Genomic DNA, 115,343 nt, shown 5'->3' with positions numbered 1-115,343 from the left:
GTGCCTGCCCGCAGCACCTTCATCTTAGGGTTGGCAGGCCGTTCGGCATAAACGTGCGAACCACACCGTGAGCAGAACCACCTCAGTTTTCCAGGGGTCGACTCAAAGCTGTGAAGGACGTCCTCGCCGGAAATCAGCTTGAAGTTCTCACTCTTCACCTTGGCGGCAGTGTTATGATCGGCCGCATGGGACTTTCTGCACGTCTGGCAGAAGCAGTTCCACATCGGGCCGTCCAGTTCCGACACTTCATACTGTACCGCTTTACATTGGCAAGATCCGAGGATCGGCATCTTCAAAATCCTTTCATCGCTTTATCGAGTTGTGGCTGTCGCGCGCTTGCAGAAAGCCACCGCTTCAAGTTCCGTGCGGCCTGCCGGATCCTGTCTTCATTCTCCACGAAAGCCAGCCGTACGTATTCGTCACCCATCTCACCGAAACCGATACCCGGCGAAATCGCGACCTGTGCCTTCTCGAGCACGAGTTTCGAAAACTCCAGCGAGCCAAGGTGTCGGAAATGCGGGGGTATCTTCGCCCATGCGAACATCGTCGCCGCAGGAGCTGGAACGTCGAAGCCGGCATCGGCAAAGGTCTTCACCAGTGTATCTCTGCGCGTCCTGTAGATGTCTCTTGCCCGCGCGGCGTCCTCCCCGTCCGAGTTTAGGGCATGAGCGGCGGCGACCTGTATCGGCGTAAATGCTCCGTAGTCCAGGTACGATTTCACGCGCGTCAACGCTCGGATGAGCCGTTCGTTACCCACCGCAAACCCAACGCGCCAACCGGGCATCGAGAATGTCTTCGACATCGAGGAGAATTCGACGGCCACGTCGATCGCGCCGGGGACTTCGAGAACAGACGGCGGCGGGGGACCGTCGAAGTAGATTTCAGCGTAGGCGATATCCGACAGAACGATGAGATCGTGCTTCTTCGCGAAGGCGATGACGTCCTTATAGAAATCGAGCGTCGCGACGCGAGCGGTGGGGTTTGACGGGTAGCTTATGATGAGCGCCAGAGGCTTCGGTACCGAATGCCGCACCGCCATTTCGAGAGCTTGGAAGAAGGTCTCATCCGGCTCGACCGGTACCGACCTTATCACGCCCCCTGCCATGAGAAATCCGAACGTATGAATCGGATAGGAAGGGTTCGGACAGAGAATGACATCCCCGGGGGCGGTTATGGCCTGTGCCATGTTCGCAAACCCCTCCTTGGACCCGAGCGTCGCAACAACCTGGGTATCCGGATCAAGCTTCACATTAAACCGGCGGGCGTAATACGCAGCCTTGGCGCGGCGAAGCCCGATAATGCCCTTGGAAGCCGAATAGCGGTGCGTGCGCGGATGCTGCACCGCTTCGCATAGCTTGTCCACAACCCAGCTTGGCGTGGGAAGATCGGGATTGCCCATTCCAAGATCGATGATGTCGACTCCGGCCGCGCGCGCGCTGGACTTGAGACGGTTCACCTGCTCGAAGACGTAAGGGGGCAAACGCTGTATCTTGTGGAATTCCAACTTCTGGTTCCTTATCGTGGGTCCTCCGCGCCGACGGATGAAGCCGGCGCGGAGGTCGCGGGACAACTTGGGAGGTCGTCGATTACTTCTTCGGCCGCCAGGCCAGCGGATCTTCCGGGCGCTCGAAGTACTGTGCTGCTACGTCCGCGGGCCACCATGCATCGCCCTTGGGCTCGATCCACGCCGTGGAGTTCGGATCGCAATCTTCCGGAATTGCTTCCTTCACATCGTCGATCGTGTAGGGAAGAGCCGGTCGCAGGATCGACTGGATCTTCGGCCCCTGGCCTTGGAGCGTCCTCATCATCACGTCCCACACCAGGCGGGCGTCAGCCCGCGGCGGCCAGAAATGGAAGCTCTGGCTGATGAAGTCGGGATTATTGCGCCAGTAGCACGCCGCCGACGCCTCGCCGCCGAGGACGATTGGCATCATGTCGCGCCCGGACTGCTGGACCGCGTTGACGACACCGTTTTCCGAGGCCGACTGGACGAGGATACCAGCGATTTCGGTAGGGTTGGTCGCGAGGAATTTCTGGACTTCGACCTGGGCGACCTGATCGGTCCACTTGCCGGCGACATCGCCCACGACGGTGATGTCCTTATACTCGTCGAACGCCTTCTTGGCACCGACATTGAAGCTGTCGGATGATGCGAAGCCCGGGATGCCCGAAACCGTCAGTACGTTGCCCTTGCCGCCGATTTCCTCGGCCAGCCATTTCGCGGCCGTATAACCGCCCTGGGTGTTGTTTTCGGTCGCATTGATCGCGTAGGGCGATGTCACGTAACCCGAGAACGAGAACACCGGAACGCCCTTGGAGTGCGCGTATTCGATGGTCTGGTTGATGGCCGTTACGTTCGAGCAGCAGATGATGATAGCATCGACGCCGTCGTCGACCATCTGGCGCATCTGCTGGATTTGCGTCGCGTCCTTCAGGTCGGACTGCGTGACGACAAGCTCAGATACCAGTCCAGCCTCCTTGTATTTCGGAAGCAGAACCTCGTTCAATTCAGTGAGGATCTGGGCACGCCACGTGTTGCCTGCATAAGTGGATGCGTAGCCGATTTTCCATGGCGGCGGCCGCTTCGCCACAAAATCCTTGAGCGGCGTACCACCGAGGGGAATTGCCGGGTCCACGAGCTCGTAAAGCTGCTTCTGGTCCGGTGGTAGCGAGTCTAAGCCGTCCGCGAATGCGGCGGTGGTCATCAGGCCTAGCCCGGTGAACACGCTCAATGCGGTGTAAACCTTCTTTAGCATGTGTAGGGTCTCCTCCCCTCTGTACATCCGCTACAGCAGTTGACGCCGTTGGCGTCGAGCCACGGAATTGGTTAAAAGTGTTTCGATTTCGGATTGGTGGCGGGCGACTTGCGCCGCCCGCGGAACGGTCAGTTCCTGAGGCCAGCCTGTTTCAGCAGAGGCATGACGCGGTCGTTGAAGAACGGCAGCTCTTCGTTGTAGTCGACCATTGTGAGAAGCGCGCCGTCGACGCCCGTGTTGCTCAATGCGACGAGCTTGTCGGCGACCTGTTCCGGCGTTCCGACGATCGGGTAGCCGCCCCAGCCAGCGATGAAGCGCTCCTTGAACTTCTGGTACATCTCTGCCGAGTGGTTCTGTGACTGAACCTGAAGAACCTCGCAGATGTTTTCGCAGGCTTCCCAATCGCCCTTCTGGTTCACGTAGTAGTCGTAGTAATCCCGGGCTTCCTTTTCGGTCTCGCGAACGACGACCGGGCACGCGGTGAAGGTTCCGAGTTCGCGCTTGTATTCCTCGCGAGCCAGCTCCTTCACCTTCTTCACCCACGCTGCGCCCGATTCCATGTCCTGCATGAAGCCGAAGTTGAAGTCGCAGAACTTGGCCGTGAAGTGCAGGCCCTTGCCCGACGAACCGGCGCAGATGAGGACCGGGCGACCCGTCTCTTTGTTATAGGGCTTCGGCTCGCTGAACGCGTCTTTCACCTTGAGGAACTGGCCGTCAAAGGTGACGCCGTTCTTCGTCCACAGAGATTCGACGATTTCCATCCATTCCGTGGCATATTCGTAGCGGGTGTCGTGTTCCATCATCGGAACGCCGAACATCTCCATTTCCGGGGTAAACCAACCCGTCACCAGGTTCAGGCCGTATCGGCCCTTCGAAATGTTGTCGATCGTCGTCGCCATCTTCGTCGCGACGATCGGGTTCAGGGTCGGGATATGTGTCGTCGAGAAAAACTGCAGCTTCGTGGTCACGGCAGCCAGGGCCGCGGCCCACGTGAACGTGTCCATGTTCACGCCGTTGAAGTTCGTCGGCCCGCCGAAACCGCGCCACCGGGCGATCGGCACCATGCATTCCCAGCCGGCCGCTTCGAGCTTTTTGGCAATTTCGACATTGTGTTCGAAGGTCGGTTCGAACGTTGATTCCGCGGTGGTGATGGCGCAAGCGCTGGAACAATTCGTTCCGAATACGCCAAGCTTCAGCTTGTTGCCGTTAAACATCGGGTTTCCGGCGGCGCGGAAATCATCGCTGGTCGTCATATTGAAGTGTCCTCCACAGAGTTAGTCTGTTCCCGGCCCGAAAGCCGGGCACCGATTAGATACCCATGTCCTCGAAGACTTCCTGCGCGACGCGGAAGCTGTCGATCGCCGCGGGCACGCCGCAATAGATCGCGACCTGAAGGAAAACTTCGCGAAGCTCGTCCTTGCTGAGGCCGTTATTGATCGCGCCGCGAACATGCAGCTTCAACTCGTGGGGGCGGTTAAGGGCGGAAATCATGCCAAGATTGAGAAGGCTGCGCGAACGGCGGTCGAGGCCGGGCCTGTTCCAGATCTCGTTCCAGCAATACTCGGTGACAAGCTCCTGCATCGGCCAGTTGAACTCGGTCGCCTTGTTTACCGAAGCGTCCACATATGCACCGCCGAGAACCTCCCGACGGGTCTGCAGACCCTTTTCGAACCGTTCACTGACGGGACGCCCATTCACTTGCGATTTCATATCGGTGGCAATAGTCACGGATCAAACTCCTCATTATCGGCCGAAAGGCATTTGGTGGATGTCATAAGCCGAATGCTCGGCCAAACGTTTCAGGCGGCAGCATCGATCAGCGCTGCCGATCTAACCAATTTCCCGTCCTCGTAGAGGAGCGGGGCAATATTCTCGATAAACCGGGCCTCGATGACTTCCCCGAGAACGACGTCATGGGTGCCAACGGAGACTGCGGAGTTGAGGCTGCAAACGAATGCGGCCTGGGCGTCGCCGAGGACGGGAACTCCGCCAGCCCCGATCCACTCACCGTGAGCGAACCTCTCCTCTCCCTTCAGTTTTCCACTGAACAGCGGAACCAAAGGCGCATGGCTAAGATGCAGCATGTTCACTGCGAATTTCCCCGCCAGCTTGAGCGGGCCGCTGATCGAAGCCGATTGGTTGATGCAAACCAGGAGGGTCGGAGGGTCAGCCGTCACTGACTGGACGGCGGTTGCAGCCATGCCGTAACGGGCACCTTCCCATTCCGTCGTGATCAGGCAAATTGTTGATGTGAACCGGCGTAAAGCAGTCTTGAACGCCGCTTGCGCTGCTATTTCAGCACCAGCCATCGTTACCTCCCCCAAGTCATTCCTGACCTAAGATAAGCAGATTGGCAGACAATCTGTCAACACGTTTTGTTAGTCATTGACAGATTGTCTGCGAAAATGTTTTCTTGGGCAGTGAAAGAGGAGACGATTATGGATCTGGAATCGAAAGTCTGTGTGGTGACCGGGGCTGGCAGCGGGATCGGGCGCGCAACAGCTGAACTGTTTGCGCGCCAGGGCGCTAAGGTTGGCGTCGTCGACGTCAACATCGATGCAGCACGAGACGTCGCCCGAGAAATTGGGACGGATGCGATCGCGTTAAAAGCCGATGTGTCTTCCTCCGCCGAAGTCGAGGCGTTGGTCAGGTCAGTTAAGGAAAAATGGGGGCGTATTGACGTTCTCGTCAACAACGCGGGGTTCGGAATGACGGGAAACGTCACCACCATCGCCGAATCCGACTGGGACCGGATCATGGCGGTGAACGTGAAGGGGATCTTCCTCTGCTCGAAATACGTGGTTCCGATTATGGCGGAACAGGGCAACGGATCGATTATTAACACGACCTCATACACCGCCGTGTCAGCCATCGCCAACCGCACGGCCTACGTGGCGTCGAAAGGCGCGATCTCGGCACTCACGAGAGCCATGGCACTGGACCACGCAAAAGACGGGATCCGCGTCAACGCTGTCGCCCCCGGGACGATCGACTCGCCCTATTTCACCAAGATTTTTGCGGAAGCGGCGGACCCACAAGCCTTGCGGGAAGACTTCAACGCCCGTGCAGCCTTGCACCGGATGGGCAACCCGGAAGAGATCGCCGAGGCGATGCTCTTTCTCGCTTCGGACCGCTCGCGGTTTGCGACCGGAAGCATTCTCACAGTCGACGGAGGATCGTCGATCGGTAACCACTTGGTGCGCTGAAGCACATAGGTGCTAGCAGGTGCCTCCTTCTTGACCACGGGAGGCATTTTTACTGTGGTACTACGTGTCGGAAACACAGAGACCCGCAGTGGGAAAAGATAGAGATCACGCGCAAAGCTGCGTGATCAAGACCCTGCGATGAGACGTCGCTACGGCGCTTTATAGTCGCATCGCCGCGCCTGATCCTTCCCCCAGATATCGCGGGAATTTTCCCAATCCACACCGGAACTTCTCGGGAGCGCGTGAGGGATGCCGCCTGCGATGCCGGCCGTGTCATCGCCGGGACGCCAATTGCAAAGCCTCGGTATGCGCCCGCCCGCTTTCGCATGCGATCGCCCGGCGGCTGCACCGGGCGACGAGAGTCAATCCAACCGCTCAGCGAGCGGCGTGCCGTACGAAATCGAGCCCTTTGACAAGATAGCTCCGGAAGAAGTTCGGGTGTTCGCACATTGGAAAGTGACCTAGTCCGCCCATAACGAGGTGGAGGCATCCTGGAATAAGTTCGGCGAGCTTGGCACCGTCGGCCGGCGTGGCTGAGTAGTCATAGTCGCCCGAGAGCAGCGCCACCGGGGTGCGTGATGGGTCAATACGGGGAGCTGTCACTGCTCCGTCGAACTCGTCGCTGTAGAAGGAAAGATCGCCTGGGTAAACTCCGGGTGCTCCCTGCGAATAGATCCAGCTTGACCTCCTGCGCTCCCCTGCGGGGCTCAGTGGGCTCATGATCCCTCTGACATATGCCGAGTTATGAAGTGAGCCGTGTACGTTTACGTTGTGCTGGTATGGGTTCCGTCGTCCCTTGGAGCGGAAAGGTGGCTCGATCGCTACGATCCCGAGGATATGCTCCGGCCGTTCCGCCGCGAGAACCAGCGACATTGCCGCGCCCATGGACCCACCCGCGACAATCGCCTTTTCGCGAACCACCTGTTCGAGAATGGCCGTGCACCATTTCAGGTAGAGCGATGCCGTGAGCTTGTAGGGTGCTCCGTCCCACGTCAGCGGCGGCATGGACCGACCGTGGAATGGTAGGTCAACCGCGATCAGCCTGTAGCTTTTCGCAAGCTCGGTGTCCGCCAGCTGAGGCATGAATTGGCGGCTATCTGCTCCGGCGGTGTGAAGAAACAGGACCGGCACCCCCTCACCTGCTTCTTCGTAATATATTTCATGGGGGACGTCATCGATATTGACGACGGCATACTGCCCCCGAATTTGACGCAGGTCGCGTTGCGCACGCTCCGCTGTCATCTCGGGGGACGTGACGACGAGCTCGAACACCCGTTCGAGAGCCGGGCGTGCTTTCGCGAGGTCGAGCGGTGAGCCGGCGATCTCGAAGAGAGGATTTGCAAGCTGCAACGCCGTGAAGGAGTGAAAGGTCGCCGGCGGCGGCGTCATCAGAACCTGATCCCAGGCGTCCGTGGTGGCCCTCACTGTCACCTGGGGGGCACTGCTTTCCCCCGAGATCTCCGCGCCGCCTTCAGCGAAATCGAGGGCGATCACCTGATCGCCGACGTAGAAGGCGATCTTTATCGTCAGGTCCGGAGTGAGCCGGGGCAATTCCTGATCCCCAAGAGCCTCCGACATGCGGGACCGCAATTCATTAAAAATGCCCAAAGCAACCTCCCTGTTCGAGCGAGCGCCAGGCCGCACGCGTCGGCAGCGCCATGACTTCGAATAAGCAGATTATCAGACAATCTGTCAATACCGGCTAATGCCGCTTCTTCAATCGCCGTGGTTTTCAGAGGTTTTACGCAGGTAGTCCAACGCGACCTTAGCCGCCATATCGATGTGGTACTTGCAGGCTGCGGCGGCTTTCGGTCCGTTTCGGTCGGTAATGGCCGCAGCGATCTCCTTTATCTCTTCCACACTGTGGTTCAAGCGCCCCGGCTGCGTCATCGACGTCATGCGCAGCAGCGTCACCCGATTGTGGAGCGATGTCAGCATTTGCTTGACGAAGACGTTTCCGCTCCCTTGCATCAGGCAGTCGTAAAACGCGGTTTTCGCCTTGATGAGCCTGCTACCGGCGCCGTTTGCCGCGGCTTCCGCAAACTCAGCAACCGCCTCATTGAGTGTGTGGATATCCTGGGCGGTTCCGTTTTCAGCGAATTCCTTTCCAGCATAGCTCTCGAGCAAAGCCCTGACGCTGTAAAGCTGAGCGGCTTCTTCGTAAGTGATAGTGCTGACGACGGGGCCGCGGTGCGGATAGCTGGTAATGAGGCCCTCGGCCTCGAGTTGTCGAAGCGCCTCGCGGATTGATGTTCGTCCGACACCGATCGACTCGCAGAGTTCTCGCTCAACGAGGCGCTGACCCGGCTTGAAACGGCCGCTGGATATCGCCTGCCGCAGTTTATCCTCTACCTGAGTGCGCAAAGTGGCACTCTGCCGTGCAATCTGTAAATCCATATCACCCATAGGATCCAAAAGTCCGTTTTACCAAGGCCGGAACCGGCCGCGCAAGTCATGGTACTATATGGTGGGTTATCCCGATGAGACAACCCGATTGTCTGACGAAAACGAAGAACACCCACGCCTGGCCTCTTACCGGACATTCCATGCGTCCCCATTACCGTAGAACCTTTGCAAATGCGAGATCCGGTGACAGCGATGGGAAACTCGTCAGGACTGCGGGATCGTGGCCTGGAACGAGTACTCCGGACGGTCCTGAAAGCTCACGGAGAGTTCGGTATCCCTCCAGTACGTCGGCGTAATCGGCGAAAAGCGGAAAGACGTCGTCATGCGCTAGATAGCGTTGAAAATGGAGTGCGTCCGATGCGATAACGACGACGTCATTGCCATCGTCCAGCCTCACGACCTGAAGGCCCCTAGAATGACCGCCGACGAGATGGATAGTGAGCCCCTCCATAATCTCGCCGTTCCCGTCGTGGAAGCACACCCTGCCGGAAAACGTCAGGCGGACCGCATCGACTACGGCGTCCACCGCAAAGGGACGCCGAAGACGATCATGGCACATGCATCGTCCTGTACCGTAGGCCATCTCCCGATCCTGCAAGTGGAACAGGGCTTCGGGGAAGTCCGCAAGGTTTCCCGCGTGATCATAGTGAAGATGCGTGATGACGACGTCGGTAATGGACGATGCGGAAATCCCGAGCTGGCGAAGCGCCTCGACCGGATGGATCAACATGGTCCTCCCGCGCCTTTCAGCCTCCTGCGGGCTAAACCCGGTGTCAACCAGGATCAGACGTTCACCATGGCGGATCAACCAAACGAAATACTCGATCCTGCCCGGGGCGTCGTGGGGATCTCCTGCTTCCAGGCCGAGTTCGCCAACGGGCCGAACCGCAGTGCCGTAATGTATCGCCAGGACTTTCCAGTCGGTCAAATTCTCGCTCCTTCCGCAGGCTTAAGGAACCAGCAGATGCCGGATCACCTCGCCACGGTCTAACCGGTCGAAGGCCTCGTTGATTTCCTCAAGCGGGCCAGTGCTGGACAACAGTCTCTCCACGGGCAACCTACCCTTGAGGAACAGGTCGATATAGCGGGGAACATCGCGCGAAGGTACGCAGGACCCCATGTAGCTGCCTTTGATGACGCGTTCTTCCCCGACAAGAGGAAGCGGCGAGATCTCGAATTTGGTGTTCACGTTCGCCAGACCCGCTGTGGCCGTCGTGCCGCCGCGCCGCGTAATGCCATACGCGGTTTCGAACGCTTTGCTCGACCCTGCCATCTCGATGGCGTAGTCCACTCCCCCGCGGGTCGCTTCCTTGACCTCGCCGATGACATCCGGCGTGGTTGCCAGGAAGGTACGCGTCGCGCCCAGCGCCTTAGCCAACTCAAGCTTCTCCGGCATCAAATCGATGGCGACGATCTCGCTTGCCCCGCTAGCCACCGCTCCGAGGACGGCCGACAACCCCACGCCTCCCAGGCCGATGACGGCGACCGACTGCCCCGGCTTCACGCCACATGTATTTACGACGGCACCGACGCCTGTCATCACGGCGCATCCGAACAAGGCCGCCATGGTGACGTCCACGTCTTTGGTGATCTTGACGACCGAGTGCGCCGACACGACCGCGTATTCCGAAAACGCCGATACGCCGCTGTGATGGTTGATATCGTAGCCCCGAAGACGGATATGCTTGCTACCGTTCAACAATGTCCCGGCGGCGTTTGCGCGATAGCCCGGCTCACAGAGGCTTGCGCGTCCTCCCGCGCAGTAATCGCAGTGTCCGCAGATGGGCAGGAACGACATCACGACGTGATCGCCAACCTTCACTGTATCCACACCGGGTCCGATTTCTTCGACAATGCCGGACGCTTCATGCCCCAACGCGACAGGCAATGGACGGGGGCGGTCGCCATTTATCGCCGACAGGTCGGAGTGGCACACACCAGCGGCCTTGATTTTGACCAGGACCTCAAGATTGCCCGGAGGCGCCAGGTCGACGGTCTCGACACTGAGAGGCCGCGAACTTGCATACGGCTTGGGAAGCCCTGACTCTCGGAGAATGACTGATTTCATCTGCATTGTCGCGTATTCCTATCTCGAGAGCATCTGCATGGCGGCGGGTACGTAGCGGAAGCCTTCCCCCTCCCGGGCGACGTTGCCGAGCCCGGGCCACGCAAAGTGATAGGACATCACTGGTATGCGGTCTGTCGCGAGCATATCCAGCACCCGTGTGCGCGACCGCGCCGAGAGCTTGGGATCGGTATCGTACTTGAACTCCATCCACGGGCGTTCCATCAGCAGGATATGATGATGGGTCAGATCGCCGAGGAAGCAGAGCCGATCGTTGCCCGACTGCATGAGGAAGCAGAAGTGGCCCAAGGTGTGGCCTGGAGCGTGCACTGCCTGCACGCCCGGCAGAAACTCCTGACCGTCCACGAAATGCGTTATCCGATCACGGTGTGGAAGAAGGTTCCTCCGGGCATTTTCCACCTGGGCCTTGAAACCGTCATCAAGCTTGCCTCCGTCGGTCCAGTCATCGAAGTCGCTTTCGCTTATGAAGATCTCCGCGTTGGGAAAATTAAGCTTGCCGTCCTGATCGCAAAGTCCGCCGGTGTGGTCGATGTGTGCGTGGGACAACACCACGGCATCGACTTCCAAAGTGTCGATCCCTGCCTCCTGCATGCTCTTCAGCAGGCGACCGGTCGTCGGCCCGAAAATCTTCGACGTCCCCATCCCGGTGTCGAACAGGATGGTCTTTCCGTTGATTTTGACCAGCGGGATGTTCTGCTCGAGGGTCACCGACGAACTGGACAGGAAGTTCCTGTCGAGCATTTCCGTCACCGTGGCTGCGTCGACCCCGAGGAAATTCTCCCGTGGGTCGCCCAATTCCAACGGTCCGTCCGAAAGTACCGTTATTTCGCCGCTTCCGAACTTGAACGGATAGAAATAGGGCAACTTAGTCTGATGCGCTTGGTCATTGAGCACGCCGCTTATCCTCCCAGATTGGCTGCACCATTTGACAGATTGTATGAAAATCTGTCAACACAATAGTGGTGATTGTCTACGAAGTCAGGAAACGATCGAAAGCACGTGACCCCTTGGCCTGCCGATGTTGAACTGTTCGATCTGCTGCATCAGCCGCTGGGTCTCTTTTGTGAGTTCCTGGGTGGCGGCGTGGGCTTGCTCGGCGATGGCAGCGTTTCGCTGGGTGCTGTCATCGATCTCGCCAACGGCCTGGTTCACTTCGATAAGCGAAGCCGCCTGGTCCCTGCTCGCCGCAGCGATAAGCTCAACCCTTTCGGAAATTCCGGCAACATTCGACGATATCGCAATCAGCACCTTGCCCGCCTCGTTCACCAATCGCGATCCCGAGGCGACTTCCTCGCTTGATCTTGCTATGAGTTCCTTGATTTCCTGGGCGGCTAGAGCCGACCGCTGGGCAAGTTCCCTGACTTCCTGGGCCACGACAGCGAAGCCCTGCCCCGCTTCTCCAGCTCTCGCGGCCTCGACACCGGCATTGAGTGCCAGGAGATTGGTCTGGAAGGCAATCTCGTCGATGACGCCGATGATTTGCGAAATGCGCCCGGAAGCCGCTTCTATTCGTCCCATAGCGTCAACCGCGTTCGTGACCACTGAAGCAGACGCATCCGCGGCCTGCTTGGTTTCTTTTACCAGCTGGGCTGCGGCTTGTGCCTGCTCTGTCGAGGAACGCACCGTCGCGGTGAGTTGATGAACAGCGGCCGCGGTCTCCTCCAACGACGCGGCTTGACGCTCGCTGCGGCGGGAGAGATCATCGGCGCCACTGCTGAGGTTGTCTGCATTTTGCCGAATGAGCACGATGTTGCCGCGAAGTTCCGACATCGTCGCCTGCAAACGCAGCAACGAATTGTTGAAGTCCCGTCGCAATTGTTCCAGCCGCCCGGAGAACGGTTGATCGATCGTGCTCGAAACATCACCGTTGGATAACCTCTCCAGCCCAGCGGCAAGACTGTCGACGGCGTCGCCGATCTGTTTGTCGATCTCGGCTTTCTCCGCCTCGTTGTGCCGACGTTCAGCTTCGGAAGCCGATCGTTGACGATCCGCGTCGTTCTCGATCTCGATCTTCCTCGCGGCATTCTCCCTGAAGACACAGAGCGCCCGGGCCATTTCTCCGAGCTCATCAGCGCGCTCAGAACCGCCGATCTCAATGTCAAGGTCCCCTTCCGCCAAACGCCGCATGTCGTCGGTCAACTGGACAACAGGTTTTTTGAAAGTCGCAATCATCCCGAAGCCAGCGAGAAGTGCGACGAGGACGCCGGCAAATGTCGTGATGAGGCCAATGCCATTCGCGTAAGCCGTCTCTTCAATGGCTCTTGCGCGCTGGGCGTCGGCAAACGTCGTGAGGTGGCCCCATATGGTGTTCAACTGGTCTGTCGTTTGCCTATATTGCGCACGCCTCACTTCCGAGATCTCGACGAGCTTCGCACTGTCTTGCGTCATACCCTCTACCGCCGGCGGCACCGTATTCTGGACTGCCTTGAAAAGGTCGAGGTCGGAAGCGGCACTCCAGATGTCCAATATCTCCTTCTTCGTTCTGTCAAAGTTCTGGACGAGCTGCGCACGGTTTTGTTCGGTAGGGTCGGCTATGAAGCGCGCTAGGTTTATCCTGATGAGATAGCTGGAGTCTGAAAGTCTTCGGCTGCCGTCCAAGGCGCTGCTGATCTTCGCCAAATGTTGGTCGAGACCTGCGAACTCGACGATTGCTTTCTTTGTTTGCTGGTTCGCTACCGCGTTAATCGCGACGGAGATTTCCTTGAACGCGGACATTGCGGTGTCGAGGCCTACGGTGTTGTCCGATGAAGCGCCCTGCGACAGAAGTTGTGTTACGCTTTTCACCGCGCCATCGACCGAGCTCGACAGTTTTGTGGCGTCCGATGGCAAGGAAGCCCGCAGATTTCGGGCGCTCCGACGCAACTCGCCCACTTTGCCGCCCAAATATTTGAGTTTCAGCTCGGTCGTTCCGGCGGATTGGTAGCCCGCGGCAAGATCAAGGAAGAAGGTTGCATAGCCTGTCACCCTGTCGGCATCGCGCAACATCGATTTGGCGGCGCCCTCGGACTGCTCGCCGGACTTCCTTAACTCGTCTGCTAGCCTGAGCATTTCATTCTGCGACCAAACCAGCGATTCAGAATGATTGGCGATCGAGCTTATCAGTTTCTCTTCGCTTTCATGGATGCTCCAGAGAGAACCAAAATTGTTCACCACGTCCAGCATAATCGCGTTTGCCGACTGGAGGCCTTCGCTTTCCGCCGTAGCTCCGGCATTCGTCACCAAAGCCTGCAGATGCGATTGCTGCGCGAGCAGGTCAGCCTTCACGCGATCGCGCCTTTCTTCCGACGCCTCGTCGAGAAACTCTCTCATCGAGGCGGAGACGTCACGGAAACCCGAGAGCACCTGCATCACCTGGCTTGAGGTTTCCAGGCGGCTTTGTAGGAGACCCGCGGCGTAGTGCCCCAAAAACCCCACCGCGCAAATACTGATTATGAAAGGCAGTACGAAAATGATTACTTTTGTCTGTAGCCGGAAACGGGACAACAGCCTGTCCATTGTGGTCCATCCTTGTCCATAGGCGGTGAAGAAGCTTCATCAATCGGGATCCGCCTCCGATGGAAGCATCGAATCATCAATGACGACACGAGGCTGCGCGACTGAGGATTGTCTGTCAACAGATTGTCTGATAAAGCATGTTTAGGTTATCAAATTGTCTCGCGAACTTGCGCAGGAATAACTCCAGAACCGGCGATGCCGCAGCCGGCACAACTTTCACCGCTTACATCGATCAAACCGCGATGTCCTTGTTTTCAGTGGAAAGCGGTGACGGCATCTCGGCCATGTGAAGACTGCGAACATGTCGTCGTCGTGGTGACGGCGCCTTGGGGAACAAACGGGTCCTTCTCATGGATGGACGGCTCCACGGATGACGCCGACCTCACCAGCTTTCCCAATATGCATATCGAGATGCCCGATCTGGGAACGGTAAGTGTTGAGATTGAGGAAGCAGAGAAGATGACTGATACGAGAGCATTGCTCGATAATATGACCTTGGCCGAGCAGGTCTCGCTACTTTCCGGCGATACGTTCTGGTCTTTACCGCCCATCGACCGCCTAGGGATAGGGAGATTGCGCTTGACGGACGGCCCCAACGGCGCCCGCGGGGCGGGGTCTTTTGTCGGGGGTGTGACTGCAGCGGCTTTCCCGGTAGGCATTGCCATCGGAGCGAGTTGGAACCCGGACCTAGCCAGGGAAATCGGCAGTGCGCTAGGTGACGAGGTTCTTTCCAAAGGGGCCCATGTCTCGCTGGCGCCGACCGTTAACATCCAGCGCAGCGTCACAAACGGCCGAAACTTTGAGTGTTTCTCTGAGGATCCGATACTGACGGCGGAACTTGCCGTCGGCTATATCGAAGGTCTGCAGTCCAAGAAAGTGGGTGCCACGATAAAACATTTCGCTGGCAACGAGTCCGAGATCGAACGTACAACCATCTCTTCAGATATCGATGAACGCACTCTGCGCGAAGTCTACCTAATACCCTTTGAGGCGGCGGTGAAGCGGGCAAAGGTCTGGGCCGTGATGTCTTCATATAACAAACTAAACGGTACTTACACGGCGGAAAGCCATTGGCTGTTGAACGAGGTACTGCGCGGTGGCTGGGGTTTTAACGGCGTGGTGATGTCGGACTGGTTCGGCTCGCGTTCGACCGCACCCACCGTGAATGCTGGGCTGGATTTGGAGATGCCGGGCCCGACCCGCGACCGCGGCTCCAAGCTTCTGGCGGCGATCGACGCGGGCGAGGTAAGTGTCGAGACCGTCCGCGCCTGTGTGCACAATATCCTGACCCTGATGGAACGCACCGGCGCAATCAACGATCATCGCGAGTTTAAGGAGTACGCCATTGATCGGCCGGAACATAGGGCACTCATCAGGCGCGCGGGAGCGGAAAGCGCAGTTCTGCTACAGAATGACGGCATCCTGCCATTGGCTCAGCAAGGTACGGTCGCCATCATTGGACCCAATGCCAAGATCGCGCAGATTATGGGAGGCGGCTCGGCGCAGTTGAGCCCCCACTATGTCGTCAGTCCGTGGCAGGGGCTGGCGGACGCCCTGGGTGAGGAGAACGTGTTCTACGCTCAAGGTTGCAGCAACTATCGGTTTCAGCCGCTGATCGAAAACCCGACAACCTTCGAATTTTTCCAAGGGAGGGAGCTTGCTGGCGAGCCCGTGAAGGTTATCGAGGAACCGTCGAGCCTCGGTGTATGGTTGCCCCCCGTGGCCGGGGGCACCGTCGATCCGCATCGCTTTTCCGCCCGAATGCGCACCGTCTTCACAGCCTCAGAAGCCGGCGGCTATCGCGTCGGCCTGACCTCGGCGGGGCTTGGCCGTGTCTATGTGGACGGCAGGCTTGTGGTGGACGCCTGGGCTTCCTGGACACGTGGTACCACATTCTTTGAAGAAGGCTGCGAGGAGGTCGTGGGTGAAATCACGCTCGAAGCCGGCCGTAAATACGAGGTCGTCGCCGAGTACGCCCGGCACGATCACGTCAACCTCTATATCGCCGCAATTCGGGTAGGAATAGGCAGGTTTTCGGCCGAAGCGGAGATTGCCGAGGCAGCAGCCGTCGCCGCGAAGGCTGATCATGCGGTAGTCTTCGTGGGCAGAACGGGCGACTGGGATACCGAGGGCTCCGATCTCCGCGGCATTGCGCTTCCTGGTCTGCAGGACCGGCTTGTTGAGGCGGTAATTGCGGCCAATCCGAACACGATTGTCGTCCTGCAAACTGGTGGACCGGTGGAAATGCCCTGGCTTTCCAGTGCTCGTGCAGTACTGCAATGCTGGTATCCCGGCCAGGAAGCTGGCAACGCGATCGCCGATGTCCTCCTCGGCAAGGCCGAGCCCTCGGGCCGACTGGCACAGACCTTCCCCGTGCGCTGGGCTGACAATCCCACACATACCGAGGATGACGCGGTCTATCCAGGCAAGAATGGCCATGTGCGATATGACGAAGGTGTGTTCGTTGGATATCGGCACTACGATCGCCAGGACATTAAGCCACTGTTCCCCTTCGGTCATGGTCTTGGTTATTCAAGCTTTGCGATGTCAGACCTGACGGTAGGGCTGCCGGATGCTGCCGGCGCGGTGACAGTGACACTGGGATTGACCAACGTCAGCGAGCGGCCAGGTTCGGCAGTGGTGCAAATCTATGTCGGCGATGTTGAAGCATCTGTACCCAGACCGGTCAAAGAACTGAAAGCCTTCTCGAAAATCGCCCTGGAACCCGGTGAGAAACGAAGGCTCAGTTTCATTCTTGACGCCCGAACATTTGCCTTCTTCGACACGACCGAGCGGTGCTGGCGGATAGAGACGGGGGGATTTGCAGTTATGGCTGGGTTCTCGGCCACCGACATCCGTTTGAGTGGAACTGTCACGCAAAAGGGCGCTGTCTTAGCGCTCTAATCGTGCAGAGAATCAAAGACTACGTTTGGTGGTGGTTGAGTCCTAAAATGAGCGCAGTGCGGTGAAGCTCGGTGAATGAGTGAAAGAATGGCTCAAGACGGGCGATATTGTCATCGACAGGAAGGATACCGACCTTCATAGGCGGCGAAGATGGCGTCGGAAGCGTTGGCGGACACGTTCGCGACAGCGTCGGTCCTACAATTTTTTTGATGCCTTTCGCAGTCTCTCGAACTGAGCTCACGCTTGTCGCGAGATCGGAATCGTCAATCGTATCGAGGGCTGCCACATTCTCGTGCAGTTCGGCTCGACCGATCTCCTTCAGGACATATGTATCGAGCAGAAATTTCAAGCTTAGTCATCCAGCGCGCTACGATCGGGAGCACCGATCGACACGAGCGATATCGTATCCACCGTGCGAAGATTGCGGACAGCAAACTTGGATCTCGATGGCCCAACCCTGATCATTCCTGGCAATGCGAAATCTTGTTTTCGGACGCGGAGCCACGGACAGACGCCGTCGCTCTGTGCGGAAACTTGAGCCTGCAGCCCTCTCCAGGTATCTATCGGTCGAGAGCGCAAAATTACAGGCACAGGATGCGGCGATGCTGAAAACCGACACCCGCCAAGCAAATTGGCGCCGTGCTAATCCAGCGAAATATGATGCTCATCTTGCTGTACAGCGAGCCGTAAAGGCAGGCGAGCTGGAAAAGCAAACATGTGAGGTCTGCGGGATTGAAACGGTCGACGCCCATCATGATCAATACGACGACCCTTTAAAGGTGCGCTGGTTATGCCGACGGCATCACACAAGGCTTCACCACTACGGCGAGGATATGTTTCCGATCAGGAATGGCCTTTAGGTGCGGTCCGCCGATCGCTCTTGATTTCAGTTGGCGTTCCCGCGTGACTTGATGTCTAGCAACGCGATGAAGGCGCACATTGCTTGTTGCGTAACTTCCGCCATGTGATGATTTCGTTCGACTGCCCTCCGGATAGGATTGACGCGAAGGCATTGCCCTCGCGCCCTTCTCTACCACTCAGTCCAACAGGCTAAGATGTAGTGGCTCAGGAAAATACGCGAAGCCCTCTCCCGCTATGCCAACGTGCCCGTAGCCCGGCCATGGGAAGTGGTAGGACATGAAGGGTATTCTATTGGAGGCCAGCATTTTCAGAATGCGCACACGCGATTGAGCTGACAGTTTGGGATCGGTATCGAACGCAAATTCCATCAAAGGCTTTTCGAACAGAAGCACAGGATGATGAGTGAGGTCGCCGCCATAGCACATTGTCTTTCCTGCTGACTCAATCATAAAGCAGCTATGGCCGAGTGTGTGTCCAGGAGCGCTAATGGCATGAATACCAGGAAGAAACTCTTGTTCGTCCTGGAAAAAAACCATGCGGTCCCGCACGGGTTTGAGGTTGTGGATCGCGGCTTTAACTAGACCGTTGAGATCGCCTCCAAGTTTTTTCTCGTCGGTCCAGAAATCGTAGTCGGTTTGGCTGATGTACACCTGGGCATTTGGAAACGTTGGTTTCCCGTCGTCGCCCCAGATTCCGCCGACGTGGTCCCAATGAGCATGCGAACAGACGACAGCGTCAATATCTTCCAGCGCAATATTCGCGGCGGCCAAGCAAGACTTGAGACGGCCAGTCGTCGGGCCAAATTGCTTAAGCGATCCCATCCCCGTGTCGAACAAAATCAGCTTGCCACCGATGTTTACGACAGGTGCGTTCTGAGCGAGAACGACCTCATCCGTGGGCAGGAAGCTGTGGTTTAGCATGGATCTTATCTCGTCGGCTGGGACGCCGAGAAAGCTTTGTGTCGGGTCGCCGAGCGGAAGTGGGCCATCTGATACGATGGTTACCTGGGCGTCCCCAATGGCAAATCGATAAAAGTCCGGAGCTTGTGCCCCGGAAACGGGGCTCGCCCCAGCGTGAGCCGCTACACTGTTCGCACCCAAAACGGCTCCACTCAAAGCAGCTCCCCCTGCCAATAGTAAGTTGCGGCGGTCGATCTCGAAACGTTCATTTCCCATTTCACTCCTCCCCATCTGTAAAAATGCGTCTGCAGACCGCGCTTGTCTTGCGACGGATTTCGGCTTTGTCTGCATCGGAAAGGTATCAAGTGGCAGGTCTAGGACAATTGAATTGCGAGTCCATTTCAATGAGCATCGCTCAACAAATGATCTCGCTCGGACCTGCGATTCATCAATCGAAACAACCGGTTTCGGGGTACCGCGTTGGTCCGGCCATCAGATCTCGTTGGCTTTCGGTGAGTTCGAAAGAACTCTTGGCTCCCTGACTGCGGGACGCGGCTCGCATCCGAATATCGGCAAGATTATCGTGGATCGCCTTGGCTGCCTCATTGTTATGTGAGTGGCTCTGCGTCAGGTCGCCAACGGTGTTCATTAAGCGGTCGGAGGATAGATGTTACCTCTTCCCTCGAAGAGCGCACCGCTCCTGAGGAAGAAGCCACGGAAAACCGCGAGGACGTAACGATCTTCGGGTGGGCGCTACATTTCTTCCCGGGCATATTGCGGAGCCAGCAGCATGCTTCTGAAGCGCGTTGCCAGCCCGGCATTCCGCCTTATCCGACATGGTTACGACCGTAGAATGGCCGACTTCTCTACCGGCCGCCTACGGTCGCACGTCATAGGAAGCCGATCGAGATCCAGGGCACCGCTGCGACGATCGCAAGCCCGAGAAGCAGGGCGATCATGTACCCCCACAGCGGCTTTATGCCTTCCACTGGGTTCACACGGCCGATTGCACAGGCGGCATAATAACCGACGCCGAACGGCGGGAGGAACAAGCCCACTCCCATGGCGAGAATGACCACGATCGAATAGTGCACGTCGTGGATCCCTAATCCCTTGGCGATCGGAAATACCAGGGGTGCGAACAGAACCACCGCGGGAATGCCTTCCAGCACGCTACCGAGCACAATGAACGCGACGATCGACACGATCATAAAGATCGGCGCTCCTCCGGGTAGACCCGCCATCGTCTGAACCAGCCCCCGCGAAAAACCCGATTGAGTCAGGCACCAGGCCACAGCCGTTGCCGCCGCGATGATGAAAAGGATGGCTCCGGACAAGACCGCCGTTTCCACCAGCATCGGACCCACCCGCTTCCAGTCGAACCGGCGGTAAATGAGGAGGCCTGCCAGCAGCGAGTAGGCAATGCCGATTGTCGAGACTTCCGTGGCGGTAGCAACGCCTTCGACAACCGCTGTACGGATGATAAAAGGTAGGGCCAAAGCCGGAAGCGCAATCAGGAATGTGCGAAAGATCTCCCTGGCTGGCGGCTTGCGAAAACCCGACATGTCCTCGTTGCGATAGCGCCACCAGACGACAACGCAAAGCATCAATCCGCAGACGAACGCCGGCAAAAGACCGCCTATGAACAGGGCAGAAATCGATACGCTCGTAACCGATCCGATGGTGATCAATACGAGGCTCGGCGGGATCGTCTCCGTCTGCGCACCCGTAGCCGCAAGCAGGGCCACGAGATCGCCGGGCTTTGATCCTCTCGCTTTCATCTCCGGGAACAGTGCCGGGGCGACAGCAGCCATGTCGGCGGTCTTCGAACCCGATATCCCAGACACCAGATACATTGCCGCGACGAGGACGTAACACAGGCCGCCTCTGACATGTCCGAGCAAGGACGCCAGGAAGTTCAGCATCGCTTTTGCCATGCCCGTAACCTCCATCAGCATACCCAGCAACACGAACAGCGGGACCGCTAGGAGGAGAAGATGCGACATTCCCTCATCAAGCCGACCCGCGATCACGCTTATCGGACGGCTCGTACCCAGAGCCACATAACTGATGGCAGCGAGAGCGAACACGAACGCGATTGGTACGCCGCTCAGCACACCTAGTGCGATGAAGACTACGAAGAAAAGCACGAGGTTCCAGTTGCCCATCGCCATGATCAACGGTTTCGCCGCAATCGCCAACCCTATCAAGCATGCGGCTACAAGGACCCCGATCAGGAAATCGCTCAGCGTGATGCGCTGAAGGGCATTGGTCACGCCAAGGATAAGCATCAGGCCAAGTCCGATCGGAAGACCAAAAGAACGCCATGCGACCGACACTTCCATCGCGGGAGTGACGACCGGAACTTCATGAAGAGCGTAGGCCGTGGCCTTGGGCAGAAGAAGCACGCAGACCGAAAGGCAAAAGACAAGTGCAGCCACCTCCAGTCTTGCCCTTACGACGGGCGGCATCGCGTCCGCGATAACGCCCATCCTCATGTGCTGTCCGCGGTGAAAAGCGAGGACCGCGCCCACGATCGAAAGCCAGAGGAACAACATGGAGGCGAGCTCATCCGACCAGATGAGCGGCTCGCCCCATGCATAGCGGGCGAAGACGCCCGCCGACAGCACGAGTACCTCGACAACAACAAGTGCTGCGGCGATCAATTCAATCAGGCGCACCAGGCGCGTTTCAGCTTTCGCCAGGACTGGCCACGCGCCGATCACCGGGGGGCTGACATTTTCAGAAGTAGCCATGTCAACGCCTCAGATCAATTTGCCCGAGGTAGACTCCAGCAACGCCCATGCTTCCTCGCCAAAACGCCCCTTCCAATCGGAGTAGAACGACGAAGCTTGCAGCGTCGCGCGGAACTTGGAAACATCGACGTCGATAAATTCAAGACCCTTGCTCGTCAGCTCTGCCTGGAGTTCGGAATTCAGCTTTTCGACATCAGCGCGTTGCACGATAGCCGAGCGATTGATCTCGGTGACGACAATGTCACGCAAGTCCTCAGGCAGCATCTCGAAGTTGTCCCGATTGGCGAGAATCCAGAAGCCGTCCCACATATGGTTGGTCCGGGAGAGATACTTTTGAACCTCGTACATCTTGGCAAAGTAAATGCCAGCGAGCGGGTTTTCGAGACCGTCGGCGACGTGGGTCTGGAGTGCGGAATAAGTTTCGCCCCATGGAATCGACGTCGGCGAGGCGCCGAGAGACTTGAAAAGCGATGTCCAGAGCGGCGCAGGAGGGACGCGGATCTTGAAGCCCTTGAGGTCCTCGGGCGACTTGATCGGTTTCCCGATCGAGGTCGTCTGCCGAAAGCCGTTGTCCCACATCTTCTCGAAGGCGATCAGGTTGACCTTCTCAAAAGCCGTCCGGATGCTCCGGCCGAGCTCACCATCCACCGACTTCCACACCTGCGCGTAGTCGGGGTAGGCAAATCCTACACCGGTGATGGCCGCCGGCGGGACGAGTGTCGCTGCGATGAGGCCTGTCTGCGCAAGAAGGTCCAGGCCACCTGATCGAAGCTGGCTGAGCATATCAGCATCGGTGCCGAGCTGGCTCGCGGGGAACACTTGAATGCTCACGCGGCCGTCTGTCTGCTGGCTGATCTTGTCGGAAGCCTCGGTCATCCGCGTGTTGAGCGGATGATCAACCGGCATGATGTTGGCGAATTTAAACGAGAATTCAGGCGAACTCGCACGCATGATGCGCGGTGCCGCAAGCGCGGCGGTCATCGCCACGGAACTCATAATAAGGGTACGGCGATTCATTCTGATCATTGGTTCCTCCTCTAACCGTGTTGATCTATGTCGATGTTTTTAGGAGCCTCCAGCGCAGGCGCTCTCCTCGTAAGCGTCCTCAGTTTCGTGCAGGTTGCTTAGACCTTGGACTGATGTCGCTGAAGCCGGAAGCCTCCCGCTGTGCGGCTGGACGTAAATTAGGCGCTTGCGCCAAACGTCCGCAAATGAATTGCCTCCGGCCAATGGTGAGTTGAACTCAGGCGAGTTCGGCGTGACCCGCGATGGAGGCAAAGTTTTTCTAGGAGAACGCGCCAGGCAACATGAATCCAGGTCACATGTTTTTTGCGCAAACTCTTTTGATGTGGAGGAAGCCGCCATGCTAACCGCTTTGCATGCGAGCATGGCACTCCGGTGGGATGTGCCGGCCTATGACGTGCCAGTATCGCGGAGGAGACCGGAATTGCACCAAGCTTTAGAAACAAAGCCGAGCCCGGCACGAGGACCGGGAAAACAAACAATCGGTTTTATCGGTCTCGGCTCGATGGGATTGCCGATGGCGTCGCATCTCCTAAAAAGCGGCTTCAGGGTCAAGGGGTTTGACATCTCGGAGAATGCTCTAAGAAGCTTCGCTGACAGTGGCGGGACTGCCTATCCAGACGCTACGGAAGCGGCCAGCGAGACCGACGTCTTGATGTTGATGGTAGTCAACATCGACCAGGCGCACCAAGCCCTCTTCGAACGGGGCGCCCTGGCAAATTCAACCAGGGCCAGCGTCGTCGTCCTGATGTCAACATGCCCTCCCGGCGAGGTTGAACAGCTCGCCGAGGCCGTTATTGCTCGCGGTCACCGGTTTCTGGATGCGCCTGTTTCCGGCGGCGTCGCCGGAGCGCGCGACGCGTCGCTCTCCATCATGGTGGCTGGCGACAGGCAAACCTATGAGATGAGCCGCAATCTTTTCGACGTGCTCGGCTCCAAGATCTATTATCTCGGAGAGCGGCCTGGCCAGGCATCGGTTGCCAAAGCAGTCAACCAGTTGCTGTGCGGCGTACACTTGGCGGCAGCGGCTGAGGCGCTGTCGCTCGCCGAAAGGGCTGGCCTCGACACCTCAACGGTACTCGAGATCGTGTCCGGCTCGGCGGCCGCCAGCTGGATGCTCAACGATCGTGGCCAGCGGATGCTTCTGGAAGACCCTGAGGTAACGAGCGCGGTAGACATTTTTGTGAAAGATCTCGGTATCGTGCTTGCCGCCGGCTCCTCTGCCAGGGCCGCCCTGCCGCTCGCCTCCGTTGCGCATCAGTTCTTCCTTGCCGCGTCTGGGCAGGGGTCAGGCTCGGCAGATGACAGTCAGGTCATTCGTGCGTATCGGGGAATGACCGCGGGCCAGAAGGAGGCAAAGAAGTGAGTGCCGAGATCAAAAGCAATTACGCGCGACTGTCCGGCATCACCATGCACTACCTGACCGCAGGATCCGGTGAGCCGCTGGTTCTCCTTCACGGGGTGCCGCAGAGTTCGCACGAATGGCGGCACGTGATCCCCTTCCTCGCGGACACGTACGCGATCATCGCGCCGGACCTGCGGGGCCTCGGCGACACTTCCCGGCCCGCCGATGGGTACGACAAGAAAACGATTGCCGAGGACGTGTGGGAGCTTCTTTCTGAACATCTGAAGATCGATCGCTTCAATCTTGTGGGACACGACTGGGGCGGCCCGGTGGCGTTTGCCCTGGCCGCGCAGCACCGGGGGGCTGTTAGCAAGCTCGCGATCCTGGACGTTACCATTCCTGGCGATGGAGCGGACATGTCGCAAGGCGGCCGCCGTTGGCACCACCCTTTCTTCAGGACGCCGGATTTGCCGGAAGCGATGTTCGGCGGTCGCGAGCATATCTATCTGGAATGGTTGTTTGACAATTACGGCAGCCGGGCAAACGTGCTATCTCAGGAAGACAAGAATGAGTATTTCCGTACCTACCTGAAACCGGGTGGCCTGCGCACACTTCTCGCCTATTATCGGGGCTTTCCAACCGACGTCAAAGACAACGAGTTATTCCTCGAGAGGGATGGCAAGCTCGAAATGCCGGTCCTCGCCCTGGGCGGAGACAGTGGTTTTGGCCGCGGCATGGAGACGATGGAATCACTGCAGCGGGTGGCAAGTGACGTTCGAGGCGGATTGATCCCGGGCTCGGGTCACTGGGTTGCGGAAGAAGCTCCCGAATTCATAGCGAACGAACTCGGGAAATTCTTCGGCTAAACCACTGCCTGACGTCGGGGATGCGCGTCTGATCCGCCAGTCGCGCATCACCGACCCTGATTGCGCATAACTCACCTCCCGCCGACGTCGATCTCACTCGCAGAAACCGCGTCGCCAGCCAGGGTCTCTTCGATCCAACGTTTGAACAGAGCGATCTTTGGCGTTCTTGCCCTGGACCGTAAGTACACGAGACTATGGCAATTGATGCTGGGGCCTTCCAGGCCAAACGGCGCAACGAGCCTCCCGCTTTTCAGATCTTGCCGGACGAGTATGAGGCTTTCCAGGCAAACGCCAAGTCCATCCGCGGCCGCATTGATGGACATGAAAGATCTATCGAAACGCAGCCCCCGATCCATGTTGAGCCTCACACCGTGGTCGTCGGCCCAATCCTGCCAGCGATAGAGGTTCACTTCGGAGTGGATGAGCGGAAATCTGGCGAGATCCTGCGGTGAGCGTATTCCGTTTGCGCCCTCGACCAACGATGGGGCGCACAGGACCACTATTGGCTCGGGCGGGAAGGGCTCGACGGCGATGCCAACCTCCACGGGCTGCGTTCCGTAGCGGATGTCTATATCGACGTTGCCGGTCCTGAGCTCGGCCGGGTCACCAGAAGCGTGCAGTCGAAGATCGATCTCCGGATAGCGGGCGCTAAACCGGGCGAGGCGAGGCATGAGCCACTGCGAAGCGAGACTGACAACCGAATGGATATTCAGAATGTCACTTTTGCCCTTCTTCGTGAAATTGCGAGTGGCGCTCTCGATCCTTCGAAAGGAGGCGCTGATCTCTTCAGCGTAAGCCCTTCCCGCGTCAGTCAGCATGATTGAACGCCCGGAGCGATGAAATAAAGCAATTCCGAGCTCCGAATCCAGCGCGGCCATTTGATGGCTCACGGCCGAGGGGCTGATGCTTAGTTCCTCGGCGGCTTTTCCAAAAGATCCAAGACGTGCGACAGCTTCCAACACCTGTAGCGATCGCAGCGAAGGAAACTCCAACGCGCTCATCACCCCTCCTCCCCGTTTATGCGTGCCTCGCCACCTTTCCTACTTGAGACATTCAGCACGCTGGAGGACGCCCTTCCTCTATATTCCATGAGGAAATTTAACGCAAATGATGCATTTGTTGAGATGCATTCATGCATTGACCGATGGAATTCGCTTGTCCGGATGAAGCGTTTTTAACACTTTGCCCTTCGGAACGGCCTTTGCGCCGTTCTTTGCTAAGGGAGGAATGCATGGCTGAACGGGTGATCTCCGTGTCCGGCGCGCCGTACGACGGGCATAGCAGAGAGGCCGCACTGGAGAGCGCGGCAACCCTCGGGTTCACCCATTTCGAGCCGGCCTTTATCGTTGGATATACAGAACCCTTCGATGAGACCGCCTTCACACCTTCCGAGATGAACAGTTGGCGCAGCGCGCTTAGGTCTTCGGGGCTCTCGTGTCATGCAATGTCGTCGCACATCGACCTCGGTTTCGAAGATTCGGTCGAAGTGTTCACGGGCCGCATGGCATTCGCCGCGGCGATTGGAGCCAAGGTTATTGCCACCAACGCGGCCGCCCGACAAAGAGAGGCAACATTCCGTCGCAACGTCGAAACCATACTGAGAAGAGCGGAAGCCTTTGATATCATCGTTGGCCTGGAAAACCCAGGAGACGGCAGCGATAGCCTGATCAACACCGCGCGGGACGGTATTTCCCTTGTTGAGGAATTCGGATCGCCCTTTCTAAAGCTAAATTACGACGCTGCAAACACGGCGTCACATCGACCGGACATGGACGATCTCGCAGGTGATGGAATCCTGGCGCTGCCGGAATCGGCGCACGCCCATATCAAGGATGTCCGTGAAACCGACGAAGGTTGGTTTTTCTGCGATATCGGCGACGGCAAGGTCGGGTGCGAGCGCCTCCTGGCTGCAATCGCAAAGCTCGACAGCCTCCCGGTCAGTATTGAACTTCCCTTGAGACTGCATCGCAATCGGCAGGCGCAGCCCGTTCGCCGCCAAGATCCCGTGCCGCTGTCAACGATCGAGGACTCGCTGGCTCGGTCGCTCAAGGTCGTCCGGCGAGCGCTCAACCACAATCAATGACCGTGTCTGGAGGAGGACGCAGTGCAACGTTTTGTAAACAACCGCGATGAGGTCGTGGAAGATACCATCAGGGGCTTTGTGAAGGCACACCGAGACATCGTGCGCCTCGCCGAAAACCAACGCGTGGTGACGGCGATTGACCGGCCCGCGCAAGGAAAAGTGGGTGTCGTAACTGGAGGTGGCTCCGGACACGAGCCTGCCTTCATTGGCTATATAGGCCGCAACATGCTCGACGCGGTCGCGGTCGGCGAGCTGTTTTCGTCGCCAACGGCAAAGAGCTTTCATGATGCCATACGCGAAGCGAATGGTGGAAACGGCGTCGTTGTCCTCTACGGAAATTATGCCGGAGACAACATGAACGTGAAAATGGCGATGAAACTCGCCGCGAAGGACGGCATCGAGGTTGCCACGGTGGTTGCGAACGATGACGTGTGCTCCGCCTCCGCCGAGGAGCGGGAGAAGCGCCGAGGCGTTGCCGGAGAGATCTTCATGTGGAAGGTCGGCGGAGCGAAAGCGTCGATGGGCGCCAGCCTATCCGAGGTTCGTGACGCAGCACAGAAGGCCATCGACAATTGCCGCTCGGTCGGTGTCGGATTGGGGCCGTGCACTCTTCCAGCGGTCGGACATCCGAACTTCCAGATCGAGCTTGGCACCATTGAAGTCGGTATCGGCCATCATGGCGAGCCGGGCGTGCGAGTAGAAGCGCTCAAGAGCGCATCAGAGGTCGCCAAGGATATGTGCCAGATCGTGCTGGATGATCATGATCTCGGCTCGGGGACAGAAGTGGCCGTACTGGTATCTGGCCTTGGCGCGACACCGCTGAACGAACTTTACATTCTCTTCGACACCGTCGAGGAGGAAATCTCCGGCCGCGGCCTCAGGATCCACAAAGCGTATGTTGGTAACTACTTCACGTCTCTTGAGATGGTTGGAGCGACTTTGACGGTCATGGCGCTCGATGAAGAGCTAAAGTCGCTACTGGAGGTCGAGGTTCGCTGCGCGGCGACGCTTTAAGGAGGGAACAATGCAAAAAATGAATAACGCGGCAGCCGGAGAAATCGTAGTCTCCATGGCAAGAGCGATCATCGATAACCGCGCCTACCTCAGCGAGATCGACGGCAAGATTGGCGACGGCGATCACGGAATAAATATGGCGAAAGGTTTCGGTTTAGTGGCCGACCGGATACGCGGCAAGGAGCTATCGCTCGCAAAAGCGCTTGAGACCCTCGGAACAGTCCTGATGACCGAGATCGGCGGATCTATGGGTCCGCTTTACGGTGTGATGTTCACCGAGTTTGCCCAGCAGATCGATCAGGTCGACCAGATCGACAACAAGACGTTCAGCCGAATGCTGCATGCTGGCTTGACGGGTATTCAACAAATTGGTTCGGCCAAAGTCGGCGACAAGACATTGCTTGACACGTTGGTGCCTGCTGTTGAAGCTTTTGACAATGCGACATCAGAAGGAAAATCCTTCGACGAGGCATTGGAACTCCTCGTTGCGGCAGCCGAAAGTGGCCGCGATTCGACGGTGAACTTGATCGCGCGGATCGGCCGAGCCAGCAGGCTGGGCGAACGATCGCTCGGCGTGCTGGATGCTGGTGCGACGTCTTGCGCGCTGATCCTCAAGGAGTTGTCTGAGGGAACCCGTAATAGGCTTCAATAGTGTCATCGCTTCTTGAGCGTGATCATAGTGAGAACCGAAGTGATGCCGAGCTTAAGGGGAAGCCAATCCAGAGTGCCGCTCGGTTATTGATGTGAAACGCGCCGCGATAGAAATCCGGCAACAGTCCTCCGTGTGCCGCCCGAGGGTGGACACCCGCTTTCGCGGCCATCCGGGAATCAAATTTAGCGGACAGCTTGGGTCGGCGGCGAACTATGCATTCAGTGTCCGGGCACCATCGCGCTCGCTTGCAGGGTCGGGTTCCGCAAACCGCGAAAGGCACGACTCATCGCAACTTAGGCCGTGCCACGACTGAAGCTGACGCGACATTCGGTCACGCGGCGACGTCCTTCGCTCAGCCAATGACCCGCTAAATCGAAGACACGAGTAATCCGCCTGCGGGCAGCGACGACCTGGCACCAAGCTCGAAAATCGTGCGCTAAACGGTGGCCCAAAACGGAAGCAGGTCAATCCCGCTCTTTAGCGATGGCGTCCTGGCCCGGTTCCGGATCTTCCACGATCAACCCATAAAGGGTCCGCTAGCAAGCTGCGGCCGCGTCGGCTTCGCCTCGCGGTGATCGCGCCCGGACCCCGTGCCTTTTGAGGAGCCATCGTGTTGGTGTGGACGGCCCTCGGCGGCATCCTAGATGCCAGAGAGTGTGTCGTAACTTAAAACATGGAGCCAAAAGTGGATCAGATTGCTCGCATCGGCATGGATACATCGAAGCATGTCTTTCAACTGCATGGGGTAAATTTCGCTGAACAGCCAGTGCTGCGTAAGAAGATGCGGCGCAGGGAAATGCTGGATTTCTTCGAGCGGTGTCCTCCGACAGTGATCGCCATTGAGGCCTGCGGTGCTTCCCATCATTGGGCGCGGTCGCTCAGCGCCTATGGCCATGAAGTTAAACTGATCGCTCCTCAGCTCGTGAAGCCTTACGTCAAGCGCGGAAAGAATGACGCTGCTGATGCGGAGGCGCTGTGCGAGGCGGTCAGCCGGCCCACCATGCGTTTCGTTCCAGCGAAAACCACCGAGCAACAGGCGGCTTTGATGCTTGTCGGAATGCGTGAGCGACTGGTCGTCGCCCAAACACAGCTGGTGAACACCATCCGAGGTTACGCTGCAGAATTTGGGTTAACCGCCGCCAAGGGAGTGAGTCATGTTCCCGTCCTCCTCGAGCGCATCATGATGGATAAGACTGTACCCGCGTTGGCGAAAGATCTGTTTGCATCCCTCGCTCACGAATTCGCAGGTTTGGATGAGCGGAAGAGAGACATCGAGGCGAAGCTTAAAGCCTGGCACAAGGGCAATGAGGCCAGTTGCCGTCTTGCCAAAATCCCCGGAGTCGGACCGATCGGTGCAGTCTTGCTGGTAATGAAGGCGCCGGCACCTCAGCAGTTCGCATCCGGCCGACAGTTTGCAGCCTGGATGGGATTAACGCCCAAAGATCATTCCACAGGCGGCCGGGTCAGGCTTGGTATCATCACCCGAGCCGGCGACGAGATCTTGCGGAGCACTTTAGTTCAGGGCGCCACCGCGGTTCTTCAGCAATTACGCATCGGTCGAGGAAGTAATGCATCACGCTGGCTGACTGAATTGCTGAAGCGCAAACCACCAAAGCTTGTTGCTGTGGCCTTGGCCAACAAAATAGCTCGGATCGCCTGGAAAATGATGGTGACCGGTGAGTCGTATAGAGCACAGGTCTCGGAGGAAGCGATGAGCGCTAGCTAGGAGATCGGTCGGTTACTCAAACGAGCGGAAAGAGACGCCGCCAGGATACTGACCAAGCGAACTTGCAGGAACGAGCAGATGGTATGATCGATCGATCCGAGACGCGTGACACTCCGAAATTCCCCTTGGCAGCTTAAGGTCGCCATCGTGTTTGGAACTCGCGCCGCGGAAACCATCTTGGCCAGCGTCCATGTGCGGGCGCAACGATAGGCCGGACATATGCACGCAAGCGATCCGATCAAATCAGCAAAAAGCTCTTGCAAGTAGGGGCCGTCCACATAAGCGGGAATTGGCCCGCTCCCGTAGGAGCCTCTCAAATGTCGCACGATCTCTCTCTCGCACAGTCCCACGCCCTCCAGCTTTCCCGTGACCTGATGGTCCCGGTCACCCTCTTCGAGGTCGACGGAGAATACGGCGTCCTTCCTTCTGACGAGATCGACGCCGACGACGATCTGGCGATCGTGCACGAGTATACGCCATAGCCGGCTCATTGAGCCGGCGCCGCGTGGGTGCCCCTTGCGAGCGGCAGGCCGCAAGGGGGGCTTCGCCGCGTCCGACGTCAGCTTGCATGATCCGACAATTGCCAGCCGCGCCCTTGCGGTCTTTGCTCTTCGGGGCCTGCCGAAAGGCGTCGGTGAACCGACGGGCAAGGAAGGATTATGGAGGCCGATCGCTGGGCGATCGGAATGAAAAATGAGGAGAAGAGAGATTGAAGCGCTGCGCGATCAGGTCAGTTGTGCGGCAGTGCTTGAGCATGCCGGTTTTGCAATAGACGCGAAGGAAAGCACGCGACGGGCAGTCAAGTTCCGCCGCGGCGGCGAGATCATTATCGTCACCTATGAAGGGCGTGGGTGGTTCGATCCCCTGTCCGACGCGAAAGGCGATGTGTTCCGGCTCGTCGAGCATCTCGATCGGGTCGGTTTTCCCGAAGGTGCAGAACGGGTCGCGGCTCTGGTCGGGTTTCAGATCACGGGGCCGGAGTGGCAGCCCGCGAAAGATGGTCAGAGATCCGACCTCTCTCTTCCCGATCGTTGGCAGTCCCGCAGGCGACCCTGGCCTGGTTCCTCGTCGTGGCGGTACCTCAACGGCGAGCGCTATCTGCCAGCGACCGTGCTGCGAGCGACCGTCAAAGGCGACCTTCTGCGCGAAGGCCCGCAAGGCAGCATGTGGGCGGCGCACCGGGACCAGGCCGGGGTCTTGACCGGCTGGGAAGCGCGGGGTCCGCAATACCGGGGTTTTGCATCCGGAGGAACCAAGGTTCTCTTCCGTCTCGGTTCGGACAGCGCTTCGCGCCTGGCCGTCACGGAAGCGGCGATCGATGCCATGAGCCTCGCGGCGATCGAAGATTTGCGGGAGGGGACGCTTTATCTCAGCACTGGCGGCGGATGGTCGCCGACCACGGAGGCAGCGTTGCGGAAGTTAGCGGCGAAGCCCGCCGTCCAGATGGTAGCGGCGACGGACGCCAATTCGCAGGGCGAGATGTTTGCCGAACGGCTGCGGACGCTTGCCGACGATGCAGGCTGCGACTGGCTTCGACTTCGGCCGTCCGAGGAGGATTGGAACGAAACCCTGAAGATCAGGGAAAAGGAAAAGAGGGAAAGGATGGAAGAAGGAGGCGTGCCGCATGCGCGCCGTCCGCGTCAAGGGAGGCTTCGCCCGGCGGAGCCGGCCCTTGACCCTGACGGCCGCGATGGCGGCGGCAGCCAAGGGGTCATGAAGGACTGAAGAGGAAGGCAAGGTCGATAGGACAGTGCCGCGCTTCGGCCCGAAACCTCCGAAGGAGTGCAGATGAACCCCTACCCCGCAATCCGAAAAGTCTTCCCGGGCGTCGCAAGCCGACCGCAGATGTTCCGCATGTTCGACCGTCATCTCCAGCGGCCCAACCGTTGGGGAGACGACGCAACACCGCTCTATAACGGCGAACGGTTCGAAATCCTGCCGCCGCTCTGGATCTGCGGTTCGATGTTTGCGATGCGCGAGTTCCTGACCGGTTCGGTGACATCAGTGTTCTTCGCACTCCGGATCGATGAGGCGATCCGCTATTTTCACGGCTATTGCGACCTTTCCGACAAAGCGTCCGTCGAGACCATGCGCCTTGCGATTATCGAGCGCGAGAGCCGCCCGGTCCGGGTTTTAACGCGCGCGGAACGCCTTGAGCACATCTGGAGCAGCACGGCGGACGAGCGGCTATGCGGGCGAGCGCTGGCCGGAGGCCTCGCGCGGCAAGCGCACTGTGATGATCTACGGCGGTAAAGACGGCACTGTTCTGAAGCTGCTGGAAGGCCTCAGCGACGACGAGATCGCCGCCAAGCTGCCGGTACAACTGCGCCACCTCCCCTCGCCGATCGCGGCTTGAGAGTTTCTGATTGCATCCGTGCGCGAAGCAATCGCGCCCGGCCCACGATAGCCGCGCAGCCCATGCAGGCGGCCCCTTCCACCCCTTCGGCGTTCCTCGACTGTCGCTTGCGGCGGATCGATGACGCTCGCTCACAAGGAGCTTTCGATGAGCACCGATCCATTCACCCTTGATATGTTTGGTAGCAGCGCTTTGTCATCAGGACTTGGTCTTGGCGTCACGGCGTTCGGCGGTTTTGCCGCCAACGACGACGAGCCCGACCCGACCCCACCCTCTCCTGCGCGGGCTCTGCCGGCGACCAACCGGCCGGTCCAGCGAAAGCAGGGGCAGCGCGCCAACTTCTATCTCGACGATGGCGACCGCGATCTCGCCGCGACCTGGAAGGAGCGAGCACGCATCAATGTCGCGGCCATCCTCACCGCAAACGAAATCGAGAGGCAAAATCTGCCGGCGACTCCGGCCGCCCAGGCGAGGCTGATCCGCTTCACCGGTTTCGGCGCCGGCGAGCTGGCAAACGGCATGTTCCGGCGGCCTGGGGAAACCGACTTCCGCACAGGTTGGGATGATCTCGGCAACTCGCTGGAAACAGTGGTCAGCGAGGGCGAATACGCGTCGCTCGCCCGTTGCACCCAATATGCACACTTCACCCCTGAATTCGTCATTCGGGCAATCTGGATGGGCATTCATCGTCTCGGCTGGCGCGGCGGCCGAGTGTTGGAGCCCGGGATCGGAACAGGCCTGTTTCCGGCGCTGATGCCGAAACAGTATCGCGAACTGAGCTACGTCACCGGCATCGAGCTCGATCCCGTCACGGCCCGCATCGCGAAACTGCTGCAGCCGAAGGCGCGTATCATCAACGGCGATTTCGCGCGCACGGACCTTAATGCGATCTACGATCTTGCCATCGGCAACCCGCCCTTCTCCGATCGCACGGTTCGTTCCGACCGGCAATATCGTTCGCTAGGCCTTCGGCTGCACGATTACTTCATCGCCCGATCGATCGATCTCCTGAAACCGGGCGCCCTGGCCGCTTTCGTCACCAGCGCCGGCACCATGGACAAGGCCGATCGTACTGCCCGCGAACACATTGCCAAGTCCGCAGACCTGATCGCCGCGATCCGATTGCCCGAAGGCAGTTTTCGGCGCGACGCCGGTACCGACGTCGTGGTCGACATTCTTTTCTTCCGCAAGCGCAAAGCAGGCGAGCCGGAAGGCGACGTTTCGTGGCTCGACCTGGAGGACGTCCGGCCGGCTGTCGAGGACGAGGGGGTGATCCGCGTGAACCGATGGTTCGCCCAACATCAGGAGTTCGTGCTCGGCGATCATGCCCTGACTTCCGGCCCGTTCGGGGAGACCTATACGTGCCGGCCACGCGCCGTTGAGGAGCTCGACGCGGCGCTGACGGCAGCCGTCGCGCTTCTTCCCGAAGGCCTTTATAACGGCGAGCCGACCGCCATCGACATCGATCTGGAGGATGAGCTTGCCGAGATCGTCGATCTGCGTCCGGACAATGCCAAGGTGCGCGAAGGCAGCTATTTTGTCGACATCAGACATGGCCTCATGCAGGTCGTCGACGGCGAGCCGGTTCCGGTTCACGTGCGCAAGGCCCGCAGCGGCGAGGGAATCTCGGAAAAGCACGTCCGGATCATTCGCAAACTGATCCCGATCCGCGATGCCGTGCGCGAGGTTCTGAAAGCCCAGGAACTGGACCGTCCGTGGCGCGATCTGCAGGTGCGGCTGCGCATCGCCTGGTCGAGCTTCGTGCGTGATTTCGGCCCGATCAACCACACCACGGTTACGATCGTCGAGGATGAGACGACGGGCGAGGCTCGTGAAACCCATCGCCAGCCCAACCTGCAGCCGTTCCGCGACGATCCTGACTGCTGGCTGGTTGCCTCCATCGAGGACTACGATCTCGAAACCGACACGGCGAGGCCTGGAGCGATTTTTTCCGAACGCGTCATTGCGCCCCCTGCCCCACCGGTCATCACCTCGGCCGCCGATGCCTTGGCCGTCGTCCTCAACGAGCGCGGTCGTGTCGACCTCGACCACATCGCCGAACTCCTGCATCGCGACATCGACGCCGTTCGCGACGAGCTCGGCGATACGATCTTTCGCGACCCCGCCGACGGCTCCTGGCAGACCGCGGACGCCTATCTCTCCGGCGCCGTGCGCACGAAACTCGCCGTCGCAAAAGCCGCGGCCGAGTTGGACCCCGCCTATGAGCGCAATGTCCGGGGGCTTGAGGCAGTACAGCCCGCCGATCTACGCCCCTCGGACATCACCGCTCGACTGGGTGCTCCCTGGATTCCGGCGGCCGATATCGTCGACTTCGTGCAGCAGACTATGGGCGCCGAGATCAGGATCCACCACATGCCGGAGCTCGGCTCTTGGACGGTTGAGGCGCGGCAGCTCGGATGGACAGCGGCCGGCACATCGGAATGGGGCACCGATCGCCGCCACGCCGGCGAGCTGCTTGCCGATGCGCTGAACAGCCGGGTGCCGCAGATCTTCGACATCTTCAAGGATGCGGATGGTGAGCGCCGGGTGCTGAACGTCGTCGATACCGAAGCCGCCCGCGACAAGCTGCAGAAAATCAAGCAAGCCTTCCAGAACTGGGTCTGGACCGATCCCGATCGTACCGACCGGCTGGCGCGGGTCTATAACGACCGCTTCAACAACATCGCGCCCAGGCGCTTCGACGGCTCCCACCTCCAACTCCCCGGCGCCTCTGGCGCCTTTATTCTTTATGGGCACCAGAAGCGTGGCATCTGGCGCATCATCTCGTCGGGAACGACCTATCTCGCGCACGCCGTCGGCGCCGGTAAGACGATGACCATGGCGGCTGCTATCATGGAACAGCGCCGCCTCGGACTGATCGCCAAGGCGATGCTGGTGGTGCCCGGCCATTGCCTGGCGCAGGCGGCGCGCGAATTCCTGGCGCTCTATCCCAACGCCCGCATTCTCGTCGCTGATGAGACCAACTTCACCAAGGACAAGCGCGTTCGCTTCCTCTCCCGCGCCGCAACCGCGACCTGGGATGCTATCATCATCACGCACTCGGCATTTCGGTTCATCGCCGTGCCATCGGCCTTCGAGCAACAGATGATTCAGGACGAGCTGGAGCTCTATGAGGATCTGCTGACCAAGGTCGACAGCGAGGATCGGGTTTCGCGCAAGCGGCTGGAGCGGCTCAAGGAAGGTCTGAAGGAACGGCTGGAGGCGTTGTCGACCCGCAAGGACGATCTGCTGACGATCTCTGAAATCGGCGTGGACCAGATCATCGTCGATGAGGCGCAGGAATTCCGCAAGCTTTCCTTCGCCACCAACATGTCGACGTTGAAAGGCATCGATCCGAACGGCTCGCAGCGTGCCTGGGACCTCTACGTCAAGTCCCGTTTCATCGAGACGAAGAACCCCGGCCGGGCCTTGGTTCTCGCCTCCGGCACGCCGATCACCAATACGCTTGGCGAAATGTTCTCGGTGCAACGGCTGCTCGGTCACGCCGCACTGGCCGAACGCGGCCTGCACGAATTCGACGCCTGGGCCTCGACCTTCGGTGACACCACGACGGAATTGGAAATCCAGCCGTCCGGCAAATACAAGCCCGTCAGCCGCTTTGCCTCCTTCGTCAACGTGCCGGAACTGATCGCCATGTTCCGGTCTTTCGCTGACGTGGTGATGCCCGAGGATCTGCGCGATTACGTCAAGGTGCCTATTATCTCCACCGGCCGGCGGCAAATTCTCACCGCCAAGCCGACGCAGGCTTTCAAGAACTACCAGACCATCCTCGACGCCCGTATCAAGGCGATCGAGATGCGCGAAGGGCCGGCGCAGCCCGGCGATGACATTCTGCTCTCCGTCATCACCGATGGGCGCCATGCCGCCATTGACCTCCGCCTGGTCGATCCCGACAGCGAGAACGAGCCGGAAAACAAGCTCAACCTGCTGGTCCAGAACGCCTTCCGTATTTGGCAGGAGACGTCACAACGGACCTATTTGCGGCCGGACGGCAAGCAGTTCGATCTGCCCGGGGCGGCGCAGATGATCTTTTCCGATCTCGGCACCATCAATGTCGAGAAGACGAGAGGCTTTTCCGCCTATCGATGGATCCGCGACGAACTCGTCCGGATGGGCGTTCCGCCCTCCGAAATCGCCTTCATGCAGGATTACAAGAAGAGCGAGGCGAAACAGCGTCTGTTCGCCGACGTGCGCGCTGGCAAGGTCCGCTTCCTCATCGGCTCTTCCGAAACCATGGGGACCGGCGTCAACGCCCAGCTTCGCCTCAAGGCGCTGCATCATCTGGACGTTCCCTGGCTGCCCTCGCAGATCGAACAGCGCGAGGGCCGGATCGTCCGCCAGGGCAATCAGCATGACGAGGTCGATATCTTCGCCTATGCCACCCAGGGCTCGCTCGACGCTGCTATGTGGCAGAACAACGAGCGCAAGGCCCGCTTCATTGCCGCGGCACTTTCAGGCGATACTTCGATTCGCCGCTTGGAAGACCTCGGCGAAGGAGCCGCCAACCAGTTCGCCATGGCCAAGGCGATCGCGAGCGGTGACGAACGGCTAATGCAGAAGGCGGGGCTCGAGGCCGACATTGCCCGGCTCGAACGGTTGCGCGCCGCTCATGATGACGATCAGTATGCCGTGCGCCGGCAGATCCGTGATGCCGAGCGCGACATCGAGGTTTCGATCCGGCGTATCGGCGAGATTGCCAGGGACATCGAACAGCTCATTCCGACTGCTGGCGATGCCTTCGTGATGGTGGTCAAGGGCGAGACCTATGAGGAGCGTAAGCTTGCCGGCCGGGCGCTGATGAAGGAAATCCTGACCCTCGTCCAGCTTCAACAGGAGGGTGATGTCGCCATTGCTTCGATCGGCGGCTTCGATGTGATCTATTCCGGCGAGCGGTTCGGTAAGGGTGACGGCTATCACTACGCCACCCTCCTCCAGCGTACCGGCGCCACCCAGGAGGTCGATCTTGCCGTCACCGTGACGCCGATCGGCGCGATCTCGCGGCTGGAGCACGCGCTTGCAGGCTTTGATGATGAACAGGCGCGGTATCGGCATCGACTGCATGAAGCCGAGCGGCGTCTTGGCGCCTATCGCTCGCGCGAAGGCGGCGTATTCGCATTTGCAGATGAGCTTACCGACAAGCGCCGGCAGCTTCGAGACGTTGAGGAGGAATTGGCGACTACGGCGCGCGAGGAAGCGGCCGTCAGGCCAGAGGCAGCTTGACCATCGGCCGATTGCGGTCTTTTGGATGCGGTGCAGCATGTGCATAACTGCATTGCACAATAAATGACTTCCGTCTGCTCAAATAATGTTCATACTGCACGCAGCTGATGCACATGGCGGCCTCTCCTCCCAGTGCCGCCGCAGCAGCTGTTCCCCTCTGGAGGTTTATTGACCTTCACACTTCAAGGGCCGCGGTTTCCGCTGGCCCATTTTTTTATTTTCCATCTTATCAAAATCGACGTCCAGTCGCGTGCAAGCCGCCGCTTCTGCCGCCGACACGAGAAGGAAGCAAGGGAGAAAGGAAGGAAGGAAGGAAGGAAGGAAGGAAGGAAGGAAGGAAGGAAGAGGAACCGTCGCAGAGCAGTTCGCCGGTCGCCGCTTCCGCTCAACCGCCGCCTCCGCATCCCGGCCACTCGCCTTCGCAGGGCTGTCAGCCCCGCTCGTCCTTCGCGGCAGCAATGCTCGGCCGCAGTTGCACCCGGCCGCCCGCTCCGCGGTCCGGGAGATGTCTTCGGAAAAATGAAGACGCGAGAAGGACAGGCAGAAGGGCCGTGTCCAAATCCCCGAGAAGGAGCATCCCATGCAACTCATGAAGGTCGATCCGCGTGCGCTGAAGGACAACCCCGACAACACGCGTCAGTCGAAGTCGACGCCGCAGGCCGACGCCTTGCTTCTGGCGACCATCAAGGCTGTAGGCGTTATCCAGCCGCCCGTCATTTTCCCGGAAGCCGGTGGCAACGGCTACGTCATTGAAGCGGGTCACCGGCGCACACGCATGGCGGTCGCCGCCGGTCTCGAGGAAATCGACGTGATCGTCGTCGAGGCGGCCAACGACAATGGCGCCATGCGCTCGATGATCGAGAACATCGCGCGTGAGCCGTTGAACCCCGTCGACCAATGGCGCGGCATCGAGCGGCTGGTCGCGCTTGGTTGGAGCGAGGAGGCGATCGCCGTAGCGCTTGCCCTCCCCGTCCGCCAGATCCGCAAGCTCCGTCTGCTCGCCAACGTTCTGCCTTCGATGCTCGACCAGATGGCGAAGGGAGACATGCCGAACGAGCAGCAGCTGAGGACGATCGCCGCTGCCTCGTCCGAGGAGCAGAAAGAGGTCTGGAAAGCCCACAAGCCGAAGAAGGGCGATACGGCAGCCTGGTGGCAGATCGCCAACGGGCTGTCGAAAACCCGCATGTACGCTCGCGATGCAAGCTTCGGCGATGATCTTCGCCTGGCCTACGGTATCGAGTGGTCCGAGGACCTGTTCGGCCCGGCCGATCAGGACAATCGCTACACCACAAATGTCGAGGCGTTCCTCGGCGCCCAGCAGGAGTGGATGGCAAGCAACCTGCCGAAGAAGGGTGCGATCGTCGAGGTCAACAATTGGGGCCAGCCGGACCTGCCGAAGAAGGCTGAACGCGTCTACGGCAAGCCAGGCAAAGGCGATTGCACCGCAATGTACCTCGATCGCGAGGGCAAGGTGCAGAGCGTTCACTACCGGATGCCGGAGGTCAGGAAGTCCGCCGGCCAGACCGGCACCGCGGCCGATGGGACGGAGGAGGCCAGCGACGAGGCGGCGGTCGCCGGAAAGACAAGGCCCGACGTCACGCAGAAGGGCTTTGACATGATCGGTGATTTCCGGACCGATGCGCTGCATGAGGCGCTGGCCCGCGCGCCGATCGAGGACGACATGTTGATGGCTCTCCTGGTCATGGCCTTTGCCGGCACCAATGTCCGGGTCGATTCCGGCGCCAACGACACCATGTTCGGACTGAGGCGGTTCCAACGTCATGCCGCGCGCATCTATTCCGCCGATGGCAGGCTGTCGGTCGATATGGACAGCGTGCGTGTCGCCGCCCGTTCGGTCCTCATCGACGTGCTTTCTTGCCGCCGTGGTATGTCGAACAGCGGCGTCGTCTCGAGGATCGCCGGCGAGGCGATCGGCGCCGAAGGCTTCCTACCGAATATGGGAACAGAGGACTTCCTTCTGTGCCTGTCGCGCCAGGCCCTGGAGACTGCGGCAAAGGAGGCCAACCTCCAGCCCCGGGCGCGGGTCCGCGAAACCCGCGCAGCCCTCGTCGACCACTTCACATCGACTGAGGCAACCTTCGTCCATCCGGCGGCGCTGTTTGCGCCTGACCCGAAGGACATCGCCGATCTCCTGAAACATCGCGATTGCTTCGACGAGGAGAATGCCCCGGTCGAAGAGGCGATGGGCGATATCGGCGGCGATGCGCAGCCGGACGCTCGCAACGACGCCGACGCTTCAGACGCACAGGATCTGGATCACGGGGATCCTGACGCTGATGCGGTGACGACAAATGATGACCCCTCCAGCGACGAGGAAACCGCCTACGCGATCGCGGCGGAATAGCAGACCCTCTTCTCCGCATGATCCTCCGCCGCCGGCCGCCCCGGCGGCGGTTTCGTTTCCACCACCATCAAAACTCAAAGGAGGATGCGCAAATGTCCGCGTCTCTGATCTATGACCTCGCCCCTGTTGGTTCCATCGTCGCCTGGTCGGATGGCACTCCCCGACCGCCCGAGCGTTTCAGCAAGAAGCTCGCCGCCTGGAAGACCCGGAACAGTCAGGGCCGGCTGGTCCGCAAGGAGGGCGAGCGCAGCCTCGGCGCCACGAGCCTGTCGCCCAATTTTACGCTTCACGAGGGCGATCTCGGCGCAAGTGGCGTGATCGCCATCCGCATCCACCGCACCTTCTCGCTCGAGAGCACGCTGACATTCAAAGTGATCGAGCGGCCGCCGCTCGGATCGGTTCGCGTTTTCGATCGCGCCGGCGCCAATGCCGAGCTCGTGCATCTCGCCGTTGATCGGCACGCGGCCGAGGAATGGCTCACCCAGCACGGCTATCCTCATGCCGTTCTCGACGAGGTGACTGAGGATGAGATTGCTGCCGATCACATGGAAGGGAGGGCTGCGGCATGAACCCGGCACACACGCCCCAAATTGAGGCCTCCACCCCTGAAGATTTAGGGGTGGAATTCGCCAGAGCCGCCGACGACATGGCTGTCGCGCGGATCGGCGATCTCGTCTTCGCAATGGTTCCTGCCGGTGGCGGGCAATATTTGCTCGCCAGTGCATGGCGCGTGTCGCGGCCGCTTGCCGCGCTGAAGCGCGATGATTTCTATTCCCACCATGGCGCGGTCGCCGACGAAGCGGCGTTTCGCGACCGTATGATCGAACAGGCGGAACACAGCCGCGAGTTGGGGTTGCTTTCCCGACAGAGCGTGCGAATGACCTGCAGCACGCCTTGGGGTGCGTCGCAGAGCCCACCGTCTACGCCGACGGCATCGTCTCCCACACAACGGCTGGCCATGGCGGCTTCCAACTCTCCTCTGCTCGCAACGCCAGGGTCCATCCGATGCTGAGGGCAGACGGCGGCTGGTACGAGGAGGATGCCGCGTGGGCGGTCGTCGCCCTGACCTTTCCGGACCTGTTCACGGCCTACGAACGCAAGTGCTCGGACAAGACGATCCGCGACAGTTGGCCGGATGTCTGGGAGGCGATCTCCGGTCGCCCCCTTGCACCCGGCGAGTGCTACGAGAAGGATGCCCGAGCCTTCGCGCGGCAGCACGCTGGCGACTGGATCGTCATCTCGGCGCTACGGTCAGACCATAACGCCGGCATGACCGAGGTGATCGCCACGATCGGCGGCAAGCGCGGCGAGCGCGTGAAAGAGCGTCGCTTCCTGGTGCCGAGCGATGAGTATGCAATCGGTCGCTTCGGCTTTGTCATCGATGAGGCGAGGCATGCCGTCTATGACGGACCCTCCAGCTTCGCAGTTTGGCGTGGGAGGGCGTCGTAATGGCCAGTTCCGAACGACAGGCCGGCTCGCTTGCCAGAATGGAAGCGGCGCGGCGAAAGACACAGCACCAGCTCGCTCTCATCGAGCGGCAGATTACGCGCCGCATGACAGCGCTCATTCCGCAGCTTGGCCGACGTCAGGCTGGCTTTCGCCGGGGCAAGCCGCCGGAGCCGGGCGCCTTCCTCGAACGCTACCGCGCGAACCTGGCAGCTCTGACGGCCGAGCGCCAGCCCGAGCTCGACGCGCTTACCCGAAAACTTGCCCGGCAGGACGCGGCAATCACGGCATTTCGGGTGCGAGTAGAATCCGATCCACCCGTCGCAACCGCCCGGAGAGCGTCGCCATGAGCACGATCGGAGAACTGGAGCGAAAAGCCGGTATCGGCACATCGCCAGCCGAGAGAACCGCATTCTGGCGCCAGTTCCATCACCTCGAGGGCGAAGCCTGCGTCAACGCGGGGGTTGCGGAACTCAGGCGCCTGATCGCGGCCAGGGAAGCAGTGTCCGAGGCCTCGCCAAAGACGCGTGTTGCCCGTTTTCGCCATGAAGTAATGCCGCCCCTGACGGCGGATCAGCAAGCGGCGCTTCAGGCTTATGCCGCCAAGCATGGCCGCCGCTGGAAATCGATCCTCAGCAATGCGTGGATGGGCGGTCCGCCGCATGATGACGGCGGTCTGCTGCGGGGCCTTCGCAACTCGCACGGTCCGAGCTGGCTGCAATCCTACCGGTTGCCCAAGCCGCCCGAGCGGTAGGCGAGCATTCACGCCCGCGTGGGGAAGACGGAGTTTGCGGGGGAGCCTCCAGTTTCGTTTCGAGGACGTCGTCTCCCTCTCCACGCCGGCTTGCCCTTCGGTTTTGCTGCGGTCTGAACCGGCGGCCGTGCGCTTCAAGGCCGCTGTCGCGCCGCGGTGCGGCCGGACCCCGCCGTCCTTCTCGGAGCAGGCTCGCGTGCTCCGTCGAGGGCAGCTTGCCCTCTTCGCACGCAAACCGGCTCCGCTCGTCCAGGTGGGGCCGGACCCTGAAGCGCCCGTCTTTCCGCCGGTTCGGGCTGACCGCACCGAAGGGCAAGCCGGCATGGGCCGCAGCCGCTTCGGACGACCTCGAAAGGAAACGACCATGGCCAAGCCCGCATCCTCTCCTCGCCAATCCCCACGCGTCGTGCAACTTCGCAAGGGCGCCACCGTCGAAATGGTCCGGCTCACCTGCCCCGACGCCAGCCAGGCGCTGAAGATCGCCGAGAGTTTCGGGACCGCCGTCATCGACAGCGACGGCATCCGCGACCTGCATGAGCGCCTAATCATCGAGACAGCCGATGCGCTCTGCGATGGCCTTGGCGACAAGGCCATGCAGATCCACCTGCAGCGGATCGTCGGCGCCTATGTCGGTTCTGCCCATGGCGCCGGCCAGTTCTACAGCCGCGCCGTCACCGAAGCGCGCGATGCCACGGCCAAGGCCGCGAACGATGCCCGTGACGAGGACCTCGACGGCCCCGTCGGCTATGACAGCGCCGCCCAGCGTAAGCGGGAGTTTGCCGCCGACATGGGCATACAGGCCCATTCGCTCAGAATGGCAGCCGAAGGTGCCGTCGCTGCCTATGCCCAGGTCATCGGCGAGACCTGGAAGCCTTTCGACCGGCCGGTCGAGCAGCCGGGCACGTCGCTCAGCCGCAAGGCGGCCGAAGCGCAAATCTCAGCCTTCGATTAGATAGCTCGGGCGGGGCTCCGCCCGGCTTTTCAGTCGACACAAGAACGGCCGGTTCCATGGCGGGACCGGCTTTTTTCGTGTCGCGGAGGCGGAAACGAGCAACATGAAATGAAGCCGATGGCGCGCGCAGCGCAGCCCGTTCCGTTCGTCGGGTGTGCAGGAGCCGCCGGCGGACGCAACGGCCTTGCCGTCCTCCACTTTGTTGCGGCCGTTCCGGTGCATCCGCCGACTGACCTGCTCCTGCCTTCGACCCTCCGCAACGGGCCGCGACGGGCGCGGCCTCAAAACGGAGGTTTTGATATGAGCAGGACAGAAAATCAGAGGGGCGATCTTTATACCCGCATCACCGACAAGATCATCGAAGATCTTGCGAAGGGCGTGCGGCCCTGGATGAAACCATGGAATGCGGCGAACGCGGCAGGCCGCATTACCCGGCCGCTGCGTTACAACGGGCAACCCTATTCTGGCGTCAACGTACTGCTTTTATGGTCGGAGGGCATCGCACGGGGTTATACGTCATCCACATGGATGACGTTCAAGCAGTCCCTTGAACTGGGCGCCGCGGTGCGCAAAGGCGAGACCGGCACGACCGTCGTCTTCGCCAGCCGGTTCACCAAGTCCGAAACCGACGGGAACGGCGGCGAAGTCGAGCGGGAAATCCCCTTCCTGAAGGCGTATAGCGTGTTCAACATCGAGCAGATCGACGGACTTCCCGACCACTACAATCATCAGCGGCCCGCACCGGTTCCAGATCCGGTCCAGCGCATCGAGCATGCCGATTGGTTCTTCCGCAACACCGGCGCTTCCATTCGCCAAGGCGGCAACCAGGCCTTCTTCTCGCCGGCCGCCGACCTCATTCAGATGCCGCTGTTCGAGAGCTTCAAGGACGCTGCAAGCTACTATGCAACCCTCAGTCACGAGGTCACCCATTGGACCGCGCCGGACCACCGTGTCGGTCGCGACCTCAGCCGCTACGCCAAGGACAAGAGCGAGCGTGCGCGCGAGGAATTGATTGCCGAGCTCGGCAGTTGCTTCCTTTGCGCCGACCTCGGCATTGTTCCCGAACTCGACCCACGACCCGATCACGCGTCCTATCTTGACTCCTGGCTCAAGGTCCTGACCGACGACAGACGGGCGATCTTCCAGGCGGCAGCGCATGCGCAACGGGCCGTAACGTTCCTGCATTCGCTGCAGCCCGACTCAGCCGACGAGCGCCTTGCTGCGTAACGACTTGTCAGCGCCGGTCGTTGGTCTCGCCAGCGACCGGCAACTCTCGGTCGTCAGCCGCGGTGGGCGCGTCACGATCAGTTGCAAGGTCCAGTTTGCCCCAGATCGAGGTTTTCCGGTCAATCGGCTTGAGCTTCCGGGACGGCTTGATTTCGACGATAAACGGTTTTGTCTGCTGACGCATAAATCCTCCCGGCGACGAATCGTAAGGCGCGACGATAGCGCGGAGGATGGGCAATGCAACGCCCTACGCTCGGGGGTTCAGCGAGGCTTGGGTCTGGCATGTGGACAGGACAGCGGAGCGATGGTTGTAACGGTCGGACGGGCATTCGTGGATTGGCAGCCATTGCCATATCCCTTCGACTACTGCACCAGGCCACGACCTTCGCGGGCTCGATGAGGCATGTCTGATCGAAGACCGGCTTCACCTCGATCGTCTTCCCGCAACGGCCTTGCGAAACTTTCTTCCCCTGAGCGCGATGCGCTCATTCCTCGCGAAGCAACAAAGCTTCTCCTGGCCGCCCTCCATTTCATTCCGGCCTTTCAGGTGCGGTCCGATCGTCCCCGATCCTTGCGACAGCCATCGAGGCCGCGATGGGCGCGGCCCGAAACAGCAAAGGAATACGACAATGGCAACCATCGGCACCTTCACCACCTCCGAAACCGGCTTCAACGGCTCGATCCGCACGCTCGCCCTCAACGTCAAGGCCCGCATCGCCCGCATCGAAAACCCCTCCGACAAGGGCCCGCACTTCCGCATCTACGCAGGCAATGTCGAGCTGGGCGCGGCCTGGCAGAAGCGCTCGGAGCAGGACCGCGACTACCTCTCGGTCAAGCTCGACGATCCGAGCTTCCCCGCCCCGATCTACGCAACGCTCACCGAGGTCGATGGCGAGGACGGCTACCAGCTGATCTGGTCCCGCCCCAACCGGGACTGAGACCCGGACAAGGCCCCGCCGAAAGGCGGGGTCAAAACCGGTGACAGAGACAAGCCTGCGGCAGGCATCGAGCCTGCCGCCGGCTTTTTCGGTGCGATACGGAGAGGGACAATTGTCTGCTCAGATCGGGGTATCGTGTCGGGAGAAAATGTCGGCGTCGAAGGACGCGCGGTTCCCCCCAATTTTGCCTCCGCTTCGTACCTGCGCTCCAACAAAATCGGCTCCCCCACGCGCCGGCTCCGCCGGTCGCTGCCGCGCTCCTTGACCCCGTCATCTCCTCCCGCCCCGCGGTCTCGTCTTTCACGAACTCAAGGAGATTAGACGATGACGATCGAACAGCACATCGAAGAACTGCGGGCTGAACTGAGGAACGCCTGCGATGCCGCCGAGCGCCGCCAGATCGAGGCCGAGCTTGAACTCGCCCAGGCTGATCTGGCCGTGACGCTTGCCGAACAGGAGGGTGCGATCATGGCCGAACCGCCTTTTTGAGGCGGCTCTTTCTACGGCACGTGTGCCGGTTTGCCGGATTGACCGGCTTATCGGCTGTCGGGGGTTTCACCCCTCGACACTCCCGCCGACTCCCGCCGGATACGGTCGCGGCCCCTTCTGGCCCGCGGGTCTCTTCTCTCTCTGACGTCCCATTTTACTCCAGCAAATCCGGCGTCAAGAACGGCGCGGTCTCCCCCAATTTTTCCGTCGCTGCGCTACCCGAAAAATCGGCTCCCCCGCTTGCAAGTCGCGTTCCGCGCTCCTTGACCCCTCTTTGCCACGGAGTGGCCGATCTCCGTCATCAAGATGAAGGAGATCACATCATGACCACGGATCAGAACCTTATGCTCCACACGAAGCTTTCCGGTTTCCGGCTCGTCGTGCTTGCAAACCGCTTCGGCTGCGATACCACGTTTTCACGAGCGCTTCATGACCGCCTGATCGAAGGGCTCGATGCGGCTCACGCTCGCCTCCGCACCATCATGGCATTGGAACGGAGCGTTCTTGCCGGCGACGACGACTATGCCGCCTATCGGCTCACAGGCGAGAACGAGATGTTCGAGCGTTTCACCATCAACTTGCAGGATGAGCTCGAGATCGATTTCGACACGCACGAATACCGCATCAACGGTGGCGGTTGGACCAATGCTTTGTCGGCGGATTGCGACGGCGTCGATATCGATTATCCAAGGCTGGTCGCGATGTGCGAGACCGAACTGGGTTCCTTGGCAGCGATCGTCAGGGATATCCGCCAGGAAACAGGCATCGTCATTCATGCGGCCCGTGTCGTCTACACAACGTACGAAAGCTCCTGAGGCGGCTTTTGCGATTTCCGCGGACGGCGAGAGCGGCTGCGTGAGGGCATTGGCAAGCTTTCGATCGCAGCGAGTGCGACCAGTTCAACGTCTCCTTGTCGACAAGCTGTCATCTCTCATCGGGGATATTGCAGCCCGTCCGTCCGGCCGCAACCTGGCGCCGCCGGAATTTTCCCCGCCGCATTCTGCGGCTCCTCGCGCGTCAAAATTCAGGCGCCGCCAGATCCTCCACATCCGTTTCGGCCTTGCAAGGTGCAACCCTGCTTCCCGGTCTGCTGTCGATCCCCGCAATGACGCAATCGACACGGAGATCCATCATGCAACAGCTCGCTCAATTCCTCGCCGCCACCGGCCGCCAACTCCGCGCCCTCGGCAAGGTGATCAGCCACTTCTTCCGCAAGGGCAAGCTCGCACTGAAGCTTGCGATCAAGATCCCGTTCTTCGTTGACATCGAAGTGTCGTTCGAGACCGATTGGAACCTGCGCCGATGAGGCGCCTTACGGCCCGGTTCGGCGGGCCGTTCTCATTGTGCCACTGAGGCGCGCGGACGATAGCCGCGCTTGCGCTTTCGTCGGAGCAGATCGAGGAACAGGTCTACAGCTTCCTCTTCCCGACCGAAATGATGGATCATCATCTGTCCCTTGCTTCCGATGCGGCCCCATTTGCGCAGGAGACAGACGTCCCCGAACAGGTTCGGCTCGATTGACATGGCATAATAGCGCGCCATGTTCTTCGCTACATCGGTGCGTTCGACATAAAGATGGTAGGGTTGCGCGATCATGAGGGTAGAATCGCCGATCCCGGGAAACGCGTCCAACGACACTTATGAATCGGTCGGCGCTGATCGATTCACGACGGTGATGATAAGCGAGGGGACGAGACAGGCTTGGTGCGAGACGCCTTCGGCGCACGGCTCTACTCGCTCACGCTCCCCGAACCCGCCGGGCGGTTTCGGCCATCCGGCAACGATCCTCTCGCGGGTCCTCAGCCGCACCATCCATGTCTGGCACCGTCCCAGCGCCTGGCGAGGCCCTCATCGACAAGTCTGTCCCCGATCGAGTGCCCGGATCGTGTTACGGTCCGGAGCTTGCGACCATACTTGTCTTCATCGCGCAAGCCAGCGGAAAGCGAGAAGTTGCCGGCATTCAGCAGCGCCAGCAGGCGTGCCTTCGCCGCCTCGCCCTTGATGCGTTCCGCTTCGCAGCGCGGCGGGCTGAGTTCCGGCGTGTCGATATCCGCGATGCGGATTTTCTGGCCCTCGAACCAGAAGGTATCGCCGTCGACGACGCAGTTCATGCGCGCGCTCTCGCCGCAAAACGCAAACGCGGCCGCCAATCTATCTGCCGCCGGCGTTCTAGCCAAAGCGAGTACGCCAGAGAGATCGCCGCCGCCGAAGGCAAACCAGCCTCCAGCAGCAACAATGATGGCTGAGATCAACGCCATCAGCGATGTGCGCGGACCTTTCTGTCCGGACTGGGGTGACTTTCCCCGCAGGCGATATCGATCATTCCTACTGCCGGACTTCCGCGGCCTTCTGAACGGAACCACATTCGATTTCGCCACTTGCCCGTCCTCTTCTGTTTGCCTCAAGCTATCTCGGACCTGGTTTCATCTGCGTTTACGGCCCGACCTGAAGTCGGGCCGGCAGGATGGTGTGCGCAGGCGGGGCGCAGTCGGTCCCGCCTCCCCTTCGGGCCACCATGTTTGAGGCTCCTGCGGCTGCGCTGTTTCCCGCCCCTCGCACGACGAGAATTCCCGAAATCCCGCCCGTTGGGCGGCCGCTATGCTGATTTCTCCGATACTCTTCATTATGCTCGATGGGCCTTGCTCGTTGCACTGCGCGCCGGCTCGATCGGATGCGCGTCGGGCCTGCCTTTGAGCTGGTGAAACTTGTTCGTCCCGACGCACCTCTTCATATCCTCTCGCCGGAACCAGATGGCACGGCCGCATCTCAGCGGTGCGTTCCCCGCCGTGAAGACGATCTGCTCGTCGGCACGCATGCGCAGGACCTCATGAGGCTGGATCAGAGGTCTGGCGGCCAGTTGCTTCGATCGTGTGCGAGACGATCCGCTCGCCTGAGAACTGCGGCTGACCTGGTCGATCTCGACCGTCGTCATGCCGCAACGGCGCGAGATGTAATCGGCGGTTTCGGGATCGTTGATGGCGGCAAAGGAAATCCAGCTCGCGCTTTCGAACCATTTGCTTGCCGCGTCGCGACCGCCATAGGTCTCGCGCATCTGGCCGATCGACTGGTAGATCATGAGGAGCGTGATGCCGTATTTCCGACCGGCGTCGCGGGCTGTCTCAAGGATGCGCATGTAGCCGAGGCGCGCGACCTCATCGAGGAGAAAGAGAGTCCTGCCCTCCATTTGCCCATTGCGGTTATAAATCGCGTTCAGGAACGAGCCGATGATGACGCGCGCCAGGCCCGAATGCGTTTCCAGCGTCTTGAGATCGACATTGATGAAGATGTCGGTCTTTCCCTCTCCAAGATCTTGCGTCGTAAAGCTCGTACCCGAGACCAGGGCGGCGTAGTTCGGATAGGACAACCAATGTGTTTCCTTGACCGCGTTGGCGTAGACGCCGGAAAAGGTCTCGGGCGTCATGTTGACGAAAGCCGCGACATTTTCCTTCACGAAGTCCGAGTCTGAGTTGTCGTAGATCGACTGCAGCCGCTCCCGCAGTTTCGGCTCCGGCTCGGAGAGGTTCTTGCGCACCTGCCGAAGCGTCTGGTCGTTCTCCGGCGTGTGGCCGGAGAGGCAAACATCGGCAATCAGCGCTGTCAGCAGCTGCAAGGCCGAGGCGCGGAAGAAATCATCACGAACGCCGCGCGCGCCGCCGCTATCGCTCATGATCCAGGAGGCGACCGAGGCGATATCCTCCTCTTTCGTTCCGCCGAACCGGCCGATCCAGTCGAGCGCGTTGAAGCCGATCTCCGAGCGCTTCGGATCGAGGACAAAGACATCTCGGTCGGCGTCGCCACGGTGCTTCGACACCATCGGAGCGACCTCATTCGACGGGTCGAGGACGACGAGCGCCCCGCCCCATTTGAGCGCCGTCGGGATCGTGACCGATGTCGTCTTGAAGCCGCCGGAGCCGGCGAAGACGATGCCGTGCGACGAGCCGAACGAGCCGTCGAAGCAGAGCAGTGGTGAGGTCCCGCCTGCTCCCCACGTCTCGGCGCTGTCGGCGCGAAACGCGTATGCCGCGACGCTGTCCCTATCGACCCGGTAGCGCTCGCCGATGACCATGCCGCCATCCGCGTCAAACAGCTTTTCGGCTTGCGACAGCTTCATCCAGTCGGCCTCGCCGTGCAGAGCCCGCTTGCCGTAAATGCGTTTCGGCTCGGACCTGGCGAAAGCGGCGTTGCCGGCGATCGCCACCCGCATGCCGAACAACACGGACATCAGCACGGCGGCCGCGCCGATCGTCGTTGCGGGATCGAGATAGTTCAGGATCGACTTGCCGGCCGGCACCTCGCCCCGGAACGCGGAGAGCCGTATCGTCTCACGCAGGATCGCGACGACGAGCGTGGCGATCGCGCCCGTGAAAACGCCCCAACCGGCAGACCTAATCCTGGCTGAGCCGGCCACCGCAAACAGGAAGACGATGCCGACGAGGGAGGCGACGACATAGGGCAGAGCGATGCCCGCCCGGCCGAGCATCTGTTTTGCGGCATCGCTCTTGCCGAAGGCGGAAAGCCAGTGTTCGACCCCCGCCATGCCGACTGCCGTCAGCATCATCAATGCGCAGGGTGCGACGTATAGAACGATTCTATTCATCGCTCTCTCCGAACGCCGCAGCACCAATCGCGGTGAGCCGAAGGCGCTCCTGCTGATCTCCCTTCAGGCGGCCGGCGGCATCGATGAGAAGCCCGAGCAGCAGCGCCCGCTTCTCGTAGCGAAACCCGGCCTTGACGATGAGGCCGCCAAGCTCGATCTTTTCCCGCGTGTCCTTCTTGCGGGCGTCGGAAGTCGCCGTGCGCGCCATCCGCTCAAGCCTCAGCAGTCCCGCCCGCAGTCGCGCCAGCCGCGTCCTGCGTGGACGATGCGCTGCTTTCGCCGGCGCTACCCACCTTCTTCCCTCCGGTTGCAGCGACCTTTCCTCCGCGAAACCGCTTCGCCAGGTCCTCGAAGGCTGCCTGCAGCGTTGTCTCATCGACTTCGATCTCGCCGAGACCTGCCTTGAGCGCGATCCGGCCGATGCGCTCAGCCTCCCGGGTCTCGGCCGCCTTGAGTTGCTCTTGGAGCTTGGCGATTTCGTCGCGGATTTTCGAGGATGGCTTCTTCATGTGCTGATGACTCCTGGGTGAGAAAGCTTTGTCTTGCGAGGCCAGTCTTCCCGATCGACGCGCGGAACGCACTAGGCGGATCATGCAATCGCCAGCGGCGATGCTTTGGTGAATGATCCCGGCCGTTCCGAAGGAGCGGATCCGAAGGGCGCAATTATACGTCGCTGCCGCGACGCCCTGCTTTTAGGCCCTGGCGGGGCCTGCCGCTCCCGACGAACCCGTTGATATTGTTCGCAACCGGGAAAGAACTCCGCCGTGGCCGTCCCCCATTTCTCCGTCAGCGTCGTCGCCCGCGGCTCCGGCCGCAGCGCGGTGCTGTCGGCGGCCTACCGGCACTGCTCCAAGATGGAGTATGAGCGCGAGGCGCGGACGATCGACTACACCCGCAAGCAGGGTTTGCTCCACGAAGAGTTCGTCATCCCCGCCGATGCGCCGGAATGGCTGCGCGCGATGATTGCGGATCGATCGGTGGCCGGCGCCTCGGAAGCGTTCTGGAACAAGGTCGAAGATTTCGAGAAACGCTCCGACGCCCAGCTCGCCAAGGATGTGACGATCGCCTTGCCGATCGAGTTGACGCCCGAGCAGAACATTGCGCTGGTGCGGGATTTCGTCGAGCAGCACATCACGGCGAAGGGCATGGTCGCGGACTGGGTCTATCACGACGCACCGGGCAATCCGCATGTCCATCTCATGACGACGTTGCGGCCACTGACTGCGGACGGGTTTGGCGCTAAGAAGGTCCCGGTAACGGGGCCAGACGGCAATTCGATCCGCAACGATGCCGGCAAGATCGTCTATGAGCTCTGGGCCGGAAGCATCGACGATTTCAACCTGTTTCGGGACGGATGGTTTGCCTGCCAGAACCGGCACCTGGCCCTTGCGGGTCTCGACATCCGCGTCGATGGCCGCTCCTTCGAGAAGCAGGGAATTGACCTGGAACCGACCATCCATCTCGGCGTCGGCACGAAGGCGATCGAACGAAAATCCGATGGTGCGTCCGAGCCGGTCGAGCTCGAGCGTCTCGAACTGCAGGAGGCGAGGCGGAGCGAAAACGTCAGGCGGATCGACAGGAATCCTGAGCTCGTGCTTGCCCTGATCATGCGGGAGAAGAGCGTCTTTGACGAACGGGACGTGGCTAAAATCCTGCACCGTTACGTCGACGACGCGGTGCTGTTCCAAAGCCTGATGGTGAGGATCTTGCTCTGCCCCGAAACCTTCCGCATCGAGCGCGAGCGGATCGACCTTGCCAGCGGCATCCGAGTGCCGGCCAAATACACGACGCGCGACATGATCCGGCTCGAAGCCGAGATGGCCAATCGCGCCGTCTGGCTGTCTCAGCGATCGTCGCATGGCGTTCGCGAGGCAGTGCTGGCGGCGACATTCGAGCGCCATGAGCGTCTTTCGGATGAGCAGAAAACGGCGATCGAGCATGTGGCGGGACCTGAGCGGATCGCGGCCGTGATCGGCCGAGCCGGCGCCGGCAAGACGACGATGATGAAGGCCGCACGCGAGGCCTGGGAAGCTGCGGGTTATCGGGTCGTCGGCGGCGCACTTGCCGGCAAGGCGGCCGAGGGCCTGGAGAAGGAAGCGGGCATCATCTCGCGCACGCTTGCTTCGTGGGAGCTGCGCTGGAACCAAGGGCGGGATCAACTCGATAGCAAGACGGTTTTCGTTCTCGACGAGGCTGGCATGGTGTCATCTCGGCAGATGGCGCTGTTCGTCGAAGCGGTGACGAAGGCCGGCGCCAAGCTCGTTCTCGTCGGCGATCCCGAGCAGCTTCAACCGATCGAGGCCGGTGCTGCCTTCCGCGCCATTGCCGATCGCATCGGCTATGCCGAACTCGAAACCATCTACCGCCAGCGCCAGCAATGGATGCGTGACGCCTCGCTTGATCTTGCACGCGGCAAGGTTGGCAAGGCGGTCGAGGCCTATCGCGCCAATGGCAGGGTCATCGGGTCGGATCTCAAAGCCGACGCTGTTGACAACCTCATCGCTGCCTGGGACCGCGATTACGATCCGGCGAAGACGTCGCTTATCCTCGCTCATCTGCGCCGTGACGTGCACATGCTCAACCAGATGGCGCGCATCAAACTCATCGAACGCGGGGTTCTCGATCAGGGAACCATGTTCAAGACCGCCGACGGCGAACGCAACTTCGCCGTCGGTGACCAGATCGTGTTCCTAAGGAACGAGGGATCACTGGGCGTCAAGAACGGCATGCTGGCCAAGGTCGTAGAGGTTGGAGCGGGACGCATCACCGCGCGGATCGGCGATGGGGAGAATGCCCGCCTGGTGCTGGTCGAACAGCGCTTCTACAACAACCTCGATCATGGCTATGCCACGACGATCCACAAGAGCCAGGGTGCGACCGTCGACCAGGTCAAGGTGCTGGCCTCCCTTTCGCTCGACCGCCACCTCACCTATGTCGCCATGACCCGTCATCGCGAGGATCTGGCCGTCTACTACGGCCGCAGATCCTTCGCGAGGAACGGCGGGCTTATCCCGATCCTGTCGCGAAGGAATGCGAAGGAAACGACGCTCGATTACGAGAAGAGCGCCTTCTACCGACAAGCGCTTCGGTTTTCAGAAGCCCGCGGTCTCAATCTCGTCAATGTCGCCCGCACCCTGGTTCGCGACCGGCTGGAATGGGTCGTCAGCCAGAAGCAAAAACTTGCCAATCTCGGTCTCCGCCTTGCGGCCATCGCCGGCAAGCTCGGGCTTGTCCGCGGCGCCGCGCAGGCCCCAACCCAAAACAACACCAAGGAGGAAAAGCCGATGGTATCGGGCATCACAACCTTCGTCAAATCGGTTGACCAGGCGATCGAGGACAAGGTCGCCGCCGATCCAGGATTGAAGAAGCAATGGGAGGAGGTCTCGACCCGCTTCCACCTCGTCTATGCCCAGCCGGAAAGCGCGTTCAAGGCAGTCAATGTCGATGCGATGCTGAAGGACGAGAGCGTCGCAAAATCCACGTTGGCGACGATCGGATCGAAGCCCGAACACTTCGGCGCGCTGAAGGGCAAGACCGGGATCCTCGCCAGCCACGCCGACAGACAGGAGCGAGAAAAGGCGCAAACGAATGCGCCGGCGCTGGCCCGCAACCTTGAGCGCTATCTGCGCCAGCGGGCGGAGGCGGAACGGAAGTTCGAGGTCGAAGAACGCGCTGTCCGTCTGAAGGTCTCGATCGATATTCCCGCGCTGTCGCAAAGTGCCAGGCAGACCCTCGAGCGCGTTCGCGATGCGATCGACCGCAACGACCTGCCCGCCGGCCTCGAATATGCGCTCGCCGACAAAATGGTGAAGGCGGAACTGGAGGGTTTCGCCAAGGCGGTATCGGAGCGGTTCGGCGAGCGAACGTTCCTGTCGCTTGCTGCAAAGGACCCCAATGGACAGACCTTCAATGCCGTCACGTCGGGAATGACGGCTGGACAGAAGGCCGAGGTGCAATCGGCGTGGAATATGATGCGGACGGTGCAGCAGCTCGCCGCGCATGAGCGCACGACCGAGGCGCTGAAACATGCGGAGACAATGCGTCATACGAAGAGCCAGGGGCTCTCGCTCAAATGAAAACATCCGTGTTTGCGTTCGGCACGCGAAGCGCTCAAAGGACCTTTGCTGTCGTGCTCTTGGCCCTGGCGATATCTGTCATTGGCGGCGGAGTTGCTGCCGCAATCGTCGGCGGTTTCCGCATTAACCTGACACCGAGCGAACCCCTTGGCCTCTGGCGTATCGCGGCGCTCGATCGCCCGGCAGCTCGTGGGGATCTCGTTTTCATTTGCCCTCCGCAAACGGTGGCGATGGTGCAGGCGAGAGAGCGTGGTTATCTCCGGTCAGGAACCTGCCCAGGCGGCGTTGCGCCGCTCATCAAGACGGTCGTCGCCGTTGCCGGGCAGCATGTGGAAATCGGCGCCGGCGTGATGATCGATGGGCGTCCGATCGCGTCTTCCGACCTGATCGCGCAAGACGGTAAGGGTCGGCCGATGAAGCCCTTTCCCGGCGGGATCGTGCCTGACGAAAGCGTCTTTCTCCATTCACCGCTCAGGGGCTCGTATGACTCCCGCTATTTCGGCCCCCTGCCCGCCTCAGGGATCCTCGGCCTGGCGCAACCGGTGCTCACCTATGCGCCGTGAGCACCTCCAGCCAGGCGCATTGATCGCCGTTTCAATCGTCACCGGTGCGGTGGGATGGAGTGGCCACGTCCTGCTTCTTCCGGTCGCGTTCACGTTTCCGGTTCTCTGGGGGCTGGCGCGAACGAGACTGACCGCCGCGTTTGTCTCTGCCGGCTATTTCCTCGCTGCGTCACGCGGTCTGCCACAGGGTGTTGCCACCTTCTATTCCTCGGACTTCTGGCCGGGACTACTGCTTTGGCTTTGTGCGTCCACCGGCTTCGTCATCGTGCACACCGTCCTCTGGACGAAGAGGAAGGGTATTCGTCCGTGTCACTATCTCCTGGCAGGCTTACTCATGGCCATTCCGCCATTCGGCATCCCCGGCTGGGCTCATCCGATCACTGCCGCGGGCGTTTTGTTTCCAGGGTGGGGATGGTGGGGACTGGTTGCCGCGACAGCCGGCCTCATGGGCCTCGTAACCCGCATGTGGCCAGCTGTCGCGATTGTCCTGGCAGGCTTTTGGATCTGGTCCGCCGCAACCTGGGACGAACCGAAACTAGCTGAATCGTGGCAGGGGGTCGACCTTGAAATGGGCGCATCGCTGGGCCGCGACCCCAGCATCGAGCGACACCGTGATCTGATTGCCACGGTGAAGGATCGGGCATCGGGGGGCGCACGCACGATTGTTCTTCCTGAAAGCTCCCTGGGCTTCTGGACGCCGACTGTCGAACGGTTCTGGGTGCGAGCTTTGAGAGGAACTGACGCCATCGTCATCGCCGGCTCGGCCGTCATCGATGCGGGCGGATACGATAATGTTCTGGTCGCTATCTCCAGTGAGGGCGCGCGGACCCTCTATCGCGAGCGCATGCCGGTGCCAGGTTCGATGTGGCAGCCGTGGCGGGCGTTGCTCTCTCAGAGCGGCGGTGCGCAGGCACATTTCTTCGAAAATCCGGTCGTGACGGCCGCCGGCCGTCGGATAGCGCCGCTAATCTGCTACGAGCAACTGATCGTCTGGCCGGTCCTGCACTCCATGCTTGAGGATCCTGATCTCATCGTCGCAGTCGGCAACGGCTGGTGGACGCAAGGGACATCCATCGTCGCCATTCAGCGCGCCAGCGCCAAAGCCTGGGCGCGGCTCTTTGCCAAGCCAATTATTTTTTCCTTCAACACCTGATTGCCAAAGGAGACGTCATGCTCGACGCGGCCCTCATTCAGAAATGCGCCGACCCCTCGCTGAAGCCCGCGATCGTCGAACAGTTTGTGGCAGCTGCAGGTTCGAACGATCCAATGGCCGTCACCGTCAAATCCGGCGGCCGATTGATTCTCGTTCCAAAGGCGGCGTCCCCTGACGAGGCGATGGCGATCATCCGGCAGTATGTCGGACAGGCGGTGGTTCGCGTTGGCCTGACGCAGTTTCCGGCGGGCGTCGGGATCAAGGATGTCTCCGATCTGAAGCCCGACCTGCTCGACAGTTGCGAAAACCTTCGCAAGGGGACGGCGATGTTCGCGAAAGTCTTGCGCATCGTCGCCAAATGGTATGGCAATCCTAGGAGCGATGAGGTTTTCCCGCAAATATTCGAGGACGCTGTCTATGCCTGGAAGACGGGGGAATTCGAGGGCGTGAGCGTTTTCCAGGCGCCCGATCCAGGGGGCTCAGTCGTCAATCAGCGTGAGCCGATCGACAGCGGGGGAACTGATGACGCAGCAGACGACGCTTCCCCGCCGACCGACGCCGAACCTCAAGATGAGAGACAAGTTGGCGCAGCGGGGATGCGGATTGATCTTTCGCGTATTGGTGGGCAAAAGTAGCTGCCCGGCTTCGTCCAGGATGATCAGGCGCGATCGATGCCTGGCGTTGCAGATCTATCGAAGGCGAGCTGGCGACCGGGAAAAACGCTTCATGCTCGCGCACGGCTCTGCCCTTCCTATATCTTTCCTAACGATTGCATGATCATATCAAAGGGCGTATCGCCTGCTTCGAACAGAGGAAAACGGTGCCTAAGGTCAATCCATCGATCCTGCGTTGGGCTCGCGAAACCGCGGGGCTTACTCTCGAGGATGCCGCTGAAAAAGTCGGTCTTGGCGAGGCTCGCGGCGTAGCGGGCAGCGATCGCCTGGCCATGCTCGAGGCGGGGGAAAGCGAGCCGACACGGCCGATGCTTTTGAAAATGGCCGCGCAATATCGCCGGCCCCTTTTGACGTTCTATTTGGCAGAGCCACCGGGTGTGGCCGCGCGCGGCGAGGATTTTCGGACCCTGCCGGCTGAGTTCGCGAAGCGCGATGCGGCATTGGTCGACACGTTGCTGCGTGAAGTGCGCGCGCGGCAGGAAATGGTTCGAGCCGCGCTCGAAGCCGAGGACGAGGCAACCCCGCTTGATTTCGTCGGGTCGTTTGATCAAAGCCTGGGCGCCGAGGCATTGGCGACGGCCATCCGGACGCGCCTTGTGTTCGAATTAAAGACGTACCGGCATGGAAGCGGCCGCGGAACGCCCAAGGGTTTCGCCTATCTTCGCGAGCGGGCCGAGGCGGCCGGCATTTTCGTGCTCCTTATCGGCAACCTTGGCAGTCATCACAGCACCCTGAATGTCGAACTCTTCAGGGGCTTCGCCTTCGCCGATCCCGTCGCGCCTTTCGTCGTGATCAACGATCAGGACAGCGAGCAGGCGTGGTCATTCACGCTTCTGCACGAGCTTGCCCATATCTGGCTCGGTCGGACCGGTGTCAGCGGGGGACGGCCGGCAAGCGCGATCGAGACGTTCTGCAATGATGTTGCCGGGCGCATCCTGCTGCCCACGGCGGAAATCGCGCTGGAGCCTTCGCTCGTTGGGGCGTCGCAGGAACAGGTGATAGCGCGGATTTCCGCAATCGCGGATGCTCGGCAGGTCAGCCACTCCATGGTGGCCTACAAGCTCTATCGCGAAGGCATCATCGACCAGGAAACATGGTCAGCGGTCACCACGCTATTCCGCCAGCAGTGGCTGAGGAACCGAGCCACGCAACGCGATCGTGCCAGGGAAAACGAGGGCGGTCCAAGTTACTATACGGTCAAACGCCATAAGCTCGGCAATCGGCTCGTCGAACTCTCCAGGCGAATGCTGGCGGAGGGCGCCTTGTCGCCTTCGAAGGCCGCCGCGATCCTCGGTGTTAAAGCCAGCAACGTCTATTCCCTTACCGATAGCGCGGCGTAAGGAGAAGCCGTGCATCTCCTCGACGCAAACGTTCTGATAACCGCCCATAATCTGTACTACCCGATCGGCCGGTTTCCGGAATTCTGGGATTGGTTGGTCCATATGGGCGAGGCCGGCGAGATCAAAGTTCCCGTGGAGATCCTCGAAGAAATCACCGAGGGTTCGGAAATCGGTCGCTGGCTGAGCGAAGCTGACAACTACAGTGTTCTGCGGCTGGACGAAGATGTCGACCCGGCCTTGGTGCAAGCTGTTATCGAGAAATACGCTCCCGATCTGAACGACGCGGAAGTCATCGAGATCGGGCGGGATCCGTTCCTGATCGCCTATGCGATGGCGCTGCCCGCCAATCGAATCGTGGTGACGGTTGAGGCTTCGAAGCCAAGCGCAAAGCGCGCAAATCGCCGCATCCCCGATGTCTGCAAGGATCTCGGTGTCAAGTGGTGCAACAGCTTCGAAATGATGACGGCCCTGAACTTCACGACGGCTTGGCGATCCCGAATCTGACTTTCGCGTGGTAATGTCAGCCCGGATTTGTCTCCGTCAGGAATTCTCTTGGATCGACAGCCAGTGCTTTGGAAATCTGGCCAAGGACCGTGAGCGTTGCAGACATCTCTGCACGCTCAATGGCACCGATATGGCGCGCACTCAGGCCTGTGCGATGGGCCAATTCTTCCTGCGTCAGTTTCTGGCCATGGCGGATACGACGCAAATTCCTCGCCATGACCTCGTTGAGATCCATGACATCAGCGGAAACAGAATCGGAACTATTGTTCTAGGAACTATAGTTCCGATTCAACAAAGCCTGTGATATTGCCGGGTGATCAGATGTTTACTCTTCCAAGAGGATCGTCTGACATAGGAGCCGAGAGGCGTGCGCGAATACGGCGCAGTCGTGCCAATCCATCGATCTGGGAAGGAAAAGAAATGCAAGATGCGGGTTCCTCGCAAGCCGGAGGAGACCAGAGGAAACCTCGATACGATTTGATGGACAAGGCGGAATTGGAGACGCTGACAGTGGCCGCCATTCGCGAACATCGCCGTCTCCTTGCCGCCGACCAGGCTGTCTACGAAGAGTGGATACGCGCAAGCGAGGATCCTACAATCGCCAGCTCGGTTTTGGAGACCCTTCAGGAAGAGCATTTTGCGCGCCAGAAAAGGGCCGCAGCTCAGCAGGATGAGCTTTCGGATATGCTTGACGCACTCGGCTTCGTGCCCGCGGTGCCCACCGATGATGACGTTAGTTAAGCTAGCTGGGAGGCAGCAAACCCCGATCCTTGGCGATCGCCACAAGATGCGGCACCGACTCGGCGCCGAGCTTGCCACGCGCCTTATCGAGATGGTGCTGCACAGTCCGGAAAGCGATGCCGACCAGATTGGCCGTTGTAAGCGTACTCTTTCCTTTTGCCGCCCAGATCAAGCAGTCCATTTCACGCGGCGACAGCGCCTGCTTTGGATTGAGGGTGGTCTTGCCGCCGATCATCTTCAAGCGATAATGGATCATCATCACCAATTGCACTGCCCGTTTCGGGTCAAAAGCGACCGGCAGTTCCACATTCCTTTCGGAGGATGCGAAGGTCAGCATCATCGATGTTCCGTAGCTGCCTTCCACGGGAATGGTCATGCCACAACGGATTCCGTGCTCGATCGACTCGTTGCGAAACTTTCTGAGCTCAGATGAGCCGCGCGGTCTCCAATCGTCCGCCGTCCAGAAGAAAATATCGCCCTTCCGTTTGGCCTGCGTCACCACGGGATCAATATTGGAGTAATCGGCCGAGAGATAGGTGCGTTCCCATGGCTTTGGATAGGTGTTGAAGGTCTTGATCTGGGCGCCTTCCTTTTGAAGATACGCAAATCGCTCGTAGCCGCAGGCCTCTGCGAAGCGCTTCATGGCACCTTTGATCGTAAGCTCGTCCTGCGCAGCTTCCAACATGTCGACGAGCGAGCGAAATTCTCCATCCACCAGCGTTTCTCCTGTCTTATCGACCTGTAGGTCGGTCATGATCTGGCACATCGAGACACTCGAACGAGCCTCGCCGCCCGGCGGCCAAGCCATAGCCATAATCAGCCACAGGCATCTCGACGCAACCCACGGTGCCCGCGTAGCGCGGAGCAGTACCTCTAGCCGTGCAGGTCTAGCACTACCTGCGATAAGACAAGTTTCAAGTCCCCTTGAACTAAAAAGATGACAAAGACAGGAAAGTTATTGCGGGATTGCAATGTTGCACCGGCATGCGCGGCATGCCAGCGGCTGAAATAGCGTCGGACGATGTTCGTCAGTTTCTGCTGTAGGTCGACGGAAATATAATATCCTGGTCGACCAGCACATTGAACTTGTAGCCGGGGCGGATCTGGATGGTCGGCTGCACATTCAGGTTCTTCGAGATGGTCTGCTCGGCGACCCTGCCAAATGATTCCGCGAAGTTGCGGCGGGTCGCATCCGATGCGGTCTCCTGCGTCGCGAGCGTCGAGCTTTGCGGCATCGACATGTCGATCCCGGTTCCGATCAGCGCGATGAGTGCCGCAGAACTCCATGTGCGCCAAAGATGGCGATCGACCTTGTCCTTGAAGCCGCCATAGCCTTCGGCATCCGTGCCGGCCATGCCGCCGATTTGCAGCGTCGCCCCGTTCGGGAAAATGAGGTCGGTCCATACGACAAGGACACGTTCCTGGCCGAAAGAGACCTTGGAATCATAGCGGCCGAACAGTTTTGCCCCCTGCGGGATCAGAAGCCGGTAACCGGTGGCGCTGTCATAGACGTTCTGACTGACCTGCGCGGTGATCCGTCCGGGCAGGTCGGAGTTGAGACCCGTGATCAAGGTGGCGGGAATGACTGAGCCGCGCTTGAGCTCATAGGCTGACATCTGCGGCACGACCCGGTTCGGCAAATAGCCAAGGTCCTTGATGTCCTGGTTGAAGAAATCTTCCTTTGATGTCTGAGCGTTTGGATCGACATTCTGCCCCAGCAGACCGGACTTCATGGCAGCGGCGTAAAGGTCCGAGGCGCTATTGGCAGTCATCGCCTGCCGGTCGGTCTCTCTGGAGGTGTTGGCAGCCTTGTCGACGTCCGAAATATCCACCTTCAACGGTGAGTCCAAGGCCGTCGCCCGTGCCTGCAGCCGGGCCATGCGCTGTCGTTGCGCTTCACGGATATACTGTTCATCCTGCTCGCGTTTCAGGCGCGCTTTCCATTCCGCTTCTGATTCCAGTCTCGGGCGCCGCTCCTCTCGCTGGATGGGCGTGCGGTCGACGACGGCGGTTTCCTTCGTGACCTTCTGTTCGACGGCGGGCGTCGGTTGGAAGACTTCGCGTTGTTCCGGATCGCCGATGATGCCGTCGGTGACACCACGCTTGAGCTGGTCGCCGAAGTTCGTTGCGGGAGCGTCCGAGGCGCTGTCGAGATCGTTGTTCCGATTGAAAGGAAGCCCGCGCCAAGACAAGCCGATGACAACGACGCCGACGAACAGCGCGACGATGATGATGGCCAGGATGATCGGCAGCCGGTTCAGACGGCGCATGCCCTTCTGATCGTCGGCCTGGCTGGAGGTGCCCAGTTGCAGAGATTGGACCATGCTATGCTCGCCTCCCCTCAATTGCGCTGCATGATCGACAGTGGGCTTGCCGCGGTGGCCCCGGCTGCCGTTGCCGTATAGGCGCGGCCAAGCGCGATGGATGGCGTTGACAGCCTTGCAAGCACCTGGCCGTCGACGCCGTCGATCGAATAGGCGAGTTCCACGGGTTTGATGTCCTTGCCAACCTTGCCATCGGTTACGACCGTATAACCCCAACCCTTCAGCGCAGCCTCGAGCGCTGTTGCAAAGTCTGATGAGTCCTTCTCCATCTTGATGGTCGTCGTGCCCGCGGGAGCGATCTGCTCGGCAAGCCGGCTTGCCATGTCGCCGGCAATTGCACTTGCGGCCGGACCTGTGAGAGTGGTTGGGGTTGTACCGGTGGTCAGTCCGTCCTCGGCGGTCTGGCAGCCGGAAAGAACGGCGGCGGCGATGAAGACAGTGATGAGAGGCTTGCGCATGGTTCAGCCGCCCCGCCGGATGGTGATCTTCTGCTGGCGCCAGCCGACCCCGGAGACGAGGATTGCTTTGTCGACCGCGTAGTCGACGATCATCATCTCGTTCTTCATCCGATAATTGACGATGCGGTTCTGGCCACCGCTGACGACGAAAAGAACCGGCGCATCCTGGCTCGAAACTGATTTCGCGAACTGGATGTAGGTCTTGGTGCCATCCGAATAGACCCGCTTCGGCTTCCAGGGCGCTCTCCCGCTGATGGAGTAGGAGAAGTTCAACTTGTCGGGCGCGGTTCCGGGAATGCCGCCGGTCTCCAGCCGGGAGTTGATGTCGGCAAGCTTGGTCGAGACGTCCTCGGGGTATTCGAAGCCGACGCGGGCCATGTACTGGCTCGGATGCGATTTGAGCTGGATGTGATAGGTGCGTCGCGAGGTCGTGACCACCATGGAAGTGACGAGGCCCGCCTCCGATGGCTTGACGATCAGGTGGATCGCCTGGCCGCCGGTGGCGCCGGAGGTCGCGGGCTCCACCTTCCAACGCACGGTATCGCCAACCAGAACATCGCGAACGATCTCGCCGCCTTGTAATTCGATATCGCAGACCTGCAGCGGCGAGCAGACGACCGACGGCTGCGTCTCGCCGAAGAGGAAGATGACCTTGCCATCCGGACCGGTCGTGACCAGGCCGGGCGTGCCGCGCCATTTTCTTGAAATGTTCGTACCCTTCATCTCATTCGCCGACATGCTCTGCGCTTGAGCGCCGATCGCAAAGACGAGTCCGGCCAGGCAGCCGGCGGCCGCGATCAATCCTGTTCTGTGCATGTGAAATCCCCTGCCCTTAAAGCTGTGCCGTCCAGTCGAAATCCCGGACATAGAGGCCGATTGGATTGAGGCGGATGGTCGCCTCGTCCTGCGGTGCCGTCAGCGTCACCGTTGCGATCCCGCGAAACCGACGCGTGCCGATTTCCTTGCCCTTGCGGTCCCGTTCATATTCGGTCCAGTCGATCTGATAGGTCTGGTTCGAGAGCGCCACGATATTGTTGACCTCGATAGCAACCGTCGAAGCCTTCGCCTTTTCGAACGGCGAGTTACCGCGGAACCAGGCGTTGATCTTCTCGGTCGAGGGATCCGATGTTCGAAGGAGCGCGTAGGTTCGATCGATATACTGCTTCTGCACCACGGCGTCCGGCGTGATCGAACGGAAGCTGGTGACGAAGTTTCCGAGCGTCGCGCGGACCACCCGAACATCGGCATATTCGATCTGTTGAGGATAGCCTGACGTCACCGCGGTCCCGAGTTTGTCGACCTCGACGATATAGGGAACCAGCTTGACCTGGGTGCTCAGATACATCGCATATGCGAAGCCGATCACGGCCATGGTCAGGCCGAGTATGCCGACGGTGCGCCAAGCGGCGGCGGACTGCACATAGGAACCGTATCGCTCGTTCCATTCCTGGCGCGCGGCAAGATAGGGGTTTTCGGGGGCGCGGTTCGCTGCCATCGATCGATCACTTTCTGATTGCTGTTAGTCTTTGCGTTCGGGAGGTGGCTTCGGCCCGCTATGCCCGCTGCGCGCTTGGTCGAGCTTGGCGTTAGCGAGACCGAGGATCGATCCGGCATAGGCTCCGGGAGAACCGATGGCCGTTTCCTTGGCAGCGGACCCCGCCGCTTTTCCAGCGGACCCGATTCCTGCACCGAAACCACGAAGAGCTGCACCTGCAACGGATGACCCAGCAGCGCGAGCAGCCTGGGCAGCCGCAAAGCCTGCGCCCGCCGCACCCGCTGCAAGGAACCCGGCGCCCGTGGCGAAGGATGCCGCTTGGCCGCCGTGGCGGATCGCCTCCATTCCGCCCGAAACCGAGGCGCCCTGGACAACGCCCTGCATGATGTTCGGCACATAAATCGCGACAATGAAAACGACGACGGCAATGCCGGCAATCGCAAGCGCGGTCTGGAATTGTTCGCCAATGTCGGGTTGGTTTGCCAATCCGATCAGAACCTCCGATCCGATCCGCGAGATCATGACCAGTGCCATGAGCTTCATTCCGACCGAGAAAGCATAGATCAAATATCGGACAGCGAAGTCTTTGGTATAGGAGGAACCGCCCAGGCCGAGCATGATCATGCCGGCGAGCAGTCCGATATACATCTCGACCATGACAGACACGAAAATCGCGGCGACGAGCGAGAACGAGATGACAACGACGACCATCGCAAAAGCGGCAGAGATCGCCAGCGCATTGTCCTCGAAAAGCCCAAACTGGATCTTTTCCGACATCTTGGTGGCGACGGCGAGTCCGGCATTGAAGACATCGGCCGGCGAAGCGGTGCCGCCTCCGGCGCCGATCTGGAACAGGCTATCAACTACTGCCTTGGCGAAGGTCGGCCCTTGTGCCAACACGAAAGCGAAGAAGCCGACGAACATGATCCGCCGGACGAGCTCGGCGAACCAGCTGTCGAGCGATGCAGCTTGTATCGCGAGCCAGATGGCAGCTATGCCGATCTCGATCGTTGCCAGGATCCAGAAAAGCGACTTCGCCGCATCCATGACGGTTGTTTCCCAACCCTTCGCGGCCGTTGTAATCTGGCTTTGCAATGAGGTTAGCACCGAGCCTTCCTGGGCGAGGGCTGGCTGAGCCGCCAGCACGCATAAGGTCGTGAGCAGGATCGCTGCCCTGAGCCGTTGAAGAGATATTGCCGTCATCTCCTCACCACTCGACTTTCATTTTTTCGCCGCCAGAGGTCGGATATTTCTTCGACGAGCCGAAGAACTGGTCACGACGCTCCTGAGCAACCTGCTTTTCGGAGATGAGCAGCCAGATGCCAGCGCTGCCGGCCGCCAGGAAAATCGCGATTGCGGCTAGGATCGATTTTGTTCTCACCATTCCACCTTCATTTTTTCGCCGCCGGAGGTGGACGGTGCCGTTCCGCTGAAGAATTTCTCGCGACGCGCCTGCGCGAGGTCCTTGTCGGTCTGTTCAGTCTGGAGCCAGGTGCCCATCATGGTCATCTGCTGGGATACCAGGCCGCGAAGCTTCTGCATCTGTGCGACCTGCTGCGCGGCGATCTCGTGTCCGACCTGCAGAGCCTTCATCTGCCCGTCGGCGGTCTCGGACATGGACCGCAGCGAAGACATCGTGCCTTCTTCGGTGTCGAACTGCTCTGCCGTCAGGCTCGCGGCCTTCAGCGTGCTGGCGATCGTGTCCCGGTTGGTGTCGGACCAGGTCTGATAGCTTGACGAAAAGCTCTCGGAGCTAGGCAGATTGGTCTTGAGACTGGAATAGCTCTGGAAGCGCTGCTGCAGCACATCGTCGGCATTGCCCATGGAAAATGAGATGCTCTGGCCCTGGTCGACGATGCTGCGAAGCTGATTGAGATCGCTTTCGACCTGTCCCCACATATGCGAGGGAAGCGTCGCGGTGTTTTGCAGCAGGTTCTGGTAGATATTGAGCTGGGTTTCGATCTGTTGCGCCAGCTGGCTGATCTGGGTGAGCTGGTTCTGAATTTGCTCGCCCGATTTCCCGACCAGCGCGACCAGTTCGCCGTTGTTCAGGACCTGCGTCCATTCTGTGGCGGCACCAGTGGCGGTGCCGGCATCTGCGGGCACGGCGGTGCCGGCCATCAATGCGACTGCCGCCAGACCGGCGAGCAATCTATTCGAAGTTGAGCAGCGATACGGCATCGTGAACTCCTCTCGTTTGAAGCCAGTGGATCGGCCAATCGCGGCCATGTTCGGAATGGAGCGCGCGGATGCGCTTCAGGTCTTCCTTGCCGGAGGCCCCGACAAAACTGAGCGCCACAGGGCCGAGCGCCATATCGAATAGCCGCCGGCCTTCGGGGGTGACCACGTAGTATTCGCGCTTGGGAGTAGCGTTCGAGACGATCTCGATCTGCCGCTCGTTGAAGCCGATCCGCTCGTAGAATTCGCGCGTCCCAGGCTCACGAGCGGCGCCGTTCGGCAGGCAGATCTTCGTCGGGCAGGATTCCTTCAGGACATCGATGATTCCGGAGCGCTCAGCGTCCGAGATGGACTGCGTGGCAAGCACGACGGCGCAGTTGGCCTTGCGCAGCACTTTAAGCCATTCGCGGATTTTGTCGCGAAACACCGGATGACCGAGCATCAACCAGGCCTCGTCGAGGACAATCAGGCTAGGCGAGCCATCGAGACGCTTTTCGATCCGGCGGAACAGATAGGTGAGAACGGGCACGAGATTGCGCTCGCCCATATTCATCAGCTGTTCGATCTCGAAGGTCTGGAAGGCGCGGAGGGTCAAACCGTCCTGTTCGGCGTCGAGCAACTGACCCATCGGTCCATCGACCGTGTAATGATGGAGCGCGTCCTTGATCTCGCGCATCTGAACGCCGCTCACAAAGTCCGAAAGCGATCGGCCGGCTGCGCTCGCCATCAAACCAATCTGACGCGAGATAGCGTTGCGGTGATCTGGAGTGATGGCAACGCCCTGCAGCGCAACCAGCATTTCTATCCATTCCGTCGCCCATGCGCGATCACTATCGGTCGCGAGCTCCGAGAGTGGGCAGAAGGCCAGCGCCTCTTCGTGAGCGTCGCCGCCGATCTCGTAGTGATCGCCGCCTGCGGCGAGTGTCAACGGCAGGAGCGAGTTCCCCTTGTCAAAGGCGAACATCTGGGCGCGATCGTAGCGCCGGAACTGCGCTGCGATCAGTGCCAGCAGCGTCGACTTGCCCGAACCGGTCGGCCCAAAGATCAGCGTGTGACCGACGTCGTCGACATGGAGGTTCAAGCGAAACGGCGTCGAGCCGCTGGCCACCTGCATCAGCGGCGGAGAGTTCGGCGGGTAGAATGGGCACGGTGCGACAGGGCTGCCCGACCAGATAGAGTTGAGTGGAATGAGATCGGCAAGGTTGCTGGTGTTGATCAGCGGTTCGCGGATATTGCAATACCAGTTGCCCGGCAGACTGCCGAGAAAGGCGTCGGTCGCGTTGAGCGTTTCGATCCGCGCCCCGAAACCCTCGGCCTGGATCAGCCGGCGGACAGCCTCTGCCTTCTCCTGCAAGGCTTCGCGATCGTGATCGAAGAGGACAATGACCGGGGTATAGTAGCCGTATGCCACCAATTGCGAGGAAGCCTGGGCAATGGCGTCCTCGGTCTCGGCCACCATGCTCATGGCATCCTGATCGACTGAGCGGCTTTGCGTCTGGAAGAGTTGATCGAAGAACGGCCTTACCTTCTGCTGCCACTTCTTGCGGGTGCGTTCGAGTTTCTGCCGCGCCTCTTGTGCGTCGAGAAAAATGAAGCGCGATGACCAGCGATAGGTAAGCGGCATCAGGTCGAGGCTATTGAGAATCCCCGGCCAGCTCTCCGCCGGCAGACCGTCGATCGCCACGACGCCGAGAAAGCGGCCTTCGACCTTTGGTGTCAGCCCATGCTCAAGCTCGGCGGTGGCGATCCAGTCGAGGTACATCGGCGCATCCGGCAGTCGGATCGGATGGTTTTCGCCGGTGATGCAGAAGCGAACGAATTGCAGCAGCTCGTCGTAGCGGGCGACCCGCTCCCCTCCCCTCTCGACGACTTTGCGCGTTTCCATCCGGCGTATAGACAGGGTGTTGGCAAGATACTGCTCGATCTCGCGCACGGCGTTCTTGAAGACGAACAGCACCGTGTCCGCATAGCTCTTCTTGCGGCTCTCCTCGTCCGAGTAGATGTATTTGCTGAGCGCCGTCTTTTTGGACTCGAGCGGCCGATATGTGAGGACGAGCGCGTGCTTGCTTTCGAAATGTCCCTGCACGCGCGCGAAATGCGCCCGCCGTTCGGCGTCGATCGCGCGCGTGACCGTGTCGGGAAAGTGGCAACGATCATCTGACGGATAGTCGAACGTCGGAATGCGGACCGCTTCGACTTGGATCATCCAGCCGCTTCCGAGCCTCGACAGTATTGTATTGATCTGGCGCGAGAGTTCGTTGCGCTCCAGATCCGTCGCGCTCTCGGAATCCGGGCCGGCAAAGTACCAGCCGGCCATTAGGCTCCCATCTTTCAACAGGAGCACACCATTGTCGACCAGACCGGCATAGGGAACGAGATCCGCGAAGGACGGGCCAGTGGCCCGGAAGCGTTTGAGCGCGACCATGTCTCCTCCTCAATACCGACGCCACGGCGAGGAGGTCGCCTTGTAGTAATGCTTGTAGGAGATATGGCGGACATAGACTTGCCGCATGAGCGGGTCTGCTTTTGCCATCATCCTCAAGACGCCGACGATGACGATCCAAATGGCAACGCCGAAAAGGGCGGAGTATGCCGTCAGCACTACGAAAATGAGAATGACGGCAGCAAGCCCGGTGAGCAGCACCAGCTCCCGGTCCGCGCCCATCAGCAGGTTCGGGCGCGACAGGGCGCGGTGAATGCGGTTGCGTTGCAGTCCGGACAAGGTCTCAGCCATGACCCCCCTCCCCTGCTGAGCGTGGATCGATGGACGTGGCGCGCTCGTCAGGCGCTCCAATCGAGGCGCCGGTGGCGCCGAAAAGGCCGACGATGTTCGTCGCGCCGAGAAGGATGCCGGCGACAAGCACCACATAGACGAGCCGCCGCGCGAAATCGTTGAGTTCGCCCCCGAAGATCAGCATGCCGCCGGCGATCGCCACCGCTGCAAGCGCGATGGCACCGGCAACAGGGCCGGTGATCGATTCCTGGATTTGTTGCAGTGGTCCTTCCCATGGGAGGCTGCCGCCCGAACTCGCCAGTGCAGGGGCAAGCGACGCCAGGACGATGGGCGCTGCAAGGAGCGCGGCGGCGATAGTAGCGTTCTTACGCGACATAGCGCGCCTCCTGTTCTTCCGTGAGCTCATCGGACTCGATTTCGTAGTGGCCGTGTGCGTAGCGCTCGACCTGAATGACATCGCGAACGCACCGGCCCCTTGCCGTCCGTTCGATCGAGATGATGAGGTCGACCGCCTCGCCGATCACCTCCTGCATCGGCTGTTGGCTGGCTTCGGCGGTCAGTTGCTCAAGGCGGCGGAGCGCCGACATTGCAGTGTTGGAATGGATGGTCGCGACGCCACCAGGGTGGCCGGTGTTCCAGGCCTTGAGCAAAGTGAGCGCAGCGCCGTCACGGACTTCGCCGACGACGATCCGGTCGGGACGCAGCCGCATCGTGCTCTTTAAGAGCCGCGCCATATCGACAGTATCGCTTGTGTGGAGAAGGACGGCGTTGTCGGCTGTGCATTGGATCTCTGCGGTATCCTCGAGGATGACGAGACGGTCGTCCGGCGCCGACCTGACGATTTCATTGATGACGGCGTTCGCAAGCGTCGTCTTGCCGGAGCCAGTCCCGCCGGAGATGATGATGTTGAGCCGGGACGAAATCGCGCTGCGGATCGTCAACGCCTGCTGCTCGCTCATCACGCCAGTGCGCACGTAATCCTCAAGGGGGATCAAGCGCGAGGCGCGACGGCGAATGGTGAACGCTGGCTTGGAGACCACCGGAGGCAACAGTCCTTCGAAGCGATGGCCGCCGATCGGCAGTTCGCCGGAGACGATCGGCTGCTCGGTATCGACCTCGGATTGGAGCGCATGCGCCACCGTTCCAATCACCATTTCCGCCGCCGCGGACGACATTTCTCCGGCGGGTGCAACGCCATGGCCAAGCCTTTCGATGAACAGTTTGCCGTCCGGATTGAGCATGATTTCGACAACGGTCGAATCATCGAGCGCGACGCAGAGCTGATCGCCGAGCGCCTCCTGAAGCTTGCGGACGAGTCGAGGATGAGAGCGAAGCTGGTTCACGGTTTTCTCCTTATGCTGCCTGACCCAGCGGACCATTGAATTGCGAGCGATAGCTGGACGGGCGGAGCCTCAGAAATGTTTCCACGTTCGCCGGGAGCATCCCTGCGACGGCTATAGTCACGCCGATACGGCTCGGATCGCCGATGCGCTGAAGGGGCCAGCCGACACGACCGAGAATGCGTTCGAACCGCAGGTCGGTCACCGTCACGATCTCGGTGAGGGCGTTTGCGAGGCACCACTCGATGATGCCCGCAAACATGGTCAGCGTTGCCTCATGCACCGATCCCGATCCCCTGCCCTCTTCAAGGGTCGTATCCACGCAGAAGCGGGAGCTCTCCACCATCGCGGGGTGTGCGTGCAGCCCGTCCTCCGGTAGAAGCGACGGAAAGACGTTGGTCACCATGGTCGAGCCAGTGGCCGGCAGGAGCCGGGCGCAACCGCTAACCTTGCCGAGGTCGGAAACGGCCAGGATGTAGGTGGGGTCAAGAGAATCGAAGCCGTCCAATTCCTCACCATCTACGACGTTGACCTCCCAGCCCAGCCGCTCCGAGAAGACGCGAGCGCGTAGCTGGTGATGTTGCTGGATGAGCCGAGCTTCGTGAACATTCCGCGGTTTGTTGAGCGCGAAAACCTGCATGAATTTCTCCGTCGTCGTTAATCGGCGGAGAAGTCAGCATGGAACGGAATTGAGCGGTAGTTGGAGGATCCTGCAATGATTGGCGAGTGAGTCGCTCCATGATGATCGCCTTGTTTGCGGAAATCATGCGCCGACGCGCTAAAGCCGTCGGGCAAGTTTTGCAGGATTCACAGATAAACAGATAGAGAACGCAGTAGAACCACTGCCTTGTTAACTCACGATTATTAAAAGAAAATCGGGTGAGATCGAATTGTCCCGCGCAATGGCGTTAACCTCTTGTTAACCTTAAATGTCTTGCGGCTCGGTGGGAATCGGGAGATAGTTTCGCAAATGATGGCATTCCAGCCATTTTTTCGAAAGTGAAGACCTCCGGGGAAATAGTTCGCGAAATGACCAGTATGTTGCCCAACAGATTTGATATTGAGATCGCCCAACAAGGGGCGAAGATCTCAAGTGCGTTGCACATGTTGCGCAGCCAGCAGTATCCGCCGGACGCCCGCAAGGGACTGCGCAAGTTTCAGCTTGCGGAGGTTGCCGACTTCATGGGCGTAACCCAGACTCATCTCCGGCAGATCCATGCCGATGGCAAGGGGCCTGAAATAGAATCGGTTGGCGGACGCCGCTATTATACCGCCGATCAGATGCTCGAGCTTCGTGATTATCTTGAGGCCAACAAGAAATCCGACAAGAGATACTATGTTCCTAAGCGCAGAGAGGGCGAGCCGATGCAGATTGTTTCGGTCGTCAACTTCAAGGGCGGAAGCGGCAAAACCACAACGGCCGCACATCTTGCACAATATCTCGCCCTCACCGGGCATCGGGTGCTCGCGGTCGACCTCGATCCCCAGGCATCCCTGACCTCCCTCTTCGGGATCCAGCCGGAGCTTGATGATACGGCGTCTCTTTATGAGGCTCTTCGCTTTGACGACGAGCGCAAGTCGATCGCCGACGTCATCCAGCCGACCAATATTCCCGGACTGGATGTCGTGCCAGCAAACCTGGTTCTTCAGGAATACGAGTATGACGTGCCGCTGGCGATCTCTTCCAAGAAAGGTGAGGACGGCCGACTGTTCTACATGCGGATCGCCAGCGCTCTGAAGCAGGTCGATGACAAGTACGACGTGGTCGTCATCGATTGCCCTCCTCAGCTCGGTTATCTGACCATTACCGCGCTCATGGCGTCGACCGGGATCCTCATCACCATTCATCCTCAGATGCTGGACATCATGTCGATGAGCCAGTTTCTGATGATGCTGGGCGGGATCATGGGGCCCGTCGCCGAGGCCGGCGCCGAAATGCGTGTTCAGTGGTTCCGGTACCTCATCACGCGATTTGAACCCACGGACATCCCGCAGGCTCAGATGGTCGGGTTCATGCAGTCGATGTTTGCACAGCAGATGCTGAGAAACCACGTGTTGAAGTCGACCGCGATTTCCGATGCGTCGATCAAGAAGCAGACTTTGTACGAGGTCGAGCGGGTTGAATTCGTCCGGGCGACATACGACCGGGCAATGGAGAGCCTGAACGCAGCCAACGCGGAGATTGTCGAGCTCATCCACGGCGTCTGGGGGAGAAAATGAGAGGATTGTCAGCCGTTTTTTTCAACGTTTTGCTCAACGTCATCAGTGGCTTGTCGGTGTTGACTGCAGGTTGGGAGGGAACTCATGTCCCGTGAAAATCCGTTCGCCAAACTAGATATGGCTTCGATCTCGGCAAACCAAACGCCGACAAAGCCAGGCTACGGCATGACCGGAGCTGCGAAGACAGTTGTTCGCTCCATCGAGGACATGGCGGAGAATACCAAGAAGCTTATGGAGGGTGAGGTAATCGTGGACCTGGATCCGCGATTGATCGACGTGTCCTTCGTCGCCGACCGACTGTCAGATGACGGCGAGGAGTTTCAGGAACTGCTCCATGCTATCAAGGAGTCGGGTCAGACAACGCCTATTCTTGTTCGCCCGAGCTCGACAGATGCCAAACGATATATGGTCGTGTTCGGCCATCGTCGCCTGAAAGTCGCTCGCGAGCTTGGAGTGCCGGTCAAGGCAATCGTTAAGAAGCTCGACGACATTACCTCCGCCATTGTGCAAGGACAGGAGAACGCGGCCCGTTCAAACCTGTCTTTTATAGAGCGCGCGTTCTTCGCTCAGAACCTGATTGCGTCAGGAATGACAAAGGAAACGGTTCGTTCGTCACTCGCCGTCGATGAGGCGATGCTCTCCAAGATGCTTGCAGTTGTCGAGGCGGTGCCCGCGTCAGTGGTCCAGGCTCTGGGTGCATCTAAGAAGATCGGGCGCGACAAATGGCTCAGCCTTCGGCAACTGGTTCTTGCCCCTGCCCTGTCCAAGGTTGCAGTAGAGCATACGGGGTCTGCTGACTTTCAAAAGCTTCCTGAAGGTGAGCGGTTCGATGAGCTACATGACTACCTGAAGCGATACAAGGCCAAGTCAGCTGCAAAGAAGCCGAAGGCAAACGTCCCCGTCCGGGACTGGACCTCTACCGATCGCGCACTAAACGTGGTGATGAATTCGAAGGCAAAGAAAGTTGCCATCGAGCTTACGAATGTTGAAGCCAGGCCTTTCAGCGAATGGCTGTCTTCCCACATGGGTCGTTTGTACGAGGAGTACAAAGGATCGAAAACTGAAACAAACGGAGACTGAACCGCAAAAGAAAAAGGCCCCCAAACGGCGAACCGTGGAAGCCTCTCTCGTCATCTCTAGCAGGATCGAGAATCGCATTTCCCGGAATCACAGTCAAGAGTCTTGGCGCCGATTTGGTGAGCGGATTTCCTTTGCCTGAAGCAAGGTGAATGAAAAATGCAGACGGGACATGTGACGACGCCCTTTGGGCGACGGCCGATGTCGCTTGCCCTGGTCAGAGGCCAGATGGCGATCGACAATCCGCAGCCAGACACGCGTATCGAAAAGTGGAAAGTGTTTCGTGACGTGTGCGAGGCACGGGAACGCCTAGGAATCCAGGACCGGGCACTTGCCGTCCTTGATGCCCTCCTGACCTTTCACCCTCACGCGGAGCTCGATCCGAGCCAGGGGTTGGTCGTTTTCCCATCCAACGCCCAGCTGTCCGTGCGGGCCCACGGAATCACCGAGACGACACTGCGCCGACAACTCGCAGCACTTGTCGATGCCGGCCTAATTCTGCGGCGCGATAGTCCGAACGGTAAACGTTATGCGCACCGCAACCGCGATGGCGAGGTCGAGCAGGCTTACGGGTTTGACCTGAGACCGCTGCTAGCTCGTGCCATGGAGCTCGCCCTGATGGCGCAGGACGTCGCCGCCGAACGCGCTCGTTTCCGCCGCGCAAAGGAAGCCCTCACGATCTGCCGTCGCGATGTGCGCAAGCTGATCTCGGCTGCCGTGGAAGAGGGCGCTACAGGGAACTGGGAACGCGTGGAATCTGAGTATGTCAGTATTCTCGCCCGCCTCCCGCGCTATCCGAACCGCGCACAGGTCGAGATTACGCTCGACGAGATGGAGCTCTTGCGGGAAGAGGTCCTCAACATCCTGGAAACACAGCTAAAAACTGAAGATTTGCATGGCAATGCCATTCACAATGCCTGCCACATACAGAATTCAAATACCGAATCCATAAATGAACCTGAACCTAGCTCTAGAAAAGAGCAGGGCGATGGCTTGGCGGATGGACCTCTGACCAAGAATGAGCCGAACGAACGACCGAAGACGAAACCTGAGCCGATCAAGGCATTCCCACTCGGAATGGTCCTGCGTGCCTGCCCGCAGATCGCTGATTACGGTCCCGGCGGGCGCATCGAGCACTGGCGCGAGCTCATGAAAGCGGCCGTCGTCGTGCGATCAATGCTCGGCGTCAGCCCCTCAGCCTACGAGGAGGCCTGCAATGCCATGGGGCCGGAGAATGCGGCAGTTGCGGTTGCCTGCATTCTGGAGCGGTCGAATTTCATAACATCTGCCGGCGGATATCTGCGGGATTTGACCAGACGCTCGGAGCGCGGGGAGTTTTCGCTCGGGCCGATGCTGATGGCGCTCATGAAGCCAAATGACGGTGGACATCGAAGGTCGGCCTGACACGGGACTGCGCCATTAACGACGGGCAAAACGCGATCCGCTTCTGGCGCTGGCGCATCAAAACTTGTCAGCCGTTTTTTTAAGTTATTTGCTATGGCAATACAGGTAGTTATCAGCGTTGACCATCGAATTCCTGCGAGGACCTGCAACAATGTGGAAGGCAAAGCAGAAACAGCTGGCGGTCGAGCAGATCAATGGTCATAACGCGAAACCCCATCCCCTGATCATCGGTCGTGCGCCTGAGAACACCGAAATGCTGTTCACGCCCGCCGAACTCTACGGCGCAATGGCGCAATGCTCCAGCAGGGCAAAGATGGACCAGCGTGCGGCGAGGGCTCAGGTTCAGATGTGCCGCCATCTCATCGCGCGGCACTCGACGACAAGAATGATCGTTTTGCTTTGCTGGGGACTGCCCGCCGCAGCGAGGATCTGTTCGTTGCCCTGGCGGAGTCCAAGGCGACCAAGGGGGCGTCCAGGGCTGCTTTTACAAAGACTATCAGGGATGGCTACAAGGAGCAGGTCGAGCCCTATCTGTGCCGCAAGATCGGTTCCTGGGTTGCGTCGCACGGCTATGCCGTCGGCAGCTGAATGAAGTCGGTGAAGAAGGCCGAGATATTCATCGATCATACGGCGAACCCGATTCCGCTCACAGGTCAGGCGGGGGCTCCTTTCGATCGGAGCCATGGCTGAGCTTGCGGGTCTGGTCGAGTCTCGTGAACTTGGATCCACCCCAGTCTTCGTGCATGAGGTCTTTAGGAAGATCCAGAGAGGGGAGGGCGTGCAGGCGGAAGAACCCGCCGCCGCGGCCGAGGATGAATGCGCTGAACTGACACTGCGTTCCGATGGCGATTACCGTCGTCTGGCGAAGGCTATGCCGGTGAACAGCGGCAGGAAGAACGCGTGATCGGTCGCCTGATGAACCGTGCCCTCAGTGGCGGATAAGAGCAAACCGGCGAGCTCTGGTCTGAATATCTCGCGCCAAAGCTGGGTCGTATGTCAAACCAGCTTGCTGTGGAAGTGGGCAACAACCCGGTCGGCGGCCTGCCGCACGGTGTCGGCCTGGTCGTAGAAGTCGAAATGCTTACCCACCGTCCAATGCAGTTCCTTCGGGCCCGCTAGCTGATTGTAGACCTTGCGTGCCTGGTCGGGGAACGCCGCGCCGTCCGAATGGATCATCAGCGCCGGCGCCTTGACCTTTGAAGCCTGCGCTACCGGATTGAAGGCGATCCAAGGCTCCCAGCCCATCACCGCAAACTCGTTCCGCCACGATCGGACACCGCCGCCGCGGGTCTTGTCAAAGTAATATTCGCTTGGGCTCGCGCTCACGGCGGTCTTATCGCCGGGATTATAAGTCAGTATGGTGTCGATGACGCCAGTTTCCTCGTAGCGCTTGCGGGCAGTACGGCTCGCCGCAATCCGGTGATCCACTCCCTCTTGTCCGCCGAAGATTTTGGCCGCGAAGTCCGGTTCGGAAAAGAACCCGGCGACAGTTGCGAGAGCTTGAACGTTGGCGTCCTTGGCCGCCGTGTACAGTGCAGTGCCACCGCTCGTGCAAATGCCTAGAAGGCCGGTTGCTTTCACGTCCGGTCTTGCTTTCAGGAATCGTAGTGCAGCCGACAGGTCCTCGGCCTTGGAGGACTGGTCCTCGTACTGGCGCAGGGCGCCACCGCTCTCCCCATAGTTCCGGTAATCGATCGCAAGTGCAATGACCCCACGCCTGGCGAGCTCACCGGCATAGTTACCGCCCATCTGTTCCTTAACCGAACTCAGTGAGCCTGCGACGGCCACAGCGGGATACTGCCGGGAAGGGTCATGGCCTTCGGGCAGGTAAAGGTTTCCCACGACGAAACCATCACCGCTCAGAAAGCTGACCTTGTGCGACTTGGGCTGGCTCCGTTCAGTCAGTGATTCTGCCATGGCAAAGGCTCCTGTATTGAGGAGGACGGCTGTTGCCCCAACGGCAAGGCCGAACATCCGGCGCGAGATCGATGTGGTGGTCATAAGAGCATCCTCATTGAGTTTGATAAGAATTTAAGCTATGCGCTGAACTTAACAATCGGCGATCCATTTGACGCCCTATTAAGTAGGATTTGATAATGCGGGCCGATCTGTTAGACGGGATTGTCATTTTCACGCGCGTCGCTGAGAAGCGCAGCTTCACCGCTGCAGCCGTGGAACTCGGGGTCACAACGGCGGCGGTGAGTTGGAGTGTCAAGCGGCTTGAGACCCGTGTCGGCACCTCGCTACTGACCCGCACAACGCGGTCGGTGGGACTGACCGAAGCCGGTGAACTGTTCCTTCAGCAGGCGCTGGCCAGCGTGGCCAATGTCGAGGCGGCCATTGAGGCCGCCCAGCGAATGGGTGTCAATCCCGCAGGGCTGCTACGCCTCAGCGTCCCTTACGTGGCCCAGACGCTGATCGAGCCGGTGCTGGACGGCTTTGCCGCTGCGTATCCTGCCGTCGAGCTGGAGCTGGTGTTTGAAGACCGTTTCGTCGATATCGTGGCGGAGGGCTATGACGCGGGCATCCGGATCGGCGAGATGATCGCACAGGACATGATCGCGGTAAGGCTCACGAAGCCATCGCCGCTGACGGTCGTCGGATCTCCTGCATATTTCGCCCGGAGAGGTAAACCGCTACGTCCGGAGCAGCTCAGTGAGCATGCTTGCATCAACGTTCGGCTGTTCGGGGGAGCACTCTACCGATGGATGTTCACGGAGCGATTCGGACGCGGTGAACCGCGAACCTTTGCTATGGACGTAAAGGGCCCGCTGACCGTCAACGGGCCGGCGACATGCACGTCCGCCGCGGTGGCGGGCGTCGGCCTCACCTATAACATTGCCTCGGTTGTTGAGCCCCTGGTCCGGCAGGGACTGCTCGAGCCGTGCCTGGAAGGCTTCATGCCTGAAAGTCCCGGGTTCTTTATATACTTCCCCAACAGGAAACAGATGTTGCCCAAGCTCCGCGCGTTCGTGGACTTTTGGAAACAAGATCACCAGTAGCTCTAAGAAGCCGTGTCGCCCAAGGGCCCTCTGAAACGGCAACGCCATATCGACCTCAAGTCCGTCACCAAGAGTCGTCCGAGCTTGAACCAACTACCCCAAAGTCTCATGCCCTTCTACCGATGCAGGTGACGTCCGTCCCGGAGCTTAACCCTGAAACCGCATACCGACAGCTCGCCGCCCGCCGAAATCAGGGCGGGCAAGAAATCGCGGCAGGGGCCAGATGATGCTCCCCGCGCTCAATGACGGATGAGACCGAACCGATGCGCCTCATCCAGCAGATGACGAACAGAGGACGGTTGCCATTTTCGCCCACCGCGCGCCGGCCGCTCTCCCATCTGATCCAGTTGTGCGGCAATATCGCGAAGCGATAGATCGGGATCGGCAATAGCAATCGCCGCGACGAGCTTCATGAGGTGATCTTCTGGCGCGCGGCGAGGCGAGCGGGTCAGGAGCTCGGGTTCGGCCAGTTTCTCGCGGACCATACGATGCACGGCGCGGCGCAGCCTCTCCACGGTCCAGTCATGGCCGCGGCGATTAAGGACTCGCGTGACATTGTCCCAGCTGTGCTGCGGGCGAAGTTGCCGGACGGTTGGAAGCCAGGTTTGGGCAGATAAGATCAGCTCGTCGAGATAGAGTTTTTCCCGAGCCTTCGACACCGCCTTGATCGCTTCTGGCCGCCGTTCGCGAAGACCAGGGTTGCCCGGTAGCTTGCCACGAGCTTTTGCTGCCTTGATCCCGGCTTTGGTTCGTTCGGCGATCAGCGCTCTCTCGAGCTGCGCGACGGCACCGAGAACCTGGAGGGAAAACATGCCCTGCGGAGTCGACGTGTCGATTGGATCGCGGATCGATCGAAAATGAACGCCGCGTTGCTCGAGGTCCTCGATCACGGACAAGAGGTGACTCACCGATCGAGCCAGACGATCGAGGCGGACCACCACGAGGATGTCACCCGCGGTCAACTCGCCGAGCAGCCGGGTTAAGACTGGTCGAGCGCGCGATGCTCCGGAGCCATGCTCCTGATAGATCCGATCGCAGCCGGCGGCCTGCAACTCGTCCATCTGGGCATCGTGGACCTGGTCGTCCGTCGAGACGCGGGCGTAGCCGATCAGCCGCTTTACACGCTGTTGGACGTTAACTGTTTGTCGCTTCGCCATCGCACTTTTATCGGGCCGTTCGAAGTGATTTGTACAGATAAGGAATGCGTGAGAAATCGGTCAGTTGCAAGCGTGTTTTATCTGTTTGAGAACGGCCCACCAGACTCGAAATGCGGCTGCGCATGGGTATCGGAGCGTCCGCAGCGACAAACGTGCGCCAGCGGGCTTCCTTGGCGGAAACGCCGGAAAGCAAGGGAAGTTGAGGAGGGGAGGGGAAGCGAATTGGCGGCAAGAGTGCCGTTGGCGTAGTGCCGGCGAGAGGGGAGGTGCCAACCTAGGCTGCGGCCTGTCTTACACCCCCGATACGCAGTACTTATCGGAAGTTATGGCTTCAACTGGCAACTATACGCAGTGAGGAATGATAACTTTCAGATAGAGTTCGTTTAGCAAATCGTTTACCATGATTTCAATGTCTTACGATCTGGGGAATTTGCCGCTGAAGAGCCTGATGCGGCCAGCTTTTGAAGCAGGTGTCGCTTTGACACGCCTGGACGAGCGGATCGCCCGTTCGGCGGTCGGGCAAGGCTGGATCGAACGATCGCACTATACCGACGCCTGCGCCTCGCTGTGGATCGATGGTGAACTCGTCCACTTGGAAGATCTCGTCCTCCATGACGCCACCCGCGATATTCGCACACCCACCCATGAGCTGACCATCGCCCGCGACGTGCTGCGCACCCGCCGGCGGGTTGCCGACCAATCTCCTGATTGGGCGCTCTCTGCCGACGGCATCCGCTCGCTACGGAAAACCTCGGAGATCGGGTCGGGCGGCGGGGACGAGGCAACGACGGCCGGAGTTATTCGGGCGGCGGTCGCGATCGAACCGGAAGGGGAGGGGGATGATGGTGACGACGTTAAAAATCTGCCCGGCGTCGACTATGCCGCGATCGATGCGATCCTCGCGCGCTCCGACGCTGCGATCGAACGAGCCAAAAAGCCCGGCCGGGCTCCGGCCGATCCGCTGGTCTATGATCTCGACTGGGACGAGGATGCCCGGCTCGACGAATGGCGTGGCGTGTTGCGGCAAGCTGAAAACCTGCCGACGGTGCTGCAGGCGATCATCGCCCTCGATGCCTGGAACGAGCTTTCCGTCCTGCAGCATGCGCCCTGGCTCGGCCGGCTGTTTTGCGCCTCTCTCCTGCGGCAGGCCGGCGTCACCACCGGCGCCCATCTCGCCGCCGTCAACCTCGGCCTCAAAACTATTCCGGTCGATCGGCGCCGGCATCGCTATTGGGAGACCCGACTGCTGGCCATCGCCCACGGGTTTTTGGCGGCCGCCCAGATCGGCACGAAAGAGCATGACCGGCTGACGCTGGCGAAGACGATGATGGACCGAAAACTTGAAGGACGGCGAACCTCCTCAAAGTTGCCGGAGCTGGTTAAGCTGGTGATGGCGAAGCCGTTGGTCTCGGCGGGGATGGTGGCGAAAGCGCTGGAGGTGACGCCGCAGGCGGCGCGCCGGATCGTGTCGGAGCTCGGCTTGCGCGAGATGACGGGGAGGGGGAGGTTTCGGGCGTGGGGGACTCTATAATAGGAATGCGAGGACCCTCAAATGCAGTCCTAATTTGCAATCCCGGATGTATCAATCTGTACAAAGACTTAATCTCAGTAGTAGTAAGTAGAGCCGACAGAAGCGTTCGAATAGGTGAGGGACGGGGGTGGACATCTTTAGACTCGATCAAGCGCTGATCGAACGTTATGAGTCATTTGCTCGCTCGTTTTCAGAGATCCACGCGCCGGAGATCCGTGCTCAAGTCGATGCCGCATACCATGAGCAGAGATTCTGGCCTGAACCTCTCATTACCATCAATCCGCACTTCGAGGCTGGTTACTCTATCGATCAGCTTGTCGCTCACGGCGTGCTCGACCCCGCCCTCAGCAAGATATTCGCCAGCGGTCCTGACCGGGCACCGATCAAGCTTCATCGCCACCAGGAGCGTGCTGTCGCGAAAGCCGGAAATGGTGAAAGTTTCATCGTAACAACGGGTACAGGGTCGGGAAAGTCGCTCTGCTTCTTCCTGCCGATCGTCGATGCCGTTGTGCGCGCACGGCGCGCAGGCGAGGCGCAGCGGACACGCGCGATCATCATTTATCCCATGAACGCGTTGGCCAACAGCCAGCTTGAGGAACTCGAAAAGTTCATCGGCGGCTCGGGGGTTGAAGAGGAGCTCCGCCCGACCTTTGGTCGTTACACGGGCCAGGAAAGCGATGCGGAGCGACAGGCTATCGCCAAGGCCAAGCCCGATATCTTGCTCACGAACTTCATGATGCTCGAACTGCTCATGACGCGTCAGGACGAGCTTGATCGTGCTGTCATGGCTAACGCATCCGGATTGGATTTCTTGGTGCTGGATGAGTTGCACACATATCGTGGCCGACAAGGGGCGGATGTCGCAATGCTGGTGCGTCGCGTCAAGGACCGCCTTGTCAAAGAAGGCAAGCTGCTCTGCATTGGCACGTCCGCGACGATGTCGAGCGCGCAGGACGAGATCGAGCGAGCGAGTGCCGTTGCTCGCGTTGGCAAACTGATCTTTGGTGAGGAACTGAGTTCGACGTCGATCATCGACGAGAATCTTGCCCGAGCGACTGATCCCCGCATCAACAGCACGAACCTGGGAGCTTCCCTCGTAGATGCGGTCCGCGTGCCAATCCCCACCGGCCTCGGGGACAAGGAGCTGTACGACAATCCGCTTGCCTGCTGGATCGAGACCGAGGTTGGACTCGTAGAAGGCGAAAAGCTGCGCCGTCGACCGCCCATGACGTTGAGTGATGCGACCTTGAAACTCGCAGCTCAGACGAAGCTTCCACCAGAGGAATGCAGAACTGCTCTTGCCGGAATGCTGTCGTTGATGGGGCGGCGCGAGGATCTACGCGGTGGCGCCGGTGATCGTGCATTTCTAGCGTTCAAGCTTCATCGTTTTATCTCTGGCGCGGGGTATGCATACGCTACGATCGAGCCTGCTGCCGGCCGGCGCGTCGTCCTGGAGGGGCAGGTCTTTAACCCCTCCGATCCGAATGCGCGCTTATATCCAGTCTTCTTTTGCCGAGAATGCGGTCAGGAGCACCACAGCGTGCGTCTTGAAAATGCACTCGACGGTATGCGCGTTCTCGCGCGGGCCATCGATGAGCCGGCAAGTGAGGACCCAGAGCCAGACGGCTCGCGAACCGGGTTCCTAGTTCCCGCGGTCAATGCCGACTTCCAGTTCGGGGGCGCTGTCGCTGACTATCCCGATGATTGGCAGGAGACTACGCCGGCCGGACAGGAGCGCCTCAAAGGAGGACATCGCGGCAAGCACGAGGGCCAGCTTCTTTTGGTGAAGCCTGATGGATCGCTCGGCGACGATGGGGTACCGGCATGGTTCTTCAGCGGCAAATATCGCTTCTGCCCTCATTGCCGCCATCAGCCGCCTCAACAGGCGCGTGACATCAACAAGCTGGCGGGTCTGTCGGCCGAAGGCCGCAGTTCGGCGACGACGCTCATCGTTTCAACCATCTTGGCGTGGATGGAAGCCGACGGCACGCTTGAGGAAAGCACACGCAAGCTTCTGGGCTTCACAGACAATCGCCAGGATGCGGCCCTACAGGCAGGGCATTTCAACGATTTCATTTTCGTCAGCTTGCTTCGTGGCGGCATCTTACGTGCCGTCCGGGACGCAGGTCAGAAGGGTTTGGCGGACGTTCGGTTCGGGGAAGCTGTTCGCAAGGCGCTTGGTTTCGATCTGGAGGAATCCGACCGGCTCTCCGATTGGATGGCCGATCCACGCGTAAAGGGATTCCACAACCGGCAAGCGGCCGAGGAGGTGTTGACGTCGATCCTGGCGCATCGCGTATGGGCGGATCTTCGGAAGGGCTGGCGCTTCACGAATCCCAATCTCGAAGAAGCTGGCCTCGTGGAGGTGCGGTTTCCCGGACTGGGCGAACTGGCGGGCGACGATGAAGAGTTCGCTGGCAATCCGCGACTGGCGGCCAGCACGCCCCAATTGCGGGCCAGGCTCTTCACGCTGCTTTTCGATTATATGCGTCGCGGCCTTGCGATTGCCACCGAAGCGTTGGACCGCCAGCGAATATTGCAGGTCGCCGAAACGTCCAGAAATCATCTGCGCGATCCCTGGCTGATCGATCAAAACGAAGAGCAGGAACTACGGCAGGCCGGATTCCTGATGATTGATCCGCCGAGCAAGGCGGAGATCAGCGCTGCCGAAGATGTACTGATTGTACGAGCCGGCTGGCGAACGGCGCTGGGCAAGGCTCTGCGCAGCAAGGATCTGTGGGGGGAGCCGCTTCCTGTCAAAGAGTATGACGATGTTATCGCCACGCTCCTGCGTGCGGCCGAAAATCACCAAGTCGTCCGGCGGGTGGTTACAGGCGGTGAAGCCCATGCGTGGCGCCTATCATCGACCGCTTTGCGCCTCTTTCCAGCGACTAAGAGGGCCGACGGGAAACGCGAAAATCCGTTCTTCCGCGCGCTCTATGAGGATGTCGCCGAGATGCTTGGGCAGGAAGGTAACTTGCCCTTCGCCTTTGAGGCTCGGGAGCACACCGCCCAGGTCGATCAGAAAGTCCGTGCTTGGCGCGAAGATCGGTTTCGGTTCGGGAAGTCAGATATCGAAAGGATCGCCCAGAACCGGGACGAAATGCGCCAGGAAGGCGAACCCGCCAGTTTCCTCCCGGCGCTCTTCTGTTCTCCGACGATGGAGCTCGGCGTTGATATCAGCGCGCTGAACGCTGTCTTTCTGCGGAATGCACCGCCAACACCGGCAAATTACGTGCAGCGAGCCGGCCGCGCCGGCCGCAGTGGTCAAGCAGCGCTTGTCGTCACCTATTGTGCTGCCCAGTCTCCCCATGACCAATATTACTTCAACAATCGGCAAGGGCTTGTCGCGGGCGTGGTGAAGCCGCCAGCCCTCGATCTCGCCAATCGCGATCTGCTACGGAGCCACCTCCATGCCGAATGGCTGGCGGCGGCCGTGGTGCCGCTGAAGCCAGCCATCCCTGAAAACTTGAATATGGCGATACCGGAGATGTCGATCTCCGAGCCAATCCAAGCGGCGTTTGAAAAGCTTGCCGTGAGCGGAGCCGCAAAGCCCACGATGCGGCGTCTTCTTGAGCAGACTGTCAACGCGGTCGAGTTGGCTGATGCGCCCTGGCTAGCTGATATCGATGCCTTCGTCGATGAGACCAACCGGGAAGCGGCGCAGAATTTCGCAGGCAGCTTCAGTCGGTGGCGCGAGCTCTACCGAAGCGCTCGCCGTGAGCAGGATGAAGCGCATCAAATCCAGCAGAAGACGTCCTTCAAGCCGGGCGAACGCAAGGAGGCCGCGCGCCGTCATTTCAGGGCGACTGAAGAACTTGACATGCTCGAGCGCGGACAGGCTTCGAACGGTTCCGACTTTTACACATATCGATATCTCGCGACTGAAGGGTTTCTGCCGGGATACAATTTCCCGCGTCTCCCACTCTATGCTTTCATCCCTGCGACCAAACGGGCGGCCGTCCTGCAAAGGCCGCGTTTTCTTGCCATTTCCGAGTTCGGTCCCAACAGCCTGATTTATCACGAAGGGCGCGCCTACCGGGTTGTCCGTGCGAAGCTGCCGGCGCACGGCCGCCTCGACGATGGCAAACTGGCAACCACCAGCCTCGTCCTGTGTGGCGGATGCGGAGCGGCGCACACCGATGACAAGCTCGAGCGATGCCACGCGTGCGGCGCGTCGTTGGCCGGTGTGGATCGGCTCGACAATGTCTACCGGATCGACAATGTCGAAACCGCGCCATCTTCTCGGATCACGGCGAATGACGAAGACCGGCAAAGGCGCGGCTTTGAGATCCAGACCGTTTTCCAGTGGCAATTCGAAAAGGGCGTTCCCGATATCCGCACGCTCACCTTGCGTTCGGAAGCAGGGCCGTTGCTGCTTCTCGATTATGGCGCTCGCGCGAAGCTATCCCGCGTCAACAAGGGACTTCGCCGTCGGAAGTCAAAGTCGATAAACGGGTTCTGTATCGATCCGACGTCAGGCCGATGGGTAAAGGATACGCTCAACGGCGGGGATGATGATGACATGGACGTCACGATCCCGAAGTCGCAGCGGATCGTGCCGATCGTCGAGGACCATAAGAACGCGCTCCTGGTGCGGCCGCTTGCAAATTTTGACGAGCGGCAGATGGCAACCCTGCAGCACGCTCTTCTGCGAGGCATCCAGATTGTTGCCGAGCTTGAAGAAGGCGAACTCTTGGGCGAGCCGTTGCCGGAGCGCGACGACCGCAAGGCAATCCTGCTTTACGAGGCGACCGAGGGAGGAGCAGGTGTTCTGAACCGCCTTGTCTCCGATCCGCGCCGAACGGCAGAGATCGCCCGTCAGGCGCTGGATCTCATGCACTATGATTTCGCGCCGGATGGGGCTGGCCTCGAGGAGCGGTCGGATGCTTGCGTCGCTGGCTGTTATCGCTGCCTGCTCTCCTACTTCAATCAACCCGACCATAATCTGATCGATCGTCGCGACGCGGAGGTCACGGCCTTTCTCTGCCAGCTTGCGGATCCTGAGATCGTGCAGGCAGAGCCGGTGGAGGCCGCAAGGGGGTGGCTTGGTGCAATAGGCCGATGGGGATTGCCGGTACCATCCCCGCGCAAGGTCGACGGTACTTTATACGAGCTTTATTGGCCAAGCTTTCAGGTACTCGCGGTGTCAGGTCGTGTACCGGACGGGCTTGCTGCGGCATGCGCCGAGTTGGGGGTGGATGTCGTCGAGCTTCCCGAGGTGCCTGGCGATGCCGCGCCGAGGGAATTGGTTGAGTTGTTGGGGGCGGCGTAGTGGAAGCGGTCAGATTTTCACCGGGGGATCTTGTCGAGGCGCGGGGACGCGAATGGGTCGTACTTCCGTCTCCGGATGACGACATCCTCAATGTGCGGCCCTTGTCGGGTTCGGAGGCTGATGCGCAACGGATTGCGCTCGCGCTTGAAGTTAATCCCGTCAGGCCTGCGCGATTTGCTCCGCCAACACCCGAGCGGCGAGACACCCAGGACGGTGCGCGGTTGCTAGCGGATGCGCTACGTCTGTCGCTTCGCCGAGGCGCCGGCCCGTTCCGAAGCGCCGCGCATCTCGGCGTGGAGCCACGCGCCTATCAGCTTGTCCCCCTGATGATGGCCTTAAAGCTCCCGGTGGTGCGGTTGCTGATCGCCGACGACGTGGGGATCGGCAAGACGATCGAGGCGGCATTGATCGTCCGCGAGATGCTCGACCGTGGTCTGATCGACCGCTTCTCCGTGTTGTGTCCGCCCCATCTCGTCGAGCAATGGGTAAGTGAGCTCGCGGAGAAGTTCGACATTGACGCCGTGGCCGTGACCTCGGCTAGGGCGCGCAGCCTGGAGCGGGGTCTTCCCGCCGCTCAAAGCCTCTTTGAGGCCTATCCGCACACTGTCGTCAGCCTCGACTATATCAAGGCCGACAGCCGTCGCGACGAATTTGCCCGGGCGTGCCCGTCCCTTGTGATCGTTGACGAAGCGCATGCCTGTATCGGCGGAGATCGCGGCAGACATCAGCGTTTCGAGCTTCTCGAACGCCTCGCCTCCGATGAGGAACGCCACATGCTGCTGCTGACGGCAACGCCGCACAGTGGTGATGAAGCGGCATTCGATCGTCTGCTAGGCCTCATTAGTCCGGACTTCGCGGGAGGTCCCCAAGGCGATGAGAATGCGCGCACGCGATATGCACGCCGCCTTGCTCAACATTATGTCCAGCGGCGCCGGCCCGATATCACGGAGGCCGGTTGGCACGAGAATCGGACCTTCCCTGTTCACCAGGTGAAGGATGAGCCTTTTAGTCTCAGCGGCGAGTTTGGCGCCTTCCATGATCGCGTCCTTGATTATTGTCTCGCTGTTACGCAGCGTGCCGGTGCTGACCAGCGCAGCCGACGGCTTGCTTTTTGGGGAACGCTGGCGCTCATGCGATGCGTCGGCTCCTCGCCGGCAGCCGCGATCAATGCACTGCGCAATCGCTTGTCCGGTGTGGCCGACGAAGAGGCGATGCAGCCCGTTGTCTTCGACGAAGACGAAGGCCTGCTCGACCAGGGTGACGTGGAGCCCGGTACCGCCAGCGACAGTGCCGAAGAGCGCGGCGAACTCACCGAGTTGGTTGCGATTGCTGAATCCCTTGATGGCCGTCGCCGCGAGGATCCTAAGGTGGCGCGGCTTCTCAAGGTTCTGAAAGGGCTGCTTCAGGAAGGGGCCAAGCCGGTCGTCTTTTGCCGGTTCATCGCAACGGCGGAGGCGTTGGGCGAGGAGATTAAGCGTGCTTGGCCAAAGGCTGACCTGGCAGTCGTGACAGGGCGCCTGCCGCCCGAAGAGCGGCGAACTCGCATCGATCAGCTGGAGGATTCCGAGAGTCGAATCCTCGTCGCGACCGACTGCCTGTCCGAGGGCATCAATCTGCAAGCACTGTTCGACGCCGTAGTTCATTACGATCTAAGCTGGAATCCGACCCGTCACCAGCAGCGCGAGGGGCGCGTCGATCGATTTGGCCAGCGTTCGCCTGTGGTCCGCTCAGTGACGATCTTTGGCGACAACAGCGCGATCGATGGCGCCGTCTTGCAGGTCATCCTGCGAAAAGCGGACGCTATTCGTAAGGCGACAGGCATTTCGGTGCCGATGCCTGAAGACAGCGAAGGCGTGACCTCCGCACTGATGCAAGCGCTCATGCTTCGGGCTGGCGGACATCGAGAGCAGTTGGCCTTCGATTTCGGCCTTTCGAGCGAACGGCTCGACAGCAAATGGCGCGACGCCGAGGAAAATGCGAAAGCAAGCCGCGCGCGCTATGCGCAAGGTGCGTTGAAGCCCGATGAGGTGCTGCCGGAATGGCGGCAGATGCGCGCGCTAAACGGCGGCCCGACTGAAGTCGCACGCTTCACCGAGCGTGCTTTGAAGCGCGTGGGCGCGCCTCTGGAGAAGGCTGGACAGCATCATCTCGTTCATTTTCACGCCATGCCCGACGCTATCAAGGAGCGCCTGGAGGCGCGCGGGTTTCGTGGCACGCGGAGAGTTGGGTTCGAGGACGATCCTGCCCCAGGTGTGACACATCTCGGTCGGGTTCACCCACTCGTTGCAAGCTTGGCGGAAAGCCTGGCCGAGGGAGCGCTTGATCCGGAGGGGGCAGCATTCCGGCCGCTTGGCCGGTGCGGCGTTTGGCGCACGCGCAAGGTCGCTCAGATGACGACGTTGCTGATGTTGCGCAATCGCTTCAAACTAATAACGAGTGGTCGCCTAAATCGAATGTTGCTGGCGGAGGAGGCCACAGGTCTCGCTTTTGGGGGATTATCTCCGGTCTCGTTACTGAAAGGGCCGGCGGCGCTTGATCTACTCGAGGCGGAGGCATCGGGGAATCTTGATGATCAAGCTGTTGGGCGTCAGCTTCAGCGGGCTCGCGAGCGATTGGCAAATTATGAGTCCGCGATAGCGGCCTTTGCGGCCGAGCGTGGTGCAGCACTTTCCGACGATCATCTTCGCTTGACGGAGGCCGCACGAGGCGGTGCGACGGTGGAGGTCGTGCCCGCTTTGCCAGCGGATATTATTGGCCTCTACGTTCTCCTCCCGGAGGACGAATAATGGCCCGGCACCTCAAGCGCGTTGCGGATATAGGTCTTACCGCTGTCTTAATCGAAGGAGGCCTTATCTCTCCCGATCAAGTTGCCGCTATCGCGGCAACTGTTCCCGACCAGAAAGCGGCTGCGGATTATGGCTGTCCCAAAGGAACGAACCTTCGAGACGAAATCACTCGATATTTCAGGATTGGGCAGGCCCATTGGCAGGTCTATGCCAGATTGGCTGCCCCGACCGAGAGTCAGACAGTAGCCTTCGCCAAAAGCGTGCTTGAGCAAGCATTCGGATTCGAAGATCTGCGCGGTCCAAACATTCACGAGCGTGATGGCCACACATTCCGCATTACCCTTGAGGCAAAGGGCGGTCGCGTACCGGTAGTTGTTGCTGCACCATCTTCGGAAGCGGATGCCTTCACCAAAGCGCTTCCGCAACTTGGCGACGATCATGGGGGCACGATTCCACGGCGTTCTCCTAGCGTGCTGCTCCAGGACTGGTTGAACACCAATCCTGACTCTCTGTGGGGTCTCGTCTTTGCTGGGGACCGAGTCCGCCTTATGCGGGACAATGCCAGCTTCACTCGACCAGCATTTATCGAGGTCGATCTCGGAGCAATTTTCCGGGATGAGATGTTCGCTGATTTCACTGCAACGTGGCTACTCCTGCATGCCACGCGTTTTGGCGGTGATCACACACCGGCGTCCGGTTCTTGGTTAGAGCGATGGCGGGAAGCCGGATTGAGGGCCGGCACCGCCGCGCGGGAACGACTGGGCGAAAGTGTGGAGGAGGCGCTGCTTGCCTTGGGACAGGGTTTCCTCGACTCAAATCCTGCTCTCAGATCGAAGCTTGATGACGATCAACTCAGTATTCATGCGTTGTTCGAGCAGATTCTCCGCATTGTTTATAGGTTAATCTTCCTAGCGGTATCGGAAGACAGAGATTTATTGCATAGCCCGGACGCGCCGGCTTCCTCTCGTGACCTGTATGCTTCGGCGTACGGATTCAGCTCCTTACGCGAACGATCTGCCCGCCGTTCGGCGCACGATCATCATCATGACGTCTGGGAAGGAGTAAAGATTGTTTTTCTGGGATTAGGTCGCGGCGAAAGGATCTTGGGTTTGCCTCCATTGGGAGGTCTTTTTGCGGGTGGGCAAACTCCAGATCTCGATGTTGCGAAGCTTTCCAACAGGGCGTTTTTGCGCGCTGTCTTTCATCTAAGCTGGTTGATCGAAGATGGTCGTCGCGTCCGGATAAACTGGCGGGATATGGCCACCGAGGAGTTGGGATCGGTCTATGAAGGCCTGCTTGAGCTTACCCCCTCGCGTGAAGACAACGGGCGCCGCTTCTGCTTTGCCGGCGGTAATGAGGCGCGTGGTAACGCACGGAAGAAAAGCGGCAGTTATTATACCCCGGACAGCCTTGTTCAGACGTTGTTGGATAGCACTCTCAACCCGGTGATAGACCAAGCCGAGGCAGAAGGGGGAGTGGAAAGAATCCTGAAGCTCGCTGTCATTGATCCGGCTTGCGGTTCAGGCCACTTCCTCTTGGGAGCAGCGCGACGCATCGCGACACGCATCGCGCTGCTCCGCGACACTGAAGCCCCCGATTATCCCGCCGCGATGCGGGATGTAGTACGCCACTGCATTTATGGGGTTGATCGCAATCCCATGGCCGTGGAGCTGGCGAAGGTGGCTTTGTGGATCGAAGCCGTTGAGCCAGGCAAACCACTTACTTTCCTCGACAGTCATATACGGTGCGGAGATAGTCTTGTCGGTGTCTTCGATCTGTCCGTGCTGAAAGAGGGTATTCCCGAGGATGCATACAAACCTCTGAATGGCGACGATCGCGAGATCGTAAATTACTACAAGGGAAAAAATCGGCGCGAGTTGTCTGAACGTGATCAGATTGCAAGTGGCTTCGAATTCAATCGACAAAAGGACCTGGCTCGCGACCTTTCAGCACTAGCAGCGATGCCCGAAGAAACGGTCGACCAGATTGGTGAGAAGCGGTCGCGCTTCGAGGCGCTTATGAAGCATGGAGCCGCGGCTTGGACGGTTGAGTTCGCCTGCGATCTATGGACGTCGGCCTTTTTCGTCCCCAAAACGCAGCACGAGCAACATGTTGGGCTAGATGGACGCCCAAAGCGTGGCACGGAACTGGTCGCCACATCCGGCACTATCTGGGAGCTATTGCGTGGGCGAGCGCCGTTCGATGCGCTCGCCGCTTCTGCTACAGCTCTCGCCGGACAAAATCGTTTCTTTCACTGGCCCATCGCGTTCGCAGATATCATGGGCCGTGGCGGTTTCGATGTAGTTATCGGCAATCCGCCTTGGGAAATGCCCGAGGTCGATGACCGAGAATTCTTCGTCTCTCGCATTCCCGAGATAGCTGCCGAGACCTCTGCTCAAAAGCGGCGACAGATGATTGCTGCTTTGGCCGAAAGCGATCCTCGCGCACACCGCGAGTGGCTTCAACATACCCGCAGCTACGCAGCCAGTCGCTCCTTTTTTACAGGCTCAACTCGATTTCCAAACGGAGCGAACGGACGCCTTAACTACTACAAGTTGTTTCTAGAGAATAGCTTCTTCGCGGTGACGAAAACGGGGCGGCTCGGGATGGTTATCCCAAGCGGGCTTACGACCAATGCCTATGAGAGGCCGCTTTGGCATAGTCTCGTTAAAAACGGATACGTATCGGCGGTATACGATTTTGAGAACAGCGGTCGGCTATTTCCGGGAATCGACTCAAGAATAAAGTTCACGCTCATTTCTTTGAGAAAACAGGTTGAGGAAAGGTTCGTTACTGCCTGTTGGTTGGCGGACGTTTCCGAGCTTCAGGAGGATAGTCGGGTCATCGCTCTCACGCTGGATGATCTTGTTAATTTCAGCCCGGACGATCTTGCTCTTCCACAGTTTCGTCGACAGGCTGATCTCGATTTGTTGGTGTTGGCAAGTAACCGGCACGGTCAGCTTAGTGACCACGAGGATTGGAGCTATACGCCGCGGTTGATGTTCTCATCTTCAGACGATGCCTTCAGTCCGGTAGATATCCGCACGCTACCAGGTGCTCGCCATACGTCGGACAACCAGATCGCAACTTCAACCGGAGAGGTGCTCGTACCGGTGTACGAGGGTAAGATGGTCGGCATTCTCGACCATCGCCAAGCCGATATTTATATCAACCCTGCCAACGCTGCACGGCAGGCGCAGGAACGACCAATACCCGACGAGGAGAAAACTTCTCCCGACCGCTTTGCTGCTCCTCAATTTTGGCTTCGCGAAGAAGCCGTGAGACAGCGCCGGTTCGGCAAACGCCAAGGTGATTGGGAGTTGGTCTTTTGTGATGTTACCAGTGCAACCAATGAACGGACGACAATAGCAAGCATCGTTCCTCTGTCCGGTTTAACTCGAAGCTTGCCATCGATTTACCTTAGATCTTCGTCCGCCAAAGATGCAGTGCTATTGGTTGGCGCGCTATCATCATTGGTGGTCGACTTTTTTGCTAAGCTAAAGGTGTCGAGTAATCATCTCACCCAAGGCATATTGGCGACCCTGCCGATGCCATCCAGAGCGAGGATCCAAGAATTCGCGAATGGGGTTCTGCAGGACACAGATTGGTTCGAAGATCGTGTGATAGAACTTCTGTACGTGTCATGGGATTTGGCAAAGTTTGCGAAAGAGGTCGGGCGGCATACGCCGCCGTATAAATGGGATGAAAGTCGACGTTTTTGGCTCCGCTGTGAAATCGACGCTGCATTCTTTCACTTAATTCTTGGCGCGCCGGAGGATTGGGGAAAAGGCGAGGATCAATCGTTTGCGAGTCCGCGCGAAGCAGTAAAGTATATGTTGGAGGCATTCTCCGTCTTGAGTCGCAAGGAAGAAAGCCGGTTTGGAGGGGATCGGCGTACCGAGAGGACAGTGCTTGAGATTTACGACGAAATGGAAGCGGCCATATCCTCTGGAAGACCATATCAAACTAGGCTGACACCTGCTCCTGCTGATCCGAGCTGTTGCCATTCAGCCCCGTTCGGTGAGGCCTTGCTGGCTGACGGAGTTTGGGCTCGGCCAGAGCCGTCTCAGGCCGGCGATGTCGGTGCCATATTCGCTGCCGTTCTCAAGGCGATGGTCGGCGCGAAGCCTTTCCACGATGTTCGTTTAGCTGCCGCGTTCGTCATGGAGCCGCGGCTACTCGTTCCGCTGCTGCCGGCCGCTAAAGCCGCAGAATGGCGCCGCCTGGTCGGGGCAGAGGTCGATCCTCTTGCCAGCAATGTCGCTACATTCGTAGCGAGGAACAACACAGCGTGGGGTAGCGCTCTGCGAAATCACCGCGGCAACGGGCGATTGGTGGAGAATCTCGATCTCGGGACATGGGCATCTGGCCCTGGTTTGGACGCCATCGACACTTCCGGATGGCCTGACGGTCGCGCGGGGTTCGTGTTCGGTGCGCTGGAGAACATCAACCTAGACGCGGCGGTGGATTCGCTGCCCGCTGACATACAGCAGTGGGTGATCAATGCCGCAGCAGCCTGACCTTCTCACCCCGCAGCTTCTGACGGTAAGCCCTGCTGAAGGATTAGAAGGGCCGCGGCTTTGGGTTCGGCGACTTGTCATATGGAAGGAGCCCGGCGGGGAGAAAGTGCGGGACATCGAGCTTCGGCCGGGCCTGAACATCGTCTGGTCACCTGATGGAGCAGATGATGCCGCTTTGGCAGGTCAAACAAATGCCGTCGGGCATGGCAGTGGCAAAACGCTTTTCTGCCGGCTGGTCCGCTATTGCCTTGGTGAGGATCGCTTCGCCACCGAGCAGCAGCGAGATCGGATTGGCACCGCGTTCCTGAATGGCATCGTTGGTGCCGAGGTCGTGCTTGATGGAGTCTGCTGGGCGATCGTGCGCCCGCTCGGCCTGCGCCGCAGACACATGGCAGTTCCTGGTGGAAATCTCGAGGAGATTGCCGCTGGTGAAGGCGCTTCAACGGGAATGGAGCCGTTCATCGAAGCGATAGACCAGCAAATCATTACTACTGCACTTGCCCAGTTGGTTCGCCCGCAGGCGAGTGGAGCGATTTGGCCGATCGCGCTCGCATGGCTCACGCGAGACCAAGAATGTCGATTTGACGATATCTTGGACTGGCGGTCGCCGACGTCGGATTCCGATTCACCAATGCCCGCGAGCGGACAGGAGAAGGGACCAAGGCTTGAGGCGCTTCGTTCATTCCTGATGGCGATCACGCCTGAGGAACAAGCCACGCGTGCCGAAGTGAATAGCCTCAGCGAGCAGCGCCGAGTTCTGGATCAAGAGATTGGCCATCGCCGGTGGGAAATTGAGCGCACGCAAGCGCGCCTAGTTACGGGTCTCGACCTTGAGAGTCAGTCGCTTCCCGAGATGCCATTGCTGATCGACATCATGCGCAGATCCGCCAGCGCGCGTTTGGCGTCGGCAAGCAAGATTCCAACTGGAGGCGACGCCGAACTCGTCGCAGCACGCGAGCAACGAGAAACGGCGAGAAATGAATGGGCGCGCCTCGACGGCGAACTTATTCGGATCGGGGCGCTGATTCCCGCCGAAGAACGCACATTGGCGATGATACGGGGAGAATTGCCGGGACTTTCCTATTCGAAAATCGAGGCTGAAAGTCCGATCTGCCCGATATGTGAAGTCTCCATCGACCGAGCCTTGGCAGAGGGATGCAAGCTCTCGCACAAAATTCCCGATGCCGACGCGTGCCGGCAGCGTTGGAATCAACGACAGGCGGATCACGACGCCCAAGCGAAGCGAGTTGAAGATCTGCGGCAAGAGCAGACGCGGCTCGTGCCGCAGATTGCTCTGGCCAAGCAGCAATTCGATCGATCCGTCGATCACGTTACGAACATCGAGAAGGCCCGCGATGACCGAGAGTCCACTTGGTATACAGCCCGCAGGCTCCAAGACGATGTTGAGCGCCTGGCCGAACTCTTCGAAACGCAGGAGGCCGGTTTCAAGCGCCTACGTGAACTGGGCACGAAACTTGAGATCGAGAGAGAGCGGCTGGGTGCCTTTCGCGACAAACAGGCCCGCATTTTCGGACGCCTGAGCGAGAAGTTCGACCCGATCGTCCGACGGTTGGTCGGCCACGATGCAAAGGGGCGGATCACCCTTAGCGGGAATGGGCTTGATCTGTCGGTAGACATGGGAGGCGACCGAAGGACAGCCGCGATAGACTCTCTCAAGGTTCTGGCTTTCGACCTCGCTGCGATGTGCGTCAGTATCGAAGGCGGAACGCGTGTGCCGTCATTTCTGCTTCACGACAGCCCACGTGAGGCCGACCTCGGTTTGTCCATTTATGGACGGCTCTTTGATATCGTTCAGGATTTGGAGCGCGTCGGCGGGAAGCCACTGTTTCAGTACATCGTAACGACAACAACGGCGCCGCCAACCGAGTTCAGGGAACGTCCGTACTTGCAGTTAAAATTGCATGGCGATCCACCCACGCAGCGCTTGCTCGGAGTCGACTTATGACAAGCACCGAACGGCGTCTTGCAGCTTATCCATTCGTCCTTTTCTCTGAGCTGCGCGATGCCGCGAACGAACATGGCTACCGCATTGGTCCTGAAGAGGCCGGTGGATGGATCTTTTTCCGATCAGCCAGTGCGCCGGGGGAGATCGGACTGGCTGCCGCGAGCGCGTCTGGTCCTTTCTTTCTGTCCTTGATGTTGCCAGAAGTGGTACGAGCGCTGGACGCTCAAGCTGCAGCTCCCTGCGCTAAAGGGCACGCAGGGAGCTTCATGTTTGCCACGCGTGACGAGCTGCATGCAGGAGTCCAAGCGGTGTACCGTCTGTCAGTTAGCTTGCCTAACTTCCCTCTTGAGAAATATGAACGGGCTGTAGCGGGGATCGGCGAGACTGAAGGCGAACGTGCACAAAAATTCAGGATCGGACAGGACATTTTTCGCGATGCCCTGATGGAATACTGGAACGGAACCTGCCCGTTGACCGGAATTTCAAATCCGAGTCTCCTGAGAGCCTCACACATAAGGCCGTGGTCTGACTGCGCGACAAACGCTCAGCGGCTTGACGTACACAACGGACTTTTGCTCTCGGCGCTTTGGGATGCTGCGTTCGACGCGGGGTTGGTCACATTCGACAGGAATGGAAAAGTCCTTCCATCTGCTAAACTCGACGTACAGGCGCAGGCCCAACTTTGTATCAGCGCCTCAAAGTCAATCGATCTACGAGACGAACATCAACCTTTTCTCGATTATCACAGACATGAAGTCTGGAACCAATAGCTGCCGCGTGCGAACACGTTATCAGAGCTGGAAATCCCGCAACGCCCCGCTCTCACTCCAATGCGGCTATTAATGGCGCCGCATCTTCCAATCCCGCAAATCCATCTACGAAGAGATTCCGGATGTTTTCCCCCGAAATCAGGACACCCAACTCCGCGCCATTCGACCGAGATCCTTCGACGACTGTCGACAACCAATTGAAACTGGTGATCGCGATCGCGTCTCTATCCCAAGCCAAAAACTTGCCGTGCAATTTAGGAAGTGTCGCGAGTGACAAGCCTCGCTTGGCGATATCCTCAGCCTTCGGCTCTCGTCCCTCCGCTTTCAGTAGACGGCTGGCCCGCTGGTAAAACAGCTTGATCGATTTTCCATCCTCCGATGCACGGGTCAGCGGGACGAGTGCCGTCGTCTCTGCCGCCAGTCCATAGAGGTCGCAGGCGACGATGATGTCGGTGTTAGCAGTGTCTCGCGCCATCCTTATACAAGCGTAGTGATCCGCGTCTGATAATATTGTCAGCTTGTGAGCGCCTTTCTCCTGCCGCGTGGCTGACGTTGCTTTCGCTGCAATCCAAAGACGATTCAAACGACGAGCTGTGGGTGACCACGACCCGATCGAAGGCTGCTGCGCCGCCGTCAGCCATCCCAACAATTTTGTAGCCAAACGGGCGCTGCGTGATCGGACGGAAACGTCAATTGCGTCAAACCATGTTGAAAGGAAGTTGCAGCTGCCGACGATGCTTATCCAGCAACCGAGTTCGCGGTCATCATAAAGAATCATTTTGGCGTGAGATCCAGATGAAACTGGCGACATCCGAATCCGCGTCCTTGCTACCCCGAGAATCTTATCGAGCACTTTTTCGCATTCCCGAATTGGCTCAGGATTCTCGTTGCTCTCAGGATCTTTATTCAAGCCCCAGAGAAGCTCGACTTTAACATTGCGCCTAGCCGCGCTCTCAAGGTCCGGCCGCAGCTTTTCGAGGACAGACGGATGCACGAAACAGGAATGTATAATGACGGTCGTAGACGCATTTTGCAGTGCTGCTCGAACTGTCTCAAAATGAGCTTCACCTCCTACGATGAAGTCGCCCTTTGTGAAGTCGTCTCGCATCTCGCCAATCGATGCGTCCGCCGCTGGAGCCGCTGCCCCCGAAAATTCCTCAGGCCCTTCGGTCGCGAACTCCCGCACAGCCTGCACCAAGCGGAGCGGAGCGTACGGGGGCAAACCTTCCAGCTGATCGAAACTAAGAGTGATCCTCGCGTAGGGCCTGGACGGCGTTTTGAAGCGAGGTTCTTCCGGCTCCAAGCTTTCGTCAGGATGAAGAATAATGAGATCCCTCAGATTGCCGTCCTTAGGGTCGTATGTAGTATTGACCGGCGACATAAGTGCGGCGTCATGCGGAAGATCTCGATCATATACCAGCGTCAGATCTTCGGACCGCAGCCAACTTCCCGTGACCCGGTCGAAGCAGAAGGACATCCATTTAGTGTCTCGTTCGAGTTGTGCCGGAAGATGCTTGTCGAGAGATCTACGTTTACCGGCGTTGGTCGCTGCAAACAGAAGATTGTCCCCCGAGGCTCGCAACTCTACCCAGTTCGCCCGCAACAGTCTTATAAGCGCCTCAATGACTATTCTATTAGGAAGCGCCGACATTTGCCCGAGCTCGTTCAAAGATCGATGGTTTTGAGCAAGCTCTATGAGGATCATTTGTTCGAGGACACTCCACCGACGGCCGACGCTCACGTCGTAGCTGACAGCTGTGCGGAACAGGGGCAAATAGACCACCTTCACTTTGCGGCCTCCACTTTGCCGAGCTTGCCCGTAGTCACCGCGGATGCCATCACACTCATCATCTGACGGAGATACGCGTGCTCCTCGTCGGCCGAGGTGTGCTGGTCGCATCGAGTTGAGAAGAAATCCCAGCTCCCGACGATAATCAGTTTCTGCTTCGCCCGGCTCAGGAGAACATTCATTCTGTTCCTCTCCTTCAGGAAGCCGAGGCTCTTCCAAGGCACCAACGCATTGTTACGAACGAGGCTCACAACGACTACGTCAGCCTCGCTGCCCTGAAATTCGTCAACCGTCGCGCCCAAACGTTTTCCCTTTCTCAGGTCAAAGGAACCTGAGAACATATGAGGAAGACCGCCATTTTGATGAGCCGCCTCAATAGACCGACGAATAACTTCCAATTGATTGGTATAGGGCGAAAGGATCTGAACTTCGCAAGGTTCGGATCCGCGCGGCTGCAATTCTTCTAATACGCGAACAACAAGCTCAGCTTCGACTTTGGAAACAAACAGACCGTCTTGCTCGCCCTCCGCATACTTTTCACGTTGTATCCATGGCACGTCGCACCATACAACCCGATTTCCGGGCAGCCATGATCCTTCTCTGATATTAAATGGTGGGCTTTCCGAGAAGCGGGCCTGGGTCTCGTCAGGCGACTTCAGAATGGTTCCATCGATGTCATTTAGGTCCGGATAAAAACTCCGCCCGACAATCGCAGCAATGTCCGGATGCATGCGGTGCTGGTCCGTCAATGTAGCGACTGGGGCCCGGCCGGTGCCATCTGAGGAGCTGGCAAATATCGCAGCGAAGAGTTCGACCATCGATCGCCAGCGCTCACAGCGATCGACAAACCACTCGCGACCATCTTCTTCTTCGACCAGCGTGACATCAATCAGGCCGGGGGCAAATTGGGCTCCGAGCTGGATCGCTTTCTTGACCCTGAGCGGATCGGCTAGGAGTTGTTTGAAGATCTTCGCGTTGAAAGGAGGGAGCTGGAAGTGGTCGCCGATCAGAAGTAGTCGATGGCTCTCCGCGAGTGCCACGGCCATATCGAATCCGTGCGCTTTCCCGGCCTCTTCGATAATCGACCAGTCAAACCGCCGTCCGCGCTCGGCTAAATCGGCGAGCTCGCCGGAATTCAAGGTCGAAAAAGTCACGTTCGCGGCGTCTTGCACCAATAGTTGCAGGGTACGCGTGTCGGAGTGAGTTGTTTCGGGGTCCTCAGTTGCTGCAATGACGTCAGCCAGACGGTCTCTTAGGAAACGGGGCGAATTCAGTGCCAAATCGCTTGTTGCGAGGCTATCAACGAGCGCTTTCGTAACTTTCGAAACTGAATGGGGATCGGTCCTGTTTCCTCCAAGCCGGAGAACAATTGGACGCTTGCTAGCCGAAATGTCATTGAAGGTAGCGTTTACCTTCCCCAACACGTCGTCGACGGTGTGATGCGAGTGAGCTGTAACGAGTATCTGAGCACTCGCGTCGAAGTTCATAAGCCGGTCGGCGAACGCTTTGATTAGCGTGGTTTTTCCGGTTCCCGGCGGGCCTTGGATGGCAAATAACGGCTGTGTTTGCCAAACGGCCTCCAGGGCTTTCAGCTTCGATGGGTCCAGAGCAATCGAAGCTCTTTCGTCAGGCAGCGTGTCGTTGTTCCGCCTCGTGGTTCTTAATGGGTCGGCAAGGTTTTGCAACAGCATCTCATGCGACCGCATATCTTCGATTGCTTTGTGTCTCCGGCGGATTTGAGCAATAGATCCCCCGTAGTTCTTCGCCAGATAAGCTATGCCTTTCCTGACAGGAGGACTTCCCTGGCATCGAAAACGGTACACAGGGCCCGTTGCTCGCTGCTCGGCGCCGACAAACTTCCAGGCCGTCTCCGAGCTTGCATCGTTTGCGATCGTTCTGCGGTTTAGAAGAGCATATTGATCACTACGGAGGTCTTCATCTTCGACGCTAATAGCTTCGGCGCCCAGCCGGAACCACTCCCGAAGCTGCTCAGCCGGCGACGCGAGATTTAGTGCCTGCGCAAGCTCGTTTCTGTCGGGATCACTCTTTGGCGTGAGCTCGACTTCGGTCTCGCTACTGCTGCGGTGAAATTCGACAACTTCAACGGGACAAATTTGCGCTGCAATGATGACAGTATCTAGTTGCTGCGTAACCCGAAAAAAGTCATGCACATCGCGGAGATGGGCAGCCAGCTTGACCCTTGTTTGACGAAATGGAAAAAGCTTGTCCCACGGCGCACCCCGGTCGCGAATGGCATTTACGCTCTTTAGCACCTGAGGATACCGCATAATCTCGATCTTGCGTTGACCGATGCTGAAATACTGCTCATCGATCGTCACCCGCGGAATCTGCTCTACCGAATCACAGTAGCCGATATTCCAGGTCGATCCGCCGTTCACATCCCATTGCCGGACCCGATATTCGAGGCAGGCACCTTTCAGCACAAAATGAGAGAATGGGACCATCCGAGCAACGAGCCTGAAGTCCCCCCGGAGATCCTCTTCGATCCAGGCTTGCTGCTTGAGAGGGTCATCGGCGCGGGCCAAACCGAGAGAGGCAATCTCCACCTGCTTCGACAAGTCGGTGTCGGAGCCAAGGCGCACCGCGAGAACGATACTGCGACCTGCATTAGCCGCGCTGATAGTTAAGTCCCTGAGAATGTTTCGCAGCGTTTGCAAAACTGCCTGATCATCGCACAATCGCTGCTCGGGATTTTCCTCAATGAGTTGGAGGATTGCCGATTTCTCGCTTTGGTTTAGATGGGTGAGACGATCGATAGCGCTTCTAAGCGGGAAGCGCTTTTTGAAGTTTTTTAGTTCTATTCCGAAAAGTTCCGCGGCCATGATTCCGAAATCGAACCAGTCCGTGGCGGTCGAGTATTCGGTTGCATCCTTGTCAAGCTCCGGTGCCGATAACGTCTCCTTAAAGCCTGGCCGCGTCGCGGCGCCGTCGCGGCCCGCAATCCGTAGGGACCATTCAAAGCCGCTGAGCCTAAAATCGCCTTGGCCATCGGTTCCGGCAAATACCGCTTTCGATGACAGCGATCGGTGAAGTGTTCCTTCCTTGTGCAGAATCGTCAACGCTTCCGCTATGCGGAGCAGGCCTTCCCACAGCGGTCGACGCCGCGTGATTTCCGAGAGGTTTTGGAGCCAGTTGAAGCGGCTTCGATCTGCCAGCATGGCCGACAAGAGCTGGCGCTTGCCTCCTTCCAAAACGGCGAAGTACTGTTTGTCGTCAGCATCGAGATGGTGCAAGCGCGCGAATAGTTCGCTGGCTCCCGGAAAGCCTTGCAGACGCATGAGGCCCCGGACTTCGCGGTTCCAGAGGGCCTGAACATCATCGGCATCGGAGGAGCGCCGCCTCCACATCTTTACGTAGTAGATGTCTCCCGCATCGCTTGCCTGCCAAACGTCCGGAACTCCTCTGCGAGCATCCCCCGCTAACACTTTTCGGTCAAGTCTGTAGCGGCCTCCGATATATTGTTCTGCCACAAGCATCCCCCAAGACCGATTGCGCACACGTCGTTCGCACTATAAGGGTTTGTTGGCTCGACAAACAACTATGTCGAGAAAATTTCTGGCGGGATTGGGAGGGACAAATGCTGGGCGCACCCGATGACAACTTTGAAGAGTTCGTATCCAATTGGGATCTATTCAAAGATCGAATCGTAGTCTTTCTCGGCGCGGGCGCGTCTGTCGGCGCGAAGAATTCAAGTGGCGAATGGTTGCCAAATGCATACGAGCTTAGAAATAGGTTATGGGAGCATTTCAAGCATGACAAATCAAAGCCGTTCGATCCTGCAGAGTTGAAGTTGATGTCCCTTGAACACGCGGCCTCAATCATTGAGGCTAAAATTGGCAGGGATGAACTTGCCAAGCACCTCAGCTCGGCGTTCAAATGCGAAAAGCCGCTTTGGAGCCATATTGCTCTTCCGCATTTATCGCCAAGGTCGATATTCACTACCAACTACGATGAGCTAGTTGAGCTCGGCTACAAGCAACACGACGCCCTCTATGACGTGATCTGTGATGATCGAATGCCTACATCTGGGCGCGTGCCACTTTACAAGCCTCACGGAAGCTTGTCGCATTCCAACCAGTTGGTCGGGCACGGTGGCCTCGTCATCACCCAGTTCGACTATTTTGACATGATCTCAAAATACCGAAACATGCTCAAGAAGACCATCACCGGCTTCGGCCAGACGTGCGTGGTCGTTATTGGATATTCCTTCGGTGATATGGATATTGGTTCGGAACTATATGAGCTTCGTCGGCAGAACGCCGGCACACCTTGGTACACGATCTTTCCGCGAGCTGATCCCTTGGTTAGGCGCATGTATACTAATCGTTTGAAAATCGAACAGATCAACCGCACGTTTGAAGACTTCCTTGCTGACCTTGACGAACGGGTAGATTTCCTTCCTCCGCATGCCAAATATTTGATGAAAGATCACCTTCAAAGGGAAGGTCGAATCCAGTAGGCCCGCGTACTTCAGACGGGGCTGAACGGTTTGAGCCTGACCGCGGGTTCAGAACGATCCTTTACTGATATTATTCTAACTAACTGAAGTTGATGGCATTAGTTGGGAAGCCAGCTTGTTGGCAAGCCTGTCGCAGGTTCGAATCCTTTCAAGGCGCCCGAGTATGATCCGCCGGCGCCACCCGCTGCACGCGATTGCCAAGTCACGAAAAAAGCCGGGTCTCGTGATGTTCTCACGAGACCCGGAAGTCGGCCGGACAGCCGGCCTCTGGGAGAACATATACCTTCTAGGGGCCTACGTGAGTTTCCCTACCGTCTTCTCGAGAATTGCCCACAATTCCTCGCCATATTTTTCGCGCCAGCCGGTGTAGAAGCCGCCGTCGCGAAGTTTCTGCCTGAACGCCTCAGTGTCGGGCTGATTGAATACAAGGCCCTGTTTGGCCAGGACGTCTTTGAGGGACTCCGACAACTTGGCCATATCTTGGCGCTCATCAAGCGCGGCTAGGTTGATGTTGCGGCTCACGACCTCCTGCACATCCGCCGGCAGGCTTGCCCAGTTGCGCTTGTTGGCAACGCAGAAAAACGCGTCCCACATGTGCCGGGTTAATGCGCAGTATTTTTGGACCTCGACAATATTTGCGGTCTTGATGTTGGCCAGCGAATTTTCCTGTCCATCGACGACCTTCGTCTGAAGTGCAGAATAGAGTTCGTTGAAATTAATGGACGCCGGAGCTGCCCCAAACGTCTGGAACATGGAGGTCCACAGCGCTCCGACTGGAACGCGGATTTTCATACCGGCGAGATCTGCGGGCGAGTTGACTGGGTGCGTGCTGGTGGTGATGTGCCGGAACCCGTTGTCCCACATCTTTTCCATCGGGAGGAGATTCACCTTTTCGATGAGCTTATGCAGAGCGGCACCGAGTTCACCATCCATCGTCTTCCAAACCGTATCATAGTCCGGGAAAATGAAGCCGAGACCGTAGATCGAGGCCGCCGGGACCATCGTGGACAGTACATTGATACCAGAGTTCAGGAACAGATCGATGCCGCCTGCTCTCACCTGCGACAGCATATCAGTGTCGCTACCAAGCTGGTTGTTTGGGTAGACCTGCAGTTCCACCCGCCCGTTTGTCTCGTGTTGGATGCGTGCTGCCGCCTCCCTTGCGCGCGTGGTGATCGGATGGGTCTCGGCCAGATTGAACGCGAACTTCAGGGAATACTCGGCTGCGGCCGCTCGCTTCATCGAAAACCCGAGCGCCGTGGCGCTGAGACCAAGCGTCGTCGTCACTGTGAATGCGCGTCTTGTCAGATTTACCATTTCGTTCTCCTCCAAATAAGCTCTGTAATTTTGGTTGGTCGAGGTCGGGCTACAGGAAGCCGATCGAGAGCCACGGAACCGCAGCAACCACAGCAAGACCAATGGCCATGGCGACGATGTAGCCGACGATCGGTTTCATGCCGGCGTCGGGGCTGACTCGGCTGATTGCACAGGCAGCGTAGTAGCCAACACCGAAGGGTGGAGCGAAGAGGCCGATACCCATCGCCAACACGACAACCATGGCGTAATGCACCTGATGGATGCCCAACTGCTGAGCAACCGGGAACAGCAACGGTGCGAACAGTACGATTGCGGGTATCCCCTCGAGCACACTGCCGAGGATGATGAAAATGACGATCGAGACGATCATGAAGGTCACCGCACCGCCCGGGAGCGTTGAAAGGTTTTGAGCCAGCGCTGTCGAGAAGCCTGATTGCGTCAGGCCCCAAGCCATCGCCGTGGCCGCGCCGATAATCAGAAGGATCGAACCGGATAGGCTCGCCGTCTCGACAAGCATCGGCTTGAGTCGGCGCCAATCGAACTGACGGTAGAACAGAAGGCCCGCGATTACCGAGTAAGCAATGCCGATTGTCGAAACTTCCGTCGCCGTGGCGACACCTTCGATGACAGCTGAGCGGATGACGAACGGAAGCGCAAGGGCAGGCAGTGCAGCGAGAAGCAGCTTGCCGATCTGCCGTCGACTTGCCCTCTTGACGTGGCTCGGATCATCGTTGCGGCAGCGCCAGCGGACCAAGAAGCAAAGGGTTACCGCCAGAATAAGGCCGGGGAGAAGACCGCCGGTGAACAGCGCGGCGATCGACACCCCGGTAGCGGATCCCACTGTAATCAAGACGATGCTAGGCGGGATTGTCTCAGTCTGGGCGCCCGTCGCCGACAGAAGTGCGACAAGATCGCCTTCGTCTGCGCCGCGCGCCTTCATCTCCGGAAACAACACGGGCGCGACGGCGGCCATGTCGGCGGCCTTCGATCCTGAAATCCCAGATACAAGATACATCGCAGCCACCAGCACGTAGTGAAGCCCGCCGCGCACATGGCCAAGAAGGCTGGCGAGGAACGCAACCATCGCCCGTGCCATACCCGTCATCTGGATAAGTTGGCCGAGAAACACAAACAGAGGGATCGCAAGAAGGATCAGATGGCTGACACCTTCATCGATCCTGCCGACAATGATCAGAGGCGGCGTTCTGGTGGTCAATATAAGGTAGCCGAATGTAGCGATCGCGAATGAAAAGGCGATCGGCACGCCGCCGAAAACACAGGCCGCAACGCCGCCGACGAAGAAGACGAGAAGATTGAGGTTTCCAAGACCGGCGAAGACCGGCTTCAGCGCCCAGAACAAGCAGAAGACCGCTGCCACGGCAGCAATCGCACCGAGCGCGAGACGGAGATTCGAGCTCTGCAGAAGCCGCAACACCGCGAAAACAAGCATCAAAGCGAAGCTCGTCGGCAAAGCCGAGGCGCGCCATGAGTTCTGAATATTCATCGCGGGCGTCCAGACGTAGGACTCTTCGGTGGCATATTCCAGAGATGCGGGCAGGATTAGTACGAGAAAGGCAAGTGCTGCGGCGACCGAAACCAGTTCGACGAAGCGGCGTGTATCGCCCTTCAATGCGGTGACCACCGCCGTCATGCGCATGTGTTCCTGCCGCTGAAAAGCGACGGCGGAACCAAGCATAGCAAGCCAGAGGAACAAGATTGACGCCAGTTCGTCCGACCAAACCAGCGGGACGTGGAATACGTACCGGGCGACAACGGCTGAAAACAGTAGAAGAATTTCGCAAAGCACCAGAAGTGCTACCGGTATCTCCAGGCACCTTACCAAGGCATGTTCGATCTTGCGTGCCATTGCTGCCAGGCTTGAGGTCCTTGCGACATCTTCGATGGCTCCGTGAACCGTCATAGTGGCCTCCCCATTAGGTAAGGCCTGATCGTTTGCGTGCGGATGCAACGCAGTCGGGTATTTCTCAAAACCTGTCCTCCCACGCTCGCGCGGGCGCACTGCTCCTCTCGGAAAAGCCCGATCGGTTTCCGGAGTGGTCTCTAAAGTGCGTTCCCACGAATTCCGCGCACTGTGCTCCTCTGCGCGTAGGTATAAGGTATGATGTCATACCCAATATGGCAAGCACTTTTTCTGCCGTTTGGTGGAGTCTTGAAGGGCAACGAGTACGGCCTCCGTCGAAGCATCGATCGGTCACTGGATTGATCGCAGAGAATTGCCCTCGACCACATCGAGGTTCCACTGCCTTGTGTGCACAAATGTTAGGAGATCTTAGAGCCGACGAGTCCTGTTTGGCGACCAGGGCAAGCCGCATCCTATCATCGCGCCGTCGCAACTCGACTCCCGAAAACGGCAACCGAACGCTTGTGCCGGCTCGATGTCCCTATTCCGTCCCTAGTCCTTCGAGAGCGGCGAACCTGGCGCGTCTTAAGTGGAGAACGTGCCTTGCCGGCTTAAAACGCCGGGCCGCCTTATTGACCTTCCGGTTAATAAAAAGGCGTCTCAAAAATTCCGGCCGCTTACCGCAGGTCAGCGGCCCTCTGAGTTTCCAGCGCCGCCAATCTCCCCTCCGTAGATTGCTGCGTCGTCGGGTTCCGGTCCTCGGCAGATGCTAGTCCCTCTGGGGGAGGGAGATCACACCGGGCATAAAATGAAAGTCCTGCTTTGCATCGGCTCTGCTATGCCACGACTAGATAAAGCGTTGGCTCCTCTGCGCGGTTCGTCTTTGCCGGCCCATCGGCAATTTGGAACCTGGATAGCATCTCGAAAAGCGATGCGGTCTCCTTCGCGAGATTGTTCACGGCAGCAGTCGACTCTTCCACCATAGCTGTGTTCTGCTGTGTCGCTGATTCGATCTTACCGACTGAGAAATTGATTTCCTTGAGCCCGTCGGCTTGAACGCGAGAAACCTGAGCAATGGCGTCGACGTTCTGATTGACGCTCTGCACCTGAACAACGATTTGGCCCAAAGCGTTGCCGGCCTGTTGCACACGCTGGACCCCATCATTGATATGCAGGTTGGATATTTTGATCAGAGACTTGATTTCTTTCGCCGCCGCCGCAGACCTTTGCGCCAGGTCTCTGACCTCCTGCGCTACTACCGCGAACCCTCGGCCAGTCTCCCCGGCCCGAGCCGCCTCAATGCCCGCGTTCAAAGCCAAAAGGTTTGTCTGAGATGCGATTTCATCGATGACACCGATAATATTGCCTATTTCGACCGAAGAAGACCGAATGTTTGTCATGGCCTCAATAGTCTCGCGCATTATGGTGCCTGACCTCTCGGCATGTTCCTTGGTCTCGCCGACGAGGATCCCTGCTGCGTGAGCTTTATGGCTTGCGTCCACCACCTGCCTTGTCATGTCTGCGAGGACAGAAGCCGTTTGCTCGACGACTATAGCTTGCTGCTCCGTTCTCACCGCGAGTTCGTTCGAGGAAGTACGGATTTCTTCAGCCCCCGCAGCAATCGCCTGCGCATTGTCGTTTACTTCGGACATTGCATCGCGAAGCTGGCTAATCGCTGAATTGAAGTCCAATCTGAGCGGCTCAAGAGCTCCCGTGAAAGGCCGATCAAGCTGAATGTGAAGGTTGCCTTTCGATAACTGCCTCAGTGCATCGGCAACTTGTTCGACGGCGGAACTGGTCTGTTCGGCAGCCCGCTGGCGCTCCTCTCCTTCGTTCTCCAAACGCCGCCGCTCGGCATCCTGTCGATGATGCTCGGCGACCGCATCGCGCTCCGCTTTTTCTGAAAGATGATTCTTAAGGCCGGATATCTGCCGCGCGAGCTGACCGATTTCATCCTTCCGTCGCTCGAGTATTTGGTCAATTTCCATGTCGCCGGCGATCATTTGCAGGACTGACTGCTGTAGTTTCGCCAGAGGCACGATGATGGAGCGGATAGTGAGCGATGCCGCGGTTACTCCGAACAAGGCAGCTATGCCGAGCGCAGCTAGCGTCAGAAATTTAAATTCATCAGAAGCTGCTTTAACTTTGCCACCAACGCCTTGGTTTAGAGCTTGCTCGTAATCGATCAACTTGTTCAGAGCACCAATCCATGCCGTCAACTTGGGTCTCAGTTCATTTAAGAGCAGCGGCTTTGCCTCGTCTCTTTTTCCGTCGAGCGTCAACTTGGTGACGTCGGCAATCAAAGGCTCGGCGTCATTCTGAAAAGCCGTCAGACCCTCAGCGAGGCGACGCTCTGCGGGGGTGCTGGCGACGTCGGAATTAACGGCCTTTTGCAACTCCGCGAAGTTGGAAGCGTAGGATGCCTGTAGCTTTCTCATCATCACGATTGTCGTGGCTTGATCCGTATTCGAGTCAGTCAAAACGATGTCGCGCAATGCTACCGCTCGATCGCGGACCGAGCCCAGCATATCGATGCCATTCCGAAATTTTTGGCTATTACTGCCATTTATGAGGCTGAGCTTCCCGTTGATCTCGTCGACCTGGCTGATTGACGAAAGAGACAGAACTCCCATTGCGCACAACAGCAACCCGAATGCGATAGACAAACGTATCGCCACGCCAAATTTCCGAATCCTCCACATCATTTCCCCTCCGCCCGAGCAAACCTTTTCAACTCCGTATGAGGTATAACCTTATACGTAATACCTTAACCGAAATTGAAGGGCGCAAAGGCCAATGCAGGATACGATCGAAAGAACCCTCAGCCGGCTGGCGAGCGGATCAAGGCTCTGGCCGACGACGGCTATTGCGTAGGCCGATCAACCGGATCAAAGCTCCCATCGGAATTTTCGGCAAAGCTAAAAGTGCGTCGTCTCTGGCATTATTGGTTGTCGCCGACGTCGTGGTGGCGAGAATGCCTGCCAAATCTTAGATTCAAAACGCAGTCCCCGAGCGAGCCATTACCTGAAGAAGAGATGACCGCCTCCGCTGAACCGCCTCGTGGAGATACTCAAGAGCTGCTTGATTGATCGAGCTTGTTGAGGCGAGGTTGCGCGCCGCTAGCTCTCTGCTTTCAGCGCATGCTTGACGCGCAGAATAGTGATCACAACAGAACCCACAACGACCGGAACAGCGACGAGCATGATCATTGGATCGAAATGGAACCCAGCGTGGTCTGCCGTTTCATACACGAACTTCAGCAAGCTCAACAAATAGTAGCTTATTGCAATGATCGAAAAGCCTTCGACCGCGCGCTGGATCTTGACCTGCGTCGCGGCGCGATCAGCCATGGCCTGGATCTGTGTCGCGTTCTGGAATTCGATCTCGACCTGAATTCGGGTTTGCAACAAGTCGAGCAAGTGCATCGCGGCCCTCGATAGTTGCTCAAGCCTCAAGGCGGTCGCTTCACAGGTACGCACCGCTGGCTTGAACCGCCGCTCCACGAAGGTACCGAAGCGTTGAAAGCCGACGACGTGCGTTTCCCGTAAAAGCGCGATCCTCTCCTCAACGATCTTGGCGTAGGCTGCGGTTGCGCCGAACCTGTTTCTGGTCTCGGCGGTGGCCGAAATGACATGGGATGAGAGAGCGGTAATCTCCTCGAGCAATTGCTTGTGCTGATGTGCGGGCGTACGAAGATTGCGATTGGTCAGTTGAACCAACTCCGTGTCATATCCGCCGAGAAGCGGGGCGAGACGACGCGCTTCCGGCAATCCGAGAAGCGCCATGGATCTGTAGGTTTCGATCTCGAAGATGCGGCGTACCATGCGCCCCAGGCGGTGTGCGTTCAGGTCCTTGTTGAACAGGATAATTCTACTTGAATTGTCCCCTCGAACACGAAAATCGGAGCAAACCTGCGCCGCGCCCCCACCGATCAATGAGGCGGCGGTATCACCGAAGCCGAAGGTTTCCAGCACCGGTCCCAGCTTGTCAGGAGGGTTCCCGAGGACAAGGATGCTGACGTGACAAACGAGCAGCGGTGAGTTCAATCCTGCGAGCTCGGCAAAATCACTTTCAAGGAGGTCAGATTCCGGCCAGCCCCCTGGCTCGCTGTCAAGTTTCCGGACGCGCGTAACCGTCACGAATTCAGTGTGCCTTTCGACTCTAACCGAAATCGTGCCATCAGCTTCGAGACTGTCGTGGAACTCCTTGATAACACCGTCTATGGGCATGAAAGCAACGTGCTCAACAATTGCCGGACCGGTGAAATAGATCGACGGTCGAGCGTGAAGCTCGGAGTTGAAGTCTGCCGTCTGCTGTTTGAAAGCAGTTGGACGAGAGATCTGTACACAAGGAGACGTCGTTGCCGACGCTGCTTCTTCCGCACCCTTCGAAATCACGTCTGTGTTCCCCATTTTCAGAAGTGCAAACACCGGCGAACCTTATGAAGCGAATGCAAGCAACTTGGAAGCCCGCCCGGATATGATAAATCTGCTGATCCGCGTTCGACCTTCTTTTGAAAGGTCACAGCAGCCTAAGAAGCTAGGAGACCCCCGCTGGTATGTCACGCCAGCTGTACTTCGGGCGATATCATAGAACGTCTCGGGGCCACTAGGCTTGAGACAAGACTGCCATGTTCAGCACGTTGTCCTTGTAGCGGTACATTGGGATAATAAGCAGCCCTAAGGACACGTGTGGGCCGCGCCAACACGGTATCATCTGCTGCTATCACGAAGTGATGGAAACCATTGAGGCTTGCGTTGAGCGCAAGCGAAATGGCCTGGGCACAGTCCCGTCTGTCAACATAGGACCACAGGTTCCATTTCTGAACGCCGGGATTATCTTCGCAAGCTTTCCTTGCATCATATTGGTGGGGCTCTTTTACCCAAGAAAACCGCGGGCCGATCATTTTGAGCGCGGGATCCCAGCGGCAGAATTCGGCTGCGACGGATTCGTCTACAAGTTTGGAAAGCGCGTAGCTACTCTCAGGCTTCGAGGTCAGCTTGTCATCGACCGGAAAATAGGCAGGTGGATCGTCAAACGGGACGCCCAGCAAGGTCTCACTGCTCGCAGAAACAATGTTCTTTATGCCCGCGATCCTTGCAGATTGGAAAACATTGTAGCTGATGGCGGTATTGGTGTGAAATATGTGCGTGCTCGCAGCGACTTTCGCGCCTACTATCGCAGCAAGATGGACGATGCCATCAATCCCGGATTCGATATCGGCGACCGCATCAAGTACCTGGCCATAGTCCCGCATATCGACGCGGGCGAACGGGCACCTCATGTCGGATGACGGCACCTCGTCGATTCCGATGACCTCGTGCCCCTCTTCGAGAAGGCGTTCAATCGCCGCGCGCCCGATTCGTCCGCTGCTTCCAGTGACCAGAAGTTTCATGGCATTTCCCCTTTACGGGCCGCACAATGGCACGAACGAGAGTGCAGGTTACGGCACCCAGACCCGCTGGGTTCCTCCTGGTTCGTAACGCGCTCTTGTCACCTCGAGAGATTGATCAAGGTGGCCCTTTCCTCGGCGGTGAGCGGCCGGACCTCGTGGTTCTGCAAGAGCAAGAAGAGCTTCGCCGTTTCCTCCAACTCCTCTGTCGCGTACTGGGCGTCCTTTAGGGACTTGCCCGCGACGACAGGTCCATGGTTTGCCATCAACACCGCATGATGGTTCGCGGCGGCGGCTCCCACCGCCGCCGCCAGCGCTTCGTCTCCGGGAGGAAAATACGGCACGAGCGGCAGGAAACCGATACGCATGACATAGTAGGCGGTCAGGGGCGGCAGAACGTCGCGCTCGTTGACCTGCTTCAACAAGCTGACGGCAACCGAATAGGTTGAATGCAGGTGGACGACGGCTCGGCGATTGTCCTTACCGCAATACATGCACTTGTGGAGGAACGCCTCCTTGGTGGGCTTGTCACCTCCGACATGCACGCCTTCCGCCGAAAAGCAGGACAGCCGTGCTGGATCGAGCACGCCCAGCGAAGCGTTGGTGGGCGTCATCAAAATTCGACCGTCCGACAGACGCACGCTGATGTTGCCGGTCGATCCTGCGGTCAGCCCGCGGTCGAAGAGCGAGCGACCGACCTCGACTATCTCGTCGCGGACCTTCGTCTCTTCAGATATGGAGCCTATCATCGTAGCCGGTCCCAAGCGTTCATGAAGAAGTCCCGATCGCCGAAGTTGCCGGACTTCAACGCGAGCGACAGAGATCGCCCCTGGCTCTTTGCGTGTACCCACGGCACTCCGGGGGCGATTTCGTTGCCAATCGAGAGCTGGTCGACGCCGAGCGACTTCACCACCGCTCCCGACGTCTCGCCGCCGGCGACGATGAGATCGCTCACACCCTTCTCGACGAGCCTTCGCGCGATTGAGGAGAGGGCGGCCTCGACCATCTCGCCGGACTGCGCGGCGCCCAACTTGCGTTGGTTTTCCTTCACCTCGTCGGGCAGAGCCGTCGCATAGATGAGAACAGGCTTGCGGCCCAGACGGGACGAGGCCCACTCGACGGCCTCGCCGACGACATCGCCGCCGTCCGCCAGCTTTGAGAGGTCGACGCGGAAACCCTCGTGGTCTGCGAGCATCGCCTCTACCTGTCCGTTGGTTGCGACCGAGCAGCTACCGGAGACGACGGCTCTGTAGCCTTCTTCCAAGTCAGTCGTAACGGCAGCGTCGCGGCTGTTCCCGCCGGCAAGAAGAACACGAGCCAGCCCATATGCCAGGCCCGACGCACCGGTGAACAGCACGAGATCCTTGAATGCCTGGGCAATCTCGACAAGGTCCTCGTCAGCCAGGGCGTCGATGACGACAATACGCGTGCCGTCGCCGTGAATGGGGGCGGCCCATTCGGCGATGGCGGACGCCCCTTGCTTCACCGTCTCGTAATAGCATCCGGTGATTTCGGCCCGCGACTGCGGCCCGAGCACCCGCAGCAGGTTCGCGTCTGTCATCGGCGTCAACGGATGATTGCGCATGCCGGACTCGTCCAGCGGCACGTCGCCGACGAACAGGTTGCCCTTGTAAACCGTCCGGCCGTTGGCAGGGAAGGCGGGGCAGGCGATCGTTATGGATTGGCCAAGCTCCGCAAGCATCGCGTCGGCGACCGGGCCGATGTTGCCCTTCGCCGTGGAATCGAACGTCGAGCAGTACTTGAAGTAGTACTTCTGCGCGCCACAGCCACGCAGCCATCGCAGCGCGGCCAAGGACTCCTCGACCGCCATTTGCGGAGGTGTCGTTCGAGTCTTGAGGGCGACAACGATTACGTCGGCGTCAATGTCCCTGTCGTCTTCAGGAACGCCGATCAGCACCGTCGTTTTGAGGCCGGCGCGCGCGAAGATGTTCGCGACGTCGGTCGCTCCCGTGAAATCGTCGGCGACGCAGCCGACCAGCAACTTTCCGGCGGCCACCATGAATCACCTCATGATGAAGGGGTTGGCGACGTCTTCAGCGGTCGAGATCATCACACTCTTCGTCTGCATGTAGTTCTGGATCGAGGCGATGCCATTCTCGCGACCGATGCCGGAGTGCTTGTAGCCTCCCAGCGGCGACATATAGCTGATGACGCGGTAAGTGTTGACCCAGATGGTGCCAGCCTGGATAGCGGCCGAAACCTTCAGGATACGACGCATGTCCTGGGTCCAGAAGCCCGCGGCCAGCCCGTAATTGGTGTCATTGGCAATATGCACGGCTTCCTCATCGCTGTCGAAGGGGATGACCGCCAGAACCGGGCCGAAGACCTCCTCCTGCGCGATGCGCATGTCGTTTCGGACCCCGGAGAAAATCGTAGGTTCGACGAACCAGCCCCTGGAGAGCTCGGCATTGTCCGGCCGCCCCCCACCGAGAACGCATTCGGCGCCTTCGCCTTTTGCGATGTTGATATAGCCGAGGATCTTCTCGAGTTGCGGCGGCGTCGTCACGGGGCCAACCTGCGTCGACGTCAAGAGCGGATCGCCCATTCTCGCCGTTTTTGCGAGGGTGACGATCTTCTCGAGAAACTGGTCGTGGATCTTTCGCTGCACGAGCAATCGTGAGCCCGCAATACATGTCTGTCCGGTGGCAGCGAAGATGCCGGAGATCACCCCGTTGACGGCATTGTCGATCTCCGCATCGTCGAAGACGATGTGCGGGCTCTTGCCGCCGAGTTCAAGCGTAACCTTCTTGAAGTTGCGCGCTGCAAGCTCGCCGATCTTGCGCCCGGTGCCTTCACTTCCCGTGAAAGCGATCTTGGCGACGTACTTGTGGGTCGTCAGCGTCTCGCCGACATCTGCGCCGAACCCTGTGACGACGTTGAAGACGCCCGCGGGAAAGCCAGCCTGCTCGACGAGCTTTGCGAACTCAAGGGTCGAAGCAGACGTGAACTCCGAGGGCTTTGCCACGAATGTGTTCCCTGCGGCGAGTGCCGGTGCCAGCTTGTAGGCGAGCAGCAGGAGAGGGGAGTTCCACGGCGCAATCCCGACGCAGACGCCGAGCGGCTCATTACGAGTGAAGTTGAAGGTGTCCGCCTTATCGATCGGGATGACCGCTCCTTCGATCTTGTCCGCCAGCCCGCCGAAGTAGTAGTACCACTGCGGGATGTATTTGAGCTGAAACAGCATCTCGTTGATGAGCTTGCCGTTGTCCGTAACCTCGATCGTCGCGAGATGCTCCGCATTCTCGGCGATCAGGTCGCCAAGACGCCGAAGAAGGTGTCCGCGGGCGCTCGCGGTGAGCTTCGGCCACGGACCGCTCGTGAAGGCGCGGTGCGCAGCCTCGACTGCTCGTTCCGCATCTTCCCTGCCGCCCTTCGGAATAGCGGCCCAGGTCTGCCCGTTGAAAGGGTTCTTCGTCTCGAACGTATCTCCGTTGGCAGCGTCTTCCCACTTGCCGTCGATGAACATCTTGTATGTCTGCATTGTCTTTCTCTCTTCTAGCATCCGAGTTGTCGGGCGAGGTCTTCGAGATCGTCGGCGACGTAATCCCAGCGCTGCTCGGCTGTGAGGTCGGTCGTCTGGCCCTCGCCGTATTCGGTGGGTCGTGCGATGAATGCGGTTTTAAGGCCAAGGCTGCGCGCGGCGGCAAGATCGTAGTTGTGGGCAGCGCACATCATGACGGCCCCGGGCTCCAGATAAAGGAGTTTGCAGACCCCGAGGTAGGTCTCAGGATCGGGCTTGTAGTGCTGGAAAAGCTCGCAGGAGAACACGTTGTCCCACGGCAAGTCGGCATGCTTTGCCATATTGACGAGAATCGCGACATTGGCGTTGGACAGAGGGCCGATGATAAACTTCGACTTCAGCCGGTGTAGCCCGCGCGATGTGTCGGGCCAGCCGTCCAGGCGATGCCAGACCTTGTTGACGTGCATCATCCGGTCGTGGTCTAGTTCGGCCAGCCCCATCTCTGCGAACACTGCCTTCAAGGCATCGAAGTGAAGTTCGTCCAGGTTCGTCCACGGCAACTCGCCGCTGCGCACCCGCGCTTTCTGGGGATCGTAATGGTCTCGCCAGCGGTCGACGAGACCGGTCCAGTCGATCTGCAGGCCCTCCGCCGCGCCCCAGGCGGTGAGATCGCGGATGATCGAACCCCGCCAGTCGACGACAGTGCCGAACGTGTCGAAGACAATCGCCTTGACGCTGCTGGTCATCTCGCGCCCTCCTTCTTGTCGGACGAAATGCGCTCGAACGTTTCCACTCGCTTTTCGGCCACCCAATCTCGAACCATCGCATCAAAGCTCGTGAAGTGCGGCGTCTTCAGGTGGAAGTCGAAATCGGCTCTTGAGCCATAGACTTCATAGAGGTAGATTCGCTCGGGCCGCTCAGGATCGCGGCAGACATCGAACACTTCGCAGTTCGGTTCGTCGCGCAGCGACGTCGCCGCATTCTCGATTATCGCCGCATCGAAATTATCGGCGAACTGGTTTCGAACGACGAACTCTACGACCACGACAAAGCCTGTGGATGCCGAACTCATGCGACCTCCTTGCGGACGGCACCCAGAGCGCCGATCACGCTGCGCGTCATCTCCGCGCAATTGGCGCTTCCGCCATACTCCATTGGAACCGCGATCTTGGTCGACAAGGTGTGCTCGACCGCGGCCTCGATCAGCCCGGCGGCGTCAGCAAGCCGCTGATCCCCGTGCTTCACCGCCAGCCAGTCGAGCATCATCGCTCCCGACAGGAACATTGCGCCCG

Annotated in this window: 93 protein-coding genes and 3 pseudogenes (1 of these 96 running past the window's edge); 44 read left to right on the top strand and 52 right to left on the bottom strand. The window is 59.3% G+C overall.

Going from position 1 to position 115,343, the window contains the following annotated elements; translation table 11 throughout:
• The 6 genes from PH558_RS26155 to PH558_RS26130 form a co-directional block, all read right to left on the bottom strand.
• Positions 1–290: the 5' portion of a GFA family protein gene (locus PH558_RS26155; RefSeq protein ID WP_285207398.1), read on the bottom strand. The gene continues 109 nt to the left of window position 1, outside the view; only the first 290 of its 399 coding nucleotides appear in the window; the start codon lies at positions 288–290; its stop codon lies beyond the left edge, outside the window.
• Between the two features lie 2 nt (positions 291–292).
• Positions 293–1,543: an LL-diaminopimelate aminotransferase gene (locus PH558_RS26150; RefSeq protein ID WP_244441500.1), complete on the bottom strand. Its 1,251-nt coding sequence runs from the start codon at positions 1,541–1,543 to the stop codon at positions 293–295.
• Positions 1,544–1,586: 43 nt separating this feature from the next.
• Positions 1,587–2,756: an ABC transporter substrate-binding protein gene (locus tag PH558_RS26145; RefSeq protein ID WP_179613263.1), complete on the bottom strand. Its 1,170-nt coding sequence runs from the start codon at positions 2,754–2,756 to the stop codon at positions 1,587–1,589.
• A gap of 128 nt (positions 2,757–2,884) precedes the next feature.
• Positions 2,885–4,009, bottom strand: a complete 1,125-nt coding sequence (locus PH558_RS26140; RefSeq protein ID WP_013984726.1) for an LLM class flavin-dependent oxidoreductase — start codon at positions 4,007–4,009, stop codon at positions 2,885–2,887.
• A gap of 55 nt (positions 4,010–4,064) precedes the next feature.
• On the bottom strand, positions 4,065–4,466 hold the full coding sequence (locus tag PH558_RS26135; protein WP_018328914.1) for a carboxymuconolactone decarboxylase family protein: 402 nt from the start codon (positions 4,464–4,466) through the stop codon (positions 4,065–4,067).
• 89 nt (positions 4,467–4,555) lie between these two features.
• Positions 4,556–5,065, bottom strand: coding sequence for a flavin reductase family protein (locus tag PH558_RS26130; RefSeq protein WP_013984728.1), 510 nt, complete (start codon positions 5,063–5,065; stop codon positions 4,556–4,558).
• 129 nt (positions 5,066–5,194) lie between these two features.
• On the opposite strand from PH558_RS26130, the gene PH558_RS26125 reads away from it, so the two are divergent.
• A complete protein-coding gene (locus tag PH558_RS26125) occupies positions 5,195–5,962 on the top strand; it encodes an SDR family oxidoreductase (protein WP_004130089.1) in 768 nt (255 codons plus the stop codon).
• 375 nt (positions 5,963–6,337) lie between these two features.
• On the opposite strand, the gene PH558_RS26120 is transcribed toward PH558_RS26125, so the two are convergent.
• From PH558_RS26120 to PH558_RS26095, 6 genes are all read right to left on the bottom strand, one after another.
• Positions 6,338–7,570 (bottom strand): alpha/beta fold hydrolase, encoded by a 1,233-nt coding sequence (locus tag PH558_RS26120; protein WP_015341911.1) that lies wholly within the window; start codon positions 7,568–7,570, stop codon positions 6,338–6,340.
• Between the two features lie 108 nt (positions 7,571–7,678).
• A complete protein-coding gene (locus tag PH558_RS26115; RefSeq protein ID WP_004130085.1) occupies positions 7,679–8,368 on the bottom strand; it encodes a GntR family transcriptional regulator in 690 nt (229 codons plus the stop codon).
• A gap of 151 nt (positions 8,369–8,519) precedes the next feature.
• Entirely contained in the window at positions 8,520–9,296 is a 777-nt protein-coding gene (locus tag PH558_RS26110; RefSeq protein WP_179613262.1) for an N-acyl homoserine lactonase family protein, read from the bottom strand.
• Between the two features lie 21 nt (positions 9,297–9,317).
• Positions 9,318–10,442, bottom strand: coding sequence for a zinc-dependent alcohol dehydrogenase family protein (locus PH558_RS26105; protein WP_013984731.1), 1,125 nt, complete (start codon positions 10,440–10,442; stop codon positions 9,318–9,320).
• Positions 10,443–10,454: 12 nt separating this feature from the next.
• On the bottom strand, positions 10,455–11,348 hold the full coding sequence (locus PH558_RS26100; protein ID WP_015341914.1) for an MBL fold metallo-hydrolase: 894 nt from the start codon (positions 11,346–11,348) through the stop codon (positions 10,455–10,457).
• An 84-nt stretch (positions 11,349–11,432) separates the two neighbouring features.
• The gene (locus PH558_RS26095) at positions 11,433–13,949 is read right to left on the bottom strand and encodes a methyl-accepting chemotaxis protein (RefSeq protein WP_015341915.1); all 2,517 of its coding nucleotides are present in this window, start codon (positions 13,947–13,949) and stop codon (positions 11,433–11,435) included.
• Between the two features lie 459 nt (positions 13,950–14,408).
• Here PH558_RS26095 and PH558_RS26090 point away from each other — a divergent pair, with 459 nt between their 5' ends.
• The gene (locus tag PH558_RS26090) at positions 14,409–16,853 is read left to right on the top strand and encodes a beta-glucosidase (RefSeq protein ID WP_179613320.1); all 2,445 of its coding nucleotides are present in this window, start codon (positions 14,409–14,411) and stop codon (positions 16,851–16,853) included.
• Positions 16,854–16,872: 19 nt separating this feature from the next.
• On the opposite strand, the gene PH558_RS26085 is transcribed toward PH558_RS26090, so the two are convergent.
• Positions 16,873–17,202, bottom strand: a complete 330-nt coding sequence (locus PH558_RS26085) for a hypothetical protein (RefSeq protein ID WP_004130061.1) — start codon at positions 17,200–17,202, stop codon at positions 16,873–16,875.
• Positions 17,203–17,455: 253 nt separating this feature from the next.
• On the opposite strand from PH558_RS26085, the gene PH558_RS26080 reads away from it, so the two are divergent.
• Positions 17,456–17,713, top strand: a complete 258-nt coding sequence (locus tag PH558_RS26080; RefSeq protein WP_041678048.1) for a hypothetical protein — start codon at positions 17,456–17,458, stop codon at positions 17,711–17,713.
• Positions 17,714–17,890: 177 nt separating this feature from the next.
• On the opposite strand, the gene PH558_RS26075 is transcribed toward PH558_RS26080, so the two are convergent.
• From PH558_RS26075 to PH558_RS26065, 3 genes are all read right to left on the bottom strand, one after another.
• Positions 17,891–18,889 carry an MBL fold metallo-hydrolase gene (locus PH558_RS26075; protein ID WP_004130059.1) on the bottom strand — a complete coding sequence of 333 codons (999 nt, stop codon included), beginning with the start codon at positions 18,887–18,889 and terminating at the stop codon, positions 17,891–17,893.
• Between the two features lie 614 nt (positions 18,890–19,503).
• Positions 19,504–21,369 carry a TRAP transporter large permease gene (locus tag PH558_RS26070; protein ID WP_028003112.1) on the bottom strand — a complete coding sequence of 622 codons (1,866 nt, stop codon included), beginning with the start codon at positions 21,367–21,369 and terminating at the stop codon, positions 19,504–19,506.
• A gap of 9 nt (positions 21,370–21,378) precedes the next feature.
• Entirely contained in the window at positions 21,379–22,395 is a 1,017-nt protein-coding gene (locus PH558_RS26065) for a TRAP transporter substrate-binding protein (RefSeq protein WP_179613261.1), read from the bottom strand.
• Between the two features lie 394 nt (positions 22,396–22,789).
• On the opposite strand from PH558_RS26065, the gene PH558_RS26060 reads away from it, so the two are divergent.
• Positions 22,790–23,758 carry an NAD(P)-dependent oxidoreductase gene (locus tag PH558_RS26060; protein ID WP_285166304.1) on the top strand — a complete coding sequence of 323 codons (969 nt, stop codon included), beginning with the start codon at positions 22,790–22,792 and terminating at the stop codon, positions 23,756–23,758.
• Positions 23,755–24,603 (top strand): alpha/beta fold hydrolase, encoded by an 849-nt coding sequence (locus tag PH558_RS26055; protein ID WP_179613259.1) that lies wholly within the window; start codon positions 23,755–23,757, stop codon positions 24,601–24,603. Before PH558_RS26060 ends, PH558_RS26055 begins: the two co-directional genes overlap by 4 nt.
• A gap of 71 nt (positions 24,604–24,674) precedes the next feature.
• Here PH558_RS26055 and PH558_RS26050 read toward each other — a convergent pair whose 3' ends face one another.
• Positions 24,675–25,604: a LysR substrate-binding domain-containing protein gene (locus tag PH558_RS26050; protein ID WP_004130046.1), complete on the bottom strand. Its 930-nt coding sequence runs from the start codon at positions 25,602–25,604 to the stop codon at positions 24,675–24,677.
• Positions 25,605–25,834: 230 nt separating this feature from the next.
• On the opposite strand from PH558_RS26050, the gene PH558_RS26045 reads away from it, so the two are divergent.
• The 15 genes and pseudogenes from PH558_RS26045 (at position 25,835) to PH558_RS25975 (ending at position 44,419) form a co-directional block, all read left to right on the top strand.
• Positions 25,835–26,686 (top strand): sugar phosphate isomerase/epimerase family protein, encoded by an 852-nt coding sequence (locus PH558_RS26045; protein WP_179613258.1) that lies wholly within the window; start codon positions 25,835–25,837, stop codon positions 26,684–26,686.
• A gap of 21 nt (positions 26,687–26,707) precedes the next feature.
• The gene (locus tag PH558_RS26040) at positions 26,708–27,700 is read left to right on the top strand and encodes a dihydroxyacetone kinase subunit DhaK (protein ID WP_179613257.1); all 993 of its coding nucleotides are present in this window, start codon (positions 26,708–26,710) and stop codon (positions 27,698–27,700) included.
• A 10-nt stretch (positions 27,701–27,710) separates the two neighbouring features.
• Positions 27,711–28,352: a dihydroxyacetone kinase subunit DhaL gene (gene dhaL / locus PH558_RS26035; RefSeq protein ID WP_013984746.1), complete on the top strand. Its 642-nt coding sequence runs from the start codon at positions 27,711–27,713 to the stop codon at positions 28,350–28,352.
• 685 nt (positions 28,353–29,037) lie between these two features.
• On the top strand, positions 29,038–30,078 hold the full coding sequence (locus PH558_RS26030; RefSeq protein ID WP_179613256.1) for an IS110 family RNA-guided transposase: 1,041 nt from the start codon (positions 29,038–29,040) through the stop codon (positions 30,076–30,078).
• A gap of 317 nt (positions 30,079–30,395) precedes the next feature.
• A complete protein-coding gene (locus tag PH558_RS26025; protein WP_179613255.1) occupies positions 30,396–30,560 on the top strand; it encodes a hypothetical protein in 165 nt (54 codons plus the stop codon).
• Between the two features lie 211 nt (positions 30,561–30,771).
• Entirely contained in the window at positions 30,772–31,803 is a 1,032-nt protein-coding gene (locus PH558_RS26020) for a DUF3991 and toprim domain-containing protein (RefSeq protein WP_285207395.1), read from the top strand.
• A 63-nt stretch (positions 31,804–31,866) separates the two neighbouring features.
• Positions 31,867–32,434, top strand: a pseudogene (locus PH558_RS26015) (DUF1419 domain-containing protein).
• 147 nt (positions 32,435–32,581) lie between these two features.
• Positions 32,582–37,675, top strand: coding sequence for a DEAD/DEAH box helicase family protein (locus PH558_RS26010; RefSeq protein ID WP_179613253.1), 5,094 nt, complete (start codon positions 32,582–32,584; stop codon positions 37,673–37,675).
• Positions 37,676–38,255: 580 nt separating this feature from the next.
• Positions 38,256–40,040, top strand: a complete 1,785-nt coding sequence (locus PH558_RS26005; RefSeq protein WP_285207393.1) for a ParB/RepB/Spo0J family partition protein — start codon at positions 38,256–38,258, stop codon at positions 40,038–40,040.
• Positions 40,041–40,132: 92 nt separating this feature from the next.
• Positions 40,133–40,609, top strand: a complete 477-nt coding sequence (locus PH558_RS26000) for a hypothetical protein (RefSeq protein WP_015341932.1) — start codon at positions 40,133–40,135, stop codon at positions 40,607–40,609.
• Positions 40,606–41,489, top strand: a pseudogene (locus PH558_RS25995) (DUF7007 domain-containing protein). The gene PH558_RS26000 and the pseudogene PH558_RS25995 overlap by 4 nt, the downstream one beginning before the upstream one ends.
• On the top strand, positions 41,489–41,836 hold the full coding sequence (locus tag PH558_RS25990) for a hypothetical protein (RefSeq protein ID WP_245425019.1): 348 nt from the start codon (positions 41,489–41,491) through the stop codon (positions 41,834–41,836). Before PH558_RS25995 ends, PH558_RS25990 begins: the two are co-directional and overlap by 1 nt.
• Positions 41,833–42,240: a hypothetical protein gene (locus PH558_RS25985; protein ID WP_028753475.1), complete on the top strand. Its 408-nt coding sequence runs from the start codon at positions 41,833–41,835 to the stop codon at positions 42,238–42,240. Before PH558_RS25990 ends, PH558_RS25985 begins: the two co-directional genes overlap by 4 nt.
• 364 nt (positions 42,241–42,604) lie before the next feature.
• Positions 42,605–43,192, top strand: coding sequence for a hypothetical protein (locus PH558_RS25980; RefSeq protein WP_179613318.1), 588 nt, complete (start codon positions 42,605–42,607; stop codon positions 43,190–43,192).
• 300 nt (positions 43,193–43,492) lie between these two features.
• Positions 43,493–44,419, top strand: a complete 927-nt coding sequence (locus PH558_RS25975) for an ArdC family protein (protein ID WP_179613317.1) — start codon at positions 43,493–43,495, stop codon at positions 44,417–44,419.
• A 7-nt stretch (positions 44,420–44,426) separates the two neighbouring features.
• On the opposite strand, the gene PH558_RS25970 is transcribed toward PH558_RS25975, so the two are convergent.
• Positions 44,427–44,603 carry a hypothetical protein gene (locus PH558_RS25970; RefSeq protein ID WP_179613316.1) on the bottom strand — a complete coding sequence of 59 codons (177 nt, stop codon included), beginning with the start codon at positions 44,601–44,603 and terminating at the stop codon, positions 44,427–44,429.
• 445 nt (positions 44,604–45,048) lie between these two features.
• Here PH558_RS25970 and PH558_RS25965 point away from each other — a divergent pair, with 445 nt between their 5' ends.
• The 4 genes from PH558_RS25965 to PH558_RS25950 all read left to right on the top strand — a co-directional run bounded on the left by PH558_RS25965 (position 45,049) and on the right by PH558_RS25950 (position 47,152).
• Positions 45,049–45,357 (top strand): DUF736 domain-containing protein, encoded by a 309-nt coding sequence (locus PH558_RS25965; RefSeq protein ID WP_179613315.1) that lies wholly within the window; start codon positions 45,049–45,051, stop codon positions 45,355–45,357.
• Positions 45,358–45,681: 324 nt separating this feature from the next.
• Positions 45,682–45,846: a hypothetical protein gene (locus PH558_RS25960; RefSeq protein WP_179613314.1), complete on the top strand. Its 165-nt coding sequence runs from the start codon at positions 45,682–45,684 to the stop codon at positions 45,844–45,846.
• A 323-nt stretch (positions 45,847–46,169) separates the two neighbouring features.
• Positions 46,170–46,661: a hypothetical protein gene (locus PH558_RS25955; RefSeq protein ID WP_179613313.1), complete on the top strand. Its 492-nt coding sequence runs from the start codon at positions 46,170–46,172 to the stop codon at positions 46,659–46,661.
• 317 nt (positions 46,662–46,978) lie between these two features.
• Positions 46,979–47,152, top strand: coding sequence for a hypothetical protein (locus tag PH558_RS25950; protein WP_167540210.1), 174 nt, complete (start codon positions 46,979–46,981; stop codon positions 47,150–47,152).
• Between the two features lie 32 nt (positions 47,153–47,184).
• Here PH558_RS25950 and PH558_RS25945 read toward each other — a convergent pair whose 3' ends face one another.
• The 5 genes from PH558_RS25945 to traC all read right to left on the bottom strand — a co-directional run bounded on the left by PH558_RS25945 (position 47,185) and on the right by traC (position 50,952).
• Positions 47,185–47,442, bottom strand: a complete 258-nt coding sequence (locus tag PH558_RS25945; protein WP_015341943.1) for a WGR domain-containing protein — start codon at positions 47,440–47,442, stop codon at positions 47,185–47,187.
• Between the two features lie 203 nt (positions 47,443–47,645).
• On the bottom strand, positions 47,646–48,104 hold the full coding sequence (locus PH558_RS25940) for a thermonuclease family protein (RefSeq protein ID WP_210273583.1): 459 nt from the start codon (positions 48,102–48,104) through the stop codon (positions 47,646–47,648).
• A 365-nt stretch (positions 48,105–48,469) separates the two neighbouring features.
• Positions 48,470–50,443, bottom strand: coding sequence for a Ti-type conjugative transfer system protein TraG (traG, locus tag PH558_RS25935; protein WP_179613311.1), 1,974 nt, complete (start codon positions 50,441–50,443; stop codon positions 48,470–48,472).
• Entirely contained in the window at positions 50,436–50,651 is a 216-nt protein-coding gene (gene traD / locus PH558_RS25930) for a type IV conjugative transfer system coupling protein TraD (protein WP_028753562.1), read from the bottom strand. The genes traG and traD overlap by 8 nt, the downstream gene beginning before the upstream one ends.
• A 4-nt stretch (positions 50,652–50,655) precedes the next feature.
• Entirely contained in the window at positions 50,656–50,952 is a 297-nt protein-coding gene (gene traC, locus PH558_RS25925) for a conjugal transfer protein TraC (protein WP_028753561.1), read from the bottom strand.
• Between the two features lie 255 nt (positions 50,953–51,207).
• Here traC and traA point away from each other — a divergent pair, with 255 nt between their 5' ends.
• The 6 genes from traA to PH558_RS25895 all read left to right on the top strand — a co-directional run bounded on the left by traA (position 51,208) and on the right by PH558_RS25895 (position 58,753).
• The gene (traA, locus tag PH558_RS25920) at positions 51,208–54,519 is read left to right on the top strand and encodes a Ti-type conjugative transfer relaxase TraA (protein WP_179613310.1); all 3,312 of its coding nucleotides are present in this window, start codon (positions 51,208–51,210) and stop codon (positions 54,517–54,519) included.
• Complete coding sequence (gene traF / locus PH558_RS25915; protein ID WP_097607845.1) at positions 54,516–55,082, top strand: conjugative transfer signal peptidase TraF; 567 nt, start codon at positions 54,516–54,518, stop codon at positions 55,080–55,082. Before traA ends, traF begins: the two co-directional genes overlap by 4 nt.
• Positions 55,072–56,235, top strand: coding sequence for a conjugal transfer protein TraB (locus tag PH558_RS25910; protein WP_179613309.1), 1,164 nt, complete (start codon positions 55,072–55,074; stop codon positions 56,233–56,235). The genes traF and PH558_RS25910 overlap by 11 nt, the downstream gene beginning before the upstream one ends.
• Positions 56,236–56,252: 17 nt before the next feature.
• Positions 56,253–56,870, top strand: coding sequence for a TraH family protein (locus PH558_RS25905; RefSeq protein ID WP_097607847.1), 618 nt, complete (start codon positions 56,253–56,255; stop codon positions 56,868–56,870).
• A 185-nt stretch (positions 56,871–57,055) separates the two neighbouring features.
• Positions 57,056–58,249 carry an XRE family transcriptional regulator gene (locus tag PH558_RS25900; protein ID WP_179613308.1) on the top strand — a complete coding sequence of 398 codons (1,194 nt, stop codon included), beginning with the start codon at positions 57,056–57,058 and terminating at the stop codon, positions 58,247–58,249.
• 9 nt (positions 58,250–58,258) lie between these two features.
• On the top strand, positions 58,259–58,753 hold the full coding sequence (locus PH558_RS25895) for a DUF4411 family protein (RefSeq protein WP_179613307.1): 495 nt from the start codon (positions 58,259–58,261) through the stop codon (positions 58,751–58,753).
• A 16-nt stretch (positions 58,754–58,769) separates the two neighbouring features.
• Here the strand turns inward: PH558_RS25895 and PH558_RS25890 are convergent, their stop codons facing one another.
• On the bottom strand, positions 58,770–58,988 hold the full coding sequence (locus PH558_RS25890; RefSeq protein ID WP_097607850.1) for a helix-turn-helix domain-containing protein: 219 nt from the start codon (positions 58,986–58,988) through the stop codon (positions 58,770–58,772).
• 185 nt (positions 58,989–59,173) lie between these two features.
• On the opposite strand from PH558_RS25890, the gene PH558_RS25885 reads away from it, so the two are divergent.
• On the top strand, positions 59,174–59,494 hold the full coding sequence (locus PH558_RS25885; protein ID WP_168318672.1) for a transcriptional repressor TraM: 321 nt from the start codon (positions 59,174–59,176) through the stop codon (positions 59,492–59,494).
• A gap of 1 nt (position 59,495) precedes the next feature.
• Here the strand turns inward: PH558_RS25885 and PH558_RS25880 are convergent, their stop codons facing one another.
• From PH558_RS25880 to traI, 13 genes are all read right to left on the bottom strand, one after another.
• Complete coding sequence (locus PH558_RS25880; protein WP_168318673.1) at positions 59,496–60,209, bottom strand: autoinducer binding domain-containing protein; 714 nt, start codon at positions 60,207–60,209, stop codon at positions 59,496–59,498.
• A gap of 313 nt (positions 60,210–60,522) precedes the next feature.
• Positions 60,523–61,818, bottom strand: a complete 1,296-nt coding sequence (gene trbI, locus PH558_RS25875; RefSeq protein WP_097607853.1) for an IncP-type conjugal transfer protein TrbI — start codon at positions 61,816–61,818, stop codon at positions 60,523–60,525.
• Between the two features lie 17 nt (positions 61,819–61,835).
• Positions 61,836–62,276 carry a conjugal transfer protein TrbH gene (gene trbH / locus PH558_RS25870; RefSeq protein WP_097607854.1) on the bottom strand — a complete coding sequence of 147 codons (441 nt, stop codon included), beginning with the start codon at positions 62,274–62,276 and terminating at the stop codon, positions 61,836–61,838.
• A gap of 3 nt (positions 62,277–62,279) precedes the next feature.
• Complete coding sequence (gene trbG / locus PH558_RS25865; RefSeq protein ID WP_179613306.1) at positions 62,280–63,092, bottom strand: P-type conjugative transfer protein TrbG; 813 nt, start codon at positions 63,090–63,092, stop codon at positions 62,280–62,282.
• Positions 63,093–63,108: 16 nt separating this feature from the next.
• Entirely contained in the window at positions 63,109–63,771 is a 663-nt protein-coding gene (locus PH558_RS25860; protein ID WP_097607856.1) for a conjugal transfer protein TrbF, read from the bottom strand.
• A 24-nt stretch (positions 63,772–63,795) separates the two neighbouring features.
• A complete protein-coding gene (gene trbL / locus PH558_RS25855) occupies positions 63,796–64,974 on the bottom strand; it encodes a P-type conjugative transfer protein TrbL (protein ID WP_285207391.1) in 1,179 nt (392 codons plus the stop codon).
• 4 nt (positions 64,975–64,978) lie between these two features.
• On the bottom strand, positions 64,979–65,155 hold the full coding sequence (gene trbK / locus PH558_RS25850; protein ID WP_179613304.1) for an entry exclusion protein TrbK: 177 nt from the start codon (positions 65,153–65,155) through the stop codon (positions 64,979–64,981).
• Positions 65,149–65,952 (bottom strand): P-type conjugative transfer protein TrbJ, encoded by an 804-nt coding sequence (gene trbJ / locus PH558_RS25845; protein WP_132077749.1) that lies wholly within the window; start codon positions 65,950–65,952, stop codon positions 65,149–65,151. Before trbJ ends, trbK begins: the two co-directional genes overlap by 7 nt.
• Positions 65,924–68,374 (bottom strand): conjugal transfer protein TrbE, encoded by a 2,451-nt coding sequence (locus tag PH558_RS25840; RefSeq protein ID WP_179613303.1) that lies wholly within the window; start codon positions 68,372–68,374, stop codon positions 65,924–65,926. The genes trbJ and PH558_RS25840 overlap by 29 nt, the downstream gene beginning before the upstream one ends.
• A 9-nt stretch (positions 68,375–68,383) precedes the next feature.
• Positions 68,384–68,683 carry a conjugal transfer protein TrbD gene (locus PH558_RS25835; protein ID WP_097607860.1) on the bottom strand — a complete coding sequence of 100 codons (300 nt, stop codon included), beginning with the start codon at positions 68,681–68,683 and terminating at the stop codon, positions 68,384–68,386.
• Positions 68,676–69,059, bottom strand: a complete 384-nt coding sequence (locus tag PH558_RS25830) for a TrbC/VirB2 family protein (RefSeq protein ID WP_132077642.1) — start codon at positions 69,057–69,059, stop codon at positions 68,676–68,678. The genes PH558_RS25835 and PH558_RS25830 overlap by 8 nt, the downstream gene beginning before the upstream one ends.
• Complete coding sequence (trbB, locus tag PH558_RS25825; RefSeq protein WP_132077645.1) at positions 69,049–70,026, bottom strand: P-type conjugative transfer ATPase TrbB; 978 nt, start codon at positions 70,024–70,026, stop codon at positions 69,049–69,051. The genes PH558_RS25830 and trbB overlap by 11 nt, the downstream gene beginning before the upstream one ends.
• A gap of 10 nt (positions 70,027–70,036) precedes the next feature.
• Positions 70,037–70,663, bottom strand: a complete 627-nt coding sequence (traI, locus tag PH558_RS25820) for an acyl-homoserine-lactone synthase (protein WP_179613302.1) — start codon at positions 70,661–70,663, stop codon at positions 70,037–70,039.
• Between the two features lie 389 nt (positions 70,664–71,052).
• Between traI and repA the strand changes: the two genes are divergently transcribed.
• The 5 genes from repA (at position 71,053) to PH558_RS25795 (ending at position 75,628) form a co-directional block, all read left to right on the top strand.
• Entirely contained in the window at positions 71,053–72,243 is a 1,191-nt protein-coding gene (gene repA, locus PH558_RS25815; protein ID WP_097607863.1) for a plasmid partitioning protein RepA, read from the top strand.
• Between the two features lie 84 nt (positions 72,244–72,327).
• The gene (repB, locus tag PH558_RS25810; RefSeq protein WP_097607864.1) at positions 72,328–73,323 is read left to right on the top strand and encodes a plasmid partitioning protein RepB; all 996 of its coding nucleotides are present in this window, start codon (positions 72,328–72,330) and stop codon (positions 73,321–73,323) included.
• A 156-nt stretch (positions 73,324–73,479) separates the two neighbouring features.
• Entirely contained in the window at positions 73,480–74,724 is a 1,245-nt protein-coding gene (gene repC, locus PH558_RS25805; RefSeq protein WP_285207385.1) for a plasmid replication protein RepC, read from the top strand.
• Positions 74,725–75,072: 348 nt separating this feature from the next.
• Entirely contained in the window at positions 75,073–75,312 is a 240-nt protein-coding gene (locus tag PH558_RS25800; protein ID WP_285166296.1) for a hypothetical protein, read from the top strand.
• A 94-nt stretch (positions 75,313–75,406) separates the two neighbouring features.
• The gene (locus PH558_RS25795) at positions 75,407–75,628 is read left to right on the top strand and encodes a hypothetical protein (protein WP_097607866.1); all 222 of its coding nucleotides are present in this window, start codon (positions 75,407–75,409) and stop codon (positions 75,626–75,628) included.
• Positions 75,629–75,720: 92 nt separating this feature from the next.
• On the opposite strand, the gene PH558_RS25790 is transcribed toward PH558_RS25795, so the two are convergent.
• Entirely contained in the window at positions 75,721–76,725 is a 1,005-nt protein-coding gene (locus PH558_RS25790; protein WP_179613299.1) for an alpha/beta hydrolase, read from the bottom strand.
• Between the two features lie 95 nt (positions 76,726–76,820).
• Between PH558_RS25790 and PH558_RS25785 the strand changes: the two genes are divergently transcribed.
• The gene (locus tag PH558_RS25785) at positions 76,821–77,726 is read left to right on the top strand and encodes a LysR family transcriptional regulator (RefSeq protein ID WP_179613298.1); all 906 of its coding nucleotides are present in this window, start codon (positions 76,821–76,823) and stop codon (positions 77,724–77,726) included.
• A gap of 239 nt (positions 77,727–77,965) precedes the next feature.
• Here PH558_RS25785 and PH558_RS25780 read toward each other — a convergent pair whose 3' ends face one another.
• Entirely contained in the window at positions 77,966–78,883 is a 918-nt protein-coding gene (locus tag PH558_RS25780) for a recombinase family protein (RefSeq protein WP_097607869.1), read from the bottom strand.
• Positions 78,884–79,283: 400 nt separating this feature from the next.
• Between PH558_RS25780 and PH558_RS25775 the strand changes: the two genes are divergently transcribed.
• The 6 genes from PH558_RS25775 to PH558_RS25750 all read left to right on the top strand — a co-directional run bounded on the left by PH558_RS25775 (position 79,284) and on the right by PH558_RS25750 (position 95,731).
• The gene (locus PH558_RS25775) at positions 79,284–80,414 is read left to right on the top strand and encodes an RHE_PE00001 family protein (protein WP_179613297.1); all 1,131 of its coding nucleotides are present in this window, start codon (positions 79,284–79,286) and stop codon (positions 80,412–80,414) included.
• A 127-nt stretch (positions 80,415–80,541) separates the two neighbouring features.
• Positions 80,542–85,689 (top strand): DEAD/DEAH box helicase, encoded by a 5,148-nt coding sequence (locus PH558_RS25770; RefSeq protein WP_179613296.1) that lies wholly within the window; start codon positions 80,542–80,544, stop codon positions 85,687–85,689.
• On the top strand, positions 85,689–88,475 hold the full coding sequence (locus PH558_RS25765; RefSeq protein WP_285166297.1) for a DEAD/DEAH box helicase: 2,787 nt from the start codon (positions 85,689–85,691) through the stop codon (positions 88,473–88,475). Before PH558_RS25770 ends, PH558_RS25765 begins: the two co-directional genes overlap by 1 nt.
• Entirely contained in the window at positions 88,475–92,995 is a 4,521-nt protein-coding gene (locus tag PH558_RS25760) for an Eco57I restriction-modification methylase domain-containing protein (RefSeq protein ID WP_285207376.1), read from the top strand. Before PH558_RS25765 ends, PH558_RS25760 begins: the two co-directional genes overlap by 1 nt.
• Positions 92,979–94,961: a chromosome segregation protein SMC gene (locus PH558_RS25755; RefSeq protein WP_179613294.1), complete on the top strand. Its 1,983-nt coding sequence runs from the start codon at positions 92,979–92,981 to the stop codon at positions 94,959–94,961. Before PH558_RS25760 ends, PH558_RS25755 begins: the two co-directional genes overlap by 17 nt.
• Positions 94,958–95,731, top strand: a complete 774-nt coding sequence (locus tag PH558_RS25750; RefSeq protein WP_285166301.1) for an HNH endonuclease — start codon at positions 94,958–94,960, stop codon at positions 95,729–95,731. Before PH558_RS25755 ends, PH558_RS25750 begins: the two co-directional genes overlap by 4 nt.
• A 52-nt stretch (positions 95,732–95,783) precedes the next feature.
• Here the strand turns inward: PH558_RS25750 and PH558_RS25745 are convergent, their stop codons facing one another.
• Both PH558_RS25745 and PH558_RS25740 read right to left on the bottom strand, forming a co-directional pair.
• Positions 95,784–97,520 carry a phospholipase D-like domain-containing protein gene (locus PH558_RS25745; RefSeq protein WP_179613292.1) on the bottom strand — a complete coding sequence of 579 codons (1,737 nt, stop codon included), beginning with the start codon at positions 97,518–97,520 and terminating at the stop codon, positions 95,784–95,786.
• Positions 97,517–101,011, bottom strand: coding sequence for an AAA domain-containing protein (locus PH558_RS25740; protein WP_179613291.1), 3,495 nt, complete (start codon positions 101,009–101,011; stop codon positions 97,517–97,519). Before PH558_RS25740 ends, PH558_RS25745 begins: the two co-directional genes overlap by 4 nt.
• 107 nt (positions 101,012–101,118) lie before the next feature.
• Between PH558_RS25740 and PH558_RS25735 the strand changes: the two genes are divergently transcribed.
• On the top strand, positions 101,119–102,000 hold the full coding sequence (locus PH558_RS25735; protein WP_179613290.1) for an SIR2 family NAD-dependent protein deacylase: 882 nt from the start codon (positions 101,119–101,121) through the stop codon (positions 101,998–102,000).
• A gap of 294 nt (positions 102,001–102,294) precedes the next feature.
• Here PH558_RS25735 and PH558_RS25730 read toward each other — a convergent pair whose 3' ends face one another.
• From PH558_RS25730 to PH558_RS25680, 11 genes and pseudogenes are all read right to left on the bottom strand, one after another.
• Positions 102,295–103,317, bottom strand: a complete 1,023-nt coding sequence (locus PH558_RS25730) for a TRAP transporter substrate-binding protein (RefSeq protein ID WP_179613289.1) — start codon at positions 103,315–103,317, stop codon at positions 102,295–102,297.
• A 49-nt stretch (positions 103,318–103,366) separates the two neighbouring features.
• Complete coding sequence (locus PH558_RS25725) at positions 103,367–105,238, bottom strand: TRAP transporter large permease (protein ID WP_179613323.1); 1,872 nt, start codon at positions 105,236–105,238, stop codon at positions 103,367–103,369.
• A gap of 776 nt (positions 105,239–106,014) precedes the next feature.
• Positions 106,015–107,883 carry a methyl-accepting chemotaxis protein gene (locus PH558_RS25720; RefSeq protein WP_285207370.1) on the bottom strand — a complete coding sequence of 623 codons (1,869 nt, stop codon included), beginning with the start codon at positions 107,881–107,883 and terminating at the stop codon, positions 106,015–106,017.
• Between the two features lie 414 nt (positions 107,884–108,297).
• Positions 108,298–109,575, bottom strand: coding sequence for a DUF3422 domain-containing protein (locus PH558_RS25715; RefSeq protein WP_004129836.1), 1,278 nt, complete (start codon positions 109,573–109,575; stop codon positions 108,298–108,300).
• Positions 109,576–109,739: 164 nt separating this feature from the next.
• The gene (locus tag PH558_RS25710) at positions 109,740–110,573 is read right to left on the bottom strand and encodes an NAD-dependent epimerase/dehydratase family protein (protein ID WP_179613288.1); all 834 of its coding nucleotides are present in this window, start codon (positions 110,571–110,573) and stop codon (positions 109,740–109,742) included.
• Positions 110,574–110,671: 98 nt separating this feature from the next.
• A complete protein-coding gene (otnC, locus tag PH558_RS25705; protein WP_004129830.1) occupies positions 110,672–111,319 on the bottom strand; it encodes a 3-oxo-tetronate 4-phosphate decarboxylase in 648 nt (215 codons plus the stop codon).
• Positions 111,316–112,590 carry a 3-oxo-tetronate kinase gene (gene otnK / locus PH558_RS25700; RefSeq protein ID WP_285166280.1) on the bottom strand — a complete coding sequence of 425 codons (1,275 nt, stop codon included), beginning with the start codon at positions 112,588–112,590 and terminating at the stop codon, positions 111,316–111,318. Before otnK ends, otnC begins: the two co-directional genes overlap by 4 nt.
• A gap of 3 nt (positions 112,591–112,593) precedes the next feature.
• On the bottom strand, positions 112,594–114,072 hold the full coding sequence (locus PH558_RS25695; protein ID WP_179613286.1) for an aldehyde dehydrogenase: 1,479 nt from the start codon (positions 114,070–114,072) through the stop codon (positions 112,594–112,596).
• 14 nt (positions 114,073–114,086) lie between these two features.
• Entirely contained in the window at positions 114,087–114,797 is a 711-nt protein-coding gene (locus PH558_RS25690; RefSeq protein WP_179613285.1) for a haloacid dehalogenase type II, read from the bottom strand.
• A complete protein-coding gene (locus PH558_RS25685) occupies positions 114,794–115,123 on the bottom strand; it encodes a putative quinol monooxygenase (RefSeq protein WP_179613284.1) in 330 nt (109 codons plus the stop codon). Before PH558_RS25685 ends, PH558_RS25690 begins: the two co-directional genes overlap by 4 nt.
• Positions 115,120–115,343: pseudogene (locus PH558_RS25680) on the bottom strand (isocitrate/isopropylmalate dehydrogenase family protein); the annotation flags it as partial. The pseudogene PH558_RS25680 and the gene PH558_RS25685, both read right to left, overlap by 4 nt.

This window comes from Rhizobium pantanalense, from assembly GCF_030182525.1.
Lineage (GTDB): Bacteria > Pseudomonadota > Alphaproteobacteria > Rhizobiales > Rhizobiaceae > Rhizobium.
This window is presented reverse-complemented; position numbering and strand designations above follow the sequence as displayed.

What these genes read in the sequence shown, in the direction of transcription:
- PH558_RS26145 (WP_179613263.1), bottom strand. Translation starts at nt 2,756, where the DNA reads ATGCTAAAGAAGGTTTACACCGCATTGAGCGTGTTCACCGGGCTAGGC.
- PH558_RS26140 (WP_013984726.1), bottom strand. Translation starts at nt 4,009, where the DNA reads ATGACGACCAGCGATGATTTCCGCGCCGCCGGAAACCCGATGTTTAAC.
- PH558_RS26135 (WP_018328914.1), bottom strand. Translation starts at nt 4,466, where the DNA reads ATGAAATCGCAAGTGAATGGGCGTCCCGTCAGTGAACGGTTCGAAAAG.
- PH558_RS26130 (WP_013984728.1), bottom strand. Translation starts at nt 5,065, where the DNA reads ATGGCTGGTGCTGAAATAGCAGCGCAAGCGGCGTTCAAGACTGCTTTA.
- PH558_RS26125 (WP_004130089.1), top strand. Translation starts at nt 5,195, where the DNA reads ATGGATCTGGAATCGAAAGTCTGTGTGGTGACCGGGGCTGGCAGCGGG.
- PH558_RS26115 (WP_004130085.1), bottom strand. Translation starts at nt 8,368, where the DNA reads ATGGGTGATATGGATTTACAGATTGCACGGCAGAGTGCCACTTTGCGC.
- PH558_RS26105 (WP_013984731.1), bottom strand. Translation starts at nt 10,442, where the DNA reads ATGCAGATGAAATCAGTCATTCTCCGAGAGTCAGGGCTTCCCAAGCCG.
- PH558_RS26095 (WP_015341915.1), bottom strand. Translation starts at nt 13,949, where the DNA reads ATGGACAGGCTGTTGTCCCGTTTCCGGCTACAGACAAAAGTAATCATT.
- PH558_RS26090 (WP_179613320.1), top strand. Translation starts at nt 14,409, where the DNA reads ATGACTGATACGAGAGCATTGCTCGATAATATGACCTTGGCCGAGCAG.
- PH558_RS26080 (WP_041678048.1), top strand. Translation starts at nt 17,456, where the DNA reads ATGCTGAAAACCGACACCCGCCAAGCAAATTGGCGCCGTGCTAATCCA.
- PH558_RS26075 (WP_004130059.1), bottom strand. Translation starts at nt 18,889, where the DNA reads ATGGGAAATGAACGTTTCGAGATCGACCGCCGCAACTTACTATTGGCA.
- PH558_RS26070 (WP_028003112.1), bottom strand. Translation starts at nt 21,369, where the DNA reads ATGGCTACTTCTGAAAATGTCAGCCCCCCGGTGATCGGCGCGTGGCCA.
- PH558_RS26065 (WP_179613261.1), bottom strand. Translation starts at nt 22,395, where the DNA reads ATGATCAGAATGAATCGCCGTACCCTTATTATGAGTTCCGTGGCGATG.
- PH558_RS26050 (WP_004130046.1), bottom strand. Translation starts at nt 25,604, where the DNA reads ATGAGCGCGTTGGAGTTTCCTTCGCTGCGATCGCTACAGGTGTTGGAA.
- PH558_RS26045 (WP_179613258.1), top strand. Translation starts at nt 25,835, where the DNA reads ATGGCTGAACGGGTGATCTCCGTGTCCGGCGCGCCGTACGACGGGCAT.
- dhaL (WP_013984746.1), top strand. Translation starts at nt 27,711, where the DNA reads ATGCAAAAAATGAATAACGCGGCAGCCGGAGAAATCGTAGTCTCCATG.
- PH558_RS26025 (WP_179613255.1), top strand. Translation starts at nt 30,396, where the DNA reads ATGTCGCACGATCTCTCTCTCGCACAGTCCCACGCCCTCCAGCTTTCC.
- PH558_RS26020 (WP_285207395.1), top strand. Translation starts at nt 30,772, where the DNA reads ATGAGGAGAAGAGAGATTGAAGCGCTGCGCGATCAGGTCAGTTGTGCG.
- PH558_RS26010 (WP_179613253.1), top strand. Translation starts at nt 32,582, where the DNA reads ATGAGCACCGATCCATTCACCCTTGATATGTTTGGTAGCAGCGCTTTG.
- PH558_RS26005 (WP_285207393.1), top strand. Translation starts at nt 38,256, where the DNA reads ATGCAACTCATGAAGGTCGATCCGCGTGCGCTGAAGGACAACCCCGAC.
- PH558_RS26000 (WP_015341932.1), top strand. Translation starts at nt 40,133, where the DNA reads ATGTCCGCGTCTCTGATCTATGACCTCGCCCCTGTTGGTTCCATCGTC.
- PH558_RS25990 (WP_245425019.1), top strand. Translation starts at nt 41,489, where the DNA reads ATGGCCAGTTCCGAACGACAGGCCGGCTCGCTTGCCAGAATGGAAGCG.
- PH558_RS25985 (WP_028753475.1), top strand. Translation starts at nt 41,833, where the DNA reads ATGAGCACGATCGGAGAACTGGAGCGAAAAGCCGGTATCGGCACATCG.
- PH558_RS25980 (WP_179613318.1), top strand. Translation starts at nt 42,605, where the DNA reads ATGGCCAAGCCCGCATCCTCTCCTCGCCAATCCCCACGCGTCGTGCAA.
- PH558_RS25975 (WP_179613317.1), top strand. Translation starts at nt 43,493, where the DNA reads ATGAGCAGGACAGAAAATCAGAGGGGCGATCTTTATACCCGCATCACC.
- PH558_RS25970 (WP_179613316.1), bottom strand. Translation starts at nt 44,603, where the DNA reads ATGCGTCAGCAGACAAAACCGTTTATCGTCGAAATCAAGCCGTCCCGG.
- PH558_RS25965 (WP_179613315.1), top strand. Translation starts at nt 45,049, where the DNA reads ATGGCAACCATCGGCACCTTCACCACCTCCGAAACCGGCTTCAACGGC.
- PH558_RS25960 (WP_179613314.1), top strand. Translation starts at nt 45,682, where the DNA reads ATGACGATCGAACAGCACATCGAAGAACTGCGGGCTGAACTGAGGAAC.
- PH558_RS25955 (WP_179613313.1), top strand. Translation starts at nt 46,170, where the DNA reads ATGACCACGGATCAGAACCTTATGCTCCACACGAAGCTTTCCGGTTTC.
- PH558_RS25950 (WP_167540210.1), top strand. Translation starts at nt 46,979, where the DNA reads ATGCAACAGCTCGCTCAATTCCTCGCCGCCACCGGCCGCCAACTCCGC.
- PH558_RS25945 (WP_015341943.1), bottom strand. Translation starts at nt 47,442, where the DNA reads ATGATCGCGCAACCCTACCATCTTTATGTCGAACGCACCGATGTAGCG.
- PH558_RS25940 (WP_210273583.1), bottom strand. Translation starts at nt 48,104, where the DNA reads ATGGCGTTGATCTCAGCCATCATTGTTGCTGCTGGAGGCTGGTTTGCC.
- traG (WP_179613311.1), bottom strand. Translation starts at nt 50,443, where the DNA reads ATGAATAGAATCGTTCTATACGTCGCACCCTGCGCATTGATGATGCTG.
- traD (WP_028753562.1), bottom strand. Translation starts at nt 50,651, where the DNA reads ATGGCGCGCACGGCGACTTCCGACGCCCGCAAGAAGGACACGCGGGAA.
- traC (WP_028753561.1), bottom strand. Translation starts at nt 50,952, where the DNA reads ATGAAGAAGCCATCCTCGAAAATCCGCGACGAAATCGCCAAGCTCCAA.
- traF (WP_097607845.1), top strand. Translation starts at nt 54,516, where the DNA reads ATGAAAACATCCGTGTTTGCGTTCGGCACGCGAAGCGCTCAAAGGACC.
- PH558_RS25910 (WP_179613309.1), top strand. Translation starts at nt 55,072, where the DNA reads ATGCGCCGTGAGCACCTCCAGCCAGGCGCATTGATCGCCGTTTCAATC.
- PH558_RS25905 (WP_097607847.1), top strand. Translation starts at nt 56,253, where the DNA reads ATGCTCGACGCGGCCCTCATTCAGAAATGCGCCGACCCCTCGCTGAAG.
- PH558_RS25890 (WP_097607850.1), bottom strand. Translation starts at nt 58,988, where the DNA reads ATGGATCTCAACGAGGTCATGGCGAGGAATTTGCGTCGTATCCGCCAT.
- PH558_RS25885 (WP_168318672.1), top strand. Translation starts at nt 59,174, where the DNA reads ATGCAAGATGCGGGTTCCTCGCAAGCCGGAGGAGACCAGAGGAAACCT.
- trbI (WP_097607853.1), bottom strand. Translation starts at nt 61,818, where the DNA reads ATGGTCCAATCTCTGCAACTGGGCACCTCCAGCCAGGCCGACGATCAG.
- trbH (WP_097607854.1), bottom strand. Translation starts at nt 62,276, where the DNA reads ATGCGCAAGCCTCTCATCACTGTCTTCATCGCCGCCGCCGTTCTTTCC.
- trbG (WP_179613306.1), bottom strand. Translation starts at nt 63,092, where the DNA reads ATGCACAGAACAGGATTGATCGCGGCCGCCGGCTGCCTGGCCGGACTC.
- PH558_RS25860 (WP_097607856.1), bottom strand. Translation starts at nt 63,771, where the DNA reads ATGGCAGCGAACCGCGCCCCCGAAAACCCCTATCTTGCCGCGCGCCAG.
- trbL (WP_285207391.1), bottom strand. Translation starts at nt 64,974, where the DNA reads ATGACGGCAATATCTCTTCAACGGCTCAGGGCAGCGATCCTGCTCACG.
- trbK (WP_179613304.1), bottom strand. Translation starts at nt 65,155, where the DNA reads ATGGTGAGAACAAAATCGATCCTAGCCGCAATCGCGATTTTCCTGGCG.
- trbJ (WP_132077749.1), bottom strand. Translation starts at nt 65,952, where the DNA reads ATGCCGTATCGCTGCTCAACTTCGAATAGATTGCTCGCCGGTCTGGCG.
- PH558_RS25840 (WP_179613303.1), bottom strand. Translation starts at nt 68,374, where the DNA reads ATGGTCGCGCTCAAACGCTTCCGGGCCACTGGCCCGTCCTTCGCGGAT.
- PH558_RS25835 (WP_097607860.1), bottom strand. Translation starts at nt 68,683, where the DNA reads ATGGCTGAGACCTTGTCCGGACTGCAACGCAACCGCATTCACCGCGCC.
- PH558_RS25830 (WP_132077642.1), bottom strand. Translation starts at nt 69,059, where the DNA reads ATGTCGCGTAAGAACGCTACTATCGCCGCCGCGCTCCTTGCAGCGCCC.
- traI (WP_179613302.1), bottom strand. Translation starts at nt 70,663, where the DNA reads ATGCAGGTTTTCGCGCTCAACAAACCGCGGAATGTTCACGAAGCTCGG.
- repA (WP_097607863.1), top strand. Translation starts at nt 71,053, where the DNA reads ATGACCAGTATGTTGCCCAACAGATTTGATATTGAGATCGCCCAACAA.
- repB (WP_097607864.1), top strand. Translation starts at nt 72,328, where the DNA reads ATGTCCCGTGAAAATCCGTTCGCCAAACTAGATATGGCTTCGATCTCG.
- repC (WP_285207385.1), top strand. Translation starts at nt 73,480, where the DNA reads ATGCAGACGGGACATGTGACGACGCCCTTTGGGCGACGGCCGATGTCG.
- PH558_RS25795 (WP_097607866.1), top strand. Translation starts at nt 75,407, where the DNA reads ATGGCTGAGCTTGCGGGTCTGGTCGAGTCTCGTGAACTTGGATCCACC.
- PH558_RS25790 (WP_179613299.1), bottom strand. Translation starts at nt 76,725, where the DNA reads ATGACCACCACATCGATCTCGCGCCGGATGTTCGGCCTTGCCGTTGGG.
- PH558_RS25785 (WP_179613298.1), top strand. Translation starts at nt 76,821, where the DNA reads ATGCGGGCCGATCTGTTAGACGGGATTGTCATTTTCACGCGCGTCGCT.
- PH558_RS25780 (WP_097607869.1), bottom strand. Translation starts at nt 78,883, where the DNA reads ATGGCGAAGCGACAAACAGTTAACGTCCAACAGCGTGTAAAGCGGCTG.
- PH558_RS25775 (WP_179613297.1), top strand. Translation starts at nt 79,284, where the DNA reads ATGATTTCAATGTCTTACGATCTGGGGAATTTGCCGCTGAAGAGCCTG.
- PH558_RS25760 (WP_285207376.1), top strand. Translation starts at nt 88,475, where the DNA reads ATGGCCCGGCACCTCAAGCGCGTTGCGGATATAGGTCTTACCGCTGTC.
- PH558_RS25755 (WP_179613294.1), top strand. Translation starts at nt 92,979, where the DNA reads ATGCCGCAGCAGCCTGACCTTCTCACCCCGCAGCTTCTGACGGTAAGC.
- PH558_RS25750 (WP_285166301.1), top strand. Translation starts at nt 94,958, where the DNA reads ATGACAAGCACCGAACGGCGTCTTGCAGCTTATCCATTCGTCCTTTTC.
- PH558_RS25735 (WP_179613290.1), top strand. Translation starts at nt 101,119, where the DNA reads ATGCTGGGCGCACCCGATGACAACTTTGAAGAGTTCGTATCCAATTGG.
- PH558_RS25730 (WP_179613289.1), bottom strand. Translation starts at nt 103,317, where the DNA reads ATGGTAAATCTGACAAGACGCGCATTCACAGTGACGACGACGCTTGGT.
- PH558_RS25725 (WP_179613323.1), bottom strand. Translation starts at nt 105,238, where the DNA reads ATGACGGTTCACGGAGCCATCGAAGATGTCGCAAGGACCTCAAGCCTG.
- PH558_RS25720 (WP_285207370.1), bottom strand. Translation starts at nt 107,883, where the DNA reads ATGATGTGGAGGATTCGGAAATTTGGCGTGGCGATACGTTTGTCTATC.
- PH558_RS25710 (WP_179613288.1), bottom strand. Translation starts at nt 110,573, where the DNA reads ATGAAACTTCTGGTCACTGGAAGCAGCGGACGAATCGGGCGCGCGGCG.
- otnC (WP_004129830.1), bottom strand. Translation starts at nt 111,319, where the DNA reads ATGATAGGCTCCATATCTGAAGAGACGAAGGTCCGCGACGAGATAGTC.
- otnK (WP_285166280.1), bottom strand. Translation starts at nt 112,590, where the DNA reads ATGGTGGCCGCCGGAAAGTTGCTGGTCGGCTGCGTCGCCGACGATTTC.
- PH558_RS25695 (WP_179613286.1), bottom strand. Translation starts at nt 114,072, where the DNA reads ATGCAGACATACAAGATGTTCATCGACGGCAAGTGGGAAGACGCTGCC.
- PH558_RS25690 (WP_179613285.1), bottom strand. Translation starts at nt 114,797, where the DNA reads ATGACCAGCAGCGTCAAGGCGATTGTCTTCGACACGTTCGGCACTGTC.
- PH558_RS25685 (WP_179613284.1), bottom strand. Translation starts at nt 115,123, where the DNA reads ATGAGTTCGGCATCCACAGGCTTTGTCGTGGTCGTAGAGTTCGTCGTT.